The 115,343-nt window shown below is 37.7% G+C and carries 99 protein-coding genes (2 of these 99 only partly in view); 40 read left to right on the top strand and 59 right to left on the bottom strand.

Annotated elements, in window-relative coordinates; genetic code table 11:
* Positions 1-931 carry the 3' portion of a glycoside hydrolase family 2 protein gene (locus tag EWU22_RS01325; protein ID WP_130924090.1) on the top strand. Its footprint begins 881 nt before the window's first position, so 931 of the gene's 1,812 nt are visible here — the last part of the coding sequence; its start codon lies off the left edge, out of view; it ends in the stop codon at positions 929-931.
* 62 nt (positions 932-993) lie between these two features.
* Positions 994-1,500, top strand: a complete 507-nt coding sequence (locus tag EWU22_RS01330; protein ID WP_109324632.1) for a hypothetical protein — start codon at positions 994-996, stop codon at positions 1,498-1,500.
* On the opposite strand, the gene EWU22_RS01335 is transcribed toward EWU22_RS01330, so the two are convergent.
* Genes EWU22_RS01335 through EWU22_RS01345 form a run of 3 tightly spaced genes read right to left on the bottom strand, consistent with a single transcriptional unit; the run spans position 1,501 to position 4,559 of the window.
* Positions 1,501-2,484: a sterol desaturase family protein gene (locus EWU22_RS01335; protein WP_130924091.1), complete on the bottom strand. Its 984-nt coding sequence runs from the start codon at positions 2,482-2,484 to the stop codon at positions 1,501-1,503.
* Between the two features lie 54 nt (positions 2,485-2,538).
* Positions 2,539-3,249, bottom strand: coding sequence for a 6-phosphogluconolactonase (locus EWU22_RS01340; protein WP_130924092.1), 711 nt, complete (start codon positions 3,247-3,249; stop codon positions 2,539-2,541).
* A 23-nt stretch (positions 3,250-3,272) separates the two neighbouring features.
* A complete protein-coding gene (locus EWU22_RS01345; protein WP_130924093.1) occupies positions 3,273-4,559 on the bottom strand; it encodes a M20/M25/M40 family metallo-hydrolase in 1,287 nt (428 codons plus the stop codon).
* A gap of 121 nt (positions 4,560-4,680) precedes the next feature.
* Here EWU22_RS01345 and EWU22_RS01350 point away from each other — a divergent pair, with 121 nt between their 5' ends.
* Positions 4,681-5,712: an exo-alpha-sialidase gene (locus EWU22_RS01350; RefSeq protein ID WP_130924094.1), complete on the top strand. Its 1,032-nt coding sequence runs from the start codon at positions 4,681-4,683 to the stop codon at positions 5,710-5,712.
* 2 nt (positions 5,713-5,714) lie between these two features.
* Here the strand turns inward: EWU22_RS01350 and EWU22_RS01355 are convergent, their stop codons facing one another.
* Together EWU22_RS01355 and EWU22_RS01360 are read right to left on the bottom strand one after the other, a co-directional pair.
* Positions 5,715-6,110: an OsmC family protein gene (locus EWU22_RS01355; protein ID WP_130924095.1), complete on the bottom strand. Its 396-nt coding sequence runs from the start codon at positions 6,108-6,110 to the stop codon at positions 5,715-5,717.
* 3 nt (positions 6,111-6,113) lie between these two features.
* On the bottom strand, positions 6,114-6,998 hold the full coding sequence (locus EWU22_RS01360) for a pirin family protein (protein ID WP_130924096.1): 885 nt from the start codon (positions 6,996-6,998) through the stop codon (positions 6,114-6,116).
* 345 nt (positions 6,999-7,343) lie between these two features.
* Here EWU22_RS01360 and EWU22_RS01365 point away from each other — a divergent pair, with 345 nt between their 5' ends.
* The 4 genes from EWU22_RS01365 to EWU22_RS01380 all read left to right on the top strand — a co-directional run bounded on the left by EWU22_RS01365 (position 7,344) and on the right by EWU22_RS01380 (position 15,660).
* Positions 7,344-10,604 carry a SusC/RagA family TonB-linked outer membrane protein gene (locus tag EWU22_RS01365; RefSeq protein WP_130924097.1) on the top strand — a complete coding sequence of 1,087 codons (3,261 nt, stop codon included), beginning with the start codon at positions 7,344-7,346 and terminating at the stop codon, positions 10,602-10,604.
* Positions 10,605-10,668: 64 nt separating this feature from the next.
* Positions 10,669-12,438 carry a RagB/SusD family nutrient uptake outer membrane protein gene (locus EWU22_RS01370; RefSeq protein ID WP_130924098.1) on the top strand — a complete coding sequence of 590 codons (1,770 nt, stop codon included), beginning with the start codon at positions 10,669-10,671 and terminating at the stop codon, positions 12,436-12,438.
* 328 nt (positions 12,439-12,766) lie between these two features.
* A complete protein-coding gene (locus EWU22_RS01375; protein WP_130924099.1) occupies positions 12,767-13,663 on the top strand; it encodes a glycosylase in 897 nt (298 codons plus the stop codon).
* A 314-nt stretch (positions 13,664-13,977) separates the two neighbouring features.
* The gene (locus EWU22_RS01380; protein WP_130924100.1) at positions 13,978-15,660 is read left to right on the top strand and encodes a helix-turn-helix transcriptional regulator; all 1,683 of its coding nucleotides are present in this window, start codon (positions 13,978-13,980) and stop codon (positions 15,658-15,660) included.
* Between the two features lie 10 nt (positions 15,661-15,670).
* Here EWU22_RS01380 and EWU22_RS01385 read toward each other — a convergent pair whose 3' ends face one another.
* Genes EWU22_RS01385 through EWU22_RS01400 form a run of 4 tightly spaced genes read right to left on the bottom strand, consistent with a single transcriptional unit; the run spans position 15,671 to position 18,685 of the window.
* Positions 15,671-16,978, bottom strand: a complete 1,308-nt coding sequence (locus EWU22_RS01385; RefSeq protein ID WP_130924101.1) for an MFS transporter — start codon at positions 16,976-16,978, stop codon at positions 15,671-15,673.
* 9 nt (positions 16,979-16,987) lie between these two features.
* The gene (locus EWU22_RS01390; protein WP_130924102.1) at positions 16,988-17,443 is read right to left on the bottom strand and encodes a DinB family protein; all 456 of its coding nucleotides are present in this window, start codon (positions 17,441-17,443) and stop codon (positions 16,988-16,990) included.
* An 11-nt stretch (positions 17,444-17,454) separates the two neighbouring features.
* A complete protein-coding gene (locus EWU22_RS01395; protein WP_130924103.1) occupies positions 17,455-18,300 on the bottom strand; it encodes an arsenite methyltransferase in 846 nt (281 codons plus the stop codon).
* Positions 18,301-18,352: 52 nt separating this feature from the next.
* The gene (locus EWU22_RS01400; RefSeq protein ID WP_109325464.1) at positions 18,353-18,685 is read right to left on the bottom strand and encodes an ArsR/SmtB family transcription factor; all 333 of its coding nucleotides are present in this window, start codon (positions 18,683-18,685) and stop codon (positions 18,353-18,355) included.
* 155 nt (positions 18,686-18,840) lie between these two features.
* Here EWU22_RS01400 and EWU22_RS01405 point away from each other — a divergent pair, with 155 nt between their 5' ends.
* From EWU22_RS01405 to EWU22_RS01415, 3 genes are all read left to right on the top strand, one after another.
* Positions 18,841-19,365, top strand: coding sequence for a hypothetical protein (locus tag EWU22_RS01405; protein ID WP_130924104.1), 525 nt, complete (start codon positions 18,841-18,843; stop codon positions 19,363-19,365).
* 73 nt (positions 19,366-19,438) lie between these two features.
* Complete coding sequence (locus EWU22_RS01410) at positions 19,439-20,326, top strand: hypothetical protein (protein ID WP_130924105.1); 888 nt, start codon at positions 19,439-19,441, stop codon at positions 20,324-20,326.
* 13 nt (positions 20,327-20,339) lie between these two features.
* Positions 20,340-21,875, top strand: a complete 1,536-nt coding sequence (locus EWU22_RS01415) for a phosphatase PAP2 family protein (protein WP_130924106.1) — start codon at positions 20,340-20,342, stop codon at positions 21,873-21,875.
* 88 nt (positions 21,876-21,963) lie between these two features.
* On the opposite strand, the gene EWU22_RS01420 is transcribed toward EWU22_RS01415, so the two are convergent.
* Complete coding sequence (locus EWU22_RS01420) at positions 21,964-24,375, bottom strand: TonB-dependent receptor domain-containing protein (RefSeq protein WP_130924107.1); 2,412 nt, start codon at positions 24,373-24,375, stop codon at positions 21,964-21,966.
* Positions 24,376-24,459: 84 nt separating this feature from the next.
* Positions 24,460-26,979 carry a magnesium-translocating P-type ATPase gene (gene mgtA / locus EWU22_RS01425; protein WP_130924108.1) on the bottom strand — a complete coding sequence of 840 codons (2,520 nt, stop codon included), beginning with the start codon at positions 26,977-26,979 and terminating at the stop codon, positions 24,460-24,462.
* Positions 26,980-27,165: 186 nt separating this feature from the next.
* Between mgtA and EWU22_RS01430 the strand changes: the two genes are divergently transcribed.
* Both EWU22_RS01430 and EWU22_RS01435 read left to right on the top strand, forming a co-directional pair.
* Entirely contained in the window at positions 27,166-27,657 is a 492-nt protein-coding gene (locus EWU22_RS01430) for a hypothetical protein (protein WP_130924109.1), read from the top strand.
* Positions 27,658-27,719: 62 nt separating this feature from the next.
* Complete coding sequence (locus EWU22_RS01435) at positions 27,720-28,562, top strand: VOC family protein (RefSeq protein WP_130924110.1); 843 nt, start codon at positions 27,720-27,722, stop codon at positions 28,560-28,562.
* Here the strand turns inward: EWU22_RS01435 and EWU22_RS01440 are convergent, their stop codons facing one another.
* The 3 genes from EWU22_RS01440 to uxuA are packed head-to-tail and all read right to left on the bottom strand — an operon-like array spanning position 28,563 to position 31,800.
* Positions 28,563-29,846, bottom strand: a complete 1,284-nt coding sequence (locus EWU22_RS01440) for an MFS transporter (protein ID WP_130924111.1) — start codon at positions 29,844-29,846, stop codon at positions 28,563-28,565.
* Positions 29,846-30,604 carry an SDR family NAD(P)-dependent oxidoreductase gene (locus EWU22_RS01445; RefSeq protein WP_130924112.1) on the bottom strand — a complete coding sequence of 253 codons (759 nt, stop codon included), beginning with the start codon at positions 30,602-30,604 and terminating at the stop codon, positions 29,846-29,848. Before EWU22_RS01445 ends, EWU22_RS01440 begins: the two co-directional genes overlap by 1 nt.
* A gap of 14 nt (positions 30,605-30,618) precedes the next feature.
* Complete coding sequence (gene uxuA / locus EWU22_RS01450; protein ID WP_231962577.1) at positions 30,619-31,800, bottom strand: mannonate dehydratase; 1,182 nt, start codon at positions 31,798-31,800, stop codon at positions 30,619-30,621.
* 221 nt (positions 31,801-32,021) lie between these two features.
* On the opposite strand from uxuA, the gene EWU22_RS01455 reads away from it, so the two are divergent.
* Complete coding sequence (locus EWU22_RS01455; protein WP_130924113.1) at positions 32,022-33,176, top strand: substrate-binding domain-containing protein; 1,155 nt, start codon at positions 32,022-32,024, stop codon at positions 33,174-33,176.
* On the opposite strand, the gene EWU22_RS01460 is transcribed toward EWU22_RS01455, so the two are convergent.
* The 13 genes from EWU22_RS01460 to EWU22_RS01520 form a co-directional block, all read right to left on the bottom strand.
* Positions 33,173-34,051 (bottom strand): alpha/beta hydrolase, encoded by an 879-nt coding sequence (locus EWU22_RS01460; RefSeq protein ID WP_130924114.1) that lies wholly within the window; start codon positions 34,049-34,051, stop codon positions 33,173-33,175. The genes EWU22_RS01455 and EWU22_RS01460 overlap by 4 nt on opposite strands.
* A 7-nt stretch (positions 34,052-34,058) precedes the next feature.
* Positions 34,059-35,060, bottom strand: a complete 1,002-nt coding sequence (locus EWU22_RS01465) for a ThuA domain-containing protein (protein WP_130924115.1) — start codon at positions 35,058-35,060, stop codon at positions 34,059-34,061.
* Between the two features lie 84 nt (positions 35,061-35,144).
* Positions 35,145-35,873 (bottom strand): superoxide dismutase, encoded by a 729-nt coding sequence (locus tag EWU22_RS01470; RefSeq protein WP_130924116.1) that lies wholly within the window; start codon positions 35,871-35,873, stop codon positions 35,145-35,147.
* A 207-nt stretch (positions 35,874-36,080) separates the two neighbouring features.
* The gene (locus tag EWU22_RS01475) at positions 36,081-37,244 is read right to left on the bottom strand and encodes a chromate transporter (RefSeq protein ID WP_130924412.1); all 1,164 of its coding nucleotides are present in this window, start codon (positions 37,242-37,244) and stop codon (positions 36,081-36,083) included.
* Between the two features lie 6 nt (positions 37,245-37,250).
* On the bottom strand, positions 37,251-37,703 hold the full coding sequence (locus EWU22_RS01480; RefSeq protein WP_130924117.1) for a nuclear transport factor 2 family protein: 453 nt from the start codon (positions 37,701-37,703) through the stop codon (positions 37,251-37,253).
* 51 nt (positions 37,704-37,754) lie between these two features.
* Positions 37,755-39,014 (bottom strand): YeiH family protein, encoded by a 1,260-nt coding sequence (locus EWU22_RS01485; protein ID WP_130924118.1) that lies wholly within the window; start codon positions 39,012-39,014, stop codon positions 37,755-37,757.
* A 31-nt stretch (positions 39,015-39,045) separates the two neighbouring features.
* The gene (locus tag EWU22_RS01490; RefSeq protein WP_130924119.1) at positions 39,046-40,482 is read right to left on the bottom strand and encodes a phytoene desaturase family protein; all 1,437 of its coding nucleotides are present in this window, start codon (positions 40,480-40,482) and stop codon (positions 39,046-39,048) included.
* The gene (soxC, locus tag EWU22_RS01495; RefSeq protein ID WP_130924120.1) at positions 40,482-41,720 is read right to left on the bottom strand and encodes a sulfite dehydrogenase; all 1,239 of its coding nucleotides are present in this window, start codon (positions 41,718-41,720) and stop codon (positions 40,482-40,484) included. The genes EWU22_RS01490 and soxC overlap by 1 nt, the downstream gene beginning before the upstream one ends.
* Position 41,721: 1 nt before the next feature.
* Positions 41,722-42,303 (bottom strand): c-type cytochrome, encoded by a 582-nt coding sequence (locus EWU22_RS01500; RefSeq protein WP_130924121.1) that lies wholly within the window; start codon positions 42,301-42,303, stop codon positions 41,722-41,724.
* A 5-nt stretch (positions 42,304-42,308) separates the two neighbouring features.
* A complete protein-coding gene (locus EWU22_RS01505) occupies positions 42,309-43,913 on the bottom strand; it encodes a hypothetical protein (RefSeq protein ID WP_130924122.1) in 1,605 nt (534 codons plus the stop codon).
* Positions 43,914-43,932: 19 nt separating this feature from the next.
* Positions 43,933-45,270, bottom strand: a complete 1,338-nt coding sequence (locus EWU22_RS01510; protein WP_130924123.1) for a DoxX family protein — start codon at positions 45,268-45,270, stop codon at positions 43,933-43,935.
* Positions 45,271-45,322: 52 nt separating this feature from the next.
* Positions 45,323-46,660 (bottom strand): RagB/SusD family nutrient uptake outer membrane protein, encoded by a 1,338-nt coding sequence (locus EWU22_RS01515; protein ID WP_130924124.1) that lies wholly within the window; start codon positions 46,658-46,660, stop codon positions 45,323-45,325.
* 36 nt (positions 46,661-46,696) lie between these two features.
* Complete coding sequence (locus tag EWU22_RS01520) at positions 46,697-49,729, bottom strand: SusC/RagA family TonB-linked outer membrane protein (protein ID WP_130924125.1); 3,033 nt, start codon at positions 49,727-49,729, stop codon at positions 46,697-46,699.
* Positions 49,730-50,152: 423 nt separating this feature from the next.
* Here EWU22_RS01520 and EWU22_RS01525 point away from each other — a divergent pair, with 423 nt between their 5' ends.
* Positions 50,153-51,127 (top strand): glycoside hydrolase family 43 protein, encoded by a 975-nt coding sequence (locus EWU22_RS01525; RefSeq protein WP_130924126.1) that lies wholly within the window; start codon positions 50,153-50,155, stop codon positions 51,125-51,127.
* 10 nt (positions 51,128-51,137) lie between these two features.
* Positions 51,138-51,539: a hypothetical protein gene (locus EWU22_RS01530; protein ID WP_130924127.1), complete on the top strand. Its 402-nt coding sequence runs from the start codon at positions 51,138-51,140 to the stop codon at positions 51,537-51,539.
* Here EWU22_RS01530 and EWU22_RS01535 read toward each other — a convergent pair.
* Positions 51,536-52,000, bottom strand: a complete 465-nt coding sequence (locus EWU22_RS01535; protein WP_130924128.1) for a GNAT family N-acetyltransferase — start codon at positions 51,998-52,000, stop codon at positions 51,536-51,538. The genes EWU22_RS01530 and EWU22_RS01535 overlap by 4 nt on opposite strands.
* Positions 52,000-52,446 carry a DinB family protein gene (locus tag EWU22_RS01540; RefSeq protein ID WP_109325468.1) on the bottom strand — a complete coding sequence of 149 codons (447 nt, stop codon included), beginning with the start codon at positions 52,444-52,446 and terminating at the stop codon, positions 52,000-52,002. The genes EWU22_RS01535 and EWU22_RS01540 overlap by 1 nt, the downstream gene beginning before the upstream one ends.
* A gap of 116 nt (positions 52,447-52,562) precedes the next feature.
* On the opposite strand from EWU22_RS01540, the gene EWU22_RS01545 reads away from it, so the two are divergent.
* The 5 genes from EWU22_RS01545 to EWU22_RS01565 all read left to right on the top strand — a co-directional run bounded on the left by EWU22_RS01545 (position 52,563) and on the right by EWU22_RS01565 (position 60,105).
* The gene (locus tag EWU22_RS01545; protein WP_130924129.1) at positions 52,563-53,627 is read left to right on the top strand and encodes a DUF3500 domain-containing protein; all 1,065 of its coding nucleotides are present in this window, start codon (positions 52,563-52,565) and stop codon (positions 53,625-53,627) included.
* A gap of 114 nt (positions 53,628-53,741) precedes the next feature.
* Positions 53,742-55,232 carry a nucleoside hydrolase-like domain-containing protein gene (locus EWU22_RS01550; RefSeq protein ID WP_130924130.1) on the top strand — a complete coding sequence of 497 codons (1,491 nt, stop codon included), beginning with the start codon at positions 53,742-53,744 and terminating at the stop codon, positions 55,230-55,232.
* Between the two features lie 171 nt (positions 55,233-55,403).
* Positions 55,404-56,039 carry a 3-keto-disaccharide hydrolase gene (locus tag EWU22_RS01555; protein ID WP_130924131.1) on the top strand — a complete coding sequence of 212 codons (636 nt, stop codon included), beginning with the start codon at positions 55,404-55,406 and terminating at the stop codon, positions 56,037-56,039.
* A gap of 18 nt (positions 56,040-56,057) precedes the next feature.
* Positions 56,058-58,916 carry a PVC-type heme-binding CxxCH protein gene (locus EWU22_RS01560; RefSeq protein WP_130924132.1) on the top strand — a complete coding sequence of 953 codons (2,859 nt, stop codon included), beginning with the start codon at positions 56,058-56,060 and terminating at the stop codon, positions 58,914-58,916.
* A gap of 58 nt (positions 58,917-58,974) precedes the next feature.
* The gene (locus EWU22_RS01565; protein ID WP_231962658.1) at positions 58,975-60,105 is read left to right on the top strand and encodes an FG-GAP repeat domain-containing protein; all 1,131 of its coding nucleotides are present in this window, start codon (positions 58,975-58,977) and stop codon (positions 60,103-60,105) included.
* A 13-nt stretch (positions 60,106-60,118) separates the two neighbouring features.
* Here the strand turns inward: EWU22_RS01565 and EWU22_RS01570 are convergent, their stop codons facing one another.
* Together EWU22_RS01570 and EWU22_RS01575 are read right to left on the bottom strand one after the other, a co-directional pair.
* Positions 60,119-60,526 (bottom strand): GNAT family N-acetyltransferase, encoded by a 408-nt coding sequence (locus EWU22_RS01570; protein WP_130924134.1) that lies wholly within the window; start codon positions 60,524-60,526, stop codon positions 60,119-60,121.
* A 5-nt stretch (positions 60,527-60,531) separates the two neighbouring features.
* On the bottom strand, positions 60,532-62,625 hold the full coding sequence (locus tag EWU22_RS01575; protein ID WP_130924135.1) for an outer membrane protein assembly factor BamB family protein: 2,094 nt from the start codon (positions 62,623-62,625) through the stop codon (positions 60,532-60,534).
* A gap of 326 nt (positions 62,626-62,951) precedes the next feature.
* On the opposite strand from EWU22_RS01575, the gene EWU22_RS01580 reads away from it, so the two are divergent.
* The 10 genes from EWU22_RS01580 to EWU22_RS01625 all read left to right on the top strand — a co-directional run bounded on the left by EWU22_RS01580 (position 62,952) and on the right by EWU22_RS01625 (position 77,379).
* Positions 62,952-63,512: a restriction endonuclease subunit S gene (locus EWU22_RS01580; RefSeq protein ID WP_161566768.1), complete on the top strand. Its 561-nt coding sequence runs from the start codon at positions 62,952-62,954 to the stop codon at positions 63,510-63,512.
* 264 nt (positions 63,513-63,776) lie between these two features.
* Positions 63,777-65,339, top strand: coding sequence for a type I restriction-modification system subunit M (locus EWU22_RS01585; RefSeq protein ID WP_130924137.1), 1,563 nt, complete (start codon positions 63,777-63,779; stop codon positions 65,337-65,339).
* Positions 65,340-65,341: 2 nt separating this feature from the next.
* Complete coding sequence (dinD, locus tag EWU22_RS01590) at positions 65,342-66,202, top strand: DNA damage-inducible protein D (RefSeq protein WP_130924138.1); 861 nt, start codon at positions 65,342-65,344, stop codon at positions 66,200-66,202.
* Positions 66,199-67,413: a restriction endonuclease subunit S gene (locus tag EWU22_RS01595; protein WP_130924139.1), complete on the top strand. Its 1,215-nt coding sequence runs from the start codon at positions 66,199-66,201 to the stop codon at positions 67,411-67,413. The genes dinD and EWU22_RS01595 overlap by 4 nt, the downstream gene beginning before the upstream one ends.
* Before the next feature lies 1 nt (position 67,414).
* A complete protein-coding gene (locus EWU22_RS01600) occupies positions 67,415-68,539 on the top strand; it encodes a hypothetical protein (protein WP_130924140.1) in 1,125 nt (374 codons plus the stop codon).
* Entirely contained in the window at positions 68,532-69,638 is a 1,107-nt protein-coding gene (locus EWU22_RS01605; protein ID WP_130924141.1) for a DUF4917 family protein, read from the top strand. Before EWU22_RS01600 ends, EWU22_RS01605 begins: the two co-directional genes overlap by 8 nt.
* A gap of 214 nt (positions 69,639-69,852) precedes the next feature.
* Positions 69,853-73,083 carry a type I restriction endonuclease subunit R gene (locus EWU22_RS01610; protein ID WP_130924142.1) on the top strand — a complete coding sequence of 1,077 codons (3,231 nt, stop codon included), beginning with the start codon at positions 69,853-69,855 and terminating at the stop codon, positions 73,081-73,083.
* The gene (locus EWU22_RS01615; RefSeq protein ID WP_130924143.1) at positions 73,083-73,778 is read left to right on the top strand and encodes a M48 family metallopeptidase; all 696 of its coding nucleotides are present in this window, start codon (positions 73,083-73,085) and stop codon (positions 73,776-73,778) included. Before EWU22_RS01610 ends, EWU22_RS01615 begins: the two co-directional genes overlap by 1 nt.
* A gap of 116 nt (positions 73,779-73,894) precedes the next feature.
* Positions 73,895-74,425, top strand: coding sequence for a DinB family protein (locus EWU22_RS01620; protein WP_130924144.1), 531 nt, complete (start codon positions 73,895-73,897; stop codon positions 74,423-74,425).
* Positions 74,426-74,709: 284 nt separating this feature from the next.
* A complete protein-coding gene (locus EWU22_RS01625; RefSeq protein ID WP_231962581.1) occupies positions 74,710-77,379 on the top strand; it encodes a DUF7133 domain-containing protein in 2,670 nt (889 codons plus the stop codon).
* Positions 77,380-77,452: 73 nt separating this feature from the next.
* On the opposite strand, the gene EWU22_RS01630 is transcribed toward EWU22_RS01625, so the two are convergent.
* The 3 genes from EWU22_RS01630 to EWU22_RS13185 all read right to left on the bottom strand — a co-directional run bounded on the left by EWU22_RS01630 (position 77,453) and on the right by EWU22_RS13185 (position 81,832).
* Positions 77,453-77,866, bottom strand: a complete 414-nt coding sequence (locus EWU22_RS01630; RefSeq protein WP_130924146.1) for an SRPBCC domain-containing protein — start codon at positions 77,864-77,866, stop codon at positions 77,453-77,455.
* A 123-nt stretch (positions 77,867-77,989) separates the two neighbouring features.
* Complete coding sequence (locus tag EWU22_RS01635) at positions 77,990-81,610, bottom strand: alpha-L-rhamnosidase (protein ID WP_231962583.1); 3,621 nt, start codon at positions 81,608-81,610, stop codon at positions 77,990-77,992.
* Positions 81,611-81,679: 69 nt separating this feature from the next.
* Positions 81,680-81,832: a hypothetical protein gene (locus EWU22_RS13185; RefSeq protein WP_161566769.1), complete on the bottom strand. Its 153-nt coding sequence runs from the start codon at positions 81,830-81,832 to the stop codon at positions 81,680-81,682.
* A gap of 384 nt (positions 81,833-82,216) precedes the next feature.
* On the opposite strand from EWU22_RS13185, the gene yiaK reads away from it, so the two are divergent.
* On the top strand, positions 82,217-83,242 hold the full coding sequence (gene yiaK / locus EWU22_RS01640; RefSeq protein WP_109325474.1) for a 3-dehydro-L-gulonate 2-dehydrogenase: 1,026 nt from the start codon (positions 82,217-82,219) through the stop codon (positions 83,240-83,242).
* Positions 83,243-83,323: 81 nt separating this feature from the next.
* On the opposite strand, the gene EWU22_RS01645 is transcribed toward yiaK, so the two are convergent.
* The 12 genes from EWU22_RS01645 to EWU22_RS01700 form a co-directional block, all read right to left on the bottom strand.
* Positions 83,324-84,439, bottom strand: coding sequence for an AEC family transporter (locus EWU22_RS01645; RefSeq protein WP_130924147.1), 1,116 nt, complete (start codon positions 84,437-84,439; stop codon positions 83,324-83,326).
* Between the two features lie 10 nt (positions 84,440-84,449).
* Positions 84,450-85,634: a pyridoxal phosphate-dependent aminotransferase gene (locus tag EWU22_RS01650; protein WP_130924148.1), complete on the bottom strand. Its 1,185-nt coding sequence runs from the start codon at positions 85,632-85,634 to the stop codon at positions 84,450-84,452.
* Positions 85,635-86,282: 648 nt separating this feature from the next.
* Positions 86,283-87,866 (bottom strand): M56 family metallopeptidase, encoded by a 1,584-nt coding sequence (locus tag EWU22_RS01655; RefSeq protein WP_130924149.1) that lies wholly within the window; start codon positions 87,864-87,866, stop codon positions 86,283-86,285.
* The gene (locus EWU22_RS01660) at positions 87,856-88,227 is read right to left on the bottom strand and encodes a BlaI/MecI/CopY family transcriptional regulator (RefSeq protein WP_130924150.1); all 372 of its coding nucleotides are present in this window, start codon (positions 88,225-88,227) and stop codon (positions 87,856-87,858) included. The genes EWU22_RS01655 and EWU22_RS01660 overlap by 11 nt, the downstream gene beginning before the upstream one ends.
* A 173-nt stretch (positions 88,228-88,400) precedes the next feature.
* Complete coding sequence (locus EWU22_RS01665; protein WP_130924151.1) at positions 88,401-89,777, bottom strand: Gfo/Idh/MocA family protein; 1,377 nt, start codon at positions 89,775-89,777, stop codon at positions 88,401-88,403.
* Positions 89,774-90,934 (bottom strand): Gfo/Idh/MocA family protein, encoded by a 1,161-nt coding sequence (locus EWU22_RS01670; protein WP_130924152.1) that lies wholly within the window; start codon positions 90,932-90,934, stop codon positions 89,774-89,776. The genes EWU22_RS01665 and EWU22_RS01670 overlap by 4 nt, the downstream gene beginning before the upstream one ends.
* Positions 90,935-91,094: 160 nt before the next feature.
* The gene (locus tag EWU22_RS01675; protein ID WP_109324719.1) at positions 91,095-91,508 is read right to left on the bottom strand and encodes an OsmC family protein; all 414 of its coding nucleotides are present in this window, start codon (positions 91,506-91,508) and stop codon (positions 91,095-91,097) included.
* A gap of 144 nt (positions 91,509-91,652) precedes the next feature.
* Positions 91,653-91,955 (bottom strand): rhodanese-like domain-containing protein, encoded by a 303-nt coding sequence (locus EWU22_RS01680; protein ID WP_130924153.1) that lies wholly within the window; start codon positions 91,953-91,955, stop codon positions 91,653-91,655.
* A gap of 56 nt (positions 91,956-92,011) precedes the next feature.
* Positions 92,012-93,697 carry a PQQ-dependent sugar dehydrogenase gene (locus EWU22_RS01685; RefSeq protein WP_130924154.1) on the bottom strand — a complete coding sequence of 562 codons (1,686 nt, stop codon included), beginning with the start codon at positions 93,695-93,697 and terminating at the stop codon, positions 92,012-92,014.
* Positions 93,698-93,753: 56 nt separating this feature from the next.
* The gene (locus EWU22_RS01690; RefSeq protein ID WP_130924155.1) at positions 93,754-94,212 is read right to left on the bottom strand and encodes a hypothetical protein; all 459 of its coding nucleotides are present in this window, start codon (positions 94,210-94,212) and stop codon (positions 93,754-93,756) included.
* Positions 94,209-94,772, bottom strand: coding sequence for a pyridoxamine 5'-phosphate oxidase family protein (locus EWU22_RS01695; protein ID WP_130924156.1), 564 nt, complete (start codon positions 94,770-94,772; stop codon positions 94,209-94,211). The genes EWU22_RS01690 and EWU22_RS01695 overlap by 4 nt, the downstream gene beginning before the upstream one ends.
* A 77-nt stretch (positions 94,773-94,849) precedes the next feature.
* Positions 94,850-95,569, bottom strand: coding sequence for an NUDIX hydrolase (locus EWU22_RS01700; protein ID WP_231962585.1), 720 nt, complete (start codon positions 95,567-95,569; stop codon positions 94,850-94,852).
* Positions 95,570-95,766: 197 nt separating this feature from the next.
* Between EWU22_RS01700 and EWU22_RS01705 the strand changes: the two genes are divergently transcribed.
* Positions 95,767-97,377 carry a carboxylesterase/lipase family protein gene (locus tag EWU22_RS01705; RefSeq protein ID WP_130924157.1) on the top strand — a complete coding sequence of 537 codons (1,611 nt, stop codon included), beginning with the start codon at positions 95,767-95,769 and terminating at the stop codon, positions 97,375-97,377.
* Positions 97,378-97,502: 125 nt separating this feature from the next.
* The gene (locus EWU22_RS01710; RefSeq protein ID WP_130924158.1) at positions 97,503-98,288 is read left to right on the top strand and encodes a PhzF family phenazine biosynthesis protein; all 786 of its coding nucleotides are present in this window, start codon (positions 97,503-97,505) and stop codon (positions 98,286-98,288) included.
* Between the two features lie 56 nt (positions 98,289-98,344).
* Here EWU22_RS01710 and EWU22_RS01715 read toward each other — a convergent pair whose 3' ends face one another.
* From EWU22_RS01715 to EWU22_RS01735, 5 genes are all read right to left on the bottom strand, one after another.
* Positions 98,345-99,205, bottom strand: a complete 861-nt coding sequence (locus EWU22_RS01715; RefSeq protein WP_130924159.1) for a ChaN family lipoprotein — start codon at positions 99,203-99,205, stop codon at positions 98,345-98,347.
* A gap of 118 nt (positions 99,206-99,323) precedes the next feature.
* Entirely contained in the window at positions 99,324-99,860 is a 537-nt protein-coding gene (locus EWU22_RS01720) for a DUF2911 domain-containing protein (protein ID WP_109324739.1), read from the bottom strand.
* A 14-nt stretch (positions 99,861-99,874) separates the two neighbouring features.
* Positions 99,875-100,801, bottom strand: coding sequence for an MBL fold metallo-hydrolase (locus EWU22_RS01725; protein WP_231962587.1), 927 nt, complete (start codon positions 100,799-100,801; stop codon positions 99,875-99,877).
* A 112-nt stretch (positions 100,802-100,913) separates the two neighbouring features.
* Positions 100,914-101,498, bottom strand: coding sequence for a TMEM175 family protein (locus tag EWU22_RS01730; RefSeq protein WP_130924160.1), 585 nt, complete (start codon positions 101,496-101,498; stop codon positions 100,914-100,916).
* Between the two features lie 37 nt (positions 101,499-101,535).
* On the bottom strand, positions 101,536-102,411 hold the full coding sequence (locus tag EWU22_RS01735) for a DMT family transporter (RefSeq protein WP_109324741.1): 876 nt from the start codon (positions 102,409-102,411) through the stop codon (positions 101,536-101,538).
* A gap of 204 nt (positions 102,412-102,615) precedes the next feature.
* Between EWU22_RS01735 and EWU22_RS01740 the strand changes: the two genes are divergently transcribed.
* Positions 102,616-103,818 (top strand): multidrug effflux MFS transporter, encoded by a 1,203-nt coding sequence (locus tag EWU22_RS01740; protein WP_130924161.1) that lies wholly within the window; start codon positions 102,616-102,618, stop codon positions 103,816-103,818.
* 26 nt (positions 103,819-103,844) lie between these two features.
* Here EWU22_RS01740 and EWU22_RS01745 read toward each other — a convergent pair whose 3' ends face one another.
* Complete coding sequence (locus tag EWU22_RS01745; RefSeq protein ID WP_109324755.1) at positions 103,845-104,525, bottom strand: TetR/AcrR family transcriptional regulator; 681 nt, start codon at positions 104,523-104,525, stop codon at positions 103,845-103,847.
* 128 nt (positions 104,526-104,653) lie between these two features.
* Here EWU22_RS01745 and EWU22_RS01750 point away from each other — a divergent pair, with 128 nt between their 5' ends.
* Genes EWU22_RS01750 through EWU22_RS01760 form a run of 3 tightly spaced genes read left to right on the top strand, consistent with a single transcriptional unit; the run spans position 104,654 to position 108,972 of the window.
* Positions 104,654-106,282: a peptidase domain-containing ABC transporter gene (locus EWU22_RS01750; RefSeq protein ID WP_231962589.1), complete on the top strand. Its 1,629-nt coding sequence runs from the start codon at positions 104,654-104,656 to the stop codon at positions 106,280-106,282.
* A gap of 1 nt (position 106,283) precedes the next feature.
* The gene (locus EWU22_RS01755) at positions 106,284-107,597 is read left to right on the top strand and encodes an HlyD family secretion protein (protein ID WP_130924162.1); all 1,314 of its coding nucleotides are present in this window, start codon (positions 106,284-106,286) and stop codon (positions 107,595-107,597) included.
* Positions 107,587-108,972 (top strand): TolC family protein, encoded by a 1,386-nt coding sequence (locus EWU22_RS01760; protein ID WP_130924163.1) that lies wholly within the window; start codon positions 107,587-107,589, stop codon positions 108,970-108,972. The genes EWU22_RS01755 and EWU22_RS01760 overlap by 11 nt, the downstream gene beginning before the upstream one ends.
* Before the next feature lie 48 nt (positions 108,973-109,020).
* Here the strand turns inward: EWU22_RS01760 and EWU22_RS01765 are convergent, their stop codons facing one another.
* The 3 genes from EWU22_RS01765 to EWU22_RS01775 form a co-directional block, all read right to left on the bottom strand.
* A complete protein-coding gene (locus tag EWU22_RS01765; RefSeq protein ID WP_109324765.1) occupies positions 109,021-109,227 on the bottom strand; it encodes a helix-turn-helix domain-containing protein in 207 nt (68 codons plus the stop codon).
* A gap of 2 nt (positions 109,228-109,229) precedes the next feature.
* Positions 109,230-109,742, bottom strand: a complete 513-nt coding sequence (locus EWU22_RS01770) for a DUF2975 domain-containing protein (protein WP_130924164.1) — start codon at positions 109,740-109,742, stop codon at positions 109,230-109,232.
* Positions 109,743-109,859: 117 nt separating this feature from the next.
* A complete protein-coding gene (locus EWU22_RS01775; RefSeq protein ID WP_130924165.1) occupies positions 109,860-110,069 on the bottom strand; it encodes a toxin-antitoxin system YwqK family antitoxin in 210 nt (69 codons plus the stop codon).
* An 81-nt stretch (positions 110,070-110,150) separates the two neighbouring features.
* Here EWU22_RS01775 and EWU22_RS01780 point away from each other — a divergent pair, with 81 nt between their 5' ends.
* Positions 110,151-112,325 (top strand): TonB-dependent receptor, encoded by a 2,175-nt coding sequence (locus tag EWU22_RS01780; RefSeq protein WP_130924166.1) that lies wholly within the window; start codon positions 110,151-110,153, stop codon positions 112,323-112,325.
* Positions 112,326-112,330: 5 nt separating this feature from the next.
* On the opposite strand, the gene EWU22_RS01785 is transcribed toward EWU22_RS01780, so the two are convergent.
* From EWU22_RS01785 to EWU22_RS01800, 4 genes are read right to left on the bottom strand one after another with little or no spacing between them, the layout of a single operon-like run.
* Positions 112,331-113,452: a DUF1624 domain-containing protein gene (locus EWU22_RS01785; RefSeq protein ID WP_130924167.1), complete on the bottom strand. Its 1,122-nt coding sequence runs from the start codon at positions 113,450-113,452 to the stop codon at positions 112,331-112,333.
* Entirely contained in the window at positions 113,449-113,745 is a 297-nt protein-coding gene (locus EWU22_RS01790; RefSeq protein ID WP_130924168.1) for an antibiotic biosynthesis monooxygenase family protein, read from the bottom strand. Before EWU22_RS01790 ends, EWU22_RS01785 begins: the two co-directional genes overlap by 4 nt.
* 18 nt (positions 113,746-113,763) lie before the next feature.
* Entirely contained in the window at positions 113,764-114,342 is a 579-nt protein-coding gene (locus EWU22_RS01795; protein ID WP_130924169.1) for an O-methyltransferase, read from the bottom strand.
* A 36-nt stretch (positions 114,343-114,378) separates the two neighbouring features.
* Positions 114,379-114,729, bottom strand: a complete 351-nt coding sequence (locus EWU22_RS01800) for a nuclear transport factor 2 family protein (protein ID WP_231962591.1) — start codon at positions 114,727-114,729, stop codon at positions 114,379-114,381.
* Between the two features lie 120 nt (positions 114,730-114,849).
* On the opposite strand from EWU22_RS01800, the gene EWU22_RS01805 reads away from it, so the two are divergent.
* Together EWU22_RS01805 and EWU22_RS01810 are read left to right on the top strand one after the other, a co-directional pair.
* Positions 114,850-115,257 carry an Rrf2 family transcriptional regulator gene (locus EWU22_RS01805; RefSeq protein ID WP_109324792.1) on the top strand — a complete coding sequence of 136 codons (408 nt, stop codon included), beginning with the start codon at positions 114,850-114,852 and terminating at the stop codon, positions 115,255-115,257.
* 54 nt (positions 115,258-115,311) lie between these two features.
* Positions 115,312-115,343: the 5' portion of an NAD(P)-dependent oxidoreductase gene (locus EWU22_RS01810; protein WP_130924170.1), read on the top strand. The gene runs 619 nt beyond the window's last position; the window shows 32 of its 651 coding nt (coding positions 1-32); it begins with the start codon at positions 115,312-115,314; its stop codon lies beyond the right edge, outside the window.

The following is a 115,343-nucleotide window of genomic DNA, read 5'->3' on the forward strand; positions in this document are numbered from 1 at the left end:
CATAGCTAAAGATAAATTAAAAAGCTATGTCGGTATGCGTAAAATATCTACCAAAATAGATGCTAATGGCATACATCGACTTCAATTAAATAATAAAAATGTGTTTCAATTGGGGCCATTGGATCAAGGATGGTGGCCTGATGGTTTATATACCGCACCTACTGATGAAGCGCTCCTATTCGACATCAAAAAAACCAAAGATTTTGGCTATAACATGATCCGCAAACACGTAAAAGTGGAACCTGCAAGATGGTATACGCACTGCGATCGGGAGGGGATTTTGGTATGGCAAGATATGCCAAGTGGAGATAAAGACCCCAAATGGGTAACTCGAAATTATTTCAATGATAAGGAATTAATTCGATCAAAAGCCTCAGAAGAAAACTTCATGAAAGAATGGAAAGAGATCATGGATTTAACTTTCTCTAACCCTAGTGTGGTGGTATGGGTCCCTTTCAATGAAGCATGGGGGCAATTTAAAACTCCAGAAGTGGTAGAATGGACAAAAAATTATGATCCTTCTCGCTTAGTGAATCCAGCTAGTGGAGGTAACCATTATGATGTAGGAGACATGCTAGACATGCATAATTATCCTGACCCTAAAATGGGATTATTTGATTCTAAACGCGTCAATGTGTTGGGAGAATATGGTGGAATCGGATTAGTGTTAGATCAACACCTTTGGGAGGGAAATCGAAATTGGGGATATGTTCAATATAAAACGAGCGAAGAAGCGACTAAAGCTTATGTCGACTTAGCCGAAAAATTAAAAAAACTAATCCCATTCGGCTATTCAGCAGCTGTTTATACCCAAACCACCGATGTGGAAATTGAAGTCAATGGATTGATGACGTACGATAGAAAAGTGATTAAACTATTGGAAGATAAAATCCGACAAGCCAATATCGAGATTAGAGAGTCATTAAAATAAAAAAGATTCATTAGAGCCCATGCAGACCTCCAGTCCATGGGCTCTTTTAAAATCAAATCCTCATGAAACTAAATCAAAAATGGGTATTCAGTTTTGCCCTCTTATTGGGATTCAGTTACCTGATGCAATGGCAAGGAGCTGCTCTAAAAAATAGCTTCACTCCCATGGGGATTATACATTTAGAATTTGCTCCTACAGCAGATTTATTTCAAAAAATAGTACAACATTGGGATATCCAGACGCTTCGCTGGAATATAGCCATCGACTTTCTCTACATCCCAATTTACACGTATTTCTTCCAGCTTACCCTTGCTCTATTGGCGCAAAGGCATCGGAGCAAATTGGTTCGACAGTTTGGATTATTACTTAAAAATGCGGCATTATTGGCATTCTTTTGTGACATCCTTGAAAATACGGGAATGATCCTATCCCTTACAGGCGCCCAGTCCTCTTGGGTCTACACGCTGACCAATGGCTTCGCAGGAGTGAAATTTGCCATCATTGGCATCAATATCATTTACATCTTGGTTTCCATCCCCACATTATTTTTCCGAACAAAGCAGAGCTAATCACTTAAATATCCCTGCCTCTTTTTTCATAGCTGATGCTGTTTTATGCTGACCCGTATGGCTCCAACCTGGTGGCATGAAAATGTATAAGAATTTATTCACAAGTCCAGGTGCACCGTAGACATCTTTCGCCAAAGCCACCAGCTCTCCAAAATAGGCATCTAAAAAATGATTCGGTTTCATATCTCGAGTAATCCCATATTCCACTTTCACCTCATCTAATTCAGGTTGATAGGTCTTAAATACTCGATCCCAGATATTTAAAAGATTACAAAAATTGGTGTCCATGTACTGAACATTTCGTGCATGATGTACTCGGTGATGAGCTGGGCTTAGCATGAAATTACCCAATTTCCCCATCCGAGCATCTTTGACCAAATGATCCCCGATATGAATAAATGCTCCCCAAGTTCCATCAATGAACATGATTGTAAATAGCATCGCCGGTGGAAGTCCCGCCAAAATACAAATGCTGGCACGAATGATATCTGCATACGGTCCTTCCAAAAAAAAGTGCGCATAAGAAACCGCCAAATTCATGTTTTCTGGCGCATGGTGCGTGGAATGTAAACACCAAAACAATCGTACCTTATGCGCTAAATAATGGTAAATAAAATGAGCAAATTCCCAAACTATATAACCATAGATAAACCAATACCAAGTAAAGGAAACATGAAATAATGCCTTAGGTTCAAAAAATCCAATACATATTGCCGTCATTCCTAATGACAAATACCTCCCTATGAAGGCATTCAATACATAACTAAAAAATGGAATCTTATAGTTGCTCAAACCAAAGCTTTTGAAAAGCAATCCTCGAACTAATTCCAATACTAGGGTAATGGGAAACAAAGGTCTAATCAATACTTTGATGCCGTCGTATGTCAAAAAGTCGGCAAAAGTCTTGTTTTGGAGAAATTCCATTAGATTGTCAAATCCAAAAAATCCAAGGATCCAATCTCCTATGGCTTGTACTATTTCCATGGTCAAATTATTAAATAGGTTGATTCATCCAACAAGATGAATTGGTGTCATTCATTAAATTGCTTCTTGATCTACATAACATTCTACATTAGGATGCATCCACAAAAAAGAAGCTGGACAGTGTGTCGTGATTTTCTTTTCCATGATGGTTTTAAATGCTTCCTGCTTTCCCTTCCCTGTAATCAAGAAAATGATTTTTTTAGCTTGTAAAATCCCTTCCATACCAACACATAGGCCAAATGCGGGTTCCGCTCCTTGAGATAATGCTGGATCATGCTGAATGGTTGACTCTGCTAAAATAGCTTTATGGAATGAAGCCTGCAAATACTCTCCTGGCTCATTAAAAGCAATATGCCCATTTTTCCCCAAACCTAAAATACAAATATCAATGGGCCCTTCTTGTTCAATGTAAGCTTGAACTCGATCACACTCAGCCTGATACTCTTTCAAATTAGTATCGAAACTGAAATAGCGATCTTCGGATATTTCCAAAGGGCCTAACAAATGCTGTTTCAAATAGCTTTCACAAGAATCTGGATGCTCGGATGGAATAATACCCCATTCATCCATTTTGATGGTACGCATATCCGAAAACAAGGATGGATTAGCCACATGGGCTTGATGCATTTGGGCGTACATCCCCGTAGGTGAGCCACCCGTGGCCGCACAAAAAAGTAAATTGGGTTTTTCCTTGACAGATTGAATGATACTTCTACTGGCTAGCTCACTCAGCTCTGCATAATTTTTAACGTAGGTAATTTTCATTATTGAGGTTTATGGTTCAAGGTCTATTTCAATTGGGAAGTATCTACGCGACTCGGTGTATCTTTCCCAGAAATGATTGTTTGTGCGCTAAAAGCTATAGATTTAATGATGGCTGTCATATTCTCCAAATCTAACGTTTCGATTTGGTCACTTGGTTTGTGGTAATTAGGTTCATTGTCCATTTTAGAAGTAGAAATGGTATGTGCAGGAACCCCTAATCTAGCCAATGCTGCATTGTCTGAGCGATAAAACAAATTCTCTTCCGTATAGGGATCAGGGTGGAAAGTAAAGCCTGTTCCTTCCAGATTTTTTTGTAAAATTGCCCCCATATCAGTTTTCTCAAAGCCAGTGATATAGGCACTATTTTTACCCCACTTACTTTCTGTACCAATCATTTCTAAATTGAACATAGCTTTTACTGAAGCTGGATCAAATTGCTCAGAAAAATAGCTAGCCCCAAATCCTCCACTTTCCTCCGCTGTAAAAGCCGCAAAAACCAACGTACGTTCATTTTTATTCCACTTCTTAAAGTACTTAGCTAACATCATCATTCCAGTAGTTCCAGCAGCATCATCATTGGCCCCATTGTAAATGGAATCTCCTTTAACCGCTCGGTTGGGCATCACCCCAAGATGATCATAATGACCCGAAAAAATGACATATTCATTGGCTAATGATTTACCTGGAATAATACCCACCACATTACTCAAGGACATAGGAGTGATTTCATTTTCTACTTCAATAGAGAATTTATCAGCCGCTTTACTCGATAAAATAAAGGCCACATTCACTTGATTCCCTCTTAATATATTGCGGTTACTCAAGCGAGTAAACAAATTGGCAAAATCTTCATCTACCCAAACTACGGTTGGTGTTTTACCCGAAATAAAACGATAGGCTGATTGAAATAAGTTTTCTCCTTTGGCTATCGTAGCTTGTGCATAAGAAGACGTTTCTTGTATGATGGTTTTCGATTCTTTTCCAATAACAACGACTTTTTTGGCATCAATAACTTCCCCATTTAAACTTGCTTTGATCGACTTCAATGTGGGTTTATACACTTGAAATGTTTGCAAATAACTAGATGAATTCCCCCAGGTCTTTAATTTAGATTTAGCAAATTCATCTGAAATAAATTGTGCTGCCTTCTCTATTCCCGGCGTAAATGGCTTCCTCCCCGCTAATTCGTCCGAAGCTAAATAACGCTCGATACGTTCCACTTCTTTGACATGGATGATTTTGTCGATTGATTGCCCTAAGGCTGAAATAGAACATAGTAGGCCGACAAGTAGTAAAGATGTTTTTCTCATGTTGATTGTTGATTTATGCTAGCTTCAAGCTTTAAAAGTATTAAATTAATATCAATCATTTAGCCCACATCTAGCTATTTTACATCAAATGGATTTTCTTTGTTAAACTCTACTCCTACAAATGATGCTCAAATTCCTATTTTGCTTATTAATTAGTCCAATTGCTTTTGCTCAATCATCTTTATTCAATATTAATGGTCAACAACCTGATTTTTGCCTAGGAAAATCAGGTAAAATAGAACTAGTATTCGGCCAAAAAAATAAACTGTTTTATTCCTTTTCTACTGATCAGGGTGCCCATTTTTCTGAACCTAGCTTAGTTGATTCTCTAGTTGGATTACATTTAGGAGCATCTCGTGGACCCAGAATTGCAAGTTCAAATTCAGAAACCATCATTACGGCTGTTGATAAAATAGGTAATGTATACGCCTTTAGAAAAACTCATACAGGAACCTGGTTAAAAAATCAAGTGAATGATATTCCGGATATGGCAAAAGAAGGATTTAATGCCATTGCCGCTAATCAAAAAAATCAGTTCACGGTTATTTGGTTGGATTTAAGATTGAATCGAAAAAACAACTTAATGTCCAGCACTTCTTTGGATGGAGGAAAAACTTGGCAAAAGAACCAACTCGTCTATAGCTCACCTGAATCAAATATTTGTGAATGCTGCCAACCCAATATCATCATGAAAGACAATCATATTGCTATCATGTTTCGAAATTGGTTAAAAGGTTCTCGCGATATGTATGTTATTGAATCTCAAAATGGAGGAAAAAGTTATAATCAAGCTAAGAAATTAGGCTTGGGAACTTGGGTTTTGGAGGCTTGTCCCATGGATGGAGGGAGTCTAAGCTGGACATCCACAGGGGACATTGCTACTGTCTGGCGTAGAGCAGAAAATCTTTATACTTCTGGAGTTCAAGGAGAGGAAAAGCTCATTGGTCCAGGGAAAAATGCCTCAACCGCCATATTATCCTCTGGCCAGTGGATGGTTTGGAACCATCAGGGGCAAATTTGGCTAAAATCAAATGCATCGGACACGCCTAAGTCTTTGGGACAAGGCCGCTTTCCTATTATGAAATCCCTTAACCATCAAAAGGCTTTCATCGTTTGGGAAAACCAAGGTCAAATTTGGGGTCAACTACTGTAAGATTATTTCAAACTGCTAATGATTTCAATGGGATTACTATATACTTTGTGAATAGGACACATGTTTGCAATGTTTAGAAGCCTTTCTTTTTGAGCCTCGTCCAAGTTTCCGGATAAATGTATATTTCGACGAATCGTCGTTTTGCTAAGTTCTTTATCCCAGATAAAATCCAATTCTAAATTCACGTCTTGCAAATCCCACCCTTTGCGATCAGCATACATGCGTAAAGTAGCAGAAGTACATGCTGCTAAAGCTGCTCGGACCAATTCATCTGGGGAAAAGCCCAAATTCCCTCCACCGAGTTCAATCGGCTCATCTGCAACAATTTGATTTCCTGATTCACTTTGAATCTCCACTTGATAAAGTGTATTTCTTAAATGCGATGTAATTTTCCCCATGACTTATCTATTGTTTAAACTTGGATATGGCACAAATTCATTTTCCTCTCCTTGAATTTTATCAAAACGTCGATTGATCCAATCGTCTTTCGCTTTATCAATTAAAGACTTATCACTCGAAACAAAATTCCAATTGATAAAGCGCTCCTCAGGAAAAGGATCTCCTCCAAATATATAAATGGTGCTATTTGCTTCCATCGTAAAAGTACATAAGCTATGGTCTTGGGCAACCAACAATTGCTTTGGACCAAATGTATTCCCTTCTTCTTCAATGCCTCCCTCCAAGATATATATTCCCGATTCTCCAAATAGCTGATCTCCCAAGGATAATTCCGTTTTCTCCTTACTCTTCACTTCGATCATGTACAAAGGACTATAAACAGGCACTCCTGATTCTCGACCAAAGGCTTTTCCTGCAATCAAGGTAAATTGAGTATCTCCTTCATTCCATGTAGGTAATTCCTCTTTGCCAATATGCACAAAAGAGGGCTCCATCTGCTCCAGTTCTTTGGGCAATGCTACCCAAATCTGTAAACCATGCAAAACCTTATCAGAATGACGTAAATGTTCTGGGGTCTTTTCCGAATGCACTATCCCTTTACCAGCAGTCATCCAATTTACTTCCCCAGGTTTAATCTCTAAAGCAGAACCTAGGGTATCACGGTGCATAATACTCCCTTCAAATAGATAAGTCAAGGTTGATAAACCAATATGGGGATGCGACAACACATCTAAATTCTCCCTTTCACTTAACTTGGTTGGCCCCATGTGGTCAATAAATGAAAAAGGCCCAATCATTCTTTTTTGACGAAAAGGTAACAATCGTCCAACCATAAAATTACCAATATTAGCAGCCCGCTCTTCGATAATCAATTGAATATTTGACATAGCTCGTATGATTTATGTAACGAATTTACTCGGTTTGCTAGCTATTAAAACTTAATGTACATGAATAAAAATCCGACAATCAAAGATTTGTTTGAAATAGAGATTTTATCAATCCTTAATATGCTACTTCCCTCCAATTTAAACGATGGTGGCATATTTGCCGAAAATACCCATATTCAAATGCCTAAAAATAAATATATCCTAATTAATCTTTGTATTTTACTATTTATCAGTAATTTGGATTCAATATTCTATCATTACACCAACTATAATAACTAACTCTTTCCTTCAATTCTCCAATCTGGAGGATCTGAAAGTATCCAATCAACCTAACAATTATACTCTATGAAAAAAAATCAGACCATGAGACAACATGTCTCGTACCTGAGAATGTACATTCTCTATTTTGCCATGCTATGTGGAATTATCCACTCCGCTCAGGCGAGTAAGGCCTCCTTAATTGACAAATCAGTCACAGGGAAAGTTACAGAAGAAAATGGTGCTCCGATTCCAGGGGTATCGGTTACTCAAAAAGGTAGTACTCGTGGAACGACTACTGATATCAATGGTAATTTCAAAATCAATGTTGACAATGAAAAATCCATTTTAGCATTCTCTTTTGTTGGTTATATCCCACAAGAAATTGAAGTGGGAAGCCAAGCTAATCTAACGGTGAAGTTAAAAGTAGATACCAAATTATTGACAGAAGTGGTGGTGGTAGGTTATGGTAGCCAGAAAAAGGCCAACCTAACTGGAGCCGTAGACCAAGTCAGTAGTGAGGTATTTGATAACCGACCTTTAACCAATTTAAATCAAGGTCTTCAAGGTGTTATGCCCAACTTAAATATCAAGATGGGAGATGGAAAGCCAAATCAAGCACCTAGCTTTAATATCCGTGGAACTACTTCCATTGGACAGGGAGGAAATGCTTTGGTTCTAATTGATAACGTAGAAGGAGACCCTAGTTTATTAAATCCCAATGACATCGCCACAATTACCTTGTTGAAGGATGCCGCATCTGCTTCCATTTACGGAGCTAGAGGCGTATTTGGGGTGGTATTAATCACCACTAAAAATCCAACTAAAGGAAAAACTTCGGTTACCTATTCCTCCAATTATTCCTTAAAAAACCCCATTGCGGTTCCTGAGCTAGTTACAGATGGCTACACATTTGCCTCCATGTTTGCCGAGTCATTTGTTAATTTTCAAGGTAGTTTTCCTCAAAACGTCAATAAAACATTAAAGTTTTCTCAAGCCTACTTGAATGAATTTAAACGTAGAAAAGAGGTTGGAGGATTACCTGATTATGAAATTGATCCAGTAACAGGAGAATACGTCTATTATGGAAGTACGGATTACTATGGAAATTTATATAAAAAGGTTACAACCTCTAAAGAACACAATCTAAGCATCTCGGGTAGTAGCGATAAGGCAAGCTATTTATTAACGGGGCGCTATTACGGTCAGGATGGTTTATTCCGATATAATTCCGACGATTACCAAATGTTGAATTTCTCAGGAAAAGGAAGCGTTCAACTGTATCCTTGGTTAAAAGTGACCAACTTCACGCAATTCTCGAACATGAAATATCATAACCCACTCAACGTAGGTGAGGGTGGTGGTATCTGGAGAAATATCGCGGATGAAGGACATCCAATTTCACCCATGTTAAACCCAGATGGAACACTGTCTTTTTCTGCAGCTTATAATATTGGAGATTTCTATTACGGGAAAAATGGCATCGACAACGACAAGCGTGTATTTAGAAATACCACAGGTTTTGCTGCTGATTTTTTCAAAAATAAATTACGTGTAAAAGGTGATGTCACGATTCAAACCACGGACAACAATGATAGAACGAAGGCTGTGCCCGTTCCATATAGTGTAAAGCCAGGCGTGATTTCCTATGTGGGAACGACCACCAATTACCTCAACGATGTTTACAGGGAGACAACCTACATGACAACCAACCTGTATACAGAATATGAAAATACCTTCCATGAAGATCACTACTTAAAAGTGATGGCAGGTTACAATTATGAAGAATCTAGATTTAAAAGATTATCTGCCCAAAGAAATGGATTAATCTTTGAAGGTGCTAATGATATAAACCTAGCTTTAGGTCAATCCATTACCACCAGTGGTGGTTGGGAAGTTTGGAAAATCATGGGCGGATTCTCTCGCTTAAACTACTCGTTTAAAGACCGATATCTCTTGGAAGTAAATGCTCGATATGATGGATCATCTAAATTCCCAAGTAACCAACGTTTTGCCTTCTTCCCTTCTTATTCATTAGGATGGAGACTTTCCAAGGAAGCATTTTGGAATGTGCCAGAGAAATTAATTACTGATTTAAAATTAAGAGCTTCATATGGTTCATTAGGTAATGGAAATATCAATTCCTATGCCTATTTAGAGCAGTTTAATATTGCTCAATCGGGATTGGTTTTGAATGGTCAAAGACCACAATTTACCACAAACCCAACAGTTATTCCGGAAGGCTTAACTTGGGAAACTGCTACTACCAAAAACATCGGTATTGACCTTTCCATGTTAAATAATCGATTGCACTTCAATGCAGACGCTTATATCAGAACAACCACCGATATGTTTACTGTAGGATTAACCTTACCTGCTGTATTTGGTGCTTCGTCACCAAAAGGTAACTATGCCGACCTGGAAACAAAAGGTTGGGAAATGCTCCTTTCTTATAATGACCAAGTAAACGTAGCTTCCAGTCCATTAAAATTCAACGTTCGATTAACCTTATCTGACTACACAGCTGTTATTAAAAAATACAATAACCCTCAAAAATTACTAAGTGATTTTTATGAAGGTCAGGTAATGGGTGAAATTTGGGGTTATACCACCGCTGGATATTTTACCTCAGCAGATGACGTTAAAAATAGTGCTAAACAAGATTTGTTCCGCAGCGCAAACAGTGGTGTGTGGTACCCTGGTGATATCAAATTTGTTGATTCAAATGGAGATGGCAATATTACTCCTGGCACTAGCCGAGTAAGTAATCCGGGAGACAGATCCATTATTGGAAACACAACTCCTCGTTATACATACGGAATCATGTTAGGCGCAGATTGGAAAAATTTCTTTTTCTCTGCATTTTTCCAAGGTGTAGGACAGCAAGATTGGTATCCAAGTAGAGAGGCGAATTTGTTTTGGGGACAATACAATCGACCATACGGCGGTATTCCAAAAAGTCAGTTAGGCAATATTTGGAAAGAAGATAATGTCAATGCTTATTTCCCAAGATATGTATCGCGTATAGCTAGTAATGCGAACGGAACATTATCAGCACCTCAGACAAAATACATGCAAGATGTTCGTTATATCCGCTTGAAAAATATTCAAATCGGCTATAATTTACCTAGTCAGCTAGCTTCCAAAATTGGTTCAACCGCTGCAAGAGTATATGTTTCTGCTGAAAACATTTGGACAGCTTCCCCACTATTTAAAATTACTCGTGATATAGATGTTGAAAATGCTGTAGCATCCGATCAAGTGTTCTCTCCAGGAGGAAACTCAGGTGATGGTTATAACTATCCATTAATGAAAAGTGTAACACTTGGTTTATCTATTACATTTTAATGAGCTGAGAATCAAAAAGACATTCTCTGCAGGTAAAACAACCTTAAAATTTTAACATAAGATCATGAAACTTAACTATATCTTCTGCCTACTTTTCACATCCAGCTTATTTTTAGGATGTAGTTTGGAAGAAATTCCAGAGGCAACCACCACCAAGGGCCCAATCTTCAGTAGCGAAAGCGGCCTCATTTTATATACCAATTCATTTTACAATATGATGAATGGTAAAAACCTACATCGTGCCGATGCTATGTCGGACTATTTAGCCAGAAAAGACACCCCACCTTTCATCACTCCAGGAAACTTTAGTGCGGAGGTGAGTTCGGGGTGGTCTTGGTCAGATTTGAGAAATATCAACTATTTCATTAAAAACTGCAATGACCCCAAGGTTCCTTTAGCTGTTAGAAATAACTACATTGGAATTGCCCGATTCTTCCGAGCATGGTTTTATTATGAAAAAGTAAAACGGTTTGGAGACGTCCCTTGGATCAATAAACCATTGGATGTATCGGATACTGAGCTATTGAACAAAGGTCGAGATTCTCGTGTGATGGTGATGGATTCTGTCATTGCTGACTTGAATTTTGCATGTGCCAATATCACTGCTAAAACTGAAGGTACCCGTAGTTTGGTAACAAAATATGCAGCATTTGCTTTCAAATCACGTGTTTGTCTATATGAAGGCACATTAAGAAAATACCATACGAACCTAAATTTAAGCTCTAGTTCCGCCAACCTATTAACACAAGCTGCAGCCGCAGCTAAGGTCGTTATGGATGAAGCAGGGTATAAATTATACGATGGTGCTGGAGTAGATAAATCATATCGACAGGTGTTCATCAATCCTGCACCGGTGGCTACAGAAGTGATACTTTCAGCCGTTTGTGATTTGGCATTAAACAACCTGAATGATGGTAACTGGTATTGGACATCAGGAACTTATGGTGATAAGGCAAACTTCATTAGATCATTCATCAATACCTACTTGAACATTGATGGAACCCCTTTCACCAATAATCCTGCTTACAAAACCATGCTTTTTAAAGATGAGGTGAAAGGGAGAGATAAACGTTTACAACAAACGATTCGTTCTGGAGATTACAAACGCCTAAACAATGGAGTTTTGGAAGCGGCGCCACCTCTATTCTCGTACACATTTACAGGTTATCAGCCAATAAAATGGGCTTTGGATGACATGTATTATGATACCCGAGATTTGAACATCAACTCGGTATCCATCATCCGATATGCGGAAGTATTATTGAACTATGCTGAAGCAAAAGCGGAACTAGGCTCTTTAACAGATGCAGATTGGGCCGCAACAATAGGCTTATTGAGAAAGAGAGCTGGTATCACGGGCGGAACAAATACCTTACCCAAGGATATTGATACCTACCTTCAAACCACGTATTTCCCTGCCATTTCCGACCCAATAATTCTAGAGGTACGTCGAGAAAGAGGAATCGAATTATGCTTAGAAGGTTTTCGTTTTGACGATATCGTGCGATGGAGAAGAGGAGAACTTATGCAAATGGAATGGAATGGCATGTATGTTCCTAGTTTAGACACGCCAATGGATTTAAATGAAGACGGGAAATTGGATGTGGCATTCTACCAAAAACTCCCAACCAAAGTATCTGGTGTAACCTATGTAGAAGTAACTCCATTAGTCAGTGGAAAAGCCAATCCACAATTACTTTCTAATGGCACTTCAGGAGAATTAACTTGGTTCAATAACATTCCAAGGAAATGGGAAAACAAACATTATTTATACCCTATTCCCGCTGGAGATTTAATTACTAACCCCAAACTAGGGCAAAATCCAGGATGGTAAAAATAAAGGCCTACTTAATAAGTAGGCCTTTTTAATGACTCATTTTCTACATAATTTTAAAGAAAATGTGTTATTGGTATTAATCTGTGAGCATATTTAACAATTTTCATAAAAAATAATCGTTAGGACGTCGATGTTCTCACATTAGCTATTGTGAATTAAGAAGAATCTATCTAATTTGAGAGTATTAATTAGTAAGAATTTAGTTTGTTGATGAAGTGTAATGCAAAAAAGTCACCTGAGATTCAAGTGACTTTTTTTGATTTTTATCTTTGATTAATTTCCTCCCCTGATCATATCTTATCCTTTCTCTAAACCAACCCATATCATGAAACACTATATCTCTATGGTCTTTTGTTTGGCAATTGTTCTTCATCTTTTCCCTGCACAAAGTCAAACACTCTTTCCAGATGTATTAGTCAAATTTAAACCTCTAATCAAAGAAGCCGTATTTTCTGGTACAGGTTCCCAAACTTGGGATGAACAAATTCGGGAACGAGGATATATCTTAAAGGAAAAAGACGGATATCACTTATGGTATACTGGATATTCTAAATCAAGTCCAATCAAGAATTTGGGATACGCTACTTCCAAGAATGGATTAGATTGGAAAAGACATGCAAACAATCCTATCAATCCTCAACAATGGATTGAAGATGTCTTCGTCATTAAAAAAGGCAAAAATTATTACATGTTTGCCGAAGGAAAAGGAGATACCACCCATCTACTCGTATCAAAAAACAAAACTGATTGGCAAGAATTAGGGAATCTAAGGATTCTTAAAACGAGTGGACAGGCCATAGAAAAAGGTGCCTTTGGGACACCTTGTGTTATTTCAGTGGATGATACCTATTATTTATTCTATGAAAGAGATGATCTAGGGGTTTGGTTAGCCAAATCAAGTAACCTCATTGATTGGGTCAATGTTCAGGATCAACCCGTATTAGAAATGGGGCCTGAACCCTATGACAAATTCGGTGTGGCCATAAACCAAGTCATTTTTTACCAAGGATACTATTATGCTTATTATCATGCCACAGCCTTCAAAGACTGGAGAGAATGGTCAAGTAATGTTGCTGTTTCCAAAGACCTCATTCATTGGACTAAATACCCTCAAAATCCTATTATAGGAAATAATGAATCCAGCAATATTCTTGTCCCAGATGGTCAAGGATTCCGCTTATATACCATGCATTCAAAGGTACACGTATATCAATCCAAGTAAAGGGCCAAAAGTTAAGGGCAACAAAAAAGCCTAGGCTTGATAAAAGTCTAGGCTTTAAATACCCGTGTTCTACTTATTTCTCTAATAATTAATCAAATTTTCATGAAAGACTGGATTTGCACCCATTCAAACATACAATCTACTTTTATGCAATCTATTTTTACTTTTAAAAATCTTTGATGCACTAAACTGAATTACAAAATTAACTATTCAGCGTAAATTTTTCTTTAATTAGACGTATTAAATAAGTTCATATTGTTACTAAAAAGTAAAATAATGTTACATTTAGCGAATAATCTGATTCTTTTGGAGATATGAGCCGAAAATCACTCTTGATCATTAAAACAATTTCCAAGGGCCTTTCTTTGATCCTTTGTAGCCTATTGATGGCCTTACAATCGTATGCTCAAGACACCATTTTGGTTAAAACATATTCTTTACCTGAAAAAATCACGAACATTGATGGAGATGGACGAAATTTAATCGTCAGGACTGATAATCATTTATATAAATTTCATTCAGGGCGTTTTGATGATTTGAAATTTACACCCAAAGACAATGATCGCTTTACTTGGATTAGTAAAACTGACAATCAAGACATTTTCGGAACCTATAGTACCTTACAGTTTCCCGAAAGCCATCAAGTCAACCACCGTTCCATTGCCAATTTATTACCTGGTTATGATCAGTATAATATGACGGAAGCTTCCATTGGAGACCTGTATTTTTTGGCTTACAATGGAATTCTGCTAGAATATAGAATTCATAAATTTTATTCCATTCAACATCGAGGTAAATCCATTCGACATATATACCATGATGATCGCGTCAGAATCATTGCTACCTATGCAGGGATATTCATTGATTCTGTCGCCGAAGTGTATTCTAACAAACCCATCCCAGGAGCAAATTTCTCTAGCGGGGAAACGAATAAAATTGATAATCAATATTACCTGAACTCTGATCCCATTTATCAATTAATGAATAGTCAGTGGGTCCGATTACCTCTAAAAACGGATATCCTACATTTTAAAAAGTTAATAAAAATTGGAAAAGTAACTTATTTTCAATCGACGGATGCTATTGGAACCATTAACTTAAAAAATAACCAGGTAAATAAAATCATTACCCATTCTTCCCAGTTTCACGATATGGAAAATTTGGGCAACTTACTCTTGCTTGGTAACGCCAATGGGAAATTATATCTATATGATATGGTTCAAAGAAAAATTGAATCCATACACATTGGATCTTCCATATATGATATCACCATCAAAGGAGAGCAAATCATCCTATCTTGTAATGATGGCCTTTATGAATTCAATTTAAAAACAAAAAAAAGCCAGCTTCTATTTCGCCACAAGCACATCATTCAATCCATATTTATTGGGAACAACATCCTTTTCACCAGCTTTGAAGGTCTATTCCTTTATACTCAGGATAAAGAGGTATTTCAAATTATTGAAAATGTAGAATTCAATAAAAGGGCATTAAGCAACTGGAATCAAAACGTATATGCTGGATCCACTGAAGGCCTTTATGTCATCAACCTTCCTCAGCTCATCAATGAAGTTTTACCTAGTTTAGAACCAGAAATTATTGATGAAAGCAAAGTAGATGCCTCCTTAATCATCGCCTTAGGATTCACCCTTGTTGTCATTGTTGGCAGTGTAGTATTTATTCGAAATAGGAATAAAGGAATTCCTGAAAATTACAAAACACCAAAAGTGGAAATTACCCCTGAAAGAATTCGGGAAGATATGCTAAAAAATGAGCAGTTAATCAGTGTTGAAAGCATTGCCGAATACTACCAAATTTCTCGCGTTCACTTAAATCGGGTATTAAAAAAACACAATAAAAACACTTTGGAATTAATCAAAGAGATCAAGAAAGAAATTGTGCTAGACCTGAAAAGCAAACAAGTTCCTATTGAAAAAATAGGTCAACGGGTTGGTTATACAAGTAAGTACATCAAGCAACACTTTCTGAAAAAATAGGATATCCATTTCAAAAAGCCAATTTTTCCAATGGCTGAACAATCAAATGTGAATGGGTACACGTAGATTTAACTTCCTTCCCAATAATCCAGTCCCAAATTTTGACAGAATCTCCTTCTCCGCAACGCATTCGAATTTTTATGATGATTGCCGACAAACAAGTCAATAGTCCAATAAAAATAATAGCAAAGAGTATCCCAAAATAATCCGCTAGTATTCCTGTCATTAAAGCTCCAATGGCATATCCCAAATCTCTCCATAACCTGAAAATCCCCATACTCTTTGCCCGATCTAAAGGATGTGTATTCTCTGCCAGAGTAGCCAAAAAAGTAGGATATACCATAGCTGTCCCCCAACCTAGCAAAGCAGAAATACCCATAAATTCAAACGAAGTATCTGCCCAAATCAATAGCATTAATGCGATTCCTTGCAATAACATTCCAACAAATAGCATGTCTTTTTTGCAAAATTTATCCGACATTTTTCCTGTTAGTAATTGACCTAAACCCCAAACAGCAGGATAAATCGCTGTAATCAATCCAATCTCTTGTAATCGAAAGTTCTTGCTCGCCAATAGGATGGGCAAAATACCCCAAACCATGCCATCATTTAAATTATTAATCAAACCAGCTTGGGTTACCGAGCCTAAATTTCTATTCTTCCAAGTTGTCTCTAAGAAGATATTTTTCAAACGTGGAATTCGACTACGCTGCTCTTCTTGTATGACATGTTGTCGAGTATCCTGAATGAAAAAATAACTCCCTAATAAGCCCAAAATAACCAATACGATACCCAGGTAAAAAGGATATGGACGCAGACCAAACTGATTAGCCAAATATCCAGACAAAAATGCAAATATTGCTACGGCCAAATAACCAGCAGATTCATTAATTCCCATGGCTAAGCCACGTTGTTTATCTCCTACCAAATCAATCTTCATCACCACCGTAGAGCTCCAAGCTAAACCTTGATTTATCCCGAGAAAAACATTGGCTAAAATCACCCAATTCCAATTGGGTGCATAAATGAGTAAAAATGGTATTGGTATGGCCATAATCCATCCAATAACCAATAGATTTTTACGACCCATTCTATTGGCTAAACTTCCAGCAAAATAATTAGACAATGCCTTAACAACACCAAAGACAATGATAAAAGAAAGTATAGCTGTTTTTGCCGCTAAAGCGAATTCTTCCTCTGCCAATTTAGGTAAAATGGAACGTTCTAAACCCACCATACCACCGACAAAAGCATTGATTAGCACCAATAAACTAAACTGCTTCCAATTCTCCCGTAAACCTAGCTTAACTTGCTTCATAACTATTCATCATTGACCATATTTCAATACAATGGCTAATTGTCCAGCATGATATGCCGTGTGTGAAACAATACGTCCAAAAGCCTCTGATTTAGATTTTGTCCCAAATTCTTTAGTAGAAATAACTTGCTCCCAATCTTCATCAACTTGCTGTGAGACAATGGAGTGCAACTTTTCAAATGAACCCACTACATAATTTTTAAGCTCATCTAAATTCGTCCATTCACCAGAATCACGTTGATCTATCACGGTTTTAGCTACCACCTTTACCGAAGAATCACCAAACACATTTTTTGCAAAAAGCAATTCAACATCACCAATATGACGGATCAAAAAACCAGCTGAATTTGGCGAATTACCCAATTTTTTAGCTAAATCCGCTTCTGAAATTCCATCTAGCAATTTAGTGAAACGCGTTCTTGACTCGATCCACAAATCTAGTAATACCTCTGTCTTTGTTTTCATGGTCTTTGATATTAGCAACAACCTGAACCCGGCTTACAGGCATTCTCTTCACTTGGTTTTTGAGCAAAAACCGAAATAGAAAATATCCCAGTTTTACCCGATTTGAATTCCTCAATCTCTTGAGTACTCAAATAATGGCTCAAAATATCATTCGGAATGACGATAGGCTTTTCCTTTTGAATTTGCACATTCACAAATCCACTAGTCTGAATTAATTGCAAATAATCATCCTTCTGAATAGCTCCTGCCACACAACCGGCATACATTTCTGCATCTTTTTGAAGTCCTGATGGTAATTCACCAATAAGTACCACATCCGATATACTGAAATGTCCTCCTGGTTTTAATACCCTAAAAATATCTTGAAACACTCCCGCTTTATTAGGTACCAAATTCAATACACAATTGCTGACGATTACATCTGCAACATTGGCTGAAATTGGCATGTTTTCTATATCTCCCTGACGAAATTCCACATTATTAAATCCCCTAATCTCGGCATTGATACGTGCTCTTTCAATCATTTGTGGAGTAAAGTCTACTCCTATCACCTTACCCGATTCTCCTACTTCATGTCGCGCAATGAAACAATCATTTCCCGCACCACTACCCAAATCCACTACAACATCCCCTTCTTTCATTTTAGCAAATTGCGTTGGCAATCCACAGCCTAAACCTAAATCAGCATCAGCATTATATCCTTCTAGTGTACTATAGTCTTCCGACATAATATTATACACTTCAGTAGAACAACCGCCAGCTCCACAACAAGAAGCCATATTTTCTTCTTTTCCTTGCATGGCAATCTCGCCATATTTTTGTTTCACAATTTCCTTTAATTCTTGCTCTGTTTTCATGGTATATTGATTTGGATTAATCGTAATTTTACGATGGATTTAAACAAAAAAATTAGCAACAGCTACTTGTTTTCACATGTCGCTTTTCAAAAAAATGACCTAGCAATTCTGTTAATTTGGCCCATTCAGACTCATTGATACAATAACAAATAGATACACCATCAATTTGCCCTCGAATCAAACCCGCTTCTTTCAATTCTTTCAAATGTTGAGAAACGGTCGACTGAGAAATTGGCAATTCATCTACAATATCACCACATATGCAAGATTGTTTTGTCAACAATAGCTGCATGATGGCCATACGTGCTGGATGCGATAAAGCTTTAGCATATTTTGCTACTAAAATCTGCTCTTCGGTATAATCAATAATTTTACTTGCTCCCATATCAATCGTAATATTACGATAAACCTTTGAAATAAAAAAATATTGGACCCATTTCTTTCGTTTTGTTGAAAAAAATTGACCTGCTGCATATTCAATAGTACAAAATCCCAATAAATAGTTGGAATTATGCAAGTTTATGCTAGTTTTGCGAATTCATGAAAAGGCTAGCCTCCATATTGTTATTGTTTGTCCTCCTCTATCAGGCAGGTGGATTTGCTTTACGTTATGTGGCTAATTCAGATACCGAATTTGTAAGTAATGAGTCCAGCAGCGATTCTTACATGGTAAAAATCCCTATCTCCTTGCCCTATCCAAGCAATCGGGAGATCCCACAAGAAGTATCAGGATCATTGCAACAAGGTGATGAGTTCTATCAAATGTTAGACCAAAAGATAGAAAACGATACCTTGTATACACGCGTAGTCAATGATAAAAACGCCCGTGATCAATTTTTGGATTTAGCTGATTTAGTCAATGAACATTTAAATGATCAACCTGACAAGGCTCCTTCAAAAACTAAATTAATTCAGACACTTGTCAAAGAATATTGTCAATCTGGTGGCGCATGGGTATTCTATATCTTAGAATGGCCTACTGAACACATCGCAACACAGAATCATTCTTTATTAAAGACATCCTCATTCCAGGATGCCTTATTTTCACCTCCCCGGCAAGCTTAATTATTTCTGAAAAAATAGCTTGAAAGAAATCCCCTTCTTTCCTGTTTGTTGTATTTCAATTTAATTAAGCATAATGAAACATACTTTACTGTGTGTATTCATCTCAATCTTGAGTATGAATACGATCATGGCACAACTGCCACATGATCAAGTTTACATGAATAAAAATATTGCCTGTGGAGCCTTGATGTACGGGAATTCCTCATGGACAAATTATTGGGAAAACACCCTAAAAAGAGATAATCCAAATATCGGGAAACTAAGCACCGAATCTTTAGGAGCCATGATTGCTTATGGTATCACAAAGAAAATAAATGCCTTAGTGATGGTCCCTTACGTAAAAACCCAAGCTAGCAAAGGAAATTTAATGGGTCAGCAAGGCCTTCAAGATGTCAGTCTTTGGTTAAAAGCACAAGTATTTGACTACAAACAATTACATGGACATGCTACACTTGGAGTTAGCACACCGATGAGTAATTATGTCACTGAATTCATGCCTATGTCCATTGGAATTGGGGCTAAAACATTCAGTGCTAGAGCCATTTTACATTATAACTTACCTTCCAACTTATTCATCAGCGCAACAGGCTCATATATTCTAAGAAGCAACGTTAACGTAGATCGAGATTCTTTTTTAAATGGAGAAAGACTATATAACACAAGCACGGTGGCCGTTCCCAATGCCTTTGATGCCATGTTTCGTATGGGTTATCTAAGAAAAGAAAATCAAGTAGAGGTTTTCGCCGAGCACTTTTCTTGTGTGGGAGGAGACAATATTCGTCGTAATTCCATGCCATTTCTTACAAATGACATGACCATGACTGCTGTAGGAGCATACGCTAAATATCAGCCTAAATCACTTGGAATAAGTGCCAAAGTATCCTATGTCCTAGACGGGCAAAATGCGGGACAAAGTACTAACGTAACTGTTGGTTTATTGTACCTATTTAAGGTTAAATAATCATTCGAACATCATGAAAAAATATATATACTATTTTATTACCCTCGTTTGCTTCAGTTTTCTTCAATCCTGTGAAAAAACAGCATCTGAAGCATTACTCTCTCCGTATGTACCAACCAATATCGATGAGAATGCAGGAAATTGGAAAACATTTGTTTTAAGTTCCCCAACGGAAGTAAGCATAGCTGCTCCTGCTGCATCCAACGACCCTAATTACTTGAAGGAAATTGATTCCCTTAAAAATATCGTTGCCCCCAATCTAACCAATGAACAGAGACAAATTGTTGCTTACTGGGGTGCAGGTGCAGTGTATCGCTGGAACGAAATTGCCCGAGAATTGGCCGCTCGCTATAATTCAGCCCCAGCGGCAAATGCAGAGGGAAAATATCCTGTCCCAGATGCTACAAACCCTTTGGCTGACCCTAAATTCCCATTTGCCAATCCTCCATACGCTTCAAGAGCGCTAGCCTATTTAAGTGTGGCTCAGTTTGATGCCCTAGTAAGTGCTTGGAAATATAAATACCAATACAACCGCCAGTCGCCGGGTGTGGTAGATAAAGCGATAAAACCCTTACTACCCGTTAACACTTTACCTTCTTATCCATCAGAAGATGCGGTAGTTGGCCAAGCTAGTTATGTCATTTTATTAGCCATGTTTCCTGGTGAAGGACCTTTTCTAAAATCTAAATTAGAAGAGTGCAAAAATGCGCGACTTTGGGCTGGGATGAATGTCAGCTCTGATCTCAATGCAGGTGTAAGTCTTGGCGGAGCTGTTGCGGCAAAAGTAATGGTTAGAGCTAGAGCTGATGGTATGGGAGCTGCTAACAATCAAGCTGCCACTCCTGATATGATTGCCCGTTCTAAATCTCTTGGTTTTACCACCGTTTGGACAAGCCAAGAGAGTCCAGCTAGACCACCCATGCTTCCTACTTTTGGAAATGTAAAAACATGGAATTTTGATCGAGCTACGATGGAAGCTATACGCCCAGCTATTCCATACATTGAAGGTTCAGCTGAGTTTAAGAAAGATTTTGAAGAGCTTCAAACCATTGATAAAAATCAAACCCGTGAACAAGCTGCTATAGCTAATTTCTGGGCAGATGGACCTGGAACTTACACTCCTCCAGGACACTGGCATCGTTATGGCGCCAATGCTGGTTTTGAAGCCAAATATAGTGAAGTTCGTATGGCTAGAATGCTTGCCTATTTAGGGACGGCTGAAATGGATGCAGGAATTGGGTGCTGGGATACTAAATTTTATTATTACAGCCCACGTCCACAACAATATGGCCTAAAAACATCGGTTGGATTACCCAACTTTCCCAGTTATACCTCGGGGCACTCTACTTTTTCTGCAGCAGGTGCCGAGGTTTTATCAGCCTTCTTTCCAGAAAAAGCCAGCACATTTAATTCCTATGCCCAGCAAGCTTCTGATTCGAGAGTTTATGGATTAATCCATTGGAGAATTGATTGCTCTATGGGTTTAAAACACGGAAAAGTGATAGGACAATATGCTGTCAAAAGAGCTAGCCAAGATGGTGCTCTCTAACATTAATTCAATCCGCCTATAAAAATATAATTAAGGGGTAATTTTTAATAGTCGACTGACATGATCAGTCGGCTATTTTTGTTTTATTCTAAAATTTCAATTGATATCCAGCTCGAATAACCTGAGTTTCATAATAATCATTCGATGACATTCGGAATCCTTTGGCCAATATATCTTTATGTATCACCATGGTATTCAATAAATCACTGGCATTTATAAAATACTCCCCTCTTCCATTTTTTTGAGCTTTCTTTATTCCTACATCCAAACTAAATCGTTGGCCAATTCTACCTTGTGGAATAAGGTCTGGTGCCAAATAAATAGCTGACAACTGCATATTCCACTGTTTTGGTAAGTGGATAAATCCAATCCATTTAGCACTTCCAGAAATAATTTCATCAGGCTCAGATGTATAGGTAGTTGGTATGGGATATTGATTAAATACAGAAAAGGAATTTATCCGATTTTGATACGCATTCAAATTAAGGTTAAAAGAAAATGCTTTCGAAAGTTCTTGAGATAAAACGATTTCAAGCCCCAAATTAGAACTTTTTCCTGCATTCTGCATGATATGATAAATCAAGGTATTTCCAGGAACGGTAGTTGCTATACGAGTTATTGTGGCATCCGCTAATCGTTGATAAATAGCTGTATATAAATAGCCTCTATTGATACTTGATTTATAAGCTATTTCCATGGTATTAGTGAACTGCGGTTTCAATGCAGGATTTCCCACCTTTACAATTTCTGCATCATCATATTTTGGGAATACACGTATATCCAATTCAGCTGGCCTGTCTACTCGTCGACTAAAGAAAAAGGATAATTTATTGTTCTCATTAAGTTTATATCCTAAACGAACATTGGGGAATGGTTGCACGTACTGATAGCCATCACTTTTATAGGTATTATGGTTGGGGTCGATGTCATATTTGACCGTAACGTATTCCATCCTCAAACCCGCCTCCACTTCATATTTCTCATTTTCAAAGATATAATTACTATAAATGGCTGGGATGGTCTCCTTGTAATCCGCCCAACCACCTGCAGTCACATCAAGTGGGGAATTTAACCCAGGGATAAATAACATGCTCGTTGGGATAAAACGATAACGGTACTTTAATCCAGCCTCTACTCTTCCCCATTTTAAAGGCTTTACATAATCTACATTCAAATCTATCACATGCTCATCTGACATTAATTTAAAAGCGTCTAAACCGGTATAAGTTGGATAAATATTAGTAAAAAAATACTTTTCATCCTCTTGATGCCAGGTATAATTTAAGCCCACATTGATTAGATGACCTGGTTGCTCAAATCGATGCTGAAAATTATTCATCGAAGTTACTGTTGTCTTTAATTCATCCTCCAAAAACTGCCACAACCTCCTTCTCTCTGTCAGATTTTGATTAAAAAATGGTTCATCTCCATCATCTAATATTTTTTCACTGCTAAACAAAATGGATGAACTCCACGAATTTTGATCATTCATTTTCCAGTCAATCCCACCCATGAATGTACCAATATTGGTTCTCCTATTCCTCTTGGTTTGTTGTTGAATAACTTCGCCAGAATCATAGGTCCTTGTCACAAATTCATTTTTATTTAGTGTAGGTGTATGATTAAAATCCGCCTGTAAAAAGGCATTCAGGTTTTTCTTTCTATAATTAAGAGAAAGCGATGGATTAAGCTTGGGAGTTGCTTGAAACTGAGGACGAATACTAGGCAAATTTTCTCTTTTAATTCCCAAAGCTCCTAGTCCTGCACTTAGGCCTATCTTCCCATTAAAGCCTTCTTGCTTTGTTTTCTTGAATATAATATTGATGATTCCCGCATTACCATTAGCGTCATACTTGGCAGAAGGGTTATTAATAATTTCAATTTTTTCTATAGCGGAGGATGGAATATTATCCAAGCCCGATTGAGTACCAAAACCCGTAAGCGCCGTTTGTTTACCATCTACTAAAACTGCCACTTGAGAACTACCTCTCAAATTCAATTTCCCATCTTGTACTGTTACTCCAGGCAAACTTTGCATGACTTGTAAAACAGAGCCACCAGTCTGGGAACTTATCGTTTCTACCGAATAACTTTTTTTATCCAGCTTGTTCTCAATCTCATCACGCTTAGCACTAACCGTTACCTCTTGCAATTGCTGCTGATCAGGAACAAGGTCAATCGTAGCCAAATCAAGGAATTCTGTCAAACTCCCAACAAATAAATTTTGCTTTTTCAGCTGATAACCCACCATACTTATCTGAAGATAATAAGTGCCTGGTTTGATGTTGTTCAAACGAAACCTGCCATTTGCATCACTAATGGTTCCTTGAACAAAAGTACTGTCTTTAGCCTTTTTTAATAGGACATTACTATAAACGACGGCACTTCCATTTCCTTGATCTTTAAGTACTCCGGACAGAGTAACTTGGGAAACTTGAGATTTAACAGAAAAAACAATACAGCAAAACAATAAAAACAGGTAGGCAGATTTATTAGGCATCTTATCTTAGGAAAACTTTTTCAAGTTAGCCTGAATATATTCACTTACAAATATAATTGGGGATTAGTAGACCAATGAGCCCACTCATCTATTCCTTTGTTGCCTAAAAAACCAAACTTTTAGTATATCTGCTGTCAGAATATAGGCAAAAACAATGGCCAGCATCAACCCTAATTGAAGCATAGAAATCGGTACTAAACCAAATTCTACTCCCAAGTAAGAATAGGGTAACCCTAGAGTTATCAATAAGCCAAATACACTTAGAATTAATAAGTATTTACCTGGTTTACTTTTAAAGAAATTCTTATGTGTTCTAATAATGAATAAGATAAATAATTCAGTCAAAATGGATTCAATGAACCAGCTCGTCTGAAAAGTAGCTTCTTTAGCTTTAACAACATAATATAAGAGTAAGAAAGTCATGATATCAAACAGCGAACTATGCAAACCAAAAATTATCATGTACCTGCTAATGAATTTTAAATTCCACTTCCCTGGCCAAGCTAATTGTTCTTCATCCACATTGTCAGACGCAATGGACAAATAAGGAAAATCTGTTATAAAATTAGTCATCAATATTTGCTTAGGCAGCATGGGTAAAAAGGGTAATAGTAAAGATGCAAAAGCTACTGAAAACATATTTCCGAAAGTAGACCCCGTATTGATATAAATATACTTCAAGGTATTCGCAAAGGTTTTCCTTCCTTCTTTAATTCCATCTATCAAAACAGACAAATCCTTTTCTAATAAAACAAAATCCGCCGCTGATTTAGTAATATCCACTGCATTTTCCACAGAAATTCCCACATCTGCTACGCTAATAGCTGAAACATCATTGATGCCATCTCCCATATAAGCCACCGTATATGAATGCCTTAAAGCCAGAATTATTCTTTCTTTTTGCTGTGGTTCAACCTCCGCAAAAATATGGGCCCGTTTCACTTGTATATCCAAGGCCGCAGAACTCATTTGAATTAAATCTTCTCCCGTAATAACTATGGGATTTACTATACCCATTTTAAGCGCAATGGCATGTGCCACATGACGGTTATCTCCAGTAATAATTTTAATTCCTACATGCAGTTGCTTCAATGCATCTATTGCTTCCAATATTCCTGATTTGATAGGATCTTTTAATAAGATAAACCCAGCAAATACCATTTCATTTTCAGCTGACTTATCAAGCATTTGACTCTCCCATTTCTTGTAACAAACCGCTATTACGCGCATTCCCTCTATCCCAAATTGTTCATATTGATTTTGAATAGCCTCTTGATATGTTTCAATGGGAAAAATCTCTCCATTATTTCCTCGAACCCGAGTACATATTTGAATAATTTGTGCAAAAGCTCCCTTGGTCACCAATAAACTTTCTTCTCCTTCCAAGGCAATAGATAACCTCTTTCTAATAAAATCATAAGGTATCTCTCCTAATTTTTTGGGTAATTTACCCGACATTCCGGGTTGCAACTTAATGGCCTCATCAATAGGATTCGAATAACCCGCTTCTAGGGATGCATTCCAAAAGGCTAAGCTTTTGGCATATTCACTTTCCTTATTCGAAAAGTCAACAATACTTTCTACGACAATAGCTCCCTCCGTAATAGTGCCTGTCTTATCGGTACACAACAAATTAACCTCCCCCAAATTCTGAATAGAAGACAGTTTTTTAACAATGACCTTCTTTTCTAATAAACGCTTGGCTCCAGCACTCATCGCAATGGTAGTAATAGCAGGTAATAATTCGGGAGCCATTCCTACGGATAAAGCCAATGCAAATAATGCTGATTCGAGAACATTTTTATGATTAAACAAATTGACAACTAAGATGAAAAAAGAGAGAATTAACGTGATTTTCATTAATAAAAATCCAAAATCCTTTATCCCCTTTTCAAAACTGGTTTCCACCTTATCATTACTACTTTTTACTATGCTCCCAAATACAGTATCCTCACCCGTGTAAATGACCAAAGCTTTTGCCGTTCCAGATACAACGTTAGAACCTTCCCATAAAGCATTTTTCCTTTGTGCCAAAGAAGAGTTTGCTGGGCTCAATTCGGTCGACTTATAAACAGGAAATGATTCTCCTGTTAAACTAGCCTCATTGGTATATAACTCATTTGATTCCAATAAAATACAATCTCCCGGAATTATATCTCCCGCCTTAAAAAGGATAATATCTCCTGGCACTAACTGTTCACTTTTAATTACTTGAACTGAATTATCTCGAATAACCTGACATGTATTCGAAATCAATGACTGAAGTTTGGCTACAACCCTTTCTGCGTTTCGTTCCTGAAAAAAACTTAATAAACCCGTAGAGATAACAATAAATAATATAATAATTACGTCAGATGTATCTCCCAAAAAAGCCGAAAAACAGACGGCTCCAAGCAGTAAAAGCATTAAGGGGCTTTTAAATTGAGTCAGAAACAAGCGAACATCCTGTTCCCAAGGATGTATTTTCCTTTTTGTTTTTAAGCTCTCTTGATAAATCCTTTTGGCTTGACTGGACGATAATCCTTCATTAGAACTGGCTAATTCTTGCAAACAAATAGCTGGGTCAATACTCCAAAATGAGCGTAAGTCTACTTCATTTTTCATTCTATATGATTTAATTCCGCTAGTAGATGATGAAAAATAATACATGAACTATCATAAAACACAATATACTCTACTTTATGAATAAAAGATGTTTGTCCTAACATGATAAATTACTCCTATGGTTAATTCAAATTCATTTACTAAATTTGTTAGTCTATATGAACCATAGATTTTATATCCTGTATTATGAAACATCTTTTTTACCTTACTCTTTTATTATTATCAAGCCCCATTTGGGCTCAAGAATCATTCCCAAAATTAGCTGGACATATGGGCATAGCTCATTCCATTATCACGATTTCAGATGGTAGCACTACTGGGAATTTTGGCAACTCTTATTCTGTTGGCTTCCCAATAGCTCTCAATATTTGGAAAACAGAAAAAGTTGGATTTTCATTTGAAGTAATCCCTGCCATTCGAAGTGAGAATGGTAGTCACAAAGTAAATAATGTCACCTTTCATCCCGGCATTTTGTATCGGTTGGGTAAAGGTTACACCTTTGCTGGACGTGCTGCATTTGAAACAAGCGGTCGATATGGCCTAACACCGGTTTTTAATAAAGTGTTGAAAAGAAATAAATTCAGCAATTATTATCTGGCAATCCCTATCCCTGTTCGATTTGGAAATGATCGACCGATATCAGTTAATTTAACTGTTCAACTAGGTATTGCCTTTTAATAAATCATGCATTTCTGAATAAATTTTCGTAAAATTCCAGTGTCAAATTAAACACGGAATTTATGCGTAGCTCCATTCAGACTTGCTTATGGTTTAATCAAACCGCCAAAGAAGCTAGGGAATTTTATCAATCGATTTTTGAAGATTTTGAGGTGAAATCTGAAAATCCCATGGTCAGTTCTGTTCGTTTGAATGGCCGAGATTTTATCTTTTTAGGTGGCGCCAATCACGTAACTTTTAATCCTTCCATTTCTTTTTTCCTCATTTTTCAGTCCAATGAAGCTTTAGAAAAGAAATGGGCCGACTTATCAAAAGATGGGAAAGTTTTAATGGAATTAAATACCTATCCGTGGAGTAGCCTCTACGGTTGGTGTGAAGATAAAAATGGAATCAGTTGGCAATTAATGATCCAACTTCCCCTACCTGAAAAAATCATTCCTGCATTATTATTTACCCAACAAAATAATGGTAAAGCCGAACAAGCTATACAATATTATACCCATTTAATCCCTCATTCTCAGATCAATTTACTAGATCGATATAAGGAAGGAAGTGTCGATAAAGAAGGGAATATTCAACACGCCCAGTTTCTATTAAATGATCAACACTTTATTGCTTTTGAAAGCTCATATATGCATCAATTCATCTTCAATGATGCTATTTCATTTGTCATAACTTGCCAGAATCAGGATGAAATAGATTTCTATTGGGATAGCTTCATTCGAGATGGTGGGAGTCCTAGTAAATGTGGTTGGATCAAAGACCCATTCGGCGTTTCTTGGCAAATTATTCCTGAAAATATGGGGCAATTAATGCGTAATTTCAATAATCCCACATTCATGAACGTGTTCATGAGCATGGGTAAAATTGACATAAATGCCCTTGAAAATGCTTTAAATGGCTAATTATTCCTTCGGTGGTTTAGCTACTGGCGACATTTTGGGTGATATAAAATGAATGAGCAACCAAGCTAATAAATAAGCCGAACCACAAATCAAGAAAATCAAATTATAGCCTCCAGACAAATTATCATTGGCCTTATACGTGTCCAAAATGACTCCAATAAAATATGGAAAAATAACCCCGCCCAAAGAACCTGCCAAACCACCAATTCCTACCACCGAACTGATTGCATTTTTAGGAAACATATCCGAGACCGAAGTAAAAATATTGGCAGACCAAGCCTGATGCGCAGAAGCAGCAATACTAATTAAAATGACAGCTTGCCAAATATCCGTAGCCCAACGCGCCGAAATGATGGGTAAAGCTAATAAGGCAAAAAACAACATGGCTGTTTTACGAGCCTTATAAACAGGCCAACCTTTGCGCATTAACCAGCCAGGAATATAACCTCCTCCAATACTCCCTATCGAGGTACAAGTGAACAAAACAGCTAAATGTATGCTCGGTTTTTTGAGATCTAAAGAAAACGTTGATGAAAAATAAGAAGGCAACCAAAAAAGGAAAAACCACCAAATAGGATCCGTGAAAAATTTGCCTACGATAAACACCCAAGTTTGAGGAATGGTGAACAATTTACTCCAAGCAATGGGTGTATTGTCTTCATGGTCATCTTCCTGAATGTAATCTAATTCGGCCTGATTAATCCCTTTCTTTTTACTAGGAATTTCATAAAATATCCACCAAAAAATAAGCCAAATAAATCCAATGGCTCCCGTAATTAAAAATGCTTCTTGCCAACCATAAGCTCCTAATAACCAAGGAACCATAATTGGAGCCACCATCGCTCCAATATTAGCCCCAGAATTAAATATACCCGTAGCAAAGGCTCTTTCTTTTTTAGGAAACCATTCGGCAACGGCTTTAATAGCCGCCGGAAAATTACCTGCCTCTCCCAATCCTAATACCGACCTGGCAGCACCAAAACCAAATGAGGTTTTAGCCAAGGCATGGAACATGGCTGCAATAGACCAAATAATAATAGAAATGGTATAGCCTAATTTAGAGCCAATTTGGTCAATGATCTTACCAAAAAATAGTAAGCCAATAGCATAAGAAGCCGTAAAACACATGACAATGAAACTATAATCCGTTTCTGACCAATTTAGCTCCTTTTCTAAAGTGGGCTTTAGTAATCCTATCACTTGACGATCCAAGTAATTAATGGTGGTTGCAAAAAACAATAAGGCCACCACCACCCAGCGAAAATTTCCTACTTTTTCTTTCATTAGAATCCGATTGAATTACCCCCATCGACGGGAATTGAAACACCTGTAATATATCCAGCAGCATCTGAGGCTAAAAATACGGCCGTCCATGCTACATCTTCTGGTTTACCAAAATAGCCCATTGGCGTCCTATCCATAGCCTTATGTTTACGATCAGGATCTGAATTCATGGCTGTTTTACTCATGGCTGTTTCTATAAACCCTGGAGCAATAGCATTTACTCGTACCCCATGGGCCGACCATTCAGAAGCTAATACCCTAACTAAACCGTACAAACCTGATTTCGATGAAGCATAAGCTGCCACTCGATCTATTCCATAATACGCCGCCATGGATGAAATCATGATGATGGATCCTGATTTTCTTTCCAACATATGCTTGCCTACTTCTCGACTTAACACAAAAACGGCGTTCAAATTAACTTGAATAATTTGCGCAAAATCATCGTTGGAAACCTCAATCGCTGGACGTTTCATATTGATTCCGGCATTGTTCACCAGAATATCAATTTTACCATGTGATTGAATGATATCAGCCACCAAACTTGGCGTGGCACTAACATCCGCCATATCATGTACAAAATAAAAGGCTCCAGCTCCTAAGCTATTGACCGCCTCTTGAAGTACCGCTTCTCTTCTACCTGTTATGATGACATTGGCTCCACTGGCCAACATACATTTTGCCATATCAAATCCGATACCCGTTCCTCCGCCCGTGATTAAGGCTACTCTACCCGCCAATGAAAATTTGTTCTCCATCTTTTAATAATTCTTTAATTCATTCTAGAAATGGCCAATTCCATTCCTCGTATTTCTGCTAAACCTCTCAAACGACCAATGGCCGAATATCCAGGATAGGTTTTTTTGTGTAAATCATCTAACATTTGATGCCCATGATCTGGTCGCATGGGAATTTGCTCTCCTCCTCGTTTTACTTCCTCTTCATGAATAGCTTTGATGACTTCAAACATAGGTACATCTCCAGCCAAATGTGGGGCTTCATGAAAAACTAAAGTTTCATCTTGTTCTCTTTTAGTGGTTCTAAGATGTATAAAATGTATTCGATCGGCAAACCTTCGGATCATAGAAGGTAAATTATTATCGGGTCTAACACCTAAAGAACCTGTACAAAATGTGATGCCATTTGCACGAACAGGAGAAGCTTCCATTAAGCTAGCTAAGTCGTTTTCCGTACTTACAACCCTAGGTAAACCTAGTAATGGGAAAGGGGGGTCATCAGGATGAATACACAAATTAATCCCCAATTCTTGGGCTAAAGGTGCCACTTGTTGAATAAAATAATGCAAGTTTTCCCTTAGTTTATCTGGCCCAATCTCTTGGTATTGATCTAGTAAGCTTTGAAAGTTTTCTAAATGAAATGCCTCTTCTGATCCCGGTAAACCTAATAATACTGTATTTTGTAATTCTTCCTTTTCGGGAATCGTCATGCCTTCAAATTTCAATTTTGCCGCTTCTTGTACAGCTTTTGAATAGTCCAATTCGGCCTTCGGTCTTTTCAGAATAAATAAATCAAAAATGGCAAAATCTGTCCAAACAAAACGGAGAGCTTTAGCCCCATCAGGCATCTCAAAATCAAGTTTTGTTCTCGACCAATCCAGCACGGGCATAAAATTATAGCAAACCGTTTTTATCCCTTTAGCTGCCAAATTCGACAAGGAAATACGGTAGTTTTCCAGGTACTGCTCTCGCTCAGGTAAGGCTTTTTTGATTGCTTCATGTACTGGCAAACTCTCCACTACAGACCAATGAAGGGCTGTATATTGGTGGTTTCCCTGCTCAATGAGATCAATCCGTTCTTGAATCGCTTCTTTTGACCAAACATCTCCTACGGCAATTTGATGCAAAGCTGTAACCACGCCTGAGCATCCAGCCTGTCGAATATCCATTAATGAAACTGGGTCATGAGGCCCAAACCAGCGCATGGTATGTAGCATGATTCAATGAGGTTATTTCTTGTAAAAAGTCAATAATTGTCAAATTATACTGATGGCATATAAATATATTTTTCAAACATAAAATATGCTTTTATCAGGAAAATGTCCTAATTTGAGCTTAATATAGGGGTTTTGGATCAAATTTAGTCATCGTAAACGTTACCGATAGGTGAAGAAATTCTTTGAAATATTATACCTAATTTTAAACATAAATTAAAAAATTGGAAATCTGTCCTAAATGCTCCACCAATACCTTTGTCATTCGGGCAGGAATGATACGTGGGAAGGTTCGTTACCACTGCAAAACTTGTGATTTCCATTTTACTCAAGAACATTCAGAAAAGTCCATTCCGCAAAAACAAATTCATACCACGATTAAGGACATTGCCAATATCATGGGTGTTTCCATTGCCACTGTTTCGCGTGCCTTAAACAATAAGTCGGATATTAGTCCAAAAACCCGAGATGCTATCCAAAAATTAGCTTTGGAGTTAGACTACAATCCCAATTTATTTGCCAAAGGTTTCCAACGAGGGGAAACTAAAACGATTGGAGTTGTTATTCCCAATATTAAAAGACCCTTTTTTGCAGGTGTTTTATCTGGAATTCAAGAAATTGCCAATGAGCATGGCTATCGAGTGATGATTTGTCAGTCCAATGAATCTTATGAAACGGAAGTGACCAATATCCAAGGACTTTTGGCTAGCCATGTCGATGGTCTTTTAATTTCTCATTCCAAAGAAACTACCCGCTTTAACCAAATTAAAAATCTATTTGACAAGGGATTACCCATGGTACATTTTGATCGGATTTGTACCGAAGTAGATACTCCCAAAATTAGGCAAGAGGATTTTGAAGGGGCATTTCAACTGGTGGAACATTTGATTCAACAAGGTTATCAACGTATTGCCATTTTAGCTGGACCTCCTGAATTATTGATTAGTCAAAAAAGAAAAGAAGGATATATACATGCCTTAGAAAAACATGGATTAGCCATTCGACCTGAATACATCTTACATGGAGATTTTAGCAAAGAATTTGCTCTGGCTAGTTTGGATGCATGGCAACAATTACCTGAACCTCCAGATGCCATATTTGCCATACATTATTTAAATGCGGTAGAAATCATTCAATATTCTAAAGAAAGAGGGATTGATATTCCTAATCAACTAGGAATCGTAGGCTTTGGAGATGAATACTTGGCAGAAATAGTGTCTCCTGCTTTGACTGTTTTTCATTTATTCCCTCAAAAAGTTGGGGAAGTGGCTGCTCGTTTATTGTTCGATGTGATATCTCATAAAGATTCAAGTCAACAAAAAGATATCCTGGTTCAAGGACAATTAATCATTCGAAAGTCTTCTTTGAAAAAAGCTTAAGGCATATACTGGTGAAAGCGTAACCAATGTTCAAAATCCACTGTCCAATAATCAGACGGCATATTCATTTTTCGCATACCAAACCCATGCCCCCCTTGGGTATACATGTGCAATTCGACAGGCTGTTTTGCCTTTAGCCAATCCAAATACAATTCGACAGAATGAGAAGCTAATCCTAGATTATCATCACTAGCCGCTGCAATAAAAATGGGGGTTCGCTTACTGGGAATTTGAGTACCTAAGACTGCTTTTTTATATAAATAAATAGGAGCTACAAAATTAGGTCGATTGTCGTCCGTGGCTGTTTGTAACACTGACATGGTTAACGTTCCACCTGCAGAAAAGCCCATAAACCCGATCTTTTGAGGGTCCAATCCCCATGCATGGGCATGTTGTCGAACATATTCCATCGCCTTTAATCCATCTTGGGTAGCGAGTTTTACCACTGGAGCATTGATTTCATCCAATTTGTTAAAATCCTGCATCTTGGCACTCAATTCTTTCACAGGATCATTAGAAAGCATATGAACAACTCGGTATTTTAACACAAAAGCCGTAATTCCTCGTTGATTCAACCATTTGGCCACTTCAATACCTTCACTGTCGATCGATAAAATATGAAAAGCTCCACCTGGTGCTACTATGACCGATGTCCCATTTGCTTTGGATTTCTCCGGAAAATAGGCTGTAATACTTGGCTCCACCACATTATATACCAATCGAGTATTAAACCCATTGGTGCTGCTTTCAGTCTCTTTCCAATCCCAAGACTCCGAACCGGGTGCTTTGCCCGAATACAAGGCTATTCTTTCTTGAGAAAAGGCAAAATTCGCCCCTAAAGAAAAACATAAACAAAGAGATAGAATTCGTTTCATCCGATGACTATTTCGTGTAATCTCGTTTAGATGAAACATCTGCTTTCGGGAAGTCTGAAGGAATGGGAATATCTACTTTGCCCGTAGCTACCCACTGTGCTCCTCTTAATAAAGTGGTCATAAAACCTACACAGGAAACAGAATAATCAGCATGACCCATGGGTGTATGAAAGACTCTTCCTTTACCAAATTGGGTAACAATCAACATCGGCTCATGTCGACCAGTCCCTCTATTTTCTTTCGCAGAAAAAGCGGTACCTAAAATTTCCATATTGACTGCCGGTCCTCGTAGGCGATCATACATTTCATCTTGGGTGTGCATCCAAGTCAAAGGCATCCCTTTGGTGATGGGGTGATTTGCGTTACGAATCGTTATTTGATATTCCTTTTGCGGTCCATGCGAACCAGCCCTTCCGGCTTGAGTATCTTTGACCAATTTCCCCTCCAAATCATAATATACATAAGGTCCATCTTTTTCGGTACGGTCGCCCCAACCTCCTAAACCAATCATTTCATTGTACGCCGGCCACTGAGGAAAGGAATTATCTGCGGCATGAATGACCACTAAACCTCCTCCTTTTTTCATGAATTTCTCAAAATCCACCTGTGTTTCTGCAGGCCAAGGTGCTGCATTCCATCCAAAATTACAAATGACCAAATCGTAGTCGGAGAATTTGGGATGAAAACTAGAATCTGCTTTAGACTTGGGTAATGCCACGGTATTTTCAAGTCCTGGAAGCATGTACTTCGGAATCAAATCAGCGGCATTCCAAGTAAAATGAGATCGTTGTACATCTACTTTAAATTTTCCGGATTGCTCTAAAAAATCCTTCATCATGAAGGTGATTTTTGGCCATTGATCATGGTTATTTTGCCCATCCACAATCAGAGTTCGGATGATTTTAGACTTGGCGGCAGGTTTAACAAGGGCATAACTTAGCTCTCTTCCTGAAACCAAAAAAAAGATAAGTGCAATCAAGAAAGGGAATGGCTTGGCTAAATTTTTCATTGAATATTTAATTAATTTAATCGATTTACATCTTTACCATAAATTGTTGTTCATCCATATTTACTGCTGTCAGAATTCAACACACTATCTTGTTAATTTCAACGCACTGCTTAAGCGCTGGGCCACATTATCCCAATCGATGATTTGAAACATGGTATCAACAAAATCTGCCCGTTTGTTTTTATACTTCAAATAATAAGCGTGCTCCCAAACATCAATCACCAATAAAGGAATACAGCCCCATTGAGTTAATTTTTCATGATTTTCACATTGCAATACAACCAGTGAATTTGAATATGGTTGATAGGCTAAAATTCCCCAGCCATTTCCATCTAAGTTTTTTGATGTTTCTGCCAAAAGAGCTAACATCCGATCTAGGCTTCCAAATGATTTCTCTATTCTGGCCAATAAATCACCGGAAGGGCTTAACTTTTTATTAGTCAAATTAGTCCAAAAAATAGAATGCAAAATGTGAGAAGAAAAGTGCAGCGTTAATTTTTTTGTCCAATAGTCTACGGTTTCCAAATTATTCTCATCCAATGCTTTTTTGATCATTTGTAGATCTTTGTTGGCACCTTTGACTGCTCCTCCGTGATGAAAAGTATAGTGCAAATGAACAGTCTCAGCATCCATGTAGGGTTCCAAAAAACTTTCTTGATAAGGGAGGCTTTGAAGGACATAATTCCCTTGTGCATCCACCAATTTATCCATGTCATTACTGACCAAATTTTGATTAAATGAGGTGGCATTAATTGAGCTAACTGAACCTGCTGTCCATAGAGCTGCTGATTGAATGAATTCTGATCTATCCATGAGATTCTAAGTTGGTGGTTTCAAATGAGCCATCCAATAGACTCTTTTGTTTTTGAAATATAGCATTAAATATTTCCAATGATATACTTTGGTATATTCTTTCTCTCTTAAATAACAGAAAAAGGCTATCCATGTTCCCCAAATTTAACCAGTTAGATCCTCATGATCTTCAATCAATAATCGTGTAAAAGATCAAATCAGAAATAATTAAAAGACTAATTTGATACAAATGCCTACCAAAGCCGCCAACAACAATAAATAGGGTTCTTTCAACTTTTTAATATACACCAAAGCGATTAATGAACATACTGCAATAACTAGGCTTAGTAGATCTGATAATGTTCTTTGTGCAATTACTAAGACGGCTCCAAACAATGCCCCAACGACCGCAGCGGTAATCCCATCTACAAATGCCTTAATGGATCCATTATTGGCTATTTTTTTGAAATGATGGGCCGGTAAAATGGTAAATAAATAACAAGGTAAAAATGTAGCTAATGCAGCAACAACTGCGCCAGGGAAACCAGCCACCAAATAACCTATAAATCCCACGGTTACGACGATTGGACCGGGGGTAATCATGGCCACTGCTACGGCATCCAAAAACTGCTGCTCAGTTAACCAATGATTTTCTTGAACTACTCCACTTTGTAAAAAGGGAACAATAGCTAGGCCACTGCCAAACACAAAGGCCCCAGCTTTGAAAAAAAACAGAGCCATTTTCCAAAGTACATGAGCATCATATTCAAATGAAAACAACGAAACCAATAAAAAAGAATTGGACTGTCTATTCAAGCCTTTAGGAGGGGCTTTTAACAACATATAGAAAATCCCAATACCAATAAACAGGAGTATATCTTCCTTTTGAGTAATATAGGTGATCAATGCCCCAACCAAAAAGAATAACCATAACCATGTGTTTTTCTGCAATGAAGTCCGATCAATAGATCCAATGGTTTTGGTCGTTAATTTATAACTACTCAAAAAAATAATCCCAATGACCGCAGCACCCACACCATAAAAAATGGCTTGCATCCAAGATAAACCACCAAAAGCTTGATAGGCCATTCCCAATAAAACCACCATGATAAAAGAAGGAATGACAAAGGCGATACCCGCTAATGTTGCCCCCCAGTACCGATAATGTACAAAACCTAAATAAATAGCTAGCTGTGCTGCAAGTGGTCCTGGTGCCAATTGAGCCAAGGCGAGACCTTGCTTAAATTCTTCTTCGGAAATCCATTGTTTACTTTCAACTAAGTCCCGTCTCATATACTCCACCAATGCCACAGGGCCACCGAAACCAGTTGTACCTAAATGGAGGAAATAGGTACTCATTTGCCATAAAGAATAATGTGCTTTTTCTTCCATCAAAGTTTAGTGATCATAACTTACAACTCTAGATATTTTCCAATTTCCCTGATCATTTTTCCAAATCATCAAAAACTTAAATTCTCCTACTTCTAATTTCCCATTTTCTATATGAGAAAAGGTATGTCGGCCAATATGTATCGCCCCATAATCTTTAATGGGATGAACCTCTAAGGTGCCCGGAACTAATTTTCGAGTTAATACATAATCCCGATTAAATATATTTTGAAAATTAGCGATCACTGTTTCATAATGAAGCAAACCTCCATTATCCTGAAACCACTCCAAATCCGATGTAAAGTATTGTTTAAATGTGGGCGTATCTCGCTGATTATAAGCTTGAAACATGGCACTATCAAGATGGGCAATTCGTTGGAATAATTCCGTCGATTTTCCTTGTTGTCCAAAAGAAGTCCAACAAATTGCCATGAAAAAGAAACCGCAAAAAAGAGTTTTCATAGGTTATGAATTCCTAGAAAAATAAGCCCAATAAGTCTTGAGCTTAATCGTCTATTTAAATAAGAAATATGCAATACCCAAGGTTACAAACACATTAAATCCTTGTGCAATAAGAAAGGCATACAAAGGTTTTTTCCCTTCGCTACTAAATAAATCAGCAAACTTAGTCTCTAAGCCAATGCTGGTAAATGCAAGTGCAAACCACAAGCCTTGAAGAGATTTTAAACTGCCTTTTACTTCCGAAATAACTTCACCAGAAATGACGAATGAAAACAACAAGGATGCCGCTACAAAACCGATGACAAATTTGGGAAAACGCTCCCAAATGATCCCTAAAGTTGGCTTGGATTCTTTGGCTACTTCTGACTGATTATTAGTATAAGTCCAATAGATAGAAATCCCAAATGCTGCTAAACCTAACAGAACATTTTGTGAAAATTTGACAATCGTACTAATTTTCAAGGCCTCCTCTCCTATCAATGAACCAGAAGCAATAACTGCACCTGTCGTATCAATAGTACCTCCCAACCATGCACCCGTTACTGCTTCAGATAAACCTAAGGCTTTAGCGATGATCGGCATAAAAATAATCATGGGTATGGCAGTAATTAGGACGATGGATATCACATAAGAAAGTTTCTTGGAATCTCCTTTAATAGCGCCTGCTGTAGCTATGGCTGCAGAAACACCACAAATAGAAACGGCACTGGATATCATGATGGCCATTTCTTCGTCAATCCCTAATTTTTTAGAGACCCAAAATGCAAAATACCAAACAGAAACTACCACCAAAAGTGCTTGAATCAATCCCAAAGATCCTGCCTTTAAAATATCTCCAAAAATGATGCTGGTACCTAATAAAACTAATCCTATTTTAACAAATAATTCCGTTGATAATGAATCTCTTAACCAATCAGGAATTGTAGAAAAATTACTGATAATTAAACCAATAGTTAAGCTGAAAATAACCGCTTCTAAATTCCAATTTTTGAGAAAAGAATTACCAGCCAGTATAAGTGCCAAAGTCGTTAAAATAAAGACGATGGGAAAACCTTTGATGGTGGCTGATACGTCTTTCCCCAAGGCTTTGGTAGCTAAAATAGCAATGGCATAAACCCACAAAAACAATTTTCCTACATTCAATAAATTATCAGCGTTTACTACTTTTTCCAATAGTTCTGCTGAGTTTTCCCAAGCAAAAACGGGACTTGGTATTTTTATTCCGAATAGGGCTAGGGCGATAATTAAAAATCCAAAGACCACGACGGTCCAGTCTTCTGTTAAGCTAAATGACGTTTTGTTGTTTGACATAGTTGTATAGATTGGGGATAAATTAAATTAATTAAGCATTGATAAACAAATCTTTATAGGCTCTTTCAGCAGCATGATAACCGCACATACCGTGTACTCCACCTCCAGGAGGACTGGAAGATGAGCAAATATATAGTCCTTTCGTTGATGTTCTGTAAGGCGATGATCGAAGTGCGGGACGGGTAAAAAGCTGTGCTAGATCGATGATTCCTCCGTTAATATCTCCTCCGATATAATTCGCATTATAGGATTCTAATTGAGCTGTATTAAAGCTATGTTTCGCCAAAATCCTTTCTCGAAAACCTGGGGCAAATCGTTCTACCTGCTTTTCGATTATCTCCGTCATATCTTTGGTAGAGCCGTGTGGAACGTGGCAATATGCCCAAACGGCATTTTTACCTTCTGGCGCCCGAGAACGATCAAACAAACTTTGTTGTGCCAAAAGCACAAATGGCTGTTCTACCTGCTTTCCTTTAGAAGTATCTAACTCGGATTGAGTTATTTCTGACCAAGTATTTCCAAGATGTACAGTTCCCGCTAACCTCGCTTCCTTGGACTCAAAAGGAACCTGTCCTTCTATTGCCCAATCAATTTTAAAAACACCCATTCCATAGCGGTATTTTTCTAATTGCCATCGGTAAATACTAGAAAAGCGATGACCCGCAATGCCTAGAATTTGTCGGGGAGTTAAATCAAATAAAATAGCTTTGGCAGATGGTAACTGGTTTAAAGATTTCACATAGAAATTCGTTTCAATCTTTCCTCCTAAAGAAAGAAAGTAAGACGATAATGCCTTGGCTATGTTACTTGAACCTCCTTTGGGGATTAGCCAGCCTTCTTTATGTGCTGCTGTCATTAAAACTAAACCTATGGCAGAAGTCGCCCAATTTTGAAGAGGTTGTATGGAATGGGCCGCCATTCCTGCCCACAAAGCTTTTGCCTTTTCAGTCTCAAACTTCTCAACTAACCAAGAAGCTGGTTGCATCGCTTTCAATCCAAACTTAGCCAAATTTATCGGTTGATTAGGGACATGCAATGGTGCCAAAATATCAGCCAAAAGACTTTCCCAGTGACTTATAAAAGGTTGAATTAAATCCCTATAATTCTCCCCGTCATAGCCTAATTTATGCGCTGTCAATTCCAATGATGGCGCCAAAACAGCACTATCACCATTCGCTAATGGGTGAGCTGCAGAATAAATGGGTTGAATAAATGTCAGGCCATGATCTTGTAAAGGGAGTGTCTTAAAAAATGGGGATGCTGCAGCCAAGGGATGAATGGCAGAACAAATATCATGTTTAAACCCCGGTAAGGTGATTTCCTCGGTTCTTAAACCTCCTCCAATGCTATCTTTTGCCTCGACCATTAGTACAGAGAGTCCTTTTTGTTGCAAATAAATGGCTGAGGCCAATCCATTTGGACCTGAACCTACTACAATAGCATCATATTCTGTACTTCTATTTTTCATCAATTTGATTCTACTTTAAACAACACATTTCCATCTCTTTTAATCTGCCAAGCAGTAATCGGATTCATGTGATAACCACCCTCATTACCTCTCGCTTGATACAATTGTTTTAAAGTCGGTTGAAGATATCCCGTTTCATCGGTAACTCGACTTAGTATTTCTGTTTCATCTCCTTTCCAATTCCATAAGTACCTAAAATGGACGTGGGCTTTATCCAAAATAGGAGGATTTAATTGTGCCAAATGCCAGCTTTTCCCAGCATCTACACTCACTTCTACTTGAACCACTTTACCTCGTCCTGACCAGGCCAAACCTCTAATTTCAATCCAGCCTTTTTCAATTTTTTGCGGAAAAGAAGGAAACGTAATAATAGATCGCGCATCCATATCAAAACTGAAAATGCGGTATTTCCCGTCTTTGATAGGTTCGGTATATTTAGACGTTTCCTCCCTAGTATAAAATGCTTGATCTGATAATTCTATTCTTCGTAGCCATTTAACATTGGTATTCCCTTCCCAACCTGGTAAAAAAAGTCGAATAGGATATCCTTGTTCTGGCCGAAGGACTTCTCCATTTTGAGCATAGGCTATGATGGCATCATCCCATCCCTTTTTAATGGGGATACTCCGTGTCATGACAGCCGCATCTCCTCCCTCAGCCAAAAACCAAGTAGCATTGGGTTTTACTCCTACTTCATTAAAAATAGTGGATAATTTCACTCCTGTCCATTCACTTTGACTCGTTAACCCACAAATTTCTTGTGGACTTAATTGCTCCTTCCCCCCTCTAAAATTCCCAGAACATTCCAAAAAAGCAATGCGAGAAACAGATGGAAATCTCTTCAAATCTGCCACAGTAAAAATCATGGGCTTTTTAACTAATCCATGAATTAATAATTCATGTTTGGAGGGATCAATCACGGGCACTCCTGCATGATGGCGCTCAAAATGTAAATCCGAAGGAGTTATCATCCCATAAAAATCTTGTAAAGGAGACCGAGAAGAAATTTCGGAAGGTTTCTTAACCGATTTTACAAAAAGAGATCTACTTCCAATTTCTCCAGGACCAAGCCCAACTTTTTTAGTAGGATCGATATCCGATTGACTAATGGATTTTTGAATGACTTGTCCATTTGCCGTTTGAACGATCGCTACAGCTGCAGTGGCCATACCTCCTAGGAGCTTTCGACGAGAAATAGGGTGGTTCCCCTTTTGTGAAATTTCTATGAATTTTTCCATTTTATTTAACTTCTAACCCTCCCTTTCTATCATCCATCAAAAATAAATTCTTGGCAGGCATTTGTATGGCAGGAAGACTTTTGGATGTAATTTTTGTTGTAGAGTCAATGATTCCATTGGCATGCAGTAAGAATGCAGTCAAATGATATACTTCTTCATTCGTCAGTGAACCAGGTTCATTGAATGGCATAGCTCTACGTATGTAGTCAAATACGGTAGTGGCATAAGGCCAATAATTCCCAATCGTTTTTTCTCTTCTTTTGGTTGATGTTTTATTCGTAACCAATGAACCAGAGACACCTCCAATTCCCCCTGCACCATGGCATACCACACATTTAGTATCAAAAATCTGTCTGCCGTAAGAAACTAGGCCCGTTCCTTTTGGCAATCCTTTCCCATCTGGCCTAATCGCAATATCCAATAAGTCTATTTCCTTCTGAGTAGCTATACGACCTATCCCAAAACTAGTTGGGATAGAGTCATTAGCTATTTCTAGTTTGGATGAATTGCCTGCATGTTCAAATGAGCTTAAAATCACCAATAAGGTGAAAACAAAAGCAACATTGACGCCATATTTCTTCATAAGTATTAATCGTATTTACCTGATTCTAAAGTACTTATACTCAAAGCATAGTTTTTAGAATATCGATCTAAAACCACATAAATAGAATCTTTCTGGGCATTAATTCCTGATAAGATTACTCGATTCCCTCCTTGCTGAACATCATAATGAAGCACTAATTTTTCTCTTTTCGGGTTCCGCTTTTTCTCTGCTTTAATGCCTTTGATGCGTCGATTTGTCCAAGCAATGGGATCTATTTTATATATTTCATCTCCTATATTTTTACGTGCATTTTCAGGAATCCATGATTCATTTTTCGCTTCTTTATTGATCCTTTTTTCAGCACCTTTTTTCTTTGATTTTTCATTGGTCAATGCAAAACCCTCGTTCTCCTGATTTCTATTTCCTAAGTTTTTATCTTGAAGATATAATACCTGTTGAACGGTATCGGCTTCATAATAAAACACACGTTGGCCCCCAGCTACACCTGTTAATTCAAAAGTTCGACTAATATCCCTCATCGGCGCTCCTCCTCCATTGGACAAATCCAACTCAACGGGTTTATTAACTTTAAAAGTCAGGGTTGTCCACTTCTCGAATGTAGCTTGTTGCCAACGCGTTGTATCCAATGGAGAATAGGGGATTTCCTGATTGTTTAATCGAAAACTAGTGACATGATAATTTCCTCTTAATTGACTTAGCCCTTTAATAGATGGCTGCTTATATGGGTCATAGATAAAATTCACAATCGACAAATAAGTAAACACAGGGAGAAATATAATTATAGTGCTGTATTTGAGTATAATTCGACCTGTTTCTTGCCATTTTTTTGTTAAAGAAGGTGTTTGAATGAAAGGAAGCGTTAATTTTTCTTGAATCAATAATCCATAAATTTTGGGGATATATGGAAGCAATAAGAAGGCAGAAAATAACACAAAATAGGAGCTATAAACATGCACTCCACCATCATAGGCAAAGTTGACATAAACAATGTCCGCTAATGCTCCAAAAAGTAAAACTGCACCCCAGAAAACCGTTTTTCTAAAAAAGAGTAAAGCACCCGCTAATACTTCGACAATCCCTGTAAAGACTTCATACAAAGGCACAATGCCAATGGAAAGCCAATAGATTTTTTGCAATGTTAAATCACCAAAATCTGTATTCAATAAACCCCAAGAAGGATAAGGTAATTGGGTGGGCGTCAATTTGGTAAAACCAAAACCAATGATACCTATGGCTGCTCGGTAACGAACAACAACATTTAGCCAATAAAACAAGGTATCATAATGTTTAACTTCTGATTTTCGAACGTAGGAAACGATCGACCAAATTATGGCAATTACTACCGAGAAAATAAAGGTAATTACCCAAATAGCATACCCTTGCAAAGTTGATCCAAAAATCTTGTTTCCAAAGAAATTAATTCCACTCCCAAAACGTGCTATGTCATATAAGTCGCGATAATGTAAATTCAAATAATCAAACGTAAATAGGTCCTTATACCAGTCAATTCTATTGGGAATTGTCATGGAAATAAAAAACACAAAAGCAATTCGAAAAGCAACAAGCTGCCAGGTTGGCCAAGCGCGCTCATCCGACAAATTTTCAGTATTTATTTTATTAGTTGACATCATTCTTAAGTTTAACATATTACAATTTCAACGCACTTCTTCTACCAGCTTTTTTAGCTTCCCAAATCAAGTATTTCTTGTTGATTTTTGACAACACAGCATACACGGAATCTTGATTAGCATTAACTCCTTGGAGTACCAATGTTGAATCGTTGACGCGTTGAATACGTAAATTGAATCGATCATTGACATACTTCTCATTTCTATTTTGCAGTAAAATAGAAGCCTTGGAAGAATCTACCTCATAAGAATAATAATGGCGTCCTTGAGTCTCAGAATATTCATAAGCACGAGATCCATCATTTGAAAAAATTTCTTCTGATTTGGCATCTTGGATGGACGTTAATGTAGCCGATTTAATACTAAGTGTATTCCACTTTTCGAATACGACATTTTGCCATCGAATAGCATCAGTAGTAGAATATGGAATTTCATGGTTATTCCATTTAAATTGTTTTACCACATATAATCCTTCTGCATTGGGAATTCCATTTTTTGAGGAAAATTGATAGCCCCCATGCTGAAATAATGAGTAACTTTTAAATCCATAAATTCCAATAAAAATTAAAATAAATAGTGCCTTAATTAAGCCTAAATTAATCTTCGTTTTTGGGGAAAAATTAGGTTGATAATCATTCGCTAAAGTGACCTTTTCTAAACTAATTAATTGAAACAAACGAATGGCATCAAATGCAAAAACAAATAAGGCTAAAATGATCAAATAAAAGGCATAAAAGAACTCTCCACCTTCATAGGCAATATTTGAAACGGCCACATTTCCGATAAATGGCAATATAATAAATGTCCCAATGGTAGCTGTTTTTCGATTTAATAAAAGGATGGCACCAGCTAGCTCAACAAAGCCTAAAAATGATTGATAATTAGGTACAACACCAAGACTTAAAGAAAATAATTTCCAAGCTGTAAAATCACCATAATTTGTATTCAAATTACTTAATGACGGAAGGGGTGCTTGTAAGGTAAATATTTTCAAAAATGCATAGCCAATTAAACCTAATGCTAATCGATATCGAACTATAGCTCTTACCCAATAAAATAACCTTGAATAATTAACTTCTTTGGTATACCATTTATCCCATAAAAATGCACCGTTAAACGACAATAAGGCTATAATAAACCATGTTACCCAGTCACTTCCAGTTGAAAATTTAGGGTAATACCTTGTTAAATAAAACAAATCGTTTAACTGTAAATTCAAGTAATTTATTTGAAATAAATGACGATAAAATTCAGTAGATAAAGGAATAGAAATAAGGACAAATAAAATGGCAAAAAACCTAAAAAATAATTTTTCTTTAGACGACCATTCTCCTGGAGAATTTAGTGTATTTGACATATCTTTTAAAATTAATCAAGGCATCATATTTGACCATGATGCCTTTGATGGGTTAATATCCTGGATTTTGAATTAGCGCTTGGTCTCTCAATAATTCATTCGATGGAATAGGTAAAACAAGACGATTAACATCCGTTACCTTAAATACTTCGGCTGCTCTACCTGTTCTTACGACATCAAACCAACGGTGTGGTTCTAAGGCGAATTCAAGCCTTCTTTCATTTTCTATTTCCAATAAAATACTTTCCTTACTGGAGGCCAAACTTAATGCAATAGCTGCCCGATCTTTGATGGCATTTAGATCAGTTAATGCATCCGTCAGTTTATTCAAATTAGCTCGTGCTTCTGATCGAATCAGGTACAATTCTGCGATTCTAAAAATATAACTTGGATCCGTAGCTGGCGTACGATAATACAAATTCCCATACCATCGATTCTGATTATCCTTAGCAATTAAAGTACTTCTTCCTCCTCCAATTTTAGGGTCATTTAATAAAGCTACTAGCGCATCATTAGGAGCCCATTGGCGTGTCCCTCCATTCGTTTGAGGTTGCCATTGACCACGATGCGTATTTGTCTCCGTACTACTGTAAAATAGTTCAAAAATAGATTCTTGTGTTCCTCTCGCTTCATTGGCAAAAAATGAGCTAAATGGTTTCAACAATTTATAATTGCTATCTGAAATCAACCGAGTTGCATAATCTTCTGCTTTAGCCCAATCTTTTTGATATAAATACAGACGGGATTTTAAGGCCCAAACCGTTTTTCTCGTCGCTCTAAAACGATCGGTAGTTAGCGGTAATAGCGGTTCAGCGATATCTAAATCCTTCAATACTTGAGCATAAATTTCGGCTTGCGTACTGCGCGCAATACCCGAATTTTCCAAAGGACTAGAGGTAGGTTTGGTAATCAAAGGTACCCCTCCCCAAGTTCTCGCTAAATCAAAATAGGAAAGTGCACGAATGAAATAGGCCTCCCCAATAATTTGATTTTTTAGTGCATCTGTCAATAATGGATCACTCACTAAAGGCACTTTGGAAATGACATTATTTGCCCGATTGACTGTCCGATAAATAGCAGTCCATGCACCAGAAATGGTCGAGTTTTCTGCATTTACTTTTTTATTGATAAACTCCTGTACTTGCGACTGTGACCCAGTCCACTGAATATTATCTCCTGATAAATATCCTATGGATTGAAAAGTGGTACCATAATAATTTCCATCTGCCAAGGCAGAATAAACCCCTCTAATCGCTGTTTCTGATGAAGTTTTATCAAAAATAGTTTTTGTATCAGAAATGGATTCCAAAGGTTGCACATCCAAATAATCAGAGCAGGACCCAAGAGAAATAACTAAACTGGCTCCAATGATGTATTTTGTAAGTTTCATATATTTCGAATGTTTTGTGTTGAAAAATATCTCCGACTAAAATGTTAGACTAACACCTACTTGATAGCTTCTTGGCTGAGGAGGTGTACCCAAATCTATTCCTTGCGCATTTTGATCACTGCTAGCGCTGGATTCTGGATCTAAACCTGAATAGTTGGAGATGAGAAATAAATTGGTGCCATTCACATAAATTTTCAAGGCTTCCGCTCCCAATTTAGAAGCTATTTTTTTAGGCAAATTGTAAGCAATATTCAAGGATCTCAATCGCAAGAATGAACCATCTTCCAACCAGCGACTGCCCCCGTCGCGGTAATTATTGACATTGACGCCATCGGGTTTAGGAACATCGGTGATATCTCCTTCTTTTTGCCAGCGGGCATTATTACTAGCAAAAATCACTCGCGCGGCATCCCTTGCTCCACCACCTTCACCAAAAAATTTATTGTGATTGTATACCTTATTCCCATATTGGAAGGATAAAAATGCAGCTAATTCAAAGCCTTTGTATTGAACAGTATTGGTTAATCCTCCAAAGAAGGCAGGCCAGATACTTCCTATAATTTGACGATCTGCAACCGTGATTTTTCCGTCTTTATTGACATCTTCATACACTGCATCTCCCGTTTTTGAATCAACATATAGCTGTTTATATACCCAGAATGAATACAAGGGATATCCCTCTTTTTGTAAAATCAAATCGCGACTACCATAGTTTAATGGATTAGACAACTTCTCTATTTTATTAATATTCTGAGCGATATTAAATTCGCTAGTCCAGCTAAATTCTTTCGACTGATAGTTGACCGATTGAATACTAAACTCAAATCCTTTATTGCTAATTTCAGCTACATTGCTCCAATAATTAGAAAAACCAGAAGTACTAGGAAGAGCTAATTGTAACAATCCATCTTTGGTATATTTATCGTAATAATTTAGTTCAAATGATAGCCTTCCATTAAATAGTGAAGCGTCTAAACCTATATTAAACTGACTCGTTTTTTCCCATTTCAAATCCGGATTAGCTAATTGCTGCGGGGCAATTCCTGGATTTCCTTGGTAGGGAGCCCCACCTGTCCAAAGCCCTTGGGCAGCGAAGTTTCCAATGCCATTTTGGTTCCCAATCTGACCATAACTTGCTCGTAATTTCAGGTCTTTGATAAATCCTACATCTTTTAAAAAGTCCTCTTGATTGATTCTCCAAGCAGTCCCAAGAGAAGGAAAATACCCCCATTTTTGATCCGAACCAAAGCGAGAAGATCCATCAGTACGAATGCTAAAATCAACTAAATATTTACCTTGGTAACCATAGTCAACACGCGCAAAAAAGGAGGCTAAATTACTTTTACTCCAGCTTTGAGTACTTGTTCTATTGGCAGCTGAAGAAATAACAGTAAAGGCATTATTAGCAAATCCACGTCCTTCAGCATAGGTTCTATTTAATACATCACTTTGTAAAGTATTGCCAATTAAAACCCCAAAATTGTGATCTAAACCAAACTTCTGCCGATACGTCAAGGTTTGTTCGTTAAGTAAAGTCGTAAACTGACTGATGGAAGAGGTGGCCAAGCCGCCTTGTGCTCCTAATAGTAAAAAGGTATTCCAATATTCTGATTCATCATAATTATTATAGTCCGCTCCAAAGCTGGTTCTGAATTTCAAATTGGGTAATAAATAAGCCTCCGCATATAAATTACCGATATACCTTAAACTGGAGGAATTGACATCATAATTATTGAGCAATAAAGTCAAATTATCAAATCCAGCTCTTCCAACTAGTTCCCCCGTTTCATTGTATGGAGATAAGTAGGTTGGTGTATGCAATGCCGCTTGTAATACCCCTCCTTGCGGTCCATCACCCGCTCTGGCTTGGTTCCGATATGTTCTTGTGAAGGTATTGCTCACTCCAACTTGTAAAACATCATTTACTTTCTGGTCTAAATTGACTTTGAAACTTTGTCTTTCAAAAGTGATTGGTTTCAAAATGGATTCTTGTGAATTGAAGCCTCCCCCAATGTAATACTTAGTGGTTTTGGTACCTCCTGACAAAGAAATATCATAGTTCTGAAGCGTAGCGGTACGAAATGCTTCACTTAATCGATCATAGGTCTTTTGTTCGGAAGGTAAGCCTCTGCCTCCATCTGCCACTGGTCTAAAAGGTCTATTGGCAGCAGTTCTTTTCAGGGAAGGATCTAGAATCCCTGTATTTATCCACCACTCATTCACTAATTGAGCATGTTCTGGTCCGGTCGTTAATTCCCAGAGTTTCGCAGCTTTCGCCTGACCAAAACTAGCATTGACATGGATTTTGGCTGCTTGCTCAAACTCGCCTCTTTTGGTAGTAATTAAAATAACTCCATTTGCTCCTCTAGAGCCATATAATGCCGTTGCCTCCGCATCTTTCAAAACTTCAACACTTTGAATATCAGCTGGATTAATGTCCGAAATTGGAGAAGTAGCCTTACCTCCAGTACCTATGGTCTGAAGACTATTACTATTGATAAATACACCATCCACTACATATAGTGGGTCATTGTCCGCATTAATGGATGTTGCCCCTCTTACCCGCACATTCACCGTTTCACCGGGTACGCCTGTTGGTGAAGAAATTTGCACGCCAGGAACTTTCCCCTGTAATTGTGCATCAAAACTTCCTACTGGAATATTACTAACTCCAGCTGGGTTAATTTTAGTAATGGATCCAATCAAGTTTTTCCTTTCTTGGGTACCATATCCTACCACAACTATTTCACTGAGCTCGGTATCATTGGGAAGCAATTCTATGGTTACTTTACTCGTATTGGCTACAAACTCTTGTCGAGTATAGCCTACAAAACCTACCACTAAAACAAAAGGTAGCTTTTGACCCGTTTTTAAATAAAATTTTCCGTCGGCATCTGTCAATCCGCCATTGGTTGTTCCTTTAATAGAAACAGAAGCTCCGATTATAGCTTCTTTAGTCTTTTGATCTATCACTTTGCCCTCCAAGGTTGCATTGATTAATGGGGCATTTTGGGCAATTGAACTGTACGTGAGTAGAAAAAGAAAAAATATTAAATAATTTTTTTTCATTACTTTGTATTGGTTTAAGTAAAAAATAAGTGGTTCAAAACTCCCTGAGTCTTGAATTTTCATTTCGCGATGAGCTTGTTTTTTAAGCCAGCCAATCTGTTGCAGCAGATTGGCATTTTTTTAACATGAACAGCAGAAGTTTTTCATGGAGTGAGTGTATTTAGTAAGTTAAACATGATAATATATAAAGACTACCAATTAAGTAGATTAATAGGCAAAACTAAGGGAGTCCTTAATTAAATACAAATTATTTTTTCATTATTTAGTAATTGATCCCTTTCTCACTATACCAAACAAGCGATGTAAATGGAATTAATAAAAATCATTATTAAAAAATAATGCATCACAATGCATTGATTATCAGTAATTTAAAAATATGCGTTCATCTTAATCCAACAGCCTTACAACTTGTCCATGTTCACTATGAAAAACTTTTATATTTTTTCAATTCTATTGCTTTCTTTAACCAATCCTGTTTTTTCTCAACAAAAAACTTCAGGAAATCCCCTCTTCCCTGGTTGGTATGCGGATCCCGAAGCCACCATTTTCAATAAGGAATATTGGATATACCCTACCTACTCAGATGTGTATCAAAAGCAGGTATACTTCGATGCCTTTTCTTCTAAGGATCTCATAACATGGAAAAAGCATGCTAAAATCGTGGATACATCAGCTATCAAATGGGCGAAAAAAGCCATGTGGGCTCCTGCCATTGTTCAAAAAGACAAAAAATACTACCTGTTTTTTGGAGCCAATGACATACAAAGTAATCAAGAACTTGGCGGTATTGGGGTAGCTGTGGCAGAAAAGCCTCAAGGGCCATTTAAAGATTTAATTGGTAAGCCATTGATCAGTCAATTTCAACATGGTGCCCAGCCTATCGATCAATTTGTATTTAAAGATAAAGATGGTCAATACTACATCATTTATGGTGGATGGAAGCATTGCAACATAGCGCGCTTAAGTCCTGATTTTAAGTCCATCATCCCTTTTGAAGATGGTAACCTGTTTAAGGAAATCACTCCGAGTGGTTATGTAGAAGGCCCTATCATGTTTATCCGAAATAATAAATACTATTTCATGTGGAGTGAAGGTGGCTGGACTGGTCCAAATTATTCAGTGGCCTATGCCGTTGCGGATAGTCCTTTTGGGCCATTTGAAAGAAAAGAAAAAATCTTAAAACAAGACCCACAAGTGGCTACAGGTGCTGGGCATCATTCCGTCATTCAAGTACCTCATACGGATCTGTGGTATATCGTTTACCACCGAAGACCCTTGGATGAAACAGATAGAAATCACCGGGTGACTTGTATAGAGCCCATGTATTTTGATAGTAAGGGGGATATTTTACCCGTAAAACTTAGTTTTGAAGGAGTAAAAGCACAAAAAATCAAATGATGTTATACTGATGAAAAAATGGATCTCATTTAAGCTTTCTGTTCAAATCTTTTTGGGATTCATTTTTTTAGCCATTCTGTTTCATTTATTGGTCATGGCTGGCATCATAGCTCCAGATGTAGTATGGGGTGGCCGCATACAAAGTCCACATGAGCTAATCAAAATGGAATCCATTTCCCTCATCATCTTAGTCTTCATGGCGCTAATCATTGCCATAAAAGCGCGTTGGATTTTCTTCAAAATTGCGAAATTAACAGACTATGTAATTTGGCTCATTCCTTTCCTATTTTTCTTGAACACTTTAGGAAATTCGCAGGCACTGAACTCCATGGAACGCTTCATTTTCACTCCCATCACCCTGGTGTTGACTCTAATTAGTTTACGAATAGCTTTAGAGAAAATTCCTCATTAGCTCATATCCAACCGCATTTTGATATCAGCTCTTTGGTAAATAACAGGGCCTAAATCCATTTCCACAAAACCAAATTTACGGTACATATCCACCGCTCTTTCCAATCGTCGATTGGAATAAATAATAATCTGCCTAATCCCTGCATTTTTAGCAAAATCTAAGGTGTATTCCATCAATAATTTGCCAATACCTAAGCCTTGAAATTTTTCTGATACCGCCATTTTGGTTAACTCAAAAACGCTTTCTTCCAACTTCATTAAAGAAACCGTTCCTACAATTTGATCCTCATACCAAGCATAAAATATTTGTCCTCCAGGAGCTAAAATTACTTCCTCTGGTTTGGATAAAACCTCCCGATCTATCTCTTCCAGCTTAAAATACTTTTCCAACCACTCGTAATTTAACTTTCGAATGGCATCTCGATAGGCTGGCTCAAAATTTGAAATACGAATTTGACTCATTATGTATCTAATAAACGGCGATGATAATTTATTTGACCCAAGTGATAGCCCAAATGAACGGCCAAGTGAACAAAAAAATAGGCTGATTTCATGGAATGGTCAAAAACTTCCATCGGGTAATCATCCTCCAATTGCTCTTGTGTAATCCTTGGAAACACTTGTTTCAACATTTGCTCTGTTTGTTCTATCATATCAAGTAATTGCTCCCTAGGAACGGCCTTATCCGAAAACTCCTTTTCTCTATCTCTCACATAGCCAGTGTTTCCATAAACAGAACCAAAATACGTTTGTAAATTTCCTATCAAATGCAAGCATAAATTGCCTGCTGAGTTGGAAATAGCCCCATCTACTTTCCATAAATTAGCTTCATTCTGATATTGAGAGATTTCACTTTTTAAGCGATTTAGATCTCGTGAAAATAATTTTAACAAATCTTCTGTCAGCATATTTTGTTTATTGAAATAAGTGGATGTCAAATATAGAATAAAATTGAAAGCTAAAATGAAGATCAAAGCATTAGTATGTTCATTAAAAATGAATACTTTTAACAAAATTCCTTACCATGAAAACAAGATCAATCTACCTATTAATTGCTCTAATTTTACCATTGAGCCTATTTTCACAAAATAGCACGCGCATTCATCAGGCCGCCAATGCCTTTTTAGCCACCCTAAATCAGGATGAACTCAAAAAAGTGAACTATTCATTTCAAGATAGTTTAAGAAAAAAATGGACCAATTTACCTGTGGGTATGGTTCCAAGGCCCGGCATTCAATATGGCTCGCTTTCCGACAAAAGCAGACTAGCTTTTCACCGTGTATTAAGTGCTTTATTAAGTTCTCAAGGCTATTTAAAAACCACTAGCATCATGCAGCTGGACGACATTTTGAACACCTTATATCAAGAAGCATACGATAAGGGTGAAATCAAAAAAGAGTTCTTAACCCAAATGCAAAAATTAAATTGGGCACATGGTAATTATTACATTTCCATTTTTGGTACACCCGGTGATGCACCTTGGGGAATGAATTTCGGTGGTCACCACATGGCACTCAGCCTAACTTCTGATGGTAAAAAAATAAGCATGTCGCCCTATTTCATTGGCACTGATCCTTCCGAAGTGAAATCATCCAAATATGCGGGTTTACGTGTGTTAAGCAAAGAAGAAGATTACGGTTTTATGTTGATTAATATGCTCTCAGATGCACAAAAATCGAAGGCCATCTTACAACAAGCTGTTCCTAAAGACATCATCACCAATCCCAATAGTCAACAACGCATAGACTCCTATTATGGCATCGCTGTTAAAGAATTCACGGATGCCCAAAAAGCTGTATTAAAAATGTTGATACAAGAATACGTCCATAATTTTGAACATGAAAAATCACATCAAATGATGGACAAAATTGCTGCGACAGGAATGGATAAAATCCATTTTGCATGGGTAGGCAGTTTAGAAAATAATAAGTCGCATTATTACATCATCAACGGGCCAGATTTCTTAATTGAATATGACAATGTTGGATTCCAAAATGATGGGAACCACATACACGCCATTTTACGTGAGAAAGGGAATGACTTTGGTGCAGACTTATTAAAAATGCACTACCTTGAATCTAAACATTGATTAAATGGACAATGCTATTTATGTTTACAAGTAATATTTCTTATTTAATCCTATATTGCGAGGCCTAAATAGGTACAAAACCTTCTTTTGCCCTGATTAAATTACTATCTAACCATGAGAAAAATCTTCTTATTAATTCTATCCTTAGGGATATTCTCCCCCATTTTTGCTAAAGAGAATTTACCTAGAACCATTGTCACAACTGATGGAGAAATTGATGATGTGGACACTTTCATCCGTATGCTATTGTACTCGAATGAATTTCACTTAGAAGGCTTAATTTACTCCAGCTCCATGTGGCACTATAAAGGTGATGGAAAAGGCACTTTGTTTACTTCAGAAATGGACATGACCAAGAAAATGTATGGAGCTAAAACTGACCTTCGCTGGCCGGGCGTCAACTGGATTCAAGATTTACTGAAAGCATATGGAGAAGTTTATCCAAAACTAAGTCAGAATTCAAAAACATATCCAAGTCCAGCCTACTTAAACAGTTTAGTGAAAGTTGGAAACATTGATTTTGAAGGAGAAATGGATCAAATCACACCAGGTTCCGAATGGATAAAAGCTAAATTATTAGACAATGATCCCCAACCTATTTTTTTACAAGCGTGGGGAGGTACAAACACCATCGCTCGTGCATTAAAATCCATCGAAGAAGCTTATTCCAAACAAAAAGATTGGCCCATCATTCAAGAAAAAATATCGAAAAAAGCCATCATCTATACGGTTATGGACCAAGATGCAACCTATAAAAAATACATAGGTCTGCACTGGCCAAAAATCCGAGTATTTTATAATGCCCATCAGTTTGGAAGTTTTGCTTATCCTTGGAAAAGAATCATGCCCAAAGTCGCACAGCCCTATTTTGAAGGACCTTATATGTCGGCTAACATCATCTTGAATCACGGTCCATTATTAAAAATGTATTATGCATATGGCGATGGTCAAAAACAAGCAGGAGATGATGAGCATATTCACGGAGATCCCAACAAATTAAAAAATGCTCAATGGGGTAGCTTTGTACCTTATGATTTCATTTCCGAAGGAGATTCTCCCGCATTTTTACATTTAGTGGATGTGGGCCTAAACAATTTAAATAACCCATCTTATGGTGGTTGGGGTGGTCGATTTGCTCAAGCAAAGGATAATCCTTACCGATATGAAGACAATGATGACGCCGCTGATTTCAATCCAGAATTAGGTAAAATGGATATTAATTATGCTCAAACTCGTTGGCTGATCGCCCTTCAACAAGATTTCGCTGCTCGGGCCGACTGGTGCATAAAAAGCTTTAAAGAGGCGAATCATGCTCCTCAAATTACCGTGAGAGAAGGGATGAAGATCTATGCCAAAGCAGGCCAAAATATTACCCTAAATTTATTAGCCGTAGACCCAGATAAAAATGCCGTTACACTTACGGCTTGGCCTTACAAAGAAGCTGGAAGCGGTGCAGCAGACATCCAAATTTCAGGAAATAAAGCCCTAGTCAAAATACCTGATACCGCGAAATCTGGAGAGTCCTACCATGTGGTTATTGAGGGAAAAGACAGTGGTACTCCGGCCCTTACTGGATATCGCCGCGTCGTGGTAAATATTCTTTAACATCAAATTTTGCACGGTTTCAATAATAAATAGCACATTATTGGGCTTGTTTAGGTTTAAGCTATGATTTTTTCTCTTATATTGAGATTAGAATTAAGCTAAACCTAAAAATGAATCTACGCATCCTGACTAAGGTAAAAGTCTAAGGGTCAATATGATTCCTTACCCTCCATGAAATCATTGATCTGGATAGGATTCCTATCTTTTGTCTGCATTCCTCTTTGTTTTGCACAAAGTCCTAAACACATCTCCCTATTTGATGGAAAAACATTCCGAGGCTGGGAAGGTGATACCCTACATACCTGGCGGATTGAAAAAGGTATGATTATTGGTGGATCATTAGAAAATACCGTTCCGCACAATGACTTCCTGTGCACCCAAAAAATTTATTCCAATTTTATACTTAAACTCAAAATCAAGCTGACGGGTAACCAAGGTTTTATTAATTCCGGGGTTCAATTTCGCAGTAAACGACTAAGCAATCCTGCCTATGAAATGATTGGATATCAAGCGGATTTTGGAAAAGATTATTGGGCGAGTCTCTATGATGAATCAAGAAGAAATAAAACACTTGTAAAACCCAATGACCAAGAAGTGCTGACTTGGATCAAATTCAACGATTGGAATGAGTATGAAATAAAAGCGATTAACAATCAAATCCGATTATACATCAACGGTCACATGAGTGTGGATTATACTGAAATGGATGCCTCCATTCCTCAATCAGGATTAATAGGTATACAAATTCATGGCGGAGGAAAGGCACAAGTCGCAGTAAAAGATATTATGATTCAGGAATTACCTTAAAACAATCTCTATACATCTATGAAACATTCTGTTAGCTATTTTTGGGGTTTAGTCTTTAGTTTATTTCTAGCTAGTCCTACTTGGGCATTAAGCCCTTTTGCCATCCAACAAGATACTACTAAAGTAGATTTTGACTATACTTTAGAAGCCACCATGTTGGGGTATTTTTCAAAAGATGGAACAAGAAATCCTACGTTAAAAGCCAATAAAGGTAAAAAGGTAAGAATTACGATTGTCAATGGAGAACAAATGACCCACGACATTTCCATGGAAAAACTGGGTATTAAAAGTTCAACCATTTTAGATAAAGGATCCAGCACCAGCATTGTATTTATTGCTCAGTCAAACGATACTTATTTCTGTTCTATCCCGGGTCACCGAGCAGCCGGCATGGTGGGGAAATTTGAAATTGTGGAAGGGGCAATTAGCGCTGAAATAGTAAAAGGTATTCGTCCTTCTAAAAACGGAAAACCCTTAAACTTAAATTTTGAAACAGGAAATCTAGATGATTGGAAAGCGGAAGGAGATGCCTTTGCTAATCCTATTTTTAACCAAGACCCCTCTCCTGTACATGATAAGACTATGAAAATTGGTCCAGAAGGAACTCATTTCATCTCGAGCGGTGGCACAAAAAACTATGCCTTAACGGGTACATTAACTTCTGTACCCTTTAAAATTACACAGCCTTTTGCTAGCTTTTGGGTTTCTGGAGGAGCCTTACAAGATACTCGTGTAGAACTGGTATTAGCCAAAAGCAAAAAAGTCATTTTCCGCTCCACGGGACAAGGACGCGCTACTTTACAACCAGTGGTATTTAATGTAAAACCATATTTGCAACAAGAAATCTTCATCCGCATCATCGACAATGAAACGGGTATCACGCCTATCCCATACGTGGCGCATGATAAATTAGCTCATATCAATTTTGACAACTTTCAATTCCATGCTACTCGGCCTAATTACCCGAATGAATTGCATCAAAAGGACATCATTGTACTTCCTCCTTTAGACCCCGTTCTAAATGCTGGCTTATCTGGATTAAAGGCTGCTGAAGCCATGACCTTGCCCAAAGGATTCAAAATTAATTTAGCTGCCGCAGAGCCTGACATTGTTCGTCCTATCAGTTTTACGATTGATGCCAAAGGAAGATTATGGGTGGTAGAAGGACATACTTATCCCGTTCCTGCACCTGAAGGTCAGGGAAAAGATCGAATTATTATATTTGAAGATACTGATGGCAATGGCACTTTAGATAAAAGAAAAGTCTTCATGGAAGGCTTAAACTTAGTCAGTGGCATTGAAGTGGGCATGGGAGGAGTTTGGCTAGGTGCAGCACCTTATTTACTATTTATTCCAACGGATTTTCAGACGGATAAACCCACGGGACCTGTCCAAAAACTGTTGGATGGCTGGGGAGTACAAGACACGCACGAAGTATTGAATAGTTTACGTTGGGGGCCCGATGGTTGGCTTTATGGCAATCATGGGGTATTTACTCATTCCAATGTAGGAAAACCTGGCGCCTCGGATCAGCAGCGAACTAAAATTAATGCTGGCGTATGGAGATTCCATCCCATCAGTCATCAGTTTGAGGTATTTGCAGAAGGAACGAGTAATCCTTGGGGGATCGACTTCAATGATTATGGACACCCTTTTATTACCGTTTGTGTGATTCCCCACATGTTCCACATCATCCAAGGGGCAAGATATGAGCGACAAGCAGGAAAACATTTTAATCCATACACTTACGAAGACATAAAAACCATTGCTGACCATCGGCATTACGTGGGCGACAGAGGCCCGCATGCAGGAAATTTCCGCTCTGCATCCGCTGGGGGCGGCCATGCGCATGCTGGTGCTATGATTTATTTGGGAGGAAATACGTGGCCTAAAGAATTCCGAAATAACATCTTCATGAACAACATCAATGGCTCTCGATTGAATGTAGATCAGCTCAATAGGCAAGGTTCAGGCTACAATGCCTCACATAAAAAAGACTTCATTGTCATGAACGACTCATGGTCGCAATGGCTCAATTTCAAATATGACCCAAGTGGTTCCGTTTTTGCCATCGATTGGTACGATAAAAACCAATGCCATAGCTCTAACCCTGATGTACATGATAAAACCATGGGAAGAATCTTTAAAATCACACATGAAAACGATAAATGGGTTCAAGTGGATTTACATAAAGCGACCGACATGGATTTAGTGAATTACCAACTGCATACCAATGAATGGTATGTCAGACAGGCGAGAACTATTTTACAAGAAAGAGGGCCCAATCCGCAAGTTCATGCTGCTTTGAGAAACATCATTGATAAAAACCCCGATGTGACCCGAAAACTGAGAGCTTTATGGACATTACATGTTACTCAAGGTTTAACAGAAAAAGATGTCGCCCAATTATTGACGAATCCAGATGAAAATGTTCGAAGCTGGGCGATACAATTGGTCGCCGAAAAGAAACAGGTTTCCCCTGATATTTTACATCAATTTGAGTCCATGGCTCGTACGGATAAGTCGGCACAAGTCCGACTGTATTTAGTATCTGCCTTATTGCGTTTAGATCCTGCACAGCGCTGGAATGTATTGGATGCTTTAGTTCAAAAAACAGAAGATCAAGCAGACCATAATTTGCCATTGATGCTTTGGTATGCTGCCGAACCATTGGCTACCTTGGATATCAAGCGTGCTATTCAGTTGGGTGTAAAGTCTAAAATGCCCAAGTTTTTAAACTACACCATTCAGCGCGTAGCTGCCTTGAAATCAGATGAGGCCATTGCTTCTTTGAAGGATTTACAATCTAAATTGGGGCATTCCCATGAGAACCATGAAGTGAGTATGTTATTGGATAAAGTATTAAGCCAAAAATAGCCCTCGAATGAAAAAATATAGCCCCATTTTAGGATTGGAATTACTCCTACTCTTTTTCATGCTAGCCTTTCAGTCGCAGCCACCGTCCGACTTTAAAAAAACAAAAATAACGGGAGATTTTATTTCGGAGGGAGTAGCCGCTGGCGACTTAAATAAAGATGGGAAAATAGACATTATTGCGGGATATTATTGGTTTGAAGCTCCTTATTGGGTAAAACATGAAATGGCTCCATCCAGAACTTTTGATCCTAGAAAAGAGTATTCTGAATCCTTTCTAAACCTGTGTTTGGATGTCAATTTAGATGGTTGGAATGATGTCGTGATTATTGATTTCCCAGGTAAAGCTGGATTTTGGTTTGAAAATCCCAAAAATAAAAGCGAGCAGTGGACCAAACATATCATTGCCCAAGGAATGGGTATCAGCAATGAATCTCCAGGTTTTATTGATGTGGATCAAGATGGCCGATTGGATATTTTATGTGGAGACAAAGACAAAAAACAAATTGTTTGGCTTCAAGCACCCACTCAAAAAGGGGAAACTGAATGGAAAAGGCATGCATTAAGTCAAGAAAAAGTACCGGGAACAGAAAGTTTCTCGCATGGGATAGGCATAGGAGATATCAACATGGATGGAATTCCTGATGTAGTCATTCGCGAAGGCTGGTTTGAGGGTAAAAAAGATGTAAAATCAGGAGATTGGACTTTTCATTCGACCAATCTAGGAGAAGCCTGCTCGCATATACAAGTGATGGACATTAATGGAGATGGTAGAAACGACGTAGTCAGCGCATCGGCACATGCTTTGGGAGTTTGGTGGCATGAGCAAGTGAACCAACATGGAGAAATTAGCTTTAAAACTCACTTGATGAGTACACGGACGGCTCAAACCCATGCATCTATCATGGCCGATTTAAATGGAGATGGCAAAAAAGAATACATTACGGGTAAACGCTTTTTAGCCCACCACGGTAGGGATACAGGAGATAGTGACCCAGCTATGTTATTCTATTTTGATTTCAATGAAAAAGATAATAGTTCATTTTGGAAAGAGCATTTGATTGATCAGGATTCTGGAGCAGGATTAAATATTACCGTGATGGATGTCAATAAAGACAAGAAAGCAGACATCATTATTTCCAATAAAAATGGCGTGTTTTTGTTCGAAAATCAACTCAAAAAAAGACGATAAATTTGGAAGAAATTTAAGGCATACTTTTCTCCATTTTCACATATTCGATGCCATTTTTCAGGAATACTTCACCTACTTTTTTCATACCAAATTTCTCATAAAATTTGGCCTTGGGAACACGTGCGTGGCACCAAATTAGTTGGATATCAGGTTGGCTATATTGTTCAAAAACATGCTTCAATAAAATAGTACCGTAGCCTTTGCCTTGTTCCGATTCTAGTGTGGCAAATTTCCGGAATTGCATGGATTGATTCTCCTGAAAAAGCGAAATAACGGATTTCAATTGACCATCATCGATTAGCCCTAAATGAATCGCCACATCATCGCCAGGAACTTTGACAAAATCCAAGTTTTTATCTGGCCACATGACCTGTTGACGAATCAATAATACCTGTTGGATAGGAATTTCTTGAATTTGCATGAAACTTAATTTAAGGAAAAAGCTAGGTAGTGGTCGCCCGACTTGGTTTTCAACTTGCCTCCTCCACAGGCAATGACCACAAATTCTTTCCCATCTACTGCATACACGGAGGGCGATGCATAACCTGCCGCAGGTAATTTATAACGCCATAATTCTTCCCCTGTTGCCCGATCAAAAGCCCTAAAATATTCATCTTTGGTAGCCGCAATAAATACCAATCCTCCGGCAGTTACGGCAGGACCACCATAATTATCCGTCCCTGTTCTTGGGATTCCTTGGGCCATCAGCTCTGGATATTCCCCCAAAGGCACTTGCCACAATCTTTTCCCTGAATGCATATTGATAGCGGTCAAAGTTCCCCAAGGTGGGCGACTTACTGGATACCCATTTGAATCAAACCAACGGTTATAGCCCGTCATCAAATAATCGGAAATAGACAAATTACTGGAGCCTTTTACGGCCACATTTTCTCCTTGGAGAAAAGACCAAATCGCCTCTTTTTGTTCCTGACTGATATGCTGCAAGGAGGGCATTCTTCCTCTTCCTTGATTCAATAATTCCACAAAGCTTTTCAGCTTATATTTCTTTTGAACCTGCAACAAAGAAGGTACTGAGCCATCTTCACTCCCTTGTCTATTGGGTCCATGACAGCTCATGCAATGTTGCTCATACACCACACTGGCCGTGGTCATTTTTAAACTTTTGGAATTGGGAATCAAAGACGTGTAAACTGGATTTTCTTTGGCAGGAATGTACATCACTTGATGTTCGTCTACGGCTGCTCCACCCCATTGTGCACCCCCATCGGTTCCTGGAAAAAAGATGGTTCTTTCCTTACCTACTGGTATATACGCATGCCCAGCTTTTGAAATGGCAAATTCCTTTTTAATCTCCTCGGAATTAGACACCCCAGGATTAATATCTTTTTCGAAAAAACTTTGTCGCGTAAATGGCTCCGGCCATGAGGGGATAGGCTGGGTTTTAGAAGCCAATTCACCAGGAACATCGGAAGCAGGAAAAGGAGTTTCCACGATAGGGAAAATAGGCTTACCTGTGACCCGATCAAAGACAAACATAAAACCTTGCTTGCTTAGGACAGAAACAACATCTTTCTTTTCTCCGTGAATGTTGACGCTAAACAAATTGGGAGGCGCAGGAATATCCCGATCCCAAATGTCGTGGTGCACCGTCTGAAAATGCCAAAGCCTTTTTCCAGTGGTAGCGTCCAAAGCAATTAGGCAATTGGCAAAAAGATTGTCGCCCTTTCTATTACCCCCATAAAAATCAAAGGCCGCGGATCCTGTAGGTGCATAAACTATGCCACGTTTTTCATCCAAAGCCATCCCCATCCAGCTATTCGCGCCACCTAGGTTTTTATAATTGTATTTCTCCCAAGTATCATATCCCAATTGTCCTGGTCTGGGAATGGTTTGAAAAGTCCACAATAATTTCCCAGAAATGGCATCATAGCCTCTAATATCGCCCAGCAGAGCTGTAGCGGATTCTGAAACTCGAGTACCTACGATTAGGATATTCTTAAAAATGGTCACAGGTGTATTTAAGGAGACATATTCATCTGAGCCTTCCCGTTGAATGCCGGGCAATAAATTGACTTTACCATCTTGACCAAAGCTTGGAATGACTTTGCCCGTTTTGGCATCTAAGGCAAATAAATAGGAACCATAACCAAAAAAGATGCGTGATTTTTTACCGCTGGACCAATAGCTTAGTCCTCGACTGGTGGTACTGTTGGTTTTAATCTTGATGTTGGTCTTCCAAAGTTCCACCCCTGATTTAGCATCCAGCGCAAAAGCCTGTGTATTGGCAGAAACACCATATAGAATCCCGTTGATGATGATGGGATTGCATTGCATTTGGGTCCCGTTGGTGAGGGTATCAGCCCCGCCCGCATCGTAATCCCAGGCTAGGGATAATTGACTAACATTGGAAATGTTGATTTGTTTTAAGGGAGAAAAATGATTGCGATGATTACCCCCATGATAAGCTGGCCAATCCACGCGCATCCGATTTTGCCAAGAGGCAAATCCCAGCAATAATCCTAGGACGGATATCCCCACCAAGAGCTGAATCTTTTTCATTGGATTGGATTTTGTCAAATGTAAGGGTTTCGGTGGGAAAATAGGCAAGTTTTGAATTTGAATTGACAAGCCTTATTTGATGATGCAGGAAAATATGATTAAGATTGGGAATTATTTATAACTGAAAATAGTTAACAAGCTAAACCTAAATTTCTACTTTAGTTGTCTAATTATCAATCGTTTCCATGTCGAATTACAATTTTATATGAGAAATGAAATCGATCGAATTAATATTTGTAGGACTAATACTTAAATTTATTTTTCAAAAAATTTGATAATTCAAAATAATATTCTCAATTTTGTAGGGCTATTACAAGAGAATAAATTTGAAAAAGACGATAAAGGATATTGCAAGCATCCAAACTGGACTCTTCGCCAAGCCTGCAGGCATTGGCGATTTGGTATATTTACAATCTAAACATTTTGATGAATACGGGCAATTGAACACCGTTCTTCATCCTGATTTGGCTGCTGAAGGCGTTTCTGAAAAGCACTTGCTAAAAGATGGTGATGTGCTATTTGCAGCAAAAGGTACAAAAAATTTTGCTGCTGTATTTGAACTCCACAACGAGCCATCTGTTGCTTCAACTTCCTTCTTTGTTTTAAGAACATTCGATGAAAGAGTATTGCCTCAGTATTTGGCATGGTTTCTAAATAACCATACTACACAAAACCATTTAAAGGGGCAAGCCATTGGTACTGGTATTCCTTCTATTTCAAAACAAGTTTTAGAAAATGTAGAATTACCTATACCAAGTTTGGATATCCAAAAGTCCATTTTGAATATCACAAAACTCCGCACTAAAGAAAAATCTTTGAAGCAGAAAATTGAAACGCTTCGTGAGAAACAAATACAACAAATAATTATAAGTTCTATAAATCAATAAAAATGATAAAAATACCTTGCCCAAGTTGTGGATGCCAATATTGTGAAGCAACAACAAATTCTGGAGAAAACGTAAGAATCGAAATCTGCAGATGTTATGATGGAAGTGGAGAATATGATGTTTCTATTATAAAAAATGATGGTAGCCAGATATCTCATGAAAAACATCAGTGTTCCGAGAAAGAAATTGAAAATTGTTTGACTTCTCGGTTCAAAATAAATTTAGATTCAATGAATCATCAATGTTTTAATTAAAATAAACCTCATGGCTAAAATTACTCAGAAAGATATCAATGATGCTGTTTGGAAAGCTTGTGACACCTTTAGAGGCAGTATAGATCCAAGCGTTTACAAAGATTATGTATTAACCATGTTGTTCATCAAATATCTCAGTGATGTACACGATGATAAAATGGAAGACTATTTAGCTAAATATAGTGGTGATGTGGAACGTGCCAAACGTGCCATGCAACACGAACGCTTTATTGTACCAGAGCATAGTCATTTTACGTTTTTGTTTGATTCTCGAAATGAAACCAACATTGGTGAATTGATCAATATTGCATTAGCGGATTTAGAAGAGGCCAATCGTGAGAAATTGTATAGCGAAGATGGGGCAGGTATTTTCCAAAATATTGACTTTAACAACAGTAAGCTAGGTGAGCCTAAAGACAAAAATACTCGCCTAAAAAATCTGCTACTCGATTTCAATAAGGATGCTTTGAACTTGCGTCCATCGCATTTAGAAGGGAATGATATTATAGGCGGGGCATATGAATACTTAATCTCCAACTTTGCTAGCGATGCTGGTAAAAAAGCAGGTGAGTTTTATACGCCAAGTGAAGTTTCCACTCTCCTAGCAAAGCTGACACATTCAAAACCTGGTTCACGTATTTGTGACCCAACTTGCGGTTCTGGTTCATTACTCATTAAAGCTGGACAAGAAGTAGGCTCCGATAATTTCTCCTTGTACGGACAAGAAGCCAACGGCAGCACGTGGGCATTGGCTGTGATGAACATGTTTTTGCATGGTTTTGACAATGCCACCATCCGTTGGGGCGATACGATCCGCAACCCAAAACTGAAAGAAGGGGATACGTTAATGAAGTTTGATACCGTTGTAGCCAATCCTCCATTCTCCTTAGATAAATGGGGAAAGGTGGAAGACAAAGAAGGTGACAAAACTACACTAAGTTACGACCCAGAATCTGATGAATACAACCGTTTTTGGAGAGGTGTGCCACCCAAAAGTAAAGGTGACTGGGCATTTATCTGCCACATGATAGAAACATTAAATGAGCATGGAAAAGCTGGGGTTGTTGTGCCACATGGTGTACTTTTTCGTGGTAGTAGTGAAGGAAAAATAAGACAGAAAACGATTGAAGAAAATTTATTGGAAGCCGTAATTGGCTTACCTGCTAATCTGTTTTTTGGGACAGGAATCCCTGCTGCCATCTTAATTTTTAACAAGCAGAAGAGTAGTAATAATGTGTTATTTATTGATGCTAGCAAACAATATGATCCAGCCAAAAACCAAAATAAACTAGACGAGAAGCGCCATATTAAACCCATTGTAGATACCTATCGAGAATTTTCGGAAGGCAAGCATACCCCAGGAGTAATTGAAGAAAAATTTAGCTACGTTGCCACTTTTGATGAAATACAGGAAAACGAATTTAACCTAAATATCCCCCGCTATGTGGACACCTTTGAAGAAGAGGCCGAAGTGGATATTGCTACGGTGCAAAGGGAGATTGAGCAATTGGAAGGGGAATTGGTGAAAGTACAGAATGAGATTGAAGTTTATCTGAAACAATTAATAAACTAAGCATGGCAAAAGAAGTCTCCAATCAACATATAACGATGTTTGAGCAAATCAAACAAGTAGATAATAATGGCAATGAATGGTGGTCTGCAAGGCAATTTTGTAAAATATTGGAGTATTCGGAATTCCGTCATTTTAAACCTGTTATTGAAAAAGCCAAAGAGGCTTGTATTAATAGTGAACAACAAGTTGAATACCATTTCGAGGACTTCCTCGAAATGGTTGACATTGGTTCGAGTGCCAAACGTCCCATGGAAGATGGCGTAAAACTTTCCCGATATGCTTGTTACCTTATTGTGCAAAATGCAGACCCAAGCAAAGAGATAGTTGCTCAAGGACAAACTTATTTTGCCGTACAAACCCGTTTGCAAGAAATCAGGCAAATGGAAGAATACAATCGCTTAGCCTCTGAAGGGGAAAAACGCTTGTTTTTGAGAGAAGAAATGAAACGCCATAACATCCAATTAGCCGATGCCGCTAAAGGTGCTGGAGTAATTGAGCCATTGGATTATGCTATTTTTCAAAATCACGGATATATGGGCTTATATGGCGGTTTAGATGCTAAAGGTATCCATAAAAACAAAGGCCTAAAAAAGAGCCAAAACATACTTGACCACATGGGAAGTACCGAATTGGCAGCCAACCTATTCCGTGCTACACAAACCGAAGAAAAACTTAGGAGGGACAACATAAAAGGCAAGCAACAAGCCAACAAAACCCACTACGAGATAGGCAAAAAAGTACGCAAAACCATCGAAGAAATTGGCGGCACCATGCCCGAAAATCTGCCCGTAGCTGATAGTATTAAAAAGTTGGGGAAAACTATAGAACCCATGCCATTAAAAACCATTAAAAAGAAAAAATGATGGCAGAAACAATAAATACCAAAGCGTTTTACAATACCGAAATTCCAGAAGGTTGGGAAATTAGAAAATTGGGAGATGTTGGAAAGATTAGAATGTGTAAGCGAGTGTTTAATCACGAAACTAGAGAAGAAGGTGATATACCATTTTTCAAGATTGGCACATTTGGGAAAGAACCAGACGCATTTATTTCAAATGAGTTATACGAAAACTATCGCAAACGATTCTCATTTCCCAAGGTAGGTGATATTTTAATTTCAGCAGCAGGCACACTTGGAAGAACAGTAGTTTATAATGGAAGTCCAGCGTATTTTCAAGATTCGAATATAGTTTGGATAGATAATGAAGAGTCAATAGTTACTAATTCGTATTTATTTTATATATACCAGTCTATCAAATATGAGTCAGAGGGCGGAACAATTCAGAGATTGTATAACAATATTATTAGTGATGCAAAATTTCTTAGACCCCTACTCCCCGAGCAAAAAGCCATAGCCCAAGTGCTAAGCACTGCGGATGCTGCCATTCACACCACCGAGAAACTCATAGCCCAAAAAGAACTTCGCAAAAAATGGCTCATGCAGCAATTGCTTACAGGGAAGAAAAGGTTGAAGGGGTTTGGGGAAAGGTGGAAAGAGCATTCTTATGAGAATATTCTAAATGTGGTAAAACGAAATTTTGATTGGGATGAAAATGAATTATATAAATTAATTAGCGTGAGGCGCAGGTCGGGCGGTATATTCTATCGTGAAGCATTATATGGACATCAAATATTAGTCAAGACTTTGCGTACCGCAAAGGAGGGAGATTTTTTATTTTCCAAAATGCAAATTTTACATGGGGCGTCAGCTTTAGTTACAAAGGAGTTCGATGGAGCAAAGATTTCAGGCTCATACATAGCTGTAGTTCCGCAAGATAAAAAGCAATTAAATATGGAGTTTTTCCAATGGTATTCACAAACACCATACTTCTATCATCAAACTTATATCTCAAGTTACGGTGTGCATATTGAGAAAATGACATTTGACTTTAATACGTTTCTTCAACTCGAAATGAAACTTCCATCCATCGAAGAACAAACCGCCATTGCTCAAGTGCTGCAAGCGGCAGATAAAGAAATTAGTTTGCTCAAAGCCAAGGCAGAGAAGTTGAGGGAGCAGAAAAAGGGGTTGATGCAGATGTTATTGACGGGTAAAAAAAGATTAATTGATTGATATGATATTTGACATCGACGTACACGCACATTTAATAAGACAACCTCGTTCTAATAGATTAAGTTTTCCTGATTATTTATTGGATGTATATAATCACAAGCCAAGGTCATTTTATAAAAATGACATGGTTAAAGAAGTTGCTTGTTTTAAAACAAATGAATTAAGGATTGCATATGCGACAGCAAGAACACTATGTAGCTATCATTTAGATAAGAAGGAATTGTATTTTGATATAATCGCATCTTTGTTAGGTCATTTTAATTTAATTACGAGAAACAACCACCAATATTTAAACCTTAAATCAGATCGTTTAAAAAGACTTCGTGACTTTTCAAAAACCTCTCGTATTGGAGAATTGGCGCAGGGAATAAATTATTTATTTGTTCAAGAAAGATTAAACTATCCTTTCATTATAGATTTTCATTTATTTCAAGAAAAATCAAAAAAGCCTGCTTCTCACAAGAAAACTCCGGATTTTGTAACCCTAAATATTGATTTTTCTCAAATTGGATTGTTGGAATCTAAAGGAGAAGCACAAAAGGGATTCAAGATTACAGGGAAAAATGGCAAATTGAAAGAAGCTTTAGTCCAACTTGAAAGTGCTAATTGGCCTTCAGTTAATCACTTAATCCCATGTTGTGTGAGATTTGAAGAAGATATTAGTTCCTTAAAATCAGGTATTCACTATTCAAAAATTCGTAAGAAACAAATTAAGAATTCTGAATTACAGTTAAGAATGTTTAAACAGCATTTTGCTTCATGGTTTTACTTAGTTGGAGATTTTACTAGAGCTTCAATATTAATAGATGGAGGAAATATTGAAAATTTGGAAAATGATGAAAGATATGAAATAGGAACAGACGATAAAGCTGAAAAAATTTACTGGCTTAAGAGGCCTATTTCCATAAATTTTGATATAGAAGGAGAAAAAAGTTCTATTCATCTATACACACATTTTATCCATCAAAATGATTTTAATATTGGGATATATGAAAGTGTAATAACACAAATAGTTAGAGGTAATTTAGACAACAAAACATTCCCTTTTTCAATTAACAGTGAAGGAAATTATAAACGATTTGCTGATGGAACATTAATTAGATTAAGTTCTAATATTTATGACTAAAAATATTGAAATAGCGCTTAAATCCTTTAACGAAGCTTTAAAAGAAGCAGAAGTTTACACAAAGAAACACCTATTGCTTGGTAATGGGTTCAGTATAGCCTGTGTATCTTCTATTTTCTCTTATAAATCATTGTATAAGAATGCAAATTTTGATGATATACCAGAAGTAAAAGATATTTTCAAACGACTTGGCACAGAAGATTTTGAAATTGCAATAAAAGGATTAGAAAATGGAGCAAAAGTATTACCTGTATATTATAAAGACGACAGCAAAACAGCACAAAAAATTGTAGAACATACTAAAAAATTAAAAGAAAAATTAATTGAAACTATTGCAGAAAACCATCCAAAATACCCAAGTGAAATTGAAGAAAGCAAATTTTTAGCTTGTGAAATTTTTTTGAAGCATTTTCTGCAATCAAAAGGCTATATTTTTTACCTGAATTATGACCTTCTATTATATTGGACATTAATGCATTTTTTAGATAAAAAGGATGATGAAAAAACTAAAATAGAGCTTCGGGATGGATTCGGAAAGGAAACTTGGCTTGAAGGAGCAGAGATAGAAGTAAATAATTATTTAAGTTGGTTAGGTAAAAGTAATGATCAAAACATTCATTATTTACACGGGGCTTTGCACTTATATAAAACAGATACTGAATTGGTAAAGTTTAGTTGGCTGGATCAAGGAATTTCACTTATTAAACAAGCAAAAATGGCATTACAAGAAAGCCGATTCCCTTTGTTTGTTTCCGAAGGAGATTCTGATAAAAAACTAAATAAGATAAATGAAACTCCTTACTTACATTATTCATACGACAGTTTCAAAGGTGTTTTATGCAGCCGCTCAAACCGTAAAGCTGGTAATACATGTATGTTCACTTTTGGATTTTCATTCAGCGATAATGACAAACATATTTTCAGTCATTTTGCAACTGGAAAAATCAAACATCTTTTTGTTGGGATTTTTGGGGATCATAAATCAAAAGAAAATCAGATGATTATTTCGAAAGTTAATCAATTAAAAGAATCAAGAAGTAAAAACGAACCATTAAAAATCACCTACTATAGTGCTGAATCTGCAGAGGTTTGGGGGTAAATAATTTATAAAATCAAGATTATGCCATGTAAATCACCTAAAACATGTATAGGAAATATTATTTGAGTAGAGTGTTTACAAATTAAATTTGAGAGGAAATTTCTCTAATAAATAAGGTCATGTAAAGAAAATAAACAAAATCTATGCATGAGTCATGTAACATGTATAGAAAACCTCCCTTTTCTATATATAAACCAGATGAAAGGAATATATAATGGAAACACCCAGTTTTAAAGAAGACCATATCAGCCAGATTCCTGCCATACAAATGTTGGTGAATTTGGGGTACACGTATTTAAGTCAGGCAGAAGCAGATAAGCAAAGAGGTGGTAAAACCAGTAATGTGCTGCTGGAAGATGTTTTACGAAAGGCGTTAAAAGAAATCAATGCTCAAAAGACCATAAGTTCCACTAAGTCAACTTACATAAGTGATACAAATATTGAGAATGGGATACAGATTTTAAAGAACTTACCAATGAACGAAGGCTACATAGCAGCCAGTGAAAAGGCTTACAACCTACTCACCTTAGGTCTGTCATTGGAGCAAAGTGTCGATGGAGATAAAAAGAGTTTTACTTTACAATACATAGACTGGAAAAACATACATAATAATGTGTTTCATGTAACAGAAGAATTCAGTGTAATGCGAAGCACGAGCAAAGAGCATTACCGTCCTGATTTAGTATTATTTGTCAATGGTATTCCCCTTTGCATCATCGAATGCAAACGACCAGACATGAAAGACCCTTTGAAACAAGCCATCAGTCAGCATTTACGAAATCAACAGGAGGATGGCATTAGAAATTTGTATGTTTACTCGCAATTAACGTTGAGTATTGCCACCCAAGAAGCTGCTTATGCCACCAATGCCACACCTGAAAAGTTTTGGGCTAAATGGCAGGAAAAATTTACAAGCGACCAAGAAGAGAAAATTTATAAGAATAATTTGCAAGAATTCAAAAACAAAGCACTTGCAGGTTCAGTAAAAGAGCAACTGTTTACAGACCGTTTCAAATATGTTCGTCAATACTTTGATGCGCAGGAAAAAGATGAAATTCTACCAACTGAACAAGATCAATATTTGTTTAGTCTATGTAGTCCTAAAAGATTGATGGACATTATTTTCAATTTTATCTTGTTCGATAATGGAGAAAAGAAAGTAGCGCGATATCAGCAGTTTTTTGCCATAAAGAAAACCATGCAACGAATCAAGAATGTGGTACATGGTAAAAGAAAAGGGGGGGTTATCTGGCATACACAAGGCAGTGGAAAATCATTAACGATGGTAATGCTAGCTCAGGCCATTGCCATGGAGCCAAGTATTCGCAATCCTAAAATAGTATTGGTAACGGACCGTACTGATTTAGACAATCAGATTACAGGAACATTCAGAAAGTGTGGAAGATTTGTAGATAATGCAACAACTGGTCAACGATTGGTTGAATTACTTGAAAACAAAAGTGATGCAGTAGTTACTACCATTATCAACAAATTCGTAGCAGCAGTAAACAAAATAAAAAAGCCCTTAGAAAGTCCCGAAATTTTTGTTTTAGTAGATGAGGGGCACCGGACTCAGCATGGCACATTCAATATTGACATGCAAAAGACATTGCCAAATGCCTGCTTCATAGCCTTAACGGGAACTCCATTATTCAAAAAGGATAAAAGTACAGCAGAGAAATTTGGTGGAATGATTGATGCTTATACTGTTGACCAAGCGGTAAAAGATAAAGCAGTAGTCCCCTTACTTTATGAAGGACGGTTAGCCTTACAAAATGTAAATGCTAGTCCGATAGATACTTTCTTTGGAATGGTATCTGAACCGTTGAATGACTACCAAAAAGCTGACATCAAAAAGAAATTTGCACGATTCGACCCCTTAAATGCTGCCGAACAAAAAATGAGAATGATTGCATGGAACATCAGTCATCATTTCCGAGAAAATTGGCAGGATAAAACACCATTTAAAGGGCAACTCGTTTGCGATAAAAAGATTAATGCCATCAAATACAAAGAGTTTCTGGATGAAATTGGTATTGTTAGTAGCGAAGTTTTGATTTCATCCATTGACGAACGTGAAGGAGAAGAAAGTGCTTTTGAAAAGTCCACTGAAAAAGAAAATCAATTTTGGAAAAAAATGATGGATGAACATGGCAATGCTAAAAGCTATGAAAAGAACATTATCAGTCGTTTTAAAAATCAGAAAGACCCTGAAATCATTATTGTAGTCGATAAACTTCTCACAGGATTTGACGAACCTAAAAATACCGTTCTTTATCTTACCAGAAATTTACAAGGGCACAAACTTTTACAAGCAATCGCTAGGGTAAATCGCATTTATCCTGATAAAGAATTTGGCTACATCATTGATTATTATGGTGTCATTGAAAATTTGGACGATGCCTTGCAGCTATACTCATCCTTTGATGAATTTGATGATGAAGATTTGGCTGGAACTCTTACCAATATTTCAGAGGAAATCAAAAAGCTCCCTCTGAAACATTCCGACTTATGGGATATTTTCAAAACCATTGCCAATAAAAGAGATGCAGAAGCCTATCAGCAATTATTGAAAGATGAAGCTAGACGAGTTCTATTTTATGAAAAACTCGCGGTATTTGCCAAAAGTTTGAAACTGGCATTGTCATCAATTCAGTTCCATAACGACGTTGAAGAAAAAACCATTAATCGCTACAAAGAGGATTTGACTATGTTTTTAAAATTACGGTTGGCGGTAGTGGAGAGATACAGTGATGTCATTGATTATAAGCAATACGAAGGGCAAATTCAAAAACTAATAGATACGCACATCACTACGGAGAAAATTGAAACTATTACAGAATTGGTAAACATCTTTGATAAAGATAAATTTCAATTAGAAGTAGAAAACACAACAGGTAAAGCGGCAAAAGCTGATAAAATTGTGAGTAGAACAGCGAAGCACATCACAGAGAAAATGGAGGAAGACCCCACTTTCTACAAGAAATTTTCACAAATGCTTAAAGAAACCATTGCTGAATATGAAGCTAAACGAATTAACGAAGCACAATATCTCAGCAAAGTTCAGGATATTATGAATAATGTCTTAGCACATACAGACAGTGACATTCCAGAACAACTGAAAGATAAACATATTGCAAAAGCATTTTATGGCATTACAGTGGAGGCGTTATCTGAAAAAATCCACGACATTGAAGTTCGTAAAGAAGTCTCAACGCTAACAGCTTTACAAATTGACCTTCTAATTCAAAGTTTTGTTTTGGAAAATGGCAAAGCCATTATTGATTGGCAATACAAAACAAATATTACTGGCAAACTACTCATTGAAATTGGTGACTTTTTGATTGATGAAGTACGAGACAAATATAATGTGGAGTTGTCATTCAAAGACATGGATAAAATTGCAGAAGATTGTATTGAAGTAGCTAAAATTCGTTACAAGTAATGACCTCATCAATACAGTTTGGTAGCAAAACTATAAATTTTCGTTTAGAGTACTCCAACAGAAAATCACTTGGTATAACGGTAACTCCTGAAATGGAAGTATTGGTAAAAGCGCCTATTGATATATCCATGGAAATAGTAAAAGAAAAAATAAGAAAAAAAGCTCCATGGATATTCAAACAACAAAGCTTCTTTCTTTCTTTCCAACCAAAGACTCCACATAGGAAATACCTTAGTGGTGAAACGCATTTGTATCTAGGCAAACAATATCGTTTACAAATACAAATTGGTGAGTTAGAATCTGTAAAACTAAAGGGCAAATTCCTTGAGGTTACGGTAAGCGAAAAGTCAAGAGCCAAAGACTTATTAAATGAATGGTATTTACAACATGCTCGAAAAACGTTTCATAAAATTGCTTTGCCCTTAATTGACAATTTCAAAAAACACAAAGTTGAACCGAGTGCAATTGTGTTGCGAAACATGCCAACCCGTTGGGGAAGTTGCACCCCAAATGGTAAAATCATTTTAAATCCTGAATTAATCAAAGCCCCCAAAGCTTGTATTGAATATGTCATCATTCATGAACTTTGTCATTTAATATATCATGATCATACACAGAAATTTTTTGATTTACAGACCAAGGAAATGAAAGACTGGGAAAAGTGGAAAATGAAATTAGAGAAATTATTGGCTTGATAAGCCTGCATACAAAAGCTGGTAAATAACCCCCCCCCAACAATATTTCCCCCAATTCCTTTGAAATTTCACTACTTTATTGGAATATTGACCCTTCAACCAACCTTAAAAAAATCATGAAACGTTCTCGTTTATTCTTGTCACTCTTATTTGTATTAGGCCTATGCCAAATGGCTGTGGCTCAATCGTCTGTTGATGCTATGGTCAAAGATTGGGAAAGATCTAAAGCTTATACCAAAGAGTATCTAGACGCTATGCCTGAATCAGGTTATGCCCTAAAACCAACTCCTGAAATGCGTTCTTTCGCTGAACAAATGCTGCACCTAACCGATGCCAATTACAGCTTTGCATCGGCTGCATCTGGGGAAAAAAGTCCTATTGCCATGGGTGCTTCGGAAAAATCGACCGACAAATCAAAAGCTAATGTGACCAAATTGGTTATGGATGGATATGATTTTGTCATCAATTCAGTTAAAAAAATGACTGCCGCTCAACTAGCTGAATCGGTGAAAATGTTCGGAAGATTCGACATGACCAAAGAAGCAGCCATCGCGAAATGCCTAGAGCATCAAGCGCACCACAGAGGCCAAACTACGGTGTACATCCGTTTGGCTGGCGCAAAACCTCCACAAGAGAAATTGTTTTAGTCAAATCCCATGAATCGATTAAGAAAGGCAACCCAATGGGTTGCCTTTTTATGTTTATACCGAATATCCCTGGGTAAAACGAGGGATCATTTTATCTCACAAATCCCCCCTTTCATCGACTTATGTCTGCATTCATTTGATATCCGAATTATTCGGCATTATTTACATGATTATTCAAAGATAAATGTTCCATTATGCCATATAAATACCAACAAATCTTTCGCCTAGGCTTTTTTGGCCTAATTACTACCCTTTTATTTACCTCATTTAACTCTCAACTAAGAATGAATCTTCCTACCAGATTCATGGGAGATACCTTAAAATTACCGGAAGGGGTAGACCCCAATGATGAGAATTGGAAGGGAATCGATCTTGCTCCCAAAAGTCCCATTCAACCTCTAAGTGTAGCCGAAGAAGCCAAGCAATTTTTACTTCCTCCAGGTTATAAAATTCAAGCGGTTCTAACAGATCCCGCAATCCAGCAACCAGGTGAAATCGTATTTGATGGTAATGGTCGCATGTATGTGTTAGAATTGAGGTCTTATATGTTGGATGCCGATTCAAAAAATGAATTAGAACCTATCAGTCGAATTTCTCGCTGGGAAGACAAAAACAATGATGGCGTATTTGAAACAGGAACCACTTTTGTAGATCATTTGATCTTTCCTCGCTTTGTATTGCCCTATGGAAAAAATGCCGTTTTGACCATGGAATCGGATGCAGATAATGTATATAAATACACGGACACCAATGGTGACGGAAAAGCAGATAAAAAAGAATTGTTTACCACCAAATTTGGACGTTCTGGAAACGTAGAACACCAACAAGCATTTTTGTTTTATGGGATGGACAACTGGCTTTACAGTACCGTTAATGCCTTTCGAATTAGAGAAACACCCAATGGTATCATCCGTGAAAAAACAGGAGCAAACCGCGCACAATGGGGAATCACCCAAGATGATAATGGAAAATTGTGGTTTCAAGGTGGGGCATCTGGCTTACCATCCTATTTCCAATTTCCAATCCACTATGGCAACTTTGATGTGCCAAATGAAATCGCCAAGGGCTTTGACGTTCCCTGGGGAGCTGCCATTAAAATTGCTGATATGCAAGGTGGAATGGATGAAATACGACAACCTGATGGCTCTTTAAACCACGTAACAGGTTCAGCAGGAAATGATATTTATCGGGGTGATCGACTTCCTTCCAATCTACAAGGACAATTGTTTTATGGGGAACCCGTAGCCCGTATTGTTCGACAAGTCAATCCCATGGTAAAGGATGGTCTCACCACACTTCATAATGTATATCAAGATCAAAAATCGGAATTTTTGAGATCAACAGATCCTTTATTTAGACCCGTAGACATGACTACCGCTCCTGATGGAACGCTGTACATTACGGATATGTACCATGGTATCATTCAAGAAGGACAATGGACTCCAAAAGGATCATATTTAAGAACGAAAATTGACCAATATCGTTTGGATAAAGTGATCGGTTTGGGACGTATTTGGAGGATTACTTATGAGGGGAAAGAACGTGATACCAAGCAACCAAGAATGTACGATGAAAAGTCGGCTACTTTGCTGAGCTACCTAGGCCATCCCAATGGTTGGTGGAGAGATCAAGCACAGCAAGTTCTCGTTTTGAGAAAAGATAAATCCATTGTTCCCATGCTCCATTCGATGGCATTAAAAAATGCCAAAGAGCATGCGCGCGTTCATGCAATTTGGACATTGGAAGGATTGGGTGCCTTAAGCCATGATGTGGTGAAAAAATTGTTGAATGACCCCAATCCACGGATCAGAATACATGCGTTAAAAGCCTCAGAAACACTTTATAAAGCGGGTGAAAAATCGCTAGCTGCTGAATATTTGACCTTAATGAATGATTCAAATCATGAGGTGGCCATGCAAGCCATTTTGACAAGTAAGTTTCTTAAAATACCTAATTTAGAAACTTCCTTAAAATCTACTTTGGCAAAAAATTTATCTCCTGGGGTGAAATTGATCAGTGAACAAATCCTTAACCCGCCAAAGCCTAGAAATGCGGGACCCTTTGGTGCAGCTGAATTAAGCAAGGATCAAAAAGCTATTTTAGAAAGAGGGGAATTGGTGTTTAGTGAATTATGCTCCCAATGCCACGGAAATGATGGTATGGGTAAACCAGCGGCGAATGGGAAATTACTGGCACCTGCCCTAGCGGGGTCTTATCGCATTCAATCTCATCCAGAATATGCTGTCCGAGTTATTTTACATGGCCTTGATGGGGCTATTGATGGTAAAACCTATGCAGGTGGATTGATGGCACCGATGAAAGAACAGTCGGACCAATGGATATCCGATGTGGTTTCGTATATCCGCAATGGCTTATCCAATGATGCCTCTTTTGTCAGTCCACAACAAGTGGCCGCTATTAGAGCTAAATCTCAAAAACAAACGGGCATGTATAAATATGATGCCTTGTTAAAATTAGTCCCTCAGGAGTTTGTGGCTGATGCCAACTGGAAGTTTGCCGCAAGCCATACTTCTTCAACTAGAATCGGAGGAAATGTATCTCCAAAAAGTGCCCTAAATTTTGAAGGCTGGTCTACAGGGATTACTCAGGCCAAAGATATGTGGTACCAAATAGAGTTTCCAGAGGTTTACAATCTATCAGAGTTTCATTTTACATCCACTCAAACGTTTAGAAGAGGTGCTCGACCAGTTCCAGGAGCAACCCCAGTATTCATTTACACGCATCCTAGGGTATATGCCGTTGAAACATCCCTGGATGGAAAAAATTGGCAAACGACTTTGGCAAATGTGAAAGGGAATGAAGGCGAAAATGTCTTGTTGTTAGATCAAGTCAAAACCAAATTTATTCGAATGAAACTGAACGAAGGTCTAAGCAATGAAAAGGATGAAACTCCTTGGGTGATGCGACAATTAAAAGTTTATGGAATAAAATAGAGAGATGTTGATGTAGAAAGTAAAGAGCCAAGCCATGAAAAAATTGCTTGGCTCTTTTATTTAAATGGAATGCCTAGGATATAGATTCCACGTACTTTTTGAAATTATCCAAAATCATTTGCCAACCCATCTTTTGCATCTCTTCTGGATTTTGGTTTTCCGGCTCAAAAGACTCTTTGACCCATACACTTTCTCCCTCAGAAATAAACTGAATGCTTACTCGGCGCCCATCTCCTAAGGTAATTTCTAAGTTTTTCAAGGGATCAATTTGAGTAAATGTACCCCAAAAGTCAAAGCTGAATGAACCATCTTTAGCAGCCATCATATAATGAAATTCCTTGCCCTCTTCCAAGGTATTGTGCGCCTCTGGACAATGCCAATCATCACTAGCAAAGTTCCAATGCTTCACATGCTCGGCTTGGGTCCAACAATCCCAAACCTGCTGAATGGTTGCTTGTATGTGGGCTGTAACTTGTATTTGTGTCATATCTGAATTTATATCTGTCGTGAATTTATCAATCTATTGGAAATTATCCTGCCCATACTTCCATTTCCTATTAAAAAAGGCGATCCTTGCGAATCGCCCTTCATTAATTAATGGCGGGGTATTCTACTTAAGCGGACTGACTTTGAACTCATATGAACCTGAGTTTAATTCCATTTCCAAGAAATTTCCTTCTTGTTTTAAACCTGAAATTCCTTTGGATTTTGTTAGATCTTGACCACCTTCTGTCACTTTAGCCGAACTTGCCGGAAGTTTCAAATGTGCCGAAGTATTGGCAGGAACTGTGAATTTATAGCTCATCACATTCCCTTCTTTCTTCCATTCACTGCTCACTTTTCCATACATGGTTTCTACATAGCCTTTGGCAAAATTTATTTTACCCGATAAGTCTGGAGTAGGTTGTAAGGAGAAATGCTTGAACCCTGGCGAAGCTACATCGCGTTGAATTCCCAAAGAAGTTTGGTACATCCATGCCGCAATCGCCCCAAAAGAATAGTGATTGAAAGAGTTCATGCTATTATTTCCTCCAAAACCATTTTCAATGGTATAAGAGTTTAATCTTTCCCAAATGGTCGTGGCACCATTAGCCACTGAATACAACCAAGAAGGATAGGTTTTCTGTGTTAATAATCCATAAGCCACATCATGCTGCTGATTATTGGAAAGTGCATCGGCAATGGAAGCTGTTCCAATAAATCCGGTCATTAAGGAATAGGGCGGGCGCGCCACTCCTTCATCGTCTTTGTTGGATCTTTGAACTGTCTCCACCAAATGCTTCACGATGAACGGTTTGTTGTTATCATCAATCACTCCCAATGCCAAAGGAATGGCATAAGAAGCCTGCGTGTCCATCAACTGTCCTTTATCAGAAACAGGAGGCGTAGCAGGTGCTGCCGGTGCCGCTCCCGGAGGGCCCATGCGGGCTGCTCTTACTCCCGATTTCACCGTTCTGTGGGTATTGGGGTCAATGTAAACGCTATTGATCGTTTTCTTCTTGCTTTCGTATTGAGCCAGGTAGGCGCTTTCATCCAACTTATTTCCTAAAATACCTGCCACTTGCGACATGATTTTCAAGTTATATGATTGGTAAGTCATCCAGAATAGGGTATTGTCATTTTTATTGTTTTCTGGGCTCAACCAATCTCCTAGTGGTCCTTCATTGACAATGCCATTGGCTGGATCAACTTTCGTTTCCAAAAATGCCACATAGCGTTTCATGGCATCGTAATGCTCAATTAACATATTTTTATCTCCGTATTGTTGATACGTTTCCCAAGGAATAATGATACCTGCACTTCCCCATAAAGTTCCACCAAATCCTCCGCCCATGGGAGCTACGTCAGTAAAGCGGCCATCTGCCCGTTGAACATCGCGCATAGCCAATAAATGACGGCGCATGAAATTATTCACTGGAGCCATATATGTGGCCGTTTTGGAAAACACATTGATATCCCCACTCCAACCCATTCTTTCATTTCTAGCTGGGGTATCGGTTGGAATAGAAAGGAAATTTCCTCGCATAGACCATGTGATATTGTTCCACAATTTATTCACCAAAGGATCAGAGCTTTCATAGTACGAACCAATATCCTGAATGGAAGAAAGCACTAAACCAGCCACTTGGCTTAAAGCAGGTGCTTGATCCAAACCAGTAATTTCTAGATAACGATACCCGTGAAAAGTAAATCGAGGCTGAATGTATTCATCTCCACCTTTTAAGATATAAACATCTTGTGCCAAAGCCGCACGAATGTTTTCCAACATAATCATCCCTTTTTGTGAAGCATATTCCGCTAAATCTGGGTAAAGAACCTCGGCAAAACGCAGAGTAATGGTTTGACCCGCTTTTCCATTGGGAATAAATATTTTAGGGAAGCCCACCATATTTTGACCCATGTCATACACATAAACACCTTTTCTTGGCTCATGCATGGACTTCGCTTGCATCACTTTTCTCACTTGAACGGCATCGTCCAATTGACCAACCAAATGCATGCCAGCATAGTTTAAGGCATTAGGCACATCGCCTACATAAGCCGTTCCCTCTAGAGGAATTTTTGCTGCAGGTTTCCAGCCTTTAGCTTGGAAAGTTGCTGTTGACCAACCAGCAATAGCGGCTTCTTTACGAGCATCATAAACTTCCCCTTGGAAGAAACTTCCGTAACGGATTGGACCATCATTGTTATATGTCCATTTCTCTGGATTCGTGGTAATGATTTGTTCCGTACCATCGGTATACTGAATAACTAACTTAGCCAACAACGACTGGCGATCTCCAAAGAAGTTCCAGCTATCTCCACTAAACGTGATATTTCCGCTCCACCAGCCTTCACTTAACCAAGCCCCCCAAGCATTTTCTCCTGATTTAATCTGTTTCGTCACATCAAAAGTTTGGTACAAATGTGTTTTATTGTATTGCGTCAAACCTGGATTAAAAAAGTCTTTCCCTACACGTTCTCCATTTAAGTATAATTCATAAATACCACGCGCAGTCGAATAAATACGTGCTTGTTTGATGGTTTTATTATGAACACTAGCAAATTGAGTGCGTAACATAGGAGCTGCAAATCTGCTTGGATTGGCACAAACCAATACATTTCCAGAAGAGGCTGTTATTTGAAATTGCTTCCCATCCCACTGAATGGAATTATGGCTAAACAAGCTAGGATTTTCAGCTGCATCAAATAGTGTATTACTTGGGAATCGGAAGTTTTTAATCAAAACCCCTGAAAATAGGGCTTTTTGATTGGCTGGTACCTGAAATCCGATTTCGGATAACATTGGGAAACTGATGAAGTTGTTTCCTCTTCCTACTGGATTTAGATTAAGTCCTGATTGACCTCCTCTAGGTGCAGCAGCAGCTCCAGCAGGTGCTCCGTTTATTTTGTGCGCGGGGTCAACTTGATCCAAATAAAAATCAAAAACGCCAAAATTACACTGAGCAAAAATGGTGTGTTTCTGGTATTTGTTCGCTGGCGAAATGAGCGATTTAGCTATTTTAAAACTTGCAAAAACCTTAGAAGGACTATCCTTTTTGTCGTAACCTACGCGATATACATTTAGCTGGGCTAATCCAGAATCCGACTCCGCTACGTTATTGATATCAAATTCCAATTGGATGTAAGAGGCATTGGGCCCATTAGCCACATCCATGATGTTCAAGTTTCTGTTTTGCAAACGAGGGTCATTTGCTCCAAAAACAAAGGATGCTTTCGTGGATTTAGAAGCTTCATCGAGCTGTATACCAAATTGGATTTTGTACATGGATAAATAATGAGAATAGAGTGCTAAGTCATTTTCGCCTATCCAATCAGCACCATTCCATGCTTGTGCGCTTGGATTTAATAATCCTGTTTCGAACCAGGAAGAAGCGGAGCTAACTTTATTTTGTTGATCCCAAACCTGTACATTCCATTGGTATTTTTGGGAAGCTTGTAAAGCCAAACCTTCGTAATTGATTCCTAAAGACAAGGGGGAATTTACTTTTTTACTATCCCAAGCTACTTGGTTTTTGGCATCACGAACAACAATTCGATAGGCCTGTTGTTGATTTCCTCGGGATTTATCTTTGGACTGCATTTGCCAAGAAAACCTAGGATGCTGCTCATCCAATCCTATCGGTTCGGATTGGTATTCCACTTTCAAGTGATGCAAGGAATTTTGAGCCTGCAAATTTACTATACTTAAAAAGCACAGTAATACGTATAATACATGTTTTTTCATCATTAGGGATATTTTCACTAAATATGTTGTCTTTATATGAGTTATGAAACTTATTTCGATGAAAGACTTATTTTAAGCGATAAAATTATCCTTAGGCTGATAAGGATAGTGTGGCCATTTACGGTGGCTTCGAGTGCCCCAGCCACCTGTATATTTCGGATTTGAGTGCCACTGTATTTTCATTCCCCCTCCAATCATGGTGGCTGAGGTACTCGAAGCCACCATAGTTGCTATTGTATATTTTTAGCAACGAGATATTTGACCACATCGAAAAAAGAAATAACTACATCAATGACTGAATTTCTATCTTGACTGAGGGATATCTATTACAGATGTTCCACGGTGGCTTCGGGAGCCTCAGCCACCTGTATATTTCGGATGTGAGTGTCACTGTATTTTCATCCCCCTCCAATCACGATGGCTGGGTTCTCAAAGCCACACTATTTGCATTCCATCTCCAATCAAGGTGGCTGAGGCTCTCGAAGCCACCATGACTGCTATTTTAAATTGAGTATTTCAAGAATATTCAATTGCCCATGAGGAGATTAACTACTTTTACGTCTTCTTTCTACATAACTCTCTATATCTTTAATTTCTAAACTATTTGTGATGAAAAGAATTTCATTTGATGACATGTTTACTACCATTAAACAGGCATTTATATTAGCAGGATTACCCGAAGATAAGGCCACTGTTTGTGCCAGAACTCACACTGAAACCAGTCGCGACGGCGTATATTCTCATGGTTTAAACCGAGTAGAACGATTTTTAGATTTTGTCTCCAAAGGTTGGGTGGATGTACATGCAGAACCTAGTCTAGATGTAAACCTAGGTTCTATTGAAATATACAATGGAAATATGGGGATAGGAATTACCAACTCCATCTTCGCGATGGATAGAGCAATGGATATCGCTAAACAATATGGATTAGGCCTAGTAGCTTTGAATAATACCACTCATTGGATGAGAGGAGGCTCATATGGTTGGCAAGCCGCAGATAAAGGCTATATGGCGATCTGCTGGACGAATACCGAATCTTGTATGCCAGCCTGGGGCGCCACTTCGGGTGGAATCGGTAATAACCCCTTCATCATGGCTATTCCACGCCAAGGTGGTCATGTGGTTTTTGATATGGCCATGTCGCAATATTCCTATGGAAAACTAGAAACCACTCGCTTAAACAATGGAAAGCTTCCATTTCCTGGGGGATTTGACCAAGATGGGAAGTTGACAGATGAGCCTGCACCCATTGAAGCCACACGTAGAATTTTACCAACGGGATATTGGAAAGGATCTGGATTAGCTGTCATGTTGGATTTATTTTCTGCCATACTTTCCAAAGGTAGAACTACCGCCGACATCGACTTGGTTGGGAAAGGAGCATGTGGAGGATGTTCCCAAGTTTTTATTGCGATTGACCCATTAAAAATCAATGATCAAGCATTCTTAGATCAAGCTTTAGAACACACCATCACTCAATTACGAAATTCTACCCCAGTAACAGCCGGAGGAGAAGTGAATTATCCTGGTGAAAGATCCCTGAAAACGAGATCCGAAAATATGAAATTGGGCATCCCTGTCGATGAAGGAGTTTGGAAGAAAGTAGTAGCATTTAGTCAAGCTAAAAAATCTTAAACCCTAATTAAACGTCGAAACAATACATCGAATCCAAGCATTATTGACCTTGGAAAGAAAGCTCTTTCTCCTGTTCAAATATTAATGAGCCTCTTTCAAATTCCTAAGGGACGATGTAATCTTTTTGAAAACTTTTAAATGTGGTAAAATCCCTACCCCTAACAGGGTTATGGAAAGAAGTACAAGGTTACTAGTTTCTGCGAATGTTTGACCAGAGGCTAAAACACCAATCACTAAAATGGTGGACAAAGGAAGCGAAATAGCTAAGGTTAATAAGGCCAAATTAGCATCAAAGGTTTTGCGATAATCCGGTATTTCTTTCAATTCTTCCTTATGATGAATGACCGAAATGTGGGCAAATGGCCAAAAGCTACAAGCACTCAAAGGGACCACCACAGCTAGTAAAACCATGTTAGGGTCATGGATTCCAAATAAAAAGATAACTATTAAGCTAAAAAGAATCGTAATCCCCGCTCGGAAAAATAAGATGGAGAGTATCATTTTAATCTCTTTTCCTTCTTTCAATTCAACAGCCATACCTATGTAAATCAAAACCAAGGGACCCATTAAGGTACTAGCTCGTGAGAAAATTTCTTGGATGACGATGGGTAATGTACTCATATGAAAACCCATGGAAAGAAATACAATGGCCAATAACATGATTACATTGATTGGTTCCTTGATTAGACTCCATAGAAAATCTTTCATGCCTTTTTTATTACCAATGGCCCCATCTTCTTGAATAGCCATGTGCATTTTCAATGAGATGTAATACAAAAAATTGAGGGCAAAAAACTTATTTCCTACGTCAGCCATAGCTGCCATCGCTAAGGATTCTCCACCCAAAAATTCCGAAATAAAGGGGAAGCTTGATAGTCCAGGCGCCAATGAAGGAAGCAACATGGTTAAGGTTCGACTTGCCGGAGAGTTCTTCTCCAAACCAAAAAAAGGCAAGAAATAAGGAGCCGTTAAAAAGATAAAGAAGTTAAAACAAACTAAAATAATAGGATATATTAACATGCTAAAGCTCATCTTAATACCCATCAATGCAATAAATACCGTAGCAGGAAGTGCCACAGAAAGTATGACTTCTTTTAAGCCCTGAATTTCTGATTTATTCTTAATTTTCTTACGTAAAGCGACACCCAAAGCAATTAAAAGCATTAACGTAAGTGTCTTTTCAATAGCATCAATCATAACGAACAATTTAAGCGAGCTCTTTCAAAGATGTTACGAAGTATTCCATTTCAGCCATCGTTCCTATGCTGACGCGACAGTAAGGTTTATTTAACATATCAAATGACCTAACCATGACACCTTTGCTGGCCATTTTACTCAAGAAAGTCTTGCCATCCATTTTAATGGGGAATATCACAAAATTGGTATATGAGGGAATGTAGCTATATCCTAATGCGCTAAGTTCTTGATATAAATAATTCTTGCATTGAGTATTAAGTCGCTTAGTCATGGCTTGGAACTCTTTATCCTGTAAGCTGGCTATCGCTCCTAAAACAGAGGTGTGACAAATCCCCATTCCTCCGCGAGTGATTTTTTCAATTTTACTTAAGAATTCCGGTTGTGCAACGGCATAGCCTACACGCAAACCTGCCATGCCCATAATTTTGGAAAACGTTCTAGCAATAATCACATTTTTCTTTTGAGACAGTAAAGAAACCATACTAGCCGTATCTCCCTCAGCAAGTTCTAAATAAGCTTCATCGATGAAAACAGGAACTTTAGTCGAAACCCTTGAGCAAAAATCCATCAGTTCATTCGCTGCCATGATGGTCCCAACAGGGTTATTGGGGTTACAGATATAAACCATTTTAGTATTGGAATCTATGGCTGCTTCCATAGCTTTTAAGTCATGTGTCCAATCCGACTTACAAGGAACGGCTTTCCAAGTAGCGCCAACGGCTTCAGCAACGCGAATGAGCGACATATAGGTTGGATCAGCTGAAACAATATTTCCCCCTTTGGAAAACAATACAATGGCCACTTTTTCTAATAAATCCGAAGAGCCTGGTCCCATCATGATATGTTCTTTCGTCACGCCTTCCTTAAGCGCCAACATATCCACCAAGGTGGCTAATTCTTTCCAAGAATAGCGATTCCCTCCTGAAACGGATTCGGCCACGGCTTTTCTAGCACTTTGAGGTGGTCCATATGGATTTTCATTCGCATTTAAACGCGCGATCATAGCAGGCACATTAGGTCGTTCATCCAAATAATGCTCTCTCAATAATGGGCTATAATACAGTCTATTTTCTGAATCTAATGGAAAGGAACTCGTTGAAAATGCACCCAAACTAATGTGAGGGGCCAAGGCCATTCCGCCCATGGCGGCTAGTCCTGACTTTAGGACATTTCTTCTGCTAAAAGATGTTTTCATAATGATTGAGTTGGTATATAAATGCGATGATACTCTGTCCTATTGACTCATTTCTGAGTTTTCATCTTACATACAGGAAAAAAACAAACCCAGAAACCAATGCTGCTCCTTAGTCAAATTTGTTTTTAAAATACTCTCGAGGGAATCAAAGAAGGAATCAATTCCTGGAGAATATATATACGCCCAAGCTGATCAGAAATGGGCGTATAAATTGTATTTATTGATGAATTATGTTGAAATGTAGCAGGTTTATTGAAATCCACCTCGACAATTCTACATTTTTTTATGAAATGACTCAAAAAACATGGAAATATTCCAAATTATAGGCAAAAAATGTAAAAAATGAGGGCCTATCTATATTTTTTGAAAAAATCAATTTTAAAATACAAAGTTTAAATTTTGATGAAAAAAAGATTAAAATTTGAATTTAAATTAAAAATGAGTTTTAAAAACATTCAAAAAATATAAATTAATTGAAAAAGTGTCAAAAATAGGATTTATTCATTTTGCCAATTTATAGTACTATTTCGATGAGAATGGTAAACATAGCATGGCCATATTCTCAGGAAAAAATGAGATCTGAGCATAAACGGTAATAGCCTGATGAAAATCACCGGCTATTACAAATGCTAGAAATCACTTGTGCTTTTACTTCACTAGGGAGAAAGCAATAGGTTGGACGAATTTAGAAGCGATATTGGTATCATGACTCTTGGCTGGAACCCATTTACCTGAAGCTTTGATGAGTCGAAGTGCCTCTTCAGCTAATCCATATCCAGGAGATCTTAATACGCTGATATCCGAAAGTGTTCCATCGGCTGCCACTGTAAATTGAACATAGGCTTTTCCGGAAATATTCGCTTTTTTAGCTTCTTCAGGATAGTTAACATTAGCGGATAAATAGGAAAGAAACGCATTAACTCCACCTGGAAATGTGGCAGGTTCTTCCACGACAATATTGACATTTTGATTGGTCGAAATATTGGTTGAAACATTTGTAGTAACGTGATTTTTAGTCGAGATTTCCACCACTCCATTAATCCCATCTTTTCCATATTTTTCATTCGCCATGGCTCCTTTCAATACATTCACGGATTGGATATCATTAGGGTTCATTTTACTAAGAACCAAAGTGCGTTCAATCTTGCCATCGACTACATACAGAGGATTGACAGGTGGAGCTGGAGGCACGCCAGGTGCTGTTGGAATCACTCTAACAGCCAAGGGTGGCGGTGGAGGCGGAGGTAAATCCTTGTTGGGTGCCTTTTTTCTAATGGCAGGTTTAACGGGAGCATTTTTGCTAAAGGAAATCCCTATTTTACTAGGACTAAGCGCTTCATTTTTCTCTTGAGCAGTTACCTGAATGGAGAAAATACCTATGGCCATTAATGCCAAAGGAAGGGCCAAAACCTTTCTTAGGTAGGCATATGGCGTATTTTTGGATGTTGTTAACATGACAATTCTTCGTTTAATAGATGAATAATAAAATGAGTGTCCGGGGTTTAAAAAGTGATTTCCGTAGTGCGATTGTAAGATCATTTGGGCAAAAGCATTCACATTATTGCTTCCAACCGCTTCGCGATCAGCAATAAATTCATGGATATTTTGTAATTCTTTATGCATCAACCAATAAAAAGGATTGATCCAAAATAAGGAAGTGATGATTTGACAAATAACTCGATCAATGGTGTGCCTTTGCTGAATGTGCGTTAATTCATGCTTAAAAATAGCTTGGCCATTGGGTTCAGAAATGGAGATGGATTTTTTCCAAAAAAGGAACTGTAGGAATGAAAACGGAGCATCCTCTTCATCGGTTTCAATGAATTCAAAACCTTCCATGGGAATGCTTGGATTTCTCCTTTTCATCTGATAAATCTTGATAACTTGATATAAAAAGTAGCTCAACAGACCTATTGAAATCAAATAAAAAGTCCATATACCATATTCCAACCAAGGTAAATTCATCCATAAAAACTGTTCAGGGGCAGACTTGGCAGAGGCCGATAGCAAATATATGGCTTTGCCAGCTCCAGCCACTTCAGCTTCGTCGAAGGAAAAAAAAGAGAATTGGAAACAAGGAACAAGTACGCTTAAAAGCATACTGACTAACAAATAAAATCGATTGTAGGTATGGAATCGATTATTCCGAAGTACCAACACATAATAGCCATAGAAGATCCCAGAAAGTAGGCTACTTTTCAACAGATAGATTAATAAGGCATTATTCATCATCGTTTTTAGATTTTAATTGGCTTAATAACAATTCTAAATCTTCAATAGACATCTGCTTTTTATCGACCAGAAAAGATACCACGTTCGTATATGATCCTTCAAAAAAAGATTCAGCCAAACCAGCTATACGCTGACCAGAATATTCCTGCTTTGTGACCTTCGCAAAATAGAGGTTATTTCGATTGGGATTATTGATTCCAACAAAATCCTTTTCAACCAAAATTTTTAATAGAGTAGCAATGGTGTTGGAATGGGGCTTAGGCTCAGGTAAGTTCTCAATAATATCTTTGAGAAATCCTCCTTCTGGTAAGGTCCAGATAACCTGCATAATTTGCTCTTCTGCTTGGGTTAGTTTTTTCATAGTTCTTCCTTTTGTTGGACCAAATGTATAACTAATTTTTTAGTTACAAAATATTTATAACTATTTTTTTAGTTAAAATTTATTACCTCCATCTCCATTAGGGACTATCATAAAAAACGCCCCTGAAATTAGGGGCGTTTTATTCAACCAAATAAACCTCAAGTCCTATTTAACTAATATTTTATTCGGTCAGTACCATAGGGAGCTCTTTGCGTACGACTTAAAAAGCGATTTGCTTCTGCATCATTGATAAATTGCTCTTTTTTAGCATCCCAATTCAGCTTGCGTGGAAGTTTCATAGCCACATGGGTGATCAAACAAACCGTACATGCTCTATGGCCAATTTCAATAGGAGAGATAGGTTCTTTTCTACTTTCTATACAATCTAGCCAGTTGCCATGTTGCTCATCTGAATGGTACAAATGAATCTCTTTTTCGCCAATTACTGATTCTAAAATAGCTGGATTGGAAGCATCTATTGCTTTCGCTCTTACTTTAGACGTAGGATCACTCGGTGTTGCCGAATAGTCTCCTCTTGACACAAATATCCAACCTTCTGTTCCTTCATATCGAATACCATTAGGGAAGCCTCCGCTGGTATACATGGTTATTCCATTGGCATATTCTGCCTTTGCCATAAAATCACCATGCACATCCCAAACACCCGATTTAGGAAATTCGGCTACAGCCTCCACTGAAATAGGACCCGTTAATTCTGTGTCCATACCCCAGGCTGCAGAATCATAGTGATGTTGTCCCCAACCTGTGATCATTCCAGCACCAAATTGTTCCATGCGCAACCAACCTGGTCTATCATAACCCACTTGAGGGTGTACACTTAACTCCGTATAAGGAATGTAGGGCGTTGAGCCTAACCACATCTCATAATTAAAGCCTTTTGGTACTGGCATAGCTTGTACCACAGGGCCACTTGGATCTCCTGGAAGTCCTACTTTAACGGTGTGCAACTTACCAATTCGACCATTTCTCACTAATTCCGCTGCTCTTCTGAATTGACTACTGGAACGTTGCTGTGTCCCCACTTGTAAAATTCTACCTGTTTTTTTGATGACCTCGGCTAATTGACGACCTTCTTTAATAGTCAAAGATGTGGGTTTTTGAAGGTAAATATCTTTCCCAGCTAAGGCTGCTTCCATGGCAGGTTGCGCATGCCAAAAGTCTGGCGTACTAATCATGACCGCATCAATGTCTTTGTTCAACAACATTTCACGGTAATCGTCGTACATCTTAACATCGATGTAATTGCTTTGACCCGTTTTCTTGATATAATATTCTTCTACTAACTTTTTAGTGTCTTCAGTACGGTTTCTATCCAAATCACAAACGGCCATAATTCTAGCCTTTTCATATCTCCAAGTACTTGGTAAATCATGTGTACGAGCAATACGTCCACAACCAATTTGGCCTATATTAATTTTGTTGCTTGGAGCATCTTTTCCTCCCAAAACATGGGCAGGAACAATCGTTGGAAAGCCTAATGTGCCCACAGCTCCTAAGGCAATGTTATTGATAAATTTTCTCCTTTTCATGATTTAGCTGATATTTTAGTCGCTTGTTTTTGAGCAATAAGTGCTAGTTCGGTTGCTAAGAAACAATGGTCTTGAGTCATCGCAGTTTCGGTTCTATTTAACACATCATTCACGAGTAACTCTCCATGTGGAAGCTCTACATTCTTACAGTCGATATACAATGTTTCTTTATTCGTCACTAAATACAAATGACTTCCTGTACCATGCGGAGAGGCGATATCTGTATTTTTTCGAACTTCCATATAGCCTTCCGTACCCAAAATTGTCAGTCGACCATCTCCCCAAGTATTTAACCCATCTGGAGTAAACCAATCCACACGAATATACCCTGAACCTCCATTCCCGCGTAACATCAAATCTCCAAAATCTTCAAAATTAGGGTATTGAGGATATTTATGATTGGCTACTTGAGAGGCCACCACCTCTCCATGTGTAGATTTAGTAAAGTGTAAAAATTGATCTACTTGATGAGAACCAATGTCCGTGATAATACCACCGTAATATTTCTTATCAAAAAACCAGGAAGGTCTAGAAGGAATACTCATCCGGTGAGGACCAGTACCTAAGGTTTGAACCACTTTACCAATTATCCCTGTTTGAGCTAATTGACTAGCCTTTTCAGTCGCTTTATTTTCAAATCGCTCAGAATAAGAAATGGAATAAATTCTTTTGGTTTCTTTTTGAACCTTGCGAACTTCTGCCAATTGTTCTAACGTAGTAATGCCCGGTTTATCCACCATGTAATCCTTCCCGGATTTCATGACACGAATACCCAATGGCGCTCTTTCTACAGGAGTAATGGAACTAAGAACCAATTGAATAGAAGGGTCTCCTAAAATCTCTGCTTCACTTTTTACCAATTTAGCCGTAGGGTATTTTTTAGCAAATTCCTTTATTAAATCTGGCTCCTTCGCATAGTAGGATACAAATTCTCCACCACCACGAATGATGGAATTAGCCATGGTGTAAATATGACCATGATTGATTCCAATAACACCAAATTTTAAACGTGGTGCAATGATCTTTTCTTGAACTTTAGGAACAAACAAGGAGGTACCATCTTTGATGGGACTATGAATGGATGGCATAAATGCAAGACTTGATAAAAGGCTGGCATCTTGCAAAAATTTCCTGCGGTTGGAAGCGTTTTCTTTCATGGGATAAATTCCGGTTTTGTGATACTATTTCTAAAAGTAATAACATTTGATTTCTTACTGAAATCATCCTTTTTTTTAATCGAGGGAAAAAGAAAAAGGCTTACCATGGTAAGCCTAAAACTATGAACGAGAAAAGGTCTAACATGTTAAACCTCTACCTTTACCCTTGCAGTGTGGAGTCTACCACAATTGTCGTTTTTAATAATCGTGAAATGGGGCAATTCGCCTCCGCATCTTTTACTTGAGCTAAAAAAGTATCTTGGTCAATACCTGGCACAGTCGCTTTTAATATCAATCGAGATTCAATGATGGAGCCTTCTTCCATTTTAATTTCTCCTTGCACATCCAATACTTTAGGAGGAAATCCTGCACCCGTTAGATTAAAACTAAGTTTCATAGCAAAACAACCCGCGTGAGCTGCCGCTACTAATTCTTCTGGGTTGGTACCGATCCCATCTTCAAATCGAGTGTTGAAGGAATATTGGGTGTGATTTAATACACCACTTTGGGTAGTAAGTACGCCTTTACCCTCTTTACCCGTTCCTTGCCAAACGGCATTTGCTTTTCTTATCATGACAATTCTATTTTATGTTTAGAGACAATCAATATTTTCCAATATTAATCTATTTCTCTTAAAATTGGTCCATGTACGTTCAGCTTATTTCATGAAATTTTTGAAAGATATTTTGACATGACAAATCCGTTGAAAACAATCACGCTAAATACCTTTTTCAAACCATTCATGAGTACCTCCTTCTAAAAATTTAGCCTGAAAACCCAGAAAAATCAATTTTTGAGCAGCCTGTTCTGACCTACCTCCACCCTTCCCACAAATAGTCACCAAAAGAACTTGATCTGCATGTAACGGTAAACCATGCGGGAGTTCTTCTCCTGGTATATGAATGGCCTTGGGAATGTGTTTAGATTCAAACTCTTCTTTGCTTCGAATATCCAGAAGCAACAGCTCATCTTGATGATTCAACTTCTCAATTAATGTGTCAATCGAAATCGATGGTGTCATAATCCATTTATTTCCACAAAAAAAACTAATTAAAAAGTAAGCCTACGTGACGTATATCACAAACTGGGAACAATTTGGTATAACATGCCATCTGTCTTGGTAATGATATAGATTTCCCCTTGTGCATCCTGACCAAATCTAAGATCTACTTTATTTGCTTTCACCAGTTCTTTCAAGGTAACAGGTAAACCATCCATTTGCAGTTTCAATTCGCGAATGCGTGTTTGAGAACCTTCTTTGATTTCTGAAGTAGGAATATAAAATACTCGACCTCGAACTATTTCCCCAAAAATGTATTTTCCTCCTAGGCTTGGAATCAATTTCCCCGTATACTCAAAGCCTCCCATGATGGCATTTCCCTCATCATGATCAAATTGAGCAATTGGATAGGTATATCCCATTTTTGCATCATTTTTAGGTAGCGGGAATACCGTATTGGTACTCATGGTAGAGTCTATGGCAAAGGTCCCTTCTCGCAAAGGCCAACCATAGTTTTTACCGGCTTTCAACAGGTATAGGGATTCAATATGTCTTTGACCAATATTAGAAACGATAATTCTTCCATCTTTCAACCAAGAGATCCGATTCGGATTTCGGAAACCTTGCGCAAACACTTCATCAAGTCCTTTTTTACCAACAAATGGATTGGAGGCAGGAATGCCGTATTTGCCATTTTGGCTATTTCGACCAAGGGGATCAATACGTAAAACTTTGCCCCAAGCATGCTCACTATTATTTGGGATAAAACCTCTTCTTTGTTCCAATGCCCCTCCATCTCCTAAACCAATATACATGAGTCCAAAATCAGAATCTCCCAGTTTGGCATAAGGGTCAAAGGTGATTTCTTGCATACCGTGCACTTGGTCAATAACATTGACACGCATGACTTCTCGCGACTTTCCCTTTAGCGTCTTAGCATTAGGATCATCTAAAGTCCATTCAGTTATTATCCATTGTAATTTCACACGAAGGCTATCCCCGTAAGTAAAGTCGGAATGGCCCTTGATTTCGGGTTCCGTATGGGTGGTATAAAAAAGCTTGTTTTGGGCAAAAAGTGGATGAAAAGCGAAGCTCCCAAGGCCAGTAGCAAATCCTGGCTTATTAGTAAAATGTGGGAAATGCTTACTAATGTCAAAAAACTCACTTAACTGGTTCTTATCATCCAATAAATAGATTTTCCCTTGTAAATCAGAAATGATACGCTCTTTACTAATGGGGTGATAGGTCATTTTATTAATGCGGGTATTCACCTGTGGCGTATTTGTAAAAGGGAATTTTAGCACTTTTTTAATCGTTATTTTCTCCCCTGAAAATTGAATCCCTTCCTTAATGGGATTTTCTAGTGCCCATTTATCTTTTTTATTGAGAATCTTTGGACTTGGTTTCTCTAAAATATATGCAATTACATCTTCTAGGTCTTTGGGATCCAAGTGATTGAAACCCGGCATGTAGGATTTGAATTTCTTGTACTTGTCTTGCGCTCTAGCAACGTTGGCATCAATTAAGGCTTTGGGATTATTGATGAAGTCGAACAGGTATTGTTTGTCAACGATCCCCTTGAGTCCCCCCAATTGCGGACCAATCCCATCATCTTTAAAGTTGTGACAGTTAGCACAATTCAGTTCAAAAACTTGGGCACCCCGATTGACATTTTGAGCAAACCCAGAGAATGGGATAATGAAAAAAAGGAGTAATACGGCCCCGAATCGATTAAAAGCAAAAGACAAAGTAAGAATTTTCATAGGTCAAATGAAGCCAATGGTGGCTTTTCATTTGTAAAGAAAAGAATTTGAAATTATTACTGCATCCTTGCCTTTCCTTCTTTCGACATGATGTGATCAGGATTTCTTTTTAAGGTTTTGATAAAATGTACGTTTCTAAAACGCAAGGCACTCCAATCTTCGTCGATGGCGACCATACTTACTGGCTCAAATCCTATCTCGCCCATCGGTTCCCAACCTTGATCTCGGTTAAAATTACAGCTATATTTCTTAGAACTTCCTTTGGGATAACACATCCATAAAATGGTGTCACCGGCAATTTTATCTCGACAAGCTTCTGCAAATACTTGGATTTCTGCTTTTAGGGTAACAAATACCAAAGCGTAGCCAATTTGATTAACTTGATTTAAGGAGCTTATTACCTGAGTCTCCTCTGGTAATTTTTTTAATGCTAATTGAAATGATTCAGGAGCTCCGAGTACAAGCACTTCCGCCTGATTCTTAAATGCCAGCTTTTTAAATAATGGATCTATCATTTCGATTTCTTTTGAAGACTTAAGTCGGTAGGTAATCCATCTAAACTTATCATGTTTTTCTCCTCCATGTATTGTTCTAATTTTTCAGAGCCCATTTGATTTGCCCAAGTAAAATAAATATCTCGCTCACCTTGATATTCGTACATGGGTACCCCATATCCACAGGAGGTTTGAACTAAATCAATTTTCCCGATGATGATTTGTCGTGTACTTGGAATGATATTAAAATGCGGCGCATATTCCTCCCAAAGCGGTGAATTGGGCAATATGGCAAAACCTTTGCCATATAATCGTAAGATATTTGGGTTTTTATCGAAAGAACAAAACATGAACGTTATCCTTCCATTTTCTAAGGTATGGGCAGAGGTTTCATTACCCGAACTGATGATGTCCATGTAGGCAACCGTATGCGAATCAATCACTCGGAATCCCTCTAGGCCCTTTGGTGATACGTTCACCCGACCATCTCCTTGAAGGGGCGCTGTCCCAACGAAAAACAGATGTTGTTTTTCTATGAACTCTCGGTGAGCTTCTGAAATAGTGTCATAAAATTTGCCCATAATCTGTCAGTTGATTTAGACAAATATAAAATTAAATTTTGTCCTCAAATAGGCCGTTTATCAAAGATTATTAATTCTTAGGATTTAGATTTCAGTCGATACAAATAAGGAGCCTTACTTTTTGCCCCCGTATATTTCTTGTCGAGCCGCTCTAAAACATTCAAATCCAATATTTTTTTCTGAAAATTATTGGCAGGAAAGGGTTTGTCGTAGACTGTTTCATATAATTCCTGAACGTCTTTCAACGTGAACGTTTCAGGTAAAAGATTATTAAAAAGCAGTTTTTTATCTAAACGTTCTTGGAGCACTTCTAGGCCCTTTTCTACCATTTCTTGATGGTCAAAAATCATGTTGGGAAGCCCTTTGATATCATACCAATCACAGCTTTCGTCCAAATCAATTTTTTGAGGAATCACTTTTTCGAAATCAACCAGGGCATAGTATCCAATACTGACTATCCGCATTTTTTGATTATTCTCATTGACGGGAGGTTCCACATCGGGATAAAGATCTCGAGCGATACTAGAAAATAATAGAAAGTCTTCTTCTGATATTCGATTCGTTCTACCAAAGGTCCCAAATTCCTCTAGATAGACATCTTGGATACCTGTTCTTTCATATAAGACCCTTTTAGCCGCATCTTCAATGTCCTCTTCTTGTAGAATAAAGCCTCCGGGTAAGGCAAATATGTCTTTCTCCAATTTAAGCTTACTTAAAATGAGCTTGAGCTTTTTATCATGAAAGCCAAAAATGACACAATCCAAGGTCAATTGAGCTATATGTTTGGTTGATTTCAATGATTCTAGATTTAATGGAACACTAATTTATTGACAAATTTTTAGAAGAAACTGTTTTTATCAAAGTGATTTTCTAAAAAATAGAAAATCAAATTATTTTATTACATTTGGCTAAATTATCAAAATGATACAAAGAGCTACACTTTGAGTCTTTTGAAAGAAAACAGAAATTCTCTATAATTTAACATATATAAAAAATGAAAAAAGCTAGTTTAGTTTTAGGTCTATTCCTACTAGGAGGAATGTCAGTACAAGCTCAAGTTACTACTGGGCAAAATGTAGCCGTGGTATCAACAGATGCCGGCAAAGTGCGTGGATATGTACATGGAGGTATTTACACGTACAAAGGTATTCCCTATGCAGAAGCTGGTAGATTTGAGACTGCTCATAAGCCCAAGCCATGGAATGGAGTTCGTAGTTCTACTAGCTATGGCCCAGTAGCTTATTTATTGACTCCTACGACTCAAGTGGCCGATGAATCCGAATTTGTGTACAATCACTCTTGGGGTTATCCTAATGAGGACTGTATGCGCGTGAATGTTTGGACTCCAGGAATCAATGATGGAAAGAAAAGACCTGTTTTATTCTGGATACATGGAGGAGGTTTTACCTCTGGATCTTCTCAAGAATTACCTTCTTACGATGGTGAAAATCTAGCAAAAAAAGGGGATGTGGTAGTTGTGTCAATCAACCACCGATTGAACATTTTGGGATATTTAGATTTATCAGCCTATGGAGATAAATACAAAACTTCTGCCAATAACTCTGTTTTGGATATGAAAGTTGCTTTAGATTGGGTAAAAGCGAATATCAGTCAATTTGGTGGTGATCCAAGTAATGTGACCATTTTTGGTCAATCAGGAGGTGGAGCAAAAGTGAATACCTTAATGGCCATGCCTTCGGCTAAAGGTTTATTCCACAAAGCCATCAATCAAAGTGGTGCCTTTACTACAAATATGGCTGATAAATCAGTAACCCAAGCCATTACCAAAGAAGTGTTAAATGCCTTAAATATCGATGAGTCTAAAGTAGATAGTTTACAAAAAGTGCCATTCCCTACCTTAGCAGCTGCAGGTCAAAAAGCGTTACAAACGGTGGCAGCTAAATTAAGAGCCGCTGGAAAACCAGTGGGTGGTTTTGGATTAAGCTGGGGCCCAAGTATCGATGCTAATTTATTACCTTATCAACCGATGTCGGCTGAGGCTATGGAATTATCCAAAAATGTTCCATTAATGATCGGAACAGTAAAAAATGAGTTTATGCCAACCTTGTTTTCAGGTATAAGTCACGATGCCTCCATGGCAGACGTAGAAGCATATCTACAAAAAACGTTTGGCGCTAAAGCTGAAGCTTATAAAGCTGCAGTAAAGAAAGCTTACCCAGCAGATACTAAACCAACTGATTTGATGGATGTAGACACTAGATTCAGACCAGGTGCTGTTGACCAAGCTAATATTAAATCAGCAGTAGCTGGCGGTGCTCCTGTTTACATGTATTTATTCACATGGCAGTCACCCGTATTTGACGGAAAATACAAAGCCATTCACTGCGTTGAACTTCCTTTCTGTTTTAATAACATTGCTCGTTGTGAAGAAATGACAGGAGGTACCAAAGAAGCCTATGCTTTGGCCGATAAAATGAGTCAAGCTTGGATTAATTTTGCCCGTTTAGGAAATCCTAATCATAAAGGATTGCCAACTTGGCCAACCTATAATACATCAAATACCTCAACCATGCACTTCGATAATTCTTGTATTGTCAAACCACAATTGGACAAAGAATTATTCGAACTTGTAAAAGCGAACTAATTCGTTTCTACTTAATTTCTAGCCTCGATGAAAATCGGGGCTTTTTTTGTTTGTGTTAAATTAGGATAAATGGATATTTAAATCTGATATAGATGTATAATTTTGAGGATTAAATATATACGCTCATGAAATTGACCCTATTCCAAATAGATGCTTTTACCAATCAATTGTTTGCTGGAAACCCGGCAGCAATTTGTCCATTGGATCACTGGTTAGAAGATGATTTGATGCAAAAAATAGCGGCAGAAAATAATTTAGCTGAAACCGCCTTTTTTGTAAAGAAAGGTGAGCAATATGATATTCGGTGGTTCACCCCAACAGTGGAAGTCGATCTGTGCGGTCATGCCACTTTAGCTGCAGCTTTTGTTCTTTATGATCATCTAGGAATACTTTCTGACGAAATTGTGTTTTATTCACATCGAAGCGGTTATTTACAAGTAGCTAAAAATGGAGAACTATTAACGTTGAATTTTCCCGTAGATCAAATACAAGACATTGATTTTGATTGGGATACATTCAAAGGCTTATCCATCCCTGCCAAAGAAGTATTAAAGGGCAAAACAGATTACCTGTTTGTCTATGAAAATGAGAGTCAAGTTGCTAACATGAAGCCTGATTTTTTTGAAATTGCCAAGCTAAAAGCCAGAGGAATTATCATTACGGCTCCAGGTGATGAAGTTGATTTTGTATCTCGATTTTTTGGTCCGCAATCAGGCATTGATGAAGATCCTGTGACAGGTTCTGCCCATACGACTTTGATCCCATATTGGGCAAAGAGAAAACATAAAACTCAATTGACAGCCAAACAACTTTCTCCTCGTGGAGGTGAATTATCTTGTGAGCTTTTAGGCGACCGAGTGAATATCAGTGGTACTTGTGTTTTATATATGATTGGAGAAATATTCGTATAATTGAATGATCAATGAACGAAATTTCAGGACGATAAAAACGATAACAAATTCACCCCTTAATAGGTCGTTGTCATATCATCTTCTACACAGATGATATAATCTGCAATTCCCCTGTTTTCTTGGGCTAATTGCTTAATTTCTTTTTGACTAACAGTCGCTATCGTGGCGATTTTAATTGCTGGTTTAGCTAATTTTAAATACCATGAAATCCCTTCATAATTTTCAGAATGGTAAGAGCCATTCACATGAATAAATTGCTTATTTTCATCCCAATTTTTCATGATAAAATAGGCCATGGTAGCATCTTTCAAAGCTTGGGCTTTAGGCATATTAGGCGTCGCATGACCTGCCATCATCGTGATCATTTTTTGATAACCAGGGAGATTGGCATCGTAGGCTATTGGTAGTGGTGCCATCCAAGATTTTTCCTCTGCTGATATTTGATTCAATGCTTCAAATCCCCCTTTAGAAACCAGGCTAGCATATTTTCTGGGAACATTGGTTGCAATAAAATTCACCTGATTCTCCTTGGCAAAATTCACCAGAGGTGCATAATCCGTCTTATAATTTCTCCACAGCCTTGCGGAAGAATCTAGTCCTTTGGCTGAAATTTTACCTGCTAAATACGTCGATAAAGCTCCCTGATTATCTTGCTCAAACATCTCAGCTCCCAAAACTAATTTCCGTTTCAAATAACACGATTGAATAATCTCTAATTCTAACCAATGACTGATGGGGTTATTATGCAATTCCCCTATTAAAACAACATCTTGCTTTTGTATTTGCTTGATCATTTTCTGATATGAAACTTCCTTACCTTTTGCGTTAAACAATCGGTAGGCTGGTTTATCGGTTGCCAAAAGTTTGACTGGAAACAATAGAAAAAATACGATGCAAATATGAAGTGCCTTAATCATGAGGTATATAGCTGTTGATCAAGTACAAATTAGAACAAAATATCAACAATAAGTCAATTGATATAAAAACAAAAAGCGGTCATTGCTGACCGCTTTTCCATAGAACAAAGGTTTTAATCTATTTAATCGGTATTAATAAACTCACATTTTCCCAACCGAAGGCAATTCCTGCTGGTACCACTTTGTACTCTAAAGCTTCTTTAAAGTCAGATTTAGCCGTTTTCACAGTGATGGTGAAAGCATCTTTTTCCGGATTACGAGTTGTTTCTCCGCCTCGTTTAATGCCCCATTGTCCTACTTCTGTATTGAAAATAACTTGCCAATCCCCTTCTGATGGCAGCATATAAATACTGTATTTGCCCTTAGCCAAGGTATTGCCAGCAATGTTCACATCCGCATCTGTTTCAATGATGGTCGCAGAGTTAGCACCCGCTCTCCAAACTTTTCCATAGGGAACTAATTCTCCCCAAATTTTCCTTCCTTTGACCGATGGGCTGCTATAAACTACTGAGACATTCGCTTTTCCAAAGGTTCCTGTAACTGTTACTTTAGGACTTTGTGGTGGACGAGGAGCGTCTTGCCCAAATGAGCTAATTGACACAAATAAAAGACATAATACCGACAAAATCGGCTTTAATAATGTGTTGATTTTCATAAGATGATTGTTGTTTATTGTTTTGTATTTTTTTCTGTTAATTCCTCGTAAGCCATTTGAAAATTATTCTTCAAGAAATCCCCGTTCATCCCTTGTACACCATTCACAGCAGTTAACTTCATTACTTCTTCTTTTGTTTTGCCACTCTTAATTTCCGAAGAAACATGAATTATTAACTTCTCTAAATAATCCGTTAAGGCCAGTAAATCCTCTTTTTTACAGGTAATTTCTGTTGGATTAAAAGCATGTCCATAGGTAAAAATAGTATCCTTATCGAACAGCTTTTGTATTTTATCATTGACATGAATCCAGTTGGCCACACTAGCTCCCGCACTTCGATCAATGATAGGGTAGCGTTTGTTTCCGAATAAGTCGCCCAAATGTACCACATTGGCATGTTCAAAATGAATGGCCACATCTCCATCTGTATGAGCAGGACCAAAGTAATGAGCTCTAATGCGTTCTTTTCCTATTTTGGTTGTCCAAGTATCTTTAAACGTCTCAGTTGGATAATATTGTTTCTCCTCTGTTTTGGCTTTGGTAGCAGCAGCTATCTGATTTTTCAACGAGTTCTCGTGAGCCACAACTCGATTAACTAATCCTTTAAACGCTATGTTCCCACTGGTATGATCACCATGATGGTGTGTATTCATCAACAATTGTATTTTCTGATCAGATTGTTTTTTCAACTCATCGATTACGTGCTGAGACTGGTCTGGAAACTGCGTATCTACCACAGCATAGCCATCTTTCGTTTTCAACACCGCTATGGTACCGCCCCTTTCACTAAAAAGAGAAATACCCCCACGTAATTCTTTCCATGTAAAAGCTGGACCTTGCATCAATGCAGATTGAGCAAAAAGCGAATTTTTAGAGCCCAAAAGCATTGAAAACAATAAGGTATTGGCAGAACCTTGGATAAATTGTCGACGTTTTATCATTTCTATGAAGTTTAAAATCAAATGTAAATTAGTTATTCAAAAGCACTTCTAATTTGAGACCAAAACATGAAGTATTCTTACCAAATCTAGCATTTCATATTGGATTTATCTGCTAGTCTGATTTTTGATTCAAGGTATTCTCAATTCTTGAATCTGGCATAATCCACAAAATGGCAATTCCATAAAAAATCACTAAACTGACTATTGGGTAAAAAAAGGCCAATATTATACCAGAAAAATATCCGAAAGTTGAAATTCTTTCCTTCCAACTGTTAGATAGCGCTTTCCCAATTTTCGATTCATGTCCTTCATGTTTCACGGCTAGTTTTTCTAATAATAAAAAGGCCAAAGCACACATAAAAAGAACAACTCCATATAAGACTACTGTATGATTATCAAAGTGATTTTCTCCCATCCAACCAGTAACAAATGGCAATAGAGAGAGCCAAAATAATAATCCCAAATTGGCTAATAGAACTTTACCATTTACTTTTTCAATGGCTTGAAACAAATGATGGTGGTTATTCCAATAGATTCCTACATAAATAAAGCTGAATAGATAAGATAGAAATTTAGGAATCAAAGGTTGCAAAGCCTCGAAATCAGACCCATGAGGTACTTTTAATTCCAAGACCATAATGGTAATGATGATAGCCAATACACCATCACTGAAGGCTTCTAATCGGTTGGTAGTCACAGGAATGCAATTTTATGAAAGGTATAAAAAAATCAAACTAGTTGGACGAAACAGGCGCTTGTTTTTTGCCTACATACAATCCCACAATAACAATAACCGTTCCAATAATCGTATATGCTGAAATGGATTCCCCACTAAATAAATAGGCATATATATAACCAAAAACCGGGCAAAGAAACATCCATAAAGAAGCTGAAATTGGGTCTTGGTCAATTAAATAAAACCATAACCACAAGGCTGCAATGGAGACGGGGAAGATAAGCCAAGCTACAGAAAGTAGGAAACGAAGATCAAAATTGGCAGAACTAAATGATGCAAAAAAGGCTGTAAAGGGTAATAAAAATATTCCCCCTAACAAAACCTGCCATCCATTAATAACAAATGAATTTAACTTCCATTCAGTCCGAACATAATATACCGTAGCAGCAGAAACGGTAATAATCCCTCCAATTAAAATCAACAAGCCCTTCCACACCGTTGGCTCTAATGTTAACTGTGGAAAAGAGGCCACGAGGATTCCACTAAGGCCTAAAATCAAACTTCCTACTTCTTTTACTTGAGGCTTTCTTTGTAAGAGTAAAGCCGACAACATCGTGATAAAAATGGGGTTGGTGGCCGTGGCTAAACTGCCTATTCCTGGACTTACGAATTTAATGGCCATAACGAATGCTCCCAGGTATATGGTCGAATTAAAAAGCCCAAAAAAGGATAATTGTCTCAGCTCTTTCCAGCTTGGTTTTATCCGATGCTGCGGTTGAAATAGCAAGGATATCAATAAAATGAAAATCCCAGCAATGATTAATCGAACATTAGCTAAAATAAAGGGATGAACAGATAGTATACCCATTTTAGTAGCTACGGCTGCAGACGACCACAACATGGCAAATAATAGGCCGAATACGATGTTTTTCATGAAATCAAACCTAGATAAATAATAGTATGTGGATAAGTCAACAAAAGCAGCTTCGCAAAAAGTAAAGATGGATTAATAAGAAAATCGATTTACTCGTGCATCAAACAAAGAAAACAAATCTTCTTTTAAAATAAACTATTGAAAACCATATTTTGGGATTAATTTTGCGTCCCGTTCCCCAAAATTGTAAAACTTACCTACCACATGTCCAAACAGGCAAATCGAACCAAAATCATTTTAATACTTGGTATTTTATCTGCGATAGGCCCCTTGTCGATTGATATGTATTTGCCTGCATTTAAGAATATGGCTGCAGCTTTACATTGTTCTCAAGAACAAATGGGCTATACTTTATCCAGTTTCTTTTTTGGTATTTGTTTGGGTCAATTAGTCAATGGTCCTCTCTTGGATCATTTTGGAAGAAAAAATGTCCTATACATTGGCCTCATTATCTATGTCATTAGCTCATTTGGGTCGGCTTTTTCCTTTACGGTAGAGCAACTCATTGTTTGGCGTTTCTTTCAAGCCATTGGCGGAAGTATCGGAATGGTTGCTCCTAACGCCATCATTAGGGAAACTTTTAAAGAAGCCGAAAGACCTAAAATTCTTTCTCTCATGATGCTTATTTTAGGCGTTTCTCCCATTTTAGCTCCTTCTTTGGGAAGCTTACTTTTAACGATTACCGACTGGAATATCATCTTTGTATTACTGGGAATCATCACACTTTTGATCTTGTTCTTAATCAAGAGTTGGTTACCTGAAAAAATCAATAAACACCCGAAAGGTCCCTTTAAAGTAAAAAGCATTCTGACTTCTTATGTTGCCCTACTCCCTGAAAAACAATTCTTAACTTTTGCTATTTCAGGAGCAATAGGATCTGGATGTATCTTCACCTTTGTCTCTGGAGCACCCCTCACTTTTTTGAATTTTTACCATGCCGATGAAAAACAATTTGGATGGATATTTGCCATGGTAGCCTCAGGGATAATTGGCGCAAGCCAGTTTAACCATTGGGTCTTAAAACGCTTTAGCAGCCAACAAGTTCTTTCCTTCATTTTACCTCTCCAATTACTTCTTGCCATCACACTTGCCGTTTTATCTAAATTTGGATTGATCAATATTCAGATCAACATCTTCTTACTGTTTTTGATTTTGGCTTGCCAAGGATTAGTTTTCCCTAATATCATAAGTTTAGCTTTACAACCATTCCATGAAGGAGCGGGTGCTGCTTCCGCTATGATGGGAGCATTGCAAATGGCTTGGGGATCTATATGCGCGACTATATTAGGGCTACTTTTTGATGGAACACCTTTCACGATGGCCATCATTATGGTTTTCTGCGCACTAAGTGCCAATTTTATCCTTTTTGTGATTGGCAAAAAATACTTTCAGCCTGTTCAAGAATAATCGATTATATCTGAAATTACAGTAGCTTATTGGGGTTTATTCAACAAAGTAAATACCAAATCCTTCAAGTATTTTTCAACAAAAACTTGCTTATTTTCTGAACCACAATCAGTCAATTTGGGCAAATACATGCTAAAAAACAGTTGGGAATGAGACGTCTCTATGAGCGTACTGCTCAAGGAATGAGGGTATAAATAATGTGGATCATAAGCTTGTATCAAGTTGGAAATACGCTCACATAAATCCTTATAAGGCTTAAAAACTTCATGCTGATTGATCTCTTTTACCTCTTTTACCAAGTACACTTTACTACTCTCTGAAATAACAATTTGATGTAAATAATTCTTATTGTAATCCGTCTGCCCAGCACTTTCAGGCAATTCTCTCGTTAGCAGTTCCACCAATTTTTCCAATTTCGATTTAGAACTTTGCACAGGTTCCAACTGAAACAATACAAGGTATTCCATGTAGGACCAATACCAATTTAGAATGTATAAAAGCAACCGATGCTTGTTTTCAAAATAACGATATATCGTCGCCTCTGTCGTATTCATTTCCGTAGCAAGCTTTTTGAACGTAAAATGTTCAAAACCCAATTGAAAAATTAAATCAATGGAATGCTTGACCATTTGCTTTCCCAGTTCCGTACCCTCGGGATCTCGCAAATAGATTTTGTCATTGACCTTAAAACTTAATGAATAGTCCATGTTCCTTAAAATATTACACAAACATAAATGATAGAAAAGCTATCTCAAAATTATTTTTTTATTTTATTTGTAATAGTATTACTATTATTTAAAAAAGTATTTTAATTTTGTTCCAGAAATATACAACTATGATAAAAAGGAATCCGATCGACCGAATTAGTAAGCTGGTAGTAGATCATAAAAAAGAGATTACTTCCATTTATTTGTTTTCCATCGTGAGTGGCTTAGTCAATTTAAGCCTCCCTCTGGGGGTACAGTCCATTATTGGCTTAGTCATGGGCGCCACCATGGTCACCTCCATCTACATTCTGATATTCTTCATTGTTTTGGGTGTATTTTTGGTGGGACTTCTTCAAATCAATCAAATGAAAATCATTGAGGCCATTCAACAAAAAATCTTCACGCAATACTCCTATGACTTTGCTTTAAAGATTCCCAAAATGGATTTGATGAAAAATGACCAATATTTCATTCCAGAAAAAGTCTCTCGATTCTTTGATATTGTCAACATCCAAAAAGGCTTCGCCAAGTTATTATTGGACATTCCCATGGCAAGCGTACAAATTCTATTTGGAACCGTTTTATTGTCCTTGTACCATCCATTTTTCATTGTTTTTAGCTTGGCTCTATTACTTATGCTTGTATTCATCTTGTACGTGACAAGTCAAGTTGGTATACAATCCAGTATAGAAGAATCCAACTACAAATATGGTGTGGCTAATTTTTTCAGTGAAATTGGTAGAACGCTAAAATCCTTCAAGTTCAGTCAAGGCTCATCATTGAATATCCAAAAAACGGATAAAAATGTCAGCCAATATCTTTTAGCAAGAACCAAACACTTTCATATTTTACTTTTCCAATACAAAACCCTTGTTACGTTTAAAGTTGTATTGACCATCATCACGCTATCTTTAGGTGCCTATTTATTGATTAACCAACAATTAAACTTAGGTGAATTCATTGCTGCAGAAATTGTGATTTTGATGGTCATCGGGGCCGTGGAAAAACTCATCACAAGCTTAGACAGCGCCTATGATGTCATCACAGGCCTAGAGAAAATTGCTAGTGTTATTGAAAGCCCGATGGAAACGTCTGGGCAATTGGAACTTTCATCGGTGAATGGTTTGGAAATCGAGCTAAAGCAGATGAGTTTCCAGTTTGAATCAGGTAATCCCATTTTAGAAGACCTTTCCTTTCAAATAAAATCTGGTGAAAAAGTAGCCATTTTAGGACAAGAAGGTTCAGGGAAATCCATGTTACTACGATTATTAACAGGGAATTATCAGAGCTTCAAAGGCTCCATTTTAATCAATCACATTCCCATTCAAAATTATAGTTTAGCGAGCCTAAGAAAGCACACAGGTGTCTTATTGCACGGACAAGAAATTTTTGGTGGGACAGTCTGGGAAAATATCAGCTTAGGTCAAAATGAAATTAGTCCTGAATTAATCATGGAAACAGCCCAAAAATTGGGTTTTGAGAGTTTCATTGCTCATTTTCCAAAAGGCTTTGACCATTACATAGAGCCCATTGGCAAAAAAACACCTCAAACCATCATCAAAAAAATACTCTTGCTTCGTGCTATATGTGGGTCTAAAAAATTGCTGCTTTTAGAAGAACCATGGAATGGATTAGACCTACCAAGTGCTCAACGCTTAAAAAGCTATTTACTAAATCCAGAAAATCAAGCTACTACCATCATTGTGTCGAATGACCCAGCATATGTCAGTGCTTCCGACCAACAAATCAATTTGTAATATGGAAAATTTCAAGTCATTTCAATTCATCTATCAACAAGGAAAAAGTACCGAAATCAGATTTTGGATCATGGGTCTTTTAGTGATTGGGTTTGGAATCATCTTCCTTCCTTGGACACAAAACATTCAAACCAAAGGAAATATCACCAGCTTATATCAAGAACAAAAACCTCAGAAAATCTATAGCCCCATTGCTGGAAAAATTACCAATTGGTGGGTGAAAGAAGGGGACATTGTTCAGCTGGGAGACACCTTGGTCAAAATAAGTGAGATTAAGGTAGATTATTTAGACCCTAATTTAATTGCTCGTACCCAAGACCAATTAAATGCAAAAAAAGGATCCTTGGATTACTACATCCAAAAAGTACAAGCTACAGAAGCGCAAATAGCGAATTTAAAACAATCCAAAACTTTAAAGAAAAGCCAATTAGCCAATAAGTTGATTCAGCTTCAACAAAAAATCAATGCCGAAAAAGCAGAGCTACAAGCGAGTGCTAATGAACAAAACTTAGCGAAAGATCAATTGGAAAGATACCAACAGATGTACAAAGAAGGCCTGATCTCGCAAACGCAGTTTCAACAGCGAAATGTTACTGCACAAAATGCCTTAGCCAAAAAAATCATGTCTGAAAATAAAGTAAATCAGACCATTCAAGAAATCAATAACACACAGATAGAACTAAAAAGTGTGGATCAAGAATACGACGAAAAAATCAATAAGGCAGACAGCGAACGATTGCAGAGTTTGGGACAAATTGAGGCCAATAAAGGTGAAGTAGCCAAGCTAGCCAACCAAGTCACCAATTATTCCATTAGAAATGGCATGTACTATATTTTAGCACCACAAAGTGGACAAGTAGTACAATCAAAAAAAACAGGAATTGGTGAAATCATCAAAGATGGGGAAGAGCTCTTGAGTATTGTTCCTCAAAATGAAAATTATGCTGTTGAGGTATTTGTAAGACCTGTGGATTTGCCTTTGATCTCGCCTGGACAATCCATTCGTTTCATTTTTGATGGTTTCCCAGCTATTGTTTTTTCAGGTGGTTGGCCCGAACAGAGTTTTGGGACCTTTGCAGGTAAGGTACTGTTTGTGGAAAATGCCATCAATGCCAATGGCCTATTTAGAGTCATTGTTCAAGAAGACTCCCGATTCAAAAAATGGCCCAAGCAAATTAAAATAGGCGCTGGGGTTAAAGGCATTATCTTACTGAACGACGTTCCACTTTGGTATGAATTATGGAGAAACATCAATGGATTCCCTCCTGATTTTTACCAGGCTAAACTAGATAAAAGCAACACTTATGAAAAGTAATATTCTTTGGTTTTTACTAGTGGCCCATATGTCCTGGGCGCAAACCAAAACCTTACATCCAGAAGCGTATTTAAAAATTGTAGAAAAATATCATCCTGTAGCTCGTCAGGCACAAATTGGTATCCGCAAATCCAATGCACAAATCTTGGAAGCTCGAGGTGCATTTGACCCAATCTTGCGTCATTACATCTCCAGTAAAACCTTGGATGGAACCAGTTATTATCAATATAATGCTCCCGAACTAAGTATTCCCACTTGGTATGGAATAGAAGTCAATACGGGGGTAGAAAACTTACAAGGAGACCGACTAGACCCAAGTCAGACCACTGGACAAACTAGCTATATTGGAATTCAAATTCCTCTGGCGAAAAACCTATTGATGGATAAACGAAGAGCTGCCTTGCAACAAGCCAAATTGATGAATCAAATGGCTTTTGCTGAGCAAAGAGTTGTATTAAATCAATTATTCCTAGATGCCATGGAAGCATATTGGCATTGGTTAAAATGTTTTCAAGCATTAAAAATTACGGGTCAGAACTTAGACGCTGCTAAAAGGCGTGTGGAGTTTGTCAAAAGAAGTGTGGAACTTGGCGATCGACCTGCTATGGATACCTTGGAAGCTAGTACACAATTCATGTACTTGGACAATCAGAACCTAACCAAAATGGTCGATTATGAAAATGCTACTCTACAATTATCCGCATTTCTTTGGCAAGAAAATAATGCTCCTTCCAGTTTAAGTCGAGAGATCATTCCTGCCGAAGTATGGACCGATATGAGTCTATTTTCCAATTTTGATTTAAGCCTTCCTTCGATTTTGGAAAAAGTTGATTCCTTTCACCCAGAATTACAAGCGTATCAATTCAAAATTGAAAGCCTGAATGTGGAAAAAAAATTAAAGTTTCAAAGTTTATTGCCCAAAATAGACCTTCAATATAACCACTTAATGAAGGATAAATCCACCACGAATTCGGGAGCCTTATTTGCTAATAATTATCGCTACGGAATCAAATTGGAATTGCCCTTGCGCCTATCCTCTGGTAGAGGAGAATATCAATCCGCAAAGCTGAAAATGGAAGAAGCGAGCATTCAACTTTCCCAGAAAAAACAACAGATTCAAATAAAAATAAATAGTTATTTCAATCAATTTCAGAATCTCAAAAAACAGATTCAGACACAAGAAAAAGCCGTTTCGAGTTACATGGCTTTAACGAAAGCCGAAGAGTCTAAGTTTTCTCAAGGGGAATCTTCCTTGTTTTTGATTAATAGCCGAGAAATTAAGGCCCTGGAGGCGGCAGAGAAGCTACTAGATCTAAAAGCTTACCTATTTAAAACAGTATATGCTTTGCAAGCAAGTGCAGGTTTGTTGATATAAACACAAAAAGGCAAGGAAATTCCTTGCCTTTTCTAGCAACCATTTCTGTTAAGATGCTTGATATTCTAAAATATCTGCGGGTTGACATTCGAGCGCTTGGCATATAGCTTCCAAGGTACTAAAACGAATAGCTTTCGCCTTTCCTGTCTTTAATATGGAAAGGTTGGATAAGGTTAAATCGACCTTCTCGGACAACTCATTCAAAGACATCTTTCTTTTTGCCATCATGACATCTAGGTTTACGACAATAGGCATAGTTATACAGTTAAATCGTTTTCTGCTTGAATCTCCACTCCTTTTTTAAATATCTGTGCAAATAAAAAAATCAGGCCAGAAAGAAAAAGAGCCTCACCTCCATTCCAATCCATATTGGGCAATTCCATCAACTCTTGGTAAATCGAAGCTCCTAAGGATAGTACCCAAAGCACTAATATCATCAAACTGATTTTTTCCATTAACTGAGCCACTTCCATATCAAATGGACTTTTCAAATTGATTTTACTTAATACTTGAATAACCAATTGGGCTACATAGGCTTTGATTGCCAAAAGAGCCGTGGTAATCCCTACGAATAATGAATAGTTTACAAAACTATCGTGCATCAAATCATATAAGTTTAATCCTTGATACAGATCTTTGGCCACTTGCTGATTAAATAAACTTAAGAAATAAGTGAAAATGATGGCACCGCATTTTATCGAAATGCCAATGTAAGCAATCCAAGAAAGCACATTCAAGGTTGCTAAAATACTTGCTGTTTTCGTTTTCATCAATTTTTGCGTTTAATTGTTATGCAAATTTTAATGATTATTTATTGATAAACAATAAATTTAGAATATTTTTCAATAAATTTTTATTGATGATAACAATTTCGATGTATTTCCCAATCATTTCATTTGAGTCACCTTATACACTTTCCCCTGTTTATCATAGGTGGTCCATTCTCCAGATTGCTCCCCTTGCGTAAAATAACCAGATCGTAAAATCGTTCCGTCCTTGCGATACCATTCCCAATAACCTGTGTAAATGCCATTGACGTGGTGCCCTTTTGCCCAAAGAGAGCCATCTCGATGAAATAGTTGAAATTCCTCTTCCATGTTTGCTTCTAAATATGAATTTATTTACCCACTCATAAATTGTGATAATATCCCTATTTTTGCTGAATTATTTTGCCTGTGATGAAATTTATAAAAATCGTTTTTATTCTACTACTTTACAACCAATTAGCACAAGGTCAAAAATCCTTGCAGCTCATTATCAAAGATGAGAATAGTCGTCCTTTAGTCAATACCACCATTAAATTATCTTGGAAAAATGCCTCCCAAATGCAAATTGCGGACCTCAATGGCATCGCTATTTTCCAATCAATACCTGATAGTATCGTTAAAGTAGACATTAGCCACATTGGATATCAGGCATTTCAACAAGTAGTTCCGCTAACAAAATCCATCAATCAATTAGAGATTTCTCTGAATCCTTCCCAGGAGGAATTGGAAGAAGTTGTGGTCTCTTCTACTCGAAGTTCTAGAACCATACATGATATTCCTACCCGAATAGAATTCATCGGAGGGGAGGAAATCAATGAGAAAAGTAATATGAAGTCTGGAGACATTCGCATGCTTTTAAGTGAAAGTACAGGTATCCAAGTTCAACAAACCTCTGCGACCTCCGCCAATGCATCGATTCGAATTCAAGGATTGGACGGTCGATATACGCAATTGCTAAAAGATGGATTTCCTTTGTATTCTGGAGCTGCTAGTGGATTGGGGCTTTTACAAATTCCTCCATTGGATTTAAAACAAGTTGAAATCATCAAAGGATCAGCTTCTACCTTATATGGTGGAGGGGCAATTGCTGGTTTAGTCAATTTAATTTCTAAAAATCCCACGGAAGAAAGAGATTTTAAAATTCATATCAACACTACTTCTGCCAAAGGATTTGATTTTAATACCTATTATGCCAAAAGAAATCAAAAAATAGGAACAACTATTTTTGCCTCTTTTAATAGAAACTCGCCATACGATCCGGGGAATATTGATTTATCTGCCATTCCTGAATTCCAACGCTTTACCTTAAACCCCAAAATATACCTGTACCCTTCGGATAATAATAAACTCATATTGGGTTTAAATATGTCCTATGAAAATAGATTAGGAGGCGATATTCATTACATCAATGGTTTAATAGAAACAGGTCACCTGTATTTTGAATCAAATAAAACCAAGCGAATATCTTCTCAATTCACTTGGGAACACAAATTTTCCCCCAACAAACTCCTAACCTTTAAAAATAGTATCAGCTATTTTAACCGAAAAATAAGTGTGCCTGATTACCGCTATGATGGAACACAATACTCCACATTCTCCGAGTTATCATTTGCTCATTATCAAGAAAAAAGTGAATGGGTTCTGGGAGCCAATGCCTGGACGGATGTCTTTGACGAAATCCGTTTTAGCGCATTTCCTCTGAGAAATTACACCCAAGGAACTGTTGGATTATTTGCACAAAACTCCACTAAAATTTGGCCATGGTTGCATATTGAAACTGGATTAAGAGGTGATTACGTCTATGACTATGGATGGCAGTTTTTACCAAGGGCCTCTGCTCTCATCAACTTTTCTGAAAAATTTAGCTCTCGAATTGGAGGAGGATTTGGCTATAAAACTCCAACTATTTTTACTGAGGAAAGCGAGAGAATTCAATACCAAAACGTTCTACCCATCAATAAGAAAATGAATGTCGTAGAAAATAGTAAAGGTATTAACCTCGATTTCAACTATAAAACGAGCATCGGGGAAGATATTCAAATCAGCGCCAATCATTTATTCTTTTATACCCTATTGGAAAATCCACTTTTGATGGAATCAAGAGAAAATGGGCAAAAAGAATTTTTAGTGAATTCCAAAGGCCATATCGACTCCAAAGGAACGGAAACGAATGTAAAAATTGCCTATCAAGATTTTCATCTTTTTCTAGGATATACCTATACCAACACGCAATTACACCTAAGAAATATCTTTGAGGAAAAGCCTTTGACTCCACGTCATAAATTCAATTCTGTTCTCATGTATGAACTAGAAAAGAAATGGAAAATTGGCTTGGAAGCCTATTACTTTAGTCCACAAATATTAAGCGATGGAGCCACGGGAAAAGACTATTGGCTCACCGGATTTATGGTCGAAAAGTTTTGGCATAAACTATCCATTTATATCAATTTTGAAAATTTTCTGGATGTCCGCCAAACCAAATTTGACACCATTTATACAGGGTCAAAATCAAACCCAACTTTCCGAGATATCTATGCCCCATTGGATGGTTTCATGATTAATGGAGGGATTAAACTAAAACTTTAATCTCCTTAGTGATTCTTTCTGCTTTGCTGCCATTGGTAATAATACCGACAAAGTGGGTAATAGAGTAAAGCCACCAAAAACCAAACGAGATAAACTTGGGAAAGACTCAAACCAATAAATTTTTTAGGTCTACTTAATTGAAATCCGAATTCTAAATCGGCGATATGAAAGCCTTGATTAAAAATCAAAGCCAACAAAATCAGGTGAAGAACAAACCAGTGGCTGACAAAAAAGAATAAGGGTACTCGCCCAAAAGAACTGACTATTTCTATCCCCTTTTTCCCGACATATTGACTTACACTCAGCAGCAAAAACATGATGCCTAAGGTCAATGTTGTAAAACTAATGCTTGGAGGATATTTTGATACATTAAAAAAGGACATACATTGTTTCGTCCACGATCCATCTATTTGCCATGGGGCATCTCCACCCAGATTAAAATATCGAACAACTAAAAAAAGGAAACATAACCTAAAACCTAATTTCCAAAAATCAGCCGTCGTTTTCTCCAAAAAATAATGCCCTAAAGAATAGCCCAACAGACATATTCCAAGCCAGGAAATAGGTGGATAACCGACCACCAACAAGGTGCCATTAGGTAAAGGGAATGCATTCGGACTAATTAAAAATGAGAGAGGTTTTAGCCATGTTGGTTGAATTTGCAACAACACCTGTTGGAGCAAGATAATACCTAATGCCAACCAAAAAATTTGCTTCGTTGAAAGACGATTGAATAGTCCAATCATCACCATCGAGAAACCAATGGCACTTAGCACGTCGATTAGTATAAGTCCAAAATGTATATCAAAAAATAAGCCTAGATTGACCACTACCAAATCCAACAAGATGAGCCAAGCGCCTCTAAGAATCATGCGCTGACTGAATTGTTTTTTATTCTCGGACCTTTGAAATACCAGATATGCCGAACTACCTGCCAGAAATACAAAAATAGGAGCGCAAAGATGAGTGATAATTCTGGTGTAAAATACCGCAGGAGTCGTTACTGCTAAATCTGTGGGGGATTGATCAATGGAATGAACGTGAAACAAATCCCTCACATGGTCCAATAACATGAGAATCACAACAATACCTCTTAAAAAATCGATGGATTCAAGTCTTTTAATCATGTCAATATTATTTCTTGATAATGCTCAATAACAGGAAATGGGTCATAATAATGATGTAACAATTCTCTCCACTGTTCATATTGTGGAGATTGTCGAAAGCCAACCGTATGATCTTCCAATTTTTGCCAATGAGCTACTAAAATGTATTTATTTTCCTGTTCCATGCATTTCAAAAGGGAATGCGAATGATAACCAGGGATGGATCGAATGTATTGACTAGCCAATTTAAAATCTGCTTCAAATGACTTTGCTTGTCCCTTTCTAACCTGTAATACTGCTACTTCTACAATCATCGTAATTCCCCCTTTTTCTTAATTCTTTACTGCAATCATTAGTCCTGTAGACCAAACTAATTTGGTCACATTGAGGTATTTCCTATTTTCTAATTCTTGAATCAATTTGGCGGCTTTTTCACTATGTCCAACTGGCCAGTTAGCTTGCTCAATCATGTCATCAATCACATAAATTCCTCCTGGGTTTAGCATGTTCAACACCTCATCTAACAATAAGTATTTACCATGCCAAGTATCCGCAAAAATAAAATCATATCGATGGGAAAGATGAGACATTACCCAGTCTTCACCATCAGAATTGACCAACACCAGTCTTGAATCTGAGCCCAAATATTCTCTCGCAATAGATAAAAAAGCGTCATCATTGTCAATGGAAGTCAAGGTAGATTTCTGATCCATTCCATCTAACATCCAAGAAGTAGATAGACCTGTTCCAGTTCCCAATTCAAGAAAATTAGAGGCCGGTTTGGAAGCTGCCAAAGTTCTTAACAATGACCCTGTCAAAATATCAGATGCCATACTAAAACCCGATACTCGGGTCTTTTCTTGAATGCCTAGGTAAGTTGGAGGTAAATTAATCCCTTTATTTTCATCCATAATTTCATGTTAATAGCAAAAACCATGTGCATAAATCTAGGCACCAGATTGCTGATTCATAAAAGATAATTTATCCCAATAGCCCCTTTGATAGGCAATTTGTCCATTTTCAATCCAAAAAAATCCACAGCCTCGCAGGCCTTTAGGATCCTTCCATTCTAACATACCTACATTGCCATCTTGAAATATATTCTCGACGATACAAACCATTTCAAATTGCTCAAATTCACTTCGAAACATCGCACGAATGGCCTCTCGGCCTTGAACAATTCCGTTAGGTGTTTGATGATTGATACAATCTTCCGTATACAATGCCGCCAATCCATCAGCATCATATTGATTAAATAACTCAACCCATCTACCTAGAATTTCCTTTGGTTGTATCATAACGAAGTTCAAATTATATGCCTTTCAAGATTATCAATTTTGCCTGAATTAAAAATAAAATGCAAAAAAATTGGCAAGCTAAATTTTAATTCTTAATATTGTAACCTTATTTATTACAGTATGATTTCAGGTAAGTTTGCTATATCTCTGCATATTTTAACGTTGTTGACAAAATTCCAACATGAGTATTTGTCATCTGATTTTATTGCCAGCAGTTTAAACTTACACCCCGTACTAGTAAGAAAGGAAATAATTAATTTAAAAAACCATCAGCTAGTCGTTAGTAAAGAAGGCAAGAATGGTGGTACTATGTTAGCCAAAGCCCCTTCTCAAATCAACCTAGATCAAGTATTAAAAATTACCTTGGAAAAGGTTTCTTTTGGATATTCCAAAAATCACCCAAACCCCAATTGCCCTATTGGAAAAAAAATAAATACCCAATTGGACATGTTATATACTAACTTAAATAATCAAATCTCGAGTCAACTAATGACCTTGACTTTAGAACAGTTTTCTAAAGATTTTTAAACCTTTTTTTTATACATTACTGTAACTTTGTTTATTACAATAAATTTTATCATCATGAAAATCGCTCTAATAGGATCAACAGGATT

This window comes from Aquirufa nivalisilvae, from assembly GCF_004307455.1.
GTDB lineage: Bacteria > Bacteroidota > Bacteroidia > Cytophagales > Spirosomataceae > Aquirufa > Aquirufa nivalisilvae.

Coding starts and splice junctions, on each gene's coding strand:
- EWU22_RS01330 (WP_109324632.1), top strand. CDS start 994: ATGAAACTAAATCAAAAATGGGTATTCAGTTTTGCCCTCTTATTGGGA.
- EWU22_RS01335 (WP_130924091.1), bottom strand. CDS start 2,484: ATGGAAATAGTACAAGCCATAGGAGATTGGATCCTTGGATTTTTTGGA.
- EWU22_RS01340 (WP_130924092.1), bottom strand. CDS start 3,249: ATGAAAATTACCTACGTTAAAAATTATGCAGAGCTGAGTGAGCTAGCC.
- EWU22_RS01345 (WP_130924093.1), bottom strand. CDS start 4,559: ATGAGAAAAACATCTTTACTACTTGTCGGCCTACTATGTTCTATTTCA.
- EWU22_RS01350 (WP_130924094.1), top strand. CDS start 4,681: ATGATGCTCAAATTCCTATTTTGCTTATTAATTAGTCCAATTGCTTTT.
- EWU22_RS01355 (WP_130924095.1), bottom strand. CDS start 6,110: ATGGGGAAAATTACATCGCATTTAAGAAATACACTTTATCAAGTGGAG.
- EWU22_RS01360 (WP_130924096.1), bottom strand. CDS start 6,998: ATGTCAAATATTCAATTGATTATCGAAGAGCGGGCTGCTAATATTGGT.
- EWU22_RS01365 (WP_130924097.1), top strand. CDS start 7,344: ATGAAAAAAAATCAGACCATGAGACAACATGTCTCGTACCTGAGAATG.
- EWU22_RS01370 (WP_130924098.1), top strand. CDS start 10,669: ATGAAACTTAACTATATCTTCTGCCTACTTTTCACATCCAGCTTATTT.
- EWU22_RS01375 (WP_130924099.1), top strand. CDS start 12,767: ATGAAACACTATATCTCTATGGTCTTTTGTTTGGCAATTGTTCTTCAT.
- EWU22_RS01380 (WP_130924100.1), top strand. CDS start 13,978: ATGAGCCGAAAATCACTCTTGATCATTAAAACAATTTCCAAGGGCCTT.
- EWU22_RS01385 (WP_130924101.1), bottom strand. CDS start 16,978: ATGAAGCAAGTTAAGCTAGGTTTACGGGAGAATTGGAAGCAGTTTAGT.
- EWU22_RS01390 (WP_130924102.1), bottom strand. CDS start 17,443: ATGAAAACAAAGACAGAGGTATTACTAGATTTGTGGATCGAGTCAAGA.
- EWU22_RS01395 (WP_130924103.1), bottom strand. CDS start 18,300: ATGAAAACAGAGCAAGAATTAAAGGAAATTGTGAAACAAAAATATGGC.
- EWU22_RS01400 (WP_109325464.1), bottom strand. CDS start 18,685: ATGGGAGCAAGTAAAATTATTGATTATACCGAAGAGCAGATTTTAGTA.
- EWU22_RS01405 (WP_130924104.1), top strand. CDS start 18,841: ATGAAAAGGCTAGCCTCCATATTGTTATTGTTTGTCCTCCTCTATCAG.
- EWU22_RS01410 (WP_130924105.1), top strand. CDS start 19,439: ATGAAACATACTTTACTGTGTGTATTCATCTCAATCTTGAGTATGAAT.
- EWU22_RS01415 (WP_130924106.1), top strand. CDS start 20,340: ATGAAAAAATATATATACTATTTTATTACCCTCGTTTGCTTCAGTTTT.
- EWU22_RS01420 (WP_130924107.1), bottom strand. CDS start 24,375: ATGCCTAATAAATCTGCCTACCTGTTTTTATTGTTTTGCTGTATTGTT.
- mgtA (WP_130924108.1), bottom strand. CDS start 26,979: ATGAAAAATGAAGTAGACTTACGCTCATTTTGGAGTATTGACCCAGCT.
- EWU22_RS01430 (WP_130924109.1), top strand. CDS start 27,166: ATGAAACATCTTTTTTACCTTACTCTTTTATTATTATCAAGCCCCATT.
- EWU22_RS01435 (WP_130924110.1), top strand. CDS start 27,720: ATGCGTAGCTCCATTCAGACTTGCTTATGGTTTAATCAAACCGCCAAA.
- EWU22_RS01440 (WP_130924111.1), bottom strand. CDS start 29,846: ATGAAAGAAAAAGTAGGAAATTTTCGCTGGGTGGTGGTGGCCTTATTG.
- EWU22_RS01445 (WP_130924112.1), bottom strand. CDS start 30,604: ATGGAGAACAAATTTTCATTGGCGGGTAGAGTAGCCTTAATCACGGGC.
- uxuA (WP_231962577.1), bottom strand. CDS start 31,800: ATGCTACATACCATGCGCTGGTTTGGGCCTCATGACCCAGTTTCATTA.
- EWU22_RS01460 (WP_130924114.1), bottom strand. CDS start 34,051: ATGAAACGAATTCTATCTCTTTGTTTATGTTTTTCTTTAGGGGCGAAT.
- EWU22_RS01465 (WP_130924115.1), bottom strand. CDS start 35,060: ATGAAAAATTTAGCCAAGCCATTCCCTTTCTTGATTGCACTTATCTTT.
- EWU22_RS01470 (WP_130924116.1), bottom strand. CDS start 35,873: ATGGATAGATCAGAATTCATTCAATCAGCAGCTCTATGGACAGCAGGT.
- EWU22_RS01475 (WP_130924412.1), bottom strand. CDS start 37,244: ATGGAAGAAAAAGCACATTATTCTTTATGGCAAATGAGTACCTATTTC.
- EWU22_RS01480 (WP_130924117.1), bottom strand. CDS start 37,703: ATGAAAACTCTTTTTTGCGGTTTCTTTTTCATGGCAATTTGTTGGACT.
- EWU22_RS01485 (WP_130924118.1), bottom strand. CDS start 39,014: ATGTCAAACAACAAAACGTCATTTAGCTTAACAGAAGACTGGACCGTC.
- EWU22_RS01490 (WP_130924119.1), bottom strand. CDS start 40,482: ATGAAAAATAGAAGTACAGAATATGATGCTATTGTAGTAGGTTCAGGT.
- soxC (WP_130924120.1), bottom strand. CDS start 41,720: ATGGAAAAATTCATAGAAATTTCACAAAAGGGGAACCACCCTATTTCT.
- EWU22_RS01500 (WP_130924121.1), bottom strand. CDS start 42,303: ATGAAGAAATATGGCGTCAATGTTGCTTTTGTTTTCACCTTATTGGTG.
- EWU22_RS01505 (WP_130924122.1), bottom strand. CDS start 43,913: ATGTCAACTAATAAAATAAATACTGAAAATTTGTCGGATGAGCGCGCT.
- EWU22_RS01510 (WP_130924123.1), bottom strand. CDS start 45,270: ATGTCAAATACACTAAATTCTCCAGGAGAATGGTCGTCTAAAGAAAAA.
- EWU22_RS01515 (WP_130924124.1), bottom strand. CDS start 46,660: ATGAAACTTACAAAATACATCATTGGAGCCAGTTTAGTTATTTCTCTT.
- EWU22_RS01520 (WP_130924125.1), bottom strand. CDS start 49,729: ATGAAAAAAAATTATTTAATATTTTTTCTTTTTCTACTCACGTACAGT.
- EWU22_RS01525 (WP_130924126.1), top strand. CDS start 50,153: ATGAAAAACTTTTATATTTTTTCAATTCTATTGCTTTCTTTAACCAAT.
- EWU22_RS01530 (WP_130924127.1), top strand. CDS start 51,138: ATGAAAAAATGGATCTCATTTAAGCTTTCTGTTCAAATCTTTTTGGGA.
- EWU22_RS01535 (WP_130924128.1), bottom strand. CDS start 52,000: ATGAGTCAAATTCGTATTTCAAATTTTGAGCCAGCCTATCGAGATGCC.
- EWU22_RS01540 (WP_109325468.1), bottom strand. CDS start 52,446: ATGCTGACAGAAGATTTGTTAAAATTATTTTCACGAGATCTAAATCGC.
- EWU22_RS01545 (WP_130924129.1), top strand. CDS start 52,563: ATGAAAACAAGATCAATCTACCTATTAATTGCTCTAATTTTACCATTG.
- EWU22_RS01550 (WP_130924130.1), top strand. CDS start 53,742: ATGAGAAAAATCTTCTTATTAATTCTATCCTTAGGGATATTCTCCCCC.
- EWU22_RS01555 (WP_130924131.1), top strand. CDS start 55,404: ATGAAATCATTGATCTGGATAGGATTCCTATCTTTTGTCTGCATTCCT.
- EWU22_RS01560 (WP_130924132.1), top strand. CDS start 56,058: ATGAAACATTCTGTTAGCTATTTTTGGGGTTTAGTCTTTAGTTTATTT.
- EWU22_RS01565 (WP_231962658.1), top strand. CDS start 58,975: ATGCTAGCCTTTCAGTCGCAGCCACCGTCCGACTTTAAAAAAACAAAA.
- EWU22_RS01570 (WP_130924134.1), bottom strand. CDS start 60,526: ATGCAAATTCAAGAAATTCCTATCCAACAGGTATTATTGATTCGTCAA.
- EWU22_RS01575 (WP_130924135.1), bottom strand. CDS start 62,625: ATGAAAAAGATTCAGCTCTTGGTGGGGATATCCGTCCTAGGATTATTG.
- EWU22_RS01585 (WP_130924137.1), top strand. CDS start 63,777: ATGGCTAAAATTACTCAGAAAGATATCAATGATGCTGTTTGGAAAGCT.
- dinD (WP_130924138.1), top strand. CDS start 65,342: ATGGCAAAAGAAGTCTCCAATCAACATATAACGATGTTTGAGCAAATC.
- EWU22_RS01595 (WP_130924139.1), top strand. CDS start 66,199: ATGATGGCAGAAACAATAAATACCAAAGCGTTTTACAATACCGAAATT.
- EWU22_RS01600 (WP_130924140.1), top strand. CDS start 67,415: ATGATATTTGACATCGACGTACACGCACATTTAATAAGACAACCTCGT.
- EWU22_RS01605 (WP_130924141.1), top strand. CDS start 68,532: ATGACTAAAAATATTGAAATAGCGCTTAAATCCTTTAACGAAGCTTTA.
- EWU22_RS01610 (WP_130924142.1), top strand. CDS start 69,853: ATGGAAACACCCAGTTTTAAAGAAGACCATATCAGCCAGATTCCTGCC.
- EWU22_RS01615 (WP_130924143.1), top strand. CDS start 73,083: ATGACCTCATCAATACAGTTTGGTAGCAAAACTATAAATTTTCGTTTA.
- EWU22_RS01620 (WP_130924144.1), top strand. CDS start 73,895: ATGAAACGTTCTCGTTTATTCTTGTCACTCTTATTTGTATTAGGCCTA.
- EWU22_RS01625 (WP_231962581.1), top strand. CDS start 74,710: ATGAATCTTCCTACCAGATTCATGGGAGATACCTTAAAATTACCGGAA.
- EWU22_RS01630 (WP_130924146.1), bottom strand. CDS start 77,866: ATGACACAAATACAAGTTACAGCCCACATACAAGCAACCATTCAGCAG.
- EWU22_RS01635 (WP_231962583.1), bottom strand. CDS start 81,610: ATGATGAAAAAACATGTATTATACGTATTACTGTGCTTTTTAAGTATA.
- EWU22_RS13185 (WP_161566769.1), bottom strand. CDS start 81,832: ATGGTGGCTTCGAGTACCTCAGCCACCATGATTGGAGGGGGAATGAAA.
- yiaK (WP_109325474.1), top strand. CDS start 82,217: ATGAAAAGAATTTCATTTGATGACATGTTTACTACCATTAAACAGGCA.
- EWU22_RS01645 (WP_130924147.1), bottom strand. CDS start 84,439: ATGATTGATGCTATTGAAAAGACACTTACGTTAATGCTTTTAATTGCT.
- EWU22_RS01650 (WP_130924148.1), bottom strand. CDS start 85,634: ATGAAAACATCTTTTAGCAGAAGAAATGTCCTAAAGTCAGGACTAGCC.
- EWU22_RS01655 (WP_130924149.1), bottom strand. CDS start 87,866: ATGATGAATAATGCCTTATTAATCTATCTGTTGAAAAGTAGCCTACTT.
- EWU22_RS01660 (WP_130924150.1), bottom strand. CDS start 88,227: ATGAAAAAACTAACCCAAGCAGAAGAGCAAATTATGCAGGTTATCTGG.
- EWU22_RS01665 (WP_130924151.1), bottom strand. CDS start 89,777: ATGAAAAGGAGAAAATTTATCAATAACATTGCCTTAGGAGCTGTGGGC.
- EWU22_RS01670 (WP_130924152.1), bottom strand. CDS start 90,934: ATGAAAGAAAACGCTTCCAACCGCAGGAAATTTTTGCAAGATGCCAGC.
- EWU22_RS01675 (WP_109324719.1), bottom strand. CDS start 91,508: ATGATAAGAAAAGCAAATGCCGTTTGGCAAGGAACGGGTAAAGAGGGT.
- EWU22_RS01680 (WP_130924153.1), bottom strand. CDS start 91,955: ATGACACCATCGATTTCGATTGACACATTAATTGAGAAGTTGAATCAT.
- EWU22_RS01685 (WP_130924154.1), bottom strand. CDS start 93,697: ATGAAAATTCTTACTTTGTCTTTTGCTTTTAATCGATTCGGGGCCGTA.
- EWU22_RS01690 (WP_130924155.1), bottom strand. CDS start 94,212: ATGATAGATCCATTATTTAAAAAGCTGGCATTTAAGAATCAGGCGGAA.
- EWU22_RS01695 (WP_130924156.1), bottom strand. CDS start 94,772: ATGGGCAAATTTTATGACACTATTTCAGAAGCTCACCGAGAGTTCATA.
- EWU22_RS01705 (WP_130924157.1), top strand. CDS start 95,767: ATGAAAAAAGCTAGTTTAGTTTTAGGTCTATTCCTACTAGGAGGAATG.
- EWU22_RS01710 (WP_130924158.1), top strand. CDS start 97,503: ATGAAATTGACCCTATTCCAAATAGATGCTTTTACCAATCAATTGTTT.
- EWU22_RS01715 (WP_130924159.1), bottom strand. CDS start 99,205: ATGATTAAGGCACTTCATATTTGCATCGTATTTTTTCTATTGTTTCCA.
- EWU22_RS01720 (WP_109324739.1), bottom strand. CDS start 99,860: ATGAAAATCAACACATTATTAAAGCCGATTTTGTCGGTATTATGTCTT.
- EWU22_RS01725 (WP_231962587.1), bottom strand. CDS start 100,801: ATGATAAAACGTCGACAATTTATCCAAGGTTCTGCCAATACCTTATTG.
- EWU22_RS01735 (WP_109324741.1), bottom strand. CDS start 102,411: ATGAAAAACATCGTATTCGGCCTATTATTTGCCATGTTGTGGTCGTCT.
- EWU22_RS01740 (WP_130924161.1), top strand. CDS start 102,616: ATGTCCAAACAGGCAAATCGAACCAAAATCATTTTAATACTTGGTATT.
- EWU22_RS01745 (WP_109324755.1), bottom strand. CDS start 104,525: ATGGACTATTCATTAAGTTTTAAGGTCAATGACAAAATCTATTTGCGA.
- EWU22_RS01750 (WP_231962589.1), top strand. CDS start 104,654: ATGATAAAAAGGAATCCGATCGACCGAATTAGTAAGCTGGTAGTAGAT.
- EWU22_RS01755 (WP_130924162.1), top strand. CDS start 106,284: ATGGAAAATTTCAAGTCATTTCAATTCATCTATCAACAAGGAAAAAGT.
- EWU22_RS01760 (WP_130924163.1), top strand. CDS start 107,587: ATGAAAAGTAATATTCTTTGGTTTTTACTAGTGGCCCATATGTCCTGG.
- EWU22_RS01765 (WP_109324765.1), bottom strand. CDS start 109,227: ATGCCTATTGTCGTAAACCTAGATGTCATGATGGCAAAAAGAAAGATG.
- EWU22_RS01770 (WP_130924164.1), bottom strand. CDS start 109,742: ATGAAAACGAAAACAGCAAGTATTTTAGCAACCTTGAATGTGCTTTCT.
- EWU22_RS01775 (WP_130924165.1), bottom strand. CDS start 110,069: ATGGAAGAGGAATTTCAACTATTTCATCGAGATGGCTCTCTTTGGGCA.
- EWU22_RS01780 (WP_130924166.1), top strand. CDS start 110,151: ATGAAATTTATAAAAATCGTTTTTATTCTACTACTTTACAACCAATTA.
- EWU22_RS01785 (WP_130924167.1), bottom strand. CDS start 113,452: ATGATTAAAAGACTTGAATCCATCGATTTTTTAAGAGGTATTGTTGTG.
- EWU22_RS01790 (WP_130924168.1), bottom strand. CDS start 113,745: ATGATTGTAGAAGTAGCAGTATTACAGGTTAGAAAGGGACAAGCAAAG.
- EWU22_RS01795 (WP_130924169.1), bottom strand. CDS start 114,342: ATGGATGAAAATAAAGGGATTAATTTACCTCCAACTTACCTAGGCATT.
- EWU22_RS01800 (WP_231962591.1), bottom strand. CDS start 114,729: ATGATACAACCAAAGGAAATTCTAGGTAGATGGGTTGAGTTATTTAAT.
- EWU22_RS01805 (WP_109324792.1), top strand. CDS start 114,850: ATGATTTCAGGTAAGTTTGCTATATCTCTGCATATTTTAACGTTGTTG.